A 114,040-nucleotide genomic window follows, 5' to 3' on the forward strand; every position below is an offset into this window, starting at 1 on the left:
GGGTCTTGCGATACACCCCCAGCAGTTGCCCGTCGGCATCGGCCACGCTCAGAGAATTGAAGTAGGCGTTGCCGGCCTTTTCGAACCAGCTCAACGGCAGCACCACGCCCAGCTCCCCGGCCAGCGCGGCGAAGCGCTTGAGCACCGCGCTATGGCGGTACTCCTCAGCCAAGGCCAGGTGTTTGTGTTGCTGTTCGATGCAGAAATACGGCGTGGCAAACAGTTCTTGCAGCAGGATGACCTGGGCGCCCTGGCTGGCCGCTTCACGCACCAGCCGTTCGGCTTGATCAAGGTTGTGCGGCAAATCCCAGGTGCAGGGCATCTGGGTGGTGGCGATGGTCATCAAGGTCATGGCATCAGCCCTCCACCGGCCAGGCCGGCTGCTGCTGGGTGATGCAATGCACGCCGCCGCCGCCATGGGCCAGGTGGTTGATACGCACCGGTACCACCACGCGATCCGGGAATGCCTGGGCCAGTACCTCGGCGGCCACCTGGTCGGCCGCAATGCCATAGGCCGGCATGATGATCGCGCCGTTGGCGATGTAAAAGTTGGTGTAGGACGCGCAAAACACCTCGGCGTCGGCATCCACCGCCTCGCTGGCCTCAAAGAGTTCGATCAACTCGAACCGGCGGCCCTTGGCATCGGTGGCCAACTCCAGGGCGCGGCGGTTTGCCCGTGCCACCTCGGCGTACACCGAACCCTGGTCGTGGGTGGCGTCCACCAGCAACACGCCGGGGCGGGCAAAGGCGCACACACCATCGACATGGCCGTCGGTCATATCCCCGGTGACGTAATCCGGATCGCCCGGCAGCCAGATGGTTTTTGTCACCCCCAGCCAGCGCGCAAAGAACGCCTCCATCTCGGCCTTGCCCATGCCCGGGTTGCGATTGGGGTTGAGCAACACCGACTCGGTGGTAATCAACGTGCCCTCACCGTCCACATGAATCGCCCCGCCTTCATTGCTCAACGGCGTGCCAAAGCATGGCAGGCCCAAGTGGTTGAGGGTGCGCCGGGCCAGGCTTTCGTCCAGGTCGTGGGCCGACTTGCCGCCCCACGCGTTAAAACGCCAGCTCACACCGGCCAGGCCCAATTGCGGGTGAGCAATGAAGCTGGGGCCGGAGTCGCGGCACCAACTGTCGTTGACCGCCAGCGCGATCAGTTCGATGTTGGGGCCGCACAGGGCTTTGGCCGTGTCGAGTGCACAAGGGTCAACCACCAGCTTCACCGGCTCGAACCGCGCGATGGCATTGGCGACCCGCGCAAAATCCGCCTGCACCTGGGCCAGGGTCACGCGCCATCCCGCCTCCCAGAGTGCCTGGTTATGGGGCCAGACCATCCAGGTCGCAGCATGCCTGGCCCATTCCGCCGGCATTCTCCAGCCGCTGTGTGGCATCTCGTTCTGCAGCATGACAACCCCCTTCTGAGTTAAGCCTTTGTGTTCACCGAAAACGACGTACACGCTATGGGGATCCATGCTACGTTTGGCCAAACCGCCAAACAAACGATGGATTTTGCAGGCAAATGATTAGAGAAACTTATCAGCATGCTTAAACACTGGCCGCCCCTGGGGGCACTGCGCGGCTTCGAAGCGGCGGCGCGGCTGGGCAGTTTTCACAAGGCTGCCAACGAACTGCACCTGACCCAATCGGCCATCAGCCAACAGATCCGCAGCCTCGAAGCGTACCTGGAACAGCCGCTGTTCTTCCGCAACGGGCGCAGCGTCGCCCTGACCGATGCCGGCCATGATTTCCTCAGCACCACCCAGGCCCTGTTGCAACAGTTGTCAGTGGGCGTACGTCGGCTGGGGCAGTACCGCAAGGCCAATCAACTGGTGCTCAACACCACGCCCGCCTTTGCCCGCCACTGGCTGTTGCCGCGCCTGGCCGACTTCCGCCGACACCACCCGGACGTGGATTTGTGGCTGTTCAGCACCGACGAAGTACCCGACATGGCCACCCAGACCATCGACCTCGCCGTGCGCGACGACATCAGCGCCCAGGCCGAGTGCAGCTTCAAAGTGCTGCACACCGACCGTCTGTATCCCGCCGCGCACCCCAGCGTACTGGCCCTGCCCCGCGAGCAACGCACCACCCTGCATGGCGAGCGGGAAATGGACTGGAGCCATTGGGCGGTGGAAGCCGGGATCGACGTGGGCCAGCAGGACCAGGGCCTGAACTTCTCCGACCCCGGCCTGCTGCTGGACGCAGCCTGCGGTGGCCTGGGCATCGCACTGGTCAGCCAGTTACTGAGCCAGCACGCGCGGGACAACGGCCTGCTGCAACCTTTGGTCGACGCGACCATTCGCGGCCCCAACTGGGCCTTGCTGACCCACCGCGACAGCGAAAACGACCCACTGGCGCGCAGCTTCAGCCAGTGGTTGCTGGACAACCTGGCGCAGGGTGCCCCGACATGAGTCAAGGACTGGAAGACATCCTGGCCGAGCGGCTGGCCGTGATTTTTTGCGGGATCAATCCGGGCCTGCTGGCAGCCGCCCAGGGCCATCATTTTGCCGGACGCAGCAACCGCTTCTGGCGCACCTTGCACCTGGCTGGGTTTACCCCACATCAAGTTCAGCCCGAGGATGATCGAACAATCTTGCAGTACCACTGCGGGCTGACGACCGTCGTGGAACGGCCAACGGCGCGGGCCGATCAACTGTCCCAGGATGAATTCAAGGCGGCGGCCGAGGGCTTTGAAAACAAAATCCGCCAGTATTCACCGCGCTATGTGGCGTTCCTGGGCAAGGCGGGTTATTGCGCGCTATCGGGGCAGCGCGAGGTCGCGTGGGGGCTGCAACCGCGGACGTTGGGGGATGCCGCGGTGTGGGTGCTGCCCAATCCCAGCGGGCGGAATCTGGCGTTTACGTTGGAGCAGTTGGTGGCAGCGTATGGGCGGCTCTGTTTGGCAGCATTCCCCGAGACGGGCAAGTAGCGTCAGGGACCAAATCGCGAGCAAAAAAAAGCCTGCATCGCTGCAGGCTTTTCTCTATCTGGCTCCACGACCTGGACTCGAACCAGGGACCCAATGATTAACAGTCATTTGCTCTACCAACTGAGCTATCGCGGAATGCGGCGTATCTTACTGATTGAAAAGGATAAGTCAAATATTTAATGCACTTTTACGTACGCGATTCCAGCGAGTCTGGCAAATTTGGGGAGATTCAACTTTCAGCAGCCTCACTCACAACCTACAAAAAAGCAGGAACCCTCCGACTGGATCATCAAAGCGCTTGAGCTGAATATTTCGCCGGTGTCGCCGAAACTCTTTACCATCCCAGCCAACATTAACCCACCAAGACCTACCCATTCGACAAGGAGTCGGACTACGTGAAAAAACTGCATGACCATCCCTTTTTCAAACCGCGCCACCCCATCACTCCCCTGACGCCGGAAACACCCAAGCTATCTTTAGGCACGCTGCTCTCACTGGCAGCCGTGGTGATCTCGATTGCCGCCGCGTCGATTTCCTTCTGGCAACTGGACCTGATGCGTGAGCACAACCGACTGTCCGTACGGCCCTACCTGATGATCACTCCGCATTTAACGGCACAAAAAAGCGGCCTGTACCTGTCCAATGAAGGGATTGGGCCGGGCATCATTACTGCGTTCAGCATTCGCGTTGGCGATGAACACTTCGATGGGCTGGGGGACAGTCGCTGGCCCGCCGTGCTGGAGAAGGCGCGCTTGAATCCTGAATGTTTCGCCAAAGGCTGGCCCACCAAAGGCTCAGCCGTAAGGCCGGGAAATGACATCGCGATTCTGGAGCCGACTAAAAGCACCCAGTTCGGCCCCTTGTGCCTGCTGCAAATGAGTCTGTTCCTACAAAGGAATGACGTATTTGTGCAGATGGACTACGAGTCACTCTACAAGGAGCCCTTCACCTTTTCTGCGCCCTTGAAAATGAATGAAGCCATGGATATGGGCGCGTTGAGCAAAATATTTCAGTAGCAACCCAACGCGCGCCCATCACGGCAACTGCTCAATAACCCCGTTACTCTTCAGTTGCCCCAACTGCTCACCAGACAACCCCAACCGCCCCGCCAACACCTCATCCGTATGCTGCCCCAGCATCGGCGCTGGTCGCACGTACTCCACTGGCGTGCCAGACATCTTGATCGGGCTGCCAACCATGGCGAAGTCGGGGTTTTGCGGATGGGGGATCTTCACCATCAAGCCACGGGCAATCACCTGCGGCTCTTCCAGGGATTGCGCGATGTTGTTGATCGCACCCACCGGCACTTTCGAGGCATGGATGCAGCTGACCCACTCATCTGCCGTGCGGCCAAGGAAGTGCGCCGACAGCAGCTCGACGATTTCGGCCCGATGGGCGACACGGTCGGCATTGCGCCGAAAACGCGGGTCGTCCGGCAGGTGTGGCAGACCGATGCTGTGGCACAAGGCGATAAATTGGCTGTCGTTGCCACAGGCGATGATGAAGTCGCGGTCGGCGGCGCGAAACACCTGGTACGGTACGATATTGGCGTGGGCATTGCCAAAGCGCTGGGGCACTTTGCCGGAGGCCAGGTAGTTCATGCTCTGGTTGGCCAGGGTTGCCACTTGCACATCCAGCAGGGCCATATCGATGTGCTGGCCGACGCCGGTGCGTTCGCGGCTGAGCAGCGCGGCCTGGATCGCCACGGTGGAATACAGCCCGGTCATCAGGTCAGAAAATGCCACGCCGACTTTTTGCGGGCCGCCGCCCGGCAAGTCGTCGCGCTCACCGGTAATACTCATCAGGCCGCCAATGCCCTGGATGATGAAGTCGTAGCCGGGCTCTTGCGCACGCGGGCCGGTCTGGCCGAAGCCGGTGATGGAGCAATACACCAGGCGCGGGTTGATCTGGGCCAGTGTCGCGTAGTCCAGGCCGTAGCGCGCCAGGGAACCGGCCTTGTAGTTTTCGATCAGCACATCGGAGCTGGCCGCCAGCGCCCGTACCAGTTCCTGGCCTTCGGTACTGGCCAGGTCGATGGCCACCGACAGCTTGCCGCGGTTGGTGGACTGGTAATACGACGCCTGCCCGGACGACTCGCCGGTGTCGGTCTTCATCCATGGCGGCCCCCAGCCCCGAGTGTCATCGCCGCTCTGCGGGCGCTCGATCTTGATCACTTCCGCGCCGAGGTCCGCCAACACCTGGCCACACCATGGGCCGGCCAATACCCGGCTCAAATCCAGTACACGCAAACCTGTTAATGCACCCATTGTTTTTATTCCTGAAAGTCTGTGTCAGCCGATTGCCGGCTCTGGATGGCGCAAGGAAATCCCCAGCAACGCACGGCGTCTCAGCCAGGGGCTGGGGCGGTAGCGTGGGTCGTGGGTGATCTCGCACAGGCGCTGCAAAATCGTCAAAATCCTGCGGGGCCCGAGGGCGTCGCCCCAAGCCAGCGGGCCGTGGGGGTAACCGAGGCCCAGGTGTACCGCCTGATCGATATCCTCGACGCTGGCGATGCGCTGCTGCGCAATGTCGCAGGCCAGGTTGACCACCATCGCCAAGGTACGCTGGGCCACAAAGCCAACACTGTCGCCAATCACCGTCACCCCCACGCCATCCCTGGCGAGCAAGGCGTGGGCAGCGTCGCGCATCGGCGCGGCGGTCAGCGGGTTTTGCATCAGGGTGCGATGGCGCGACAGGTCGGGCAGAAGGTCAACGCACAAGGTGCGCGCCGGATCGGTGTGGAACCACTCGCAGGTGGCGGTCGCGTCGCGGCCGTAAGGTGCCAGCAGGCACAACGCAGCGGGCGACGGCTGCGCGCCAGTTTCCAATTGCGCGCCGAGGTTGATCAGCAAGGTGCTGAGGCGTTCGTGATCTTCGGGGTTTTCCGTGGCGATCCACACCGGTGGCAGCGTGGTAACAGTCGGCACCGGCTGCGGCTGTGGGCCGTCGATCCTCTGGCCATTTTCGTAGCGGTAGAAACCCTGGCCGGTCTTGCGCCCCAGGCGCCCACCCACCAGCATCTGCCGGGTCAGGGCCGAGGGTTTGTAGCGCGGCTCCTGGTAGAACTGGTTGTAGATTGATTCCATGACCGGGTGGGAAACGTCCAGGCCGGTGAGGTCCAGCAGCTCCAGCGGCCCCATGCGAAAACCCGCACCGTCGCGCAGGATGCGGTCGATATCGCCCCCCTCGGCAATGCCTTCATCCAGCATCTTCAAGGCTTCGGTGCCGTAGGCACGGCCGGCGTGGTTGACGATAAAACCGGGAGTGTCCTTGGCCCGCACGCCACGATGGCCGGTGCGCGCGACAAATCCCAGCAAGGCCTCGCCGACGGCTGGCGCGGTGGCCAGGCCGTCGATGACTTCCACCACGCGCATCAGCGGCACCGGGTTGAAAAAGTGCAGGCCGGCGACTCGCCCAGGATGCTGGCAACCCGCGGCAATCGCCGTGACCGACAGCGATGAGGTGTTGCTGGCGAGGATGCACCCCGGCGTCACGATGGACTCCAACTGGTGCAGCAGGCCACGCTTGGCATCGAGGTTTTCGACAATGGCCTCAACCACCAGGTCGCAATCGTGCAGGGCGTCAAGGCTGGAGGCCACGTGCAGGTTGCACAACGCGCTGTCCATGGCCGCCTGGGTGAGCTTGCCCTTGCCGACCAGCTTGGCGAAGGTCGCGTCGAGGCTGTCGCGAGCCGCCTGCGCCGCGCCATCGCGGGCGTCGAACAAGCGCACGCGCACGCCGGCCTGGGCGGCAATCTGCGCGATGCCAGCGCCCATGACGCCAGTGCCCACCAGGCCCATGATGTTGATCGAATCGGCCATGGTTATTCCCCGAGGTAGTTGGGTGTGCGTTTCTCGAAGAACGCCGCGGCGCCCTCCTTCTGATCCGCAGAATCGAACAGCAATTGGAACGCCTTGCGCTCCAGTACCAGGGCGCTTTCCAGCGGCAGGTCGGCGCCCGCAAGCATCACTTCCTTGATCTGCTCCACCGCCAGCGGCGGCAGCGCGGCGATCTGCGCCGCCAGCTCCAGGGCTCGTGGCAAGGTCTGGTCGTCGGCCACCACCTCACTGAGCATGCCCATGGCCAGGGCTTCGGGGGCCTTGACCATGCAGCCAGTCAGGGCAATACGCATGGCCTGGAATTTTCCCACCGCACGCACCAGGCGTTGTGTGCCGCCGGCACCCGGCATCAGGCCGAGCTTGACCTCAGGTTGGGCAAAACGCGCCGATTCGCCGGCCACGATCATGTCGCAATGCATCGCCAACTCGCAGCCACCGCCCAGGGCAAAGCCGTTGACCGCAGCGATCACCGGTTTCGGGCAACGGCTGATGGCTTCCCACAGGTACTCGGTGTGCCGGCGATACATCTCGATAGGACTGGCGCTGGCGAACTCCTTGATGTCGGCGCCCGCCACAAAAAACTGCTCGCCACCGGTCAGCACAATGACGCGCACATCCCGGCGCCGGGCCAAGGCACGAAAGTGCCCGGCCAGTTCCTCCCGCACCTGGGCGTTAAGGGCGTTTTTGACGTCGGGGCGATGGATGCGCACCACGGCAACGCCATTGTCCTGGACGTCGAGGTAGACCACGGGTTGATCAGGATTAGCCACATGTACTCCTGCTGCAATGTTCTTGTTAGTGCGATCAACGTTAGTTTCGCTATGCGAAATAACATTCCGTATTTAGCCATGATCATAGGTATCGACCCGGCGGGTGTAAATGCAAAAACCGCAACGCCCAATGAAATCTCGGTTAACTCATTGTTTATTGAAGGTTAATTAGGAACGCACGGAGAAAACCAATCAGTTGCTTAGTTTCGCACTGCGGAATACAATTTTGTTTTGTTGATTTTATAAAAAAAGAGGGACTACCATGCGCCGCACACCAGAGGCACCTGCAGGCAGCAACGGGTTCGAACATCTGCGGGTGGATCCGATGAATAGCGAGGAGGAGGAAGACAAGGACCGCCAGTTCATCACGGCCCTGGCCCGTGGCCTGGAACTGCTGCGCTGCTTTACCCCCAGCGAAAGCGTGTTGGGTAACCAGGAACTGGCGCGCAAGACCGGCCTGCCCAAGCCGACGATTACCCGCATGACGCACACCCTGACCCGCTTGGGTTACCTCAAGCACCTGCCGCAGTCGGGCCGGTACCAGTTGGATGTGGGGGTGATGGCGTTTGGTTACGCGATGCTTTCCAACCTGTCGGTGCGGGCCGTGGCCCACCCGCTGATGGAAACCATGGCCAAGTACGCCCAGGCCGCCGTCGCAATGGCCACCCGGGACCGCCTGGACATGGTGTACCTGGACGTGGTCCAGGGCGAAGCGAACATGACCATGCGCCGCCAGGTCGGTACGCGCCTGCCGCTGCACTTGAGTTCGGCAGGCCGCGCTTGCCTGGCGGCGATGCCGGAAAACGAGCGTGAGTTCATGCTCGACCATATCCGCCAGCGCCATCTGGAGGATTGGCCGACGATTCGCAAAGGGCTGGAGCGCGCGTTAAGGGACTACACCGACTTCGGCTATTGCATGTCGATCGGGGAATGGCACCGCGATGTCAACGCCATCGCCGTGCCCATGCTGCACGCACAACATGGGCTGTTGACGTTCAACTGTGGCGGGCCGAGTTTCCACCTTTCCCGGGAAAAACTCGAAGACGACATCGGGCCGCGTCTCAAGCACATGGTCAACAACATCGAGGCCGCCGCCCGCTAGACAGATCGGTGCACGGCCTCGGCAGATCAAACAACAGGCCCGCCGAACGGGCCGCCGAGGAATGCACATGATCCGAGACCCGCAAACGCTGCATCTGCTGCTGGATTCCATTCGCCAGTTCGTCAATGAAGCGCTGATCCCACGGGAAAACGAAATCGCCGAGACCGATGAGATCCCGGCGGACATTGTCCAGCAATTCCAGGACATGGGCCTGTTCGGCCTGACCCTGCCCGAAGCCTATGGCGGCCTGGGCGTGACCATGGAAGAAGAAGTCTGCATCGCCTTCGAGCTGGGGCGCACCTCGCCGGCATTCCGTTCCTACTTCGGCACCAATAATGGCATCGGCTCCATCGGCATTCTGCTGGACGGCACCGAGGCGCAGAAACAGCACTACCTGCCCAAGCTGGCCAGTGGCGAGTTGCTCAGTTCGTTCTGCCTGACCGAACCGGACGCAGGCTCCGACGCCGCCTCGCTGAAGACCACCGCCGTGCGCGATGGCGAGCATTACCTGATCAATGGCACCAAGCGCTTTATCACCAATGCGCCCCATGCCGGGATTTTCACGGTGATGGCCCGCACCAACCCGGATACCAAGGGCTCGGGCGGGATCAGCGCGTTTATCGTCGAGCGCAATACGCCGGGGGTGTCCCTGGGCAAGCGCGACCACAAGATGGGCCAGAAAGGCGCCCATACCAGCGACGTGATTTTCGACAATGTGCGGGTCCCCGTCGGGCAACTGATCGGCGGCGTCGAAGGCGTGGGGTTCAAGACCGCGATGAAGGTGCTCGACAAGGGCCGCCTGCATATCGCAGCGGTCAGCGTCGGCGCCGCCGAGCGCATGCTCGACGATGCCCTGCACTACGCCATCGACCGCAAGCAATTCGGCCAGCCGATTGCCGAGTTCCAGTTGATCCAGGCGATGCTCGCCGACAGCAAGGCTGAAATCTACGCGGCCCGCTGCATGGTGCTGGACGCGGCGCGCAAGCGTGACGACGGCCTGAACATCGGCACCGAAGCCTCCTGCGCGAAGATGTTCGCCACCGAAATGTGCGGCCGGGTGGCAGACCGCTGTGTGCAGATCCATGGTGGCGCAGGTTATGTGAGCGAGTATGCGATCGAACGGTTCTATCGCGATGTACGGCTGTTCCGGCTGTATGAGGGTACGACCCAGATCCAGCAGTTGGTGATTGCACGCAACATGATTCGCGAGGCCCAGCACTAACCCCGCCTCTACGGTGGGAGCCGGCAAGCCGGCTCCTACAAACCCCCATAAACCGTGCCCTACAACTACAACAAGGTATCGCTATGGAAGTCGCCGCATCGGCGGGTGCGTTGTCGCCCGCAAAAAACAACCTGTGGATCATTGTTTTCATTTTCTGCTTCCTCGGCCTCTTGATCGATGGCGCAGATTTGATGCTGCTGTCCTACAGTCTCAGCAGCCTGAAAGCCGAGTTCGGCCTGACCAGTGTCGAGGCCGGCAGCCTGGGCAGTTTCACCCTGGCCGGGATGGCGGTCGGCGGGATTTACGGCGGCTGGGCCTGTGACCGCTTTGGCCGGGTCAAGACCGTGGTGTGGAGCATCGTGCTGTTCTCGGTGGGCACCGCGATCCTTGGCCTGACCCACAGCTACTGGCAGTTTGCGGCCACCCGTTTCTTCGCCTCCCTTGGCCTGGGCGCGCTGTATGTCGCCTGCAACACCCTGATGGCCGAATACGTGCCGACCCGCTACCGCACCACCGTGCTTGGCACCTTGCAGGCCGGCTGGTCGGTGGGCTATATCGTCGCGACCTTGTTGGCCGGCTGGATCCTGCCGGACCACGGCTGGCGCTGGCTATTCTACGTGGCGATCATCCCGGTGATCCTCGCCGTGCTGATGCAACGCCTGGTGCCGGAGCCCCAGGCCTGGCTCAACGCCCAGGCCGAACGCGCGCGGGAAAAAGCCGAAGGCACCCAGCGCGTCGCGGCGAAAAAGCCCGATGGCATGTTCAAGCTGATTTTCAGTGATCCCAAGGCCAGCCGCATGTTCCTGCTCTGGGCGCTGACCGCAGGCTTCCTGCAGTTTGGCTACTACGGGGTCAACAACTGGATGCCCTCCTACCTCGAAGGCGAGTTGGGGATGAACTTCAAGTCAATGACCAGCTACATGGTCGGCACCTACGCGGCAATGATTTTCGGCAAGATCCTCGCCGGCCTCGCGGCCGATCGCCTGGGGCGGCGCGTGGTGTTTGCCTTCGGGGCATTGGGGACGGCGGTGTTCCTGCCGGTGATCGTGCTGTACCAGAGCCCGGAGAATATCCTTTGGCTGCTGATTGTCTTCGGCTTCCTGTATGGCATTCCCTACGGCGTGAACGCGACCTACATGACCGAGAGTTTCGAGGCGAAATTCCGCGGCTCAGCCGTGGGCGGCGCCTACAACATCGGGAGGATCGGCGCGGCGGTCGCGCCGGCAGCCATTGGCTTCCTGGCGTCCCACGGCTCGATTGGCGTGGGCTTTTTGGTGATGGGCGCGGCGTACTTCATCTGCGGGGTGATCCCGGCGCTGTTCATCCGCGACAAGCAGTTTGACCCGCAAAAACAATAACCCCGCTGTCGGCGCCGGATTGCCGGCGATAGCGGCGCCTCAGGCCAATACGCTATCGCCGGCAAGCCGGTTTCTTCGCTGGGCACTCACACCAATCCCCCTGGAAAACCTAGCCGTTTTGCCAGTTACTTAAACGTTTTGTTCAAACTATCGTGTACCCCACCAATTTTTGATGGCAGGGCCGGAAATGGAATTCATCGAACAGATCCGCCAGGGCTACGCCGCCTTTCGCGGTTACCAGACCTGGTACCGCGTGACCGGCAATCTCGACAGCGGCAAGACCCCACTGGTCGTCCTCCACGGCGGCCCCGGTGGCACCCATGACTACCTGGACGCCTTCAAGGACGTGGCCGCCAGTGGGCATGCGGTGATTCACTACGACCAACTGGGCAATGGCCACTCCACCCACCTGCCCCACCAGCCCGCCGGTTTCTGGACGGTTGAGCTGTTTCTCGAAGAGCTGGACAACCTGCTCGACCATCTGCGCATCAGCGACCATTACGCAATCCTTGGGCATGCCTGGGGCGGCAGGCTCGGCAGTGAACATGCGCTTCGCCAACCCCGGGGCTTGCGCGCCTTGATCGCCGCCAACCTGGCGGCCGGCTTCGATGACCAACCCTTGTGCCGGATCAACCCGTGGCCCGAAGAAGTGGCACGTACCTTCGCCCAGATGGCGGCCGATCCTACGGTTTACAACGTCCTGCACGGCCCGATCAGCATTGGCCGGCTGACGCAGATCCAAGTGCCAACCCTGATAATTTCCGGGCGGCATGACCAGGCCACACCGCTGGAATTCAAGGCATTCCTCGATGAAATCGCCGATGTACGCGCAGCGCTGTTTGAAGACTCCAGCCATATGCCCCATGTGGAGGAGCGCCAGCCGTGCATGGGCACGGTGGTGAAGTTTTTGGATGAGGTGTGCTCACCAACGGTCTTCTAAACACCACCAATCAAATGTCGGAGCGATCCGACAAGCCCGCTCCCACATTCAGATTTTTGCGGTGTTTTGGCTACACCTCGCTGGTTTCAGCCCGCCCCGCCACCGTCGCTTTCTGCAGTGATGCATCCACCAGCGGGATCTCCTTGCCCTCGGCATCAAACAATTTGCCCTTGCTGAAATAATCCCCGTCGCGCAGCGCCGCCACATCCTGGAAGCACAGGCTGCGCTCGGTGCCGGCGACGAACACCGACTGCTGGTCCGAGTTGCCGGCAGTGAAGTGGTTGAACGCCAGGTTCAGCAGGATAGCCATGATCGCCGAGGAACTGATCCCCGAGTGGAAGATGGTCGCGAACCAGCTGGGGAACTGATCGTAGAAGCTCGGCGCGGCGATGGGGATCATGCCGAAACCGATGGAGGTGGCGACGATGATCAGGTTCATGTTGTTACGGTAATCAACCTTGGACAGCGTGCGTATACCACTGGCCGCCACGGTGCCAAACAACACGATCCCGGCGCCGCCCAGCACCGAGGTCGGTACTGCGGCAATCACCCGGCCCATGAAGGGCAGCAGGCCAAGGATCACCAGGAACAGGCCGCCCGTGGCCACCACATAACGACTCTTGACCCCGGTCACCGCCACCAGGCCGACGTTCTGGGCGAAGGCGCTTTGGGTGAACGAACCGAAGATCGGCGCGAACATGCTCGACAGCATGTCGGCACGCAGGCCGTTGCCCAGGCGCTTGGAGTCAACCTTGGTGTCGATGATCTCGCCCACCGCCAGAATGTCCGCCGAGGTTTCCACCAGGGTCACCATGACCACGATGCACATGGACAGGATCGCCGCCACATGGAAGGTCGGCATGCCGAAATGGAACGGCGTAGGGAAGCCGATCATCGGGCCCTGGGTCACGGTAGAGAAGTCCGCCATGCCCAAAAACACCGCGATCAATGTGCCAAACACCATCGCCAGCAGGATCGACAGGCGCGAGATGGTGGCGCTGCCCACTTTGCTCAGCAACAGCACCAGCACCAGGGTGATGGCCGCCAGGCCGATGTTCGGCATGCTGCCAAAATCAGCGGCACGGCTGTTACCGCCCATGGCCCAGCGGGCGGCGACCGGCATCAGCGTCAGGCCGATGGTGGTAATCACGATCCCGGTCACCAGCGGCGGGAAGAACTTGGTAATTCGCGAGAATATCGGGGTAATCAGCAGCCCGATCAGCGACGCGGCCATCACCGCCCCCAGGATCGCCGGCACACCGCCTGCGCCATCGCTGCCGACAATCGCCACCATGGTCGCCACACCGGCAAACGACACCCCTTGCACCAAGGGCAACTGACAGCCAAAAAACGGCAGGCCCAGGGTTTGCAACAGCGTGGCCAGGCCACCGGCAAACAACGACGCGGCGATCAACAGGCCAATATCGGCGGGGGATAGCCCGGCCGCCTGGCCGACAATCAACGGCACGGCCACGATACCGCCGTACATGGTCAGTACATGCTGCAGGCCGTAAGCCATGTTGGCAGCGACGCCAAGATTCTCATCTTCTGGCCGTTGCGGTGACGCCTTCGGGATAGTCATGGTGAGGGGATCTCTGTTTTTGTTGTGCGCTCACTGTATGCAATAGAAAGATTGGATGTCCATAGAGTTGTATACAATCATTTCCACAAGATACCCGGCATCGACGTTACAAAAATCCATTCAGCCGCCCTGCCCCAAGGCTTGAAGCCGTGCCCACAAGGATCTGAAAAAAATGCTCAACCGCACGCTGCGTATCCACTCTGCGGCCATTTGCTACTTCGATATGGTCCGCCGCTGCCATTCGATCCGCGAAGCTGCGCGCCGGCTGAACGTGGCGTCGTCGGCGGTGAACCGGCAGATTCTCAAACTTGAAGACGAAGTCGGCGCGGCCTTGTTCGAGCGCTTGCCCGGTGGGTTGCGCCTGACCGCTGCGGGGGAAATCCTGACCCGCCATGTCACCCTGGTGTTGCAGGATGTGGAACGGGTGCGCGGCGAACTCGAAGGCCTGAACCAGGTGCAGACCGGGCATGTGGAAATCGCCACGGTGGAAGGCGCGACAGTGGAGTTGCTGCCAGCCGTGCTCAAGCGCATGCGCCAGCGCTACCCGGCGGTGACCATCGGGGTGACCGTGCAGGGTTCACAATCGATTCCGGCGGCGGTGATCAACGGCCAGGCAGACCTGGGGCTGGCCTTTGCCCTGCCACGCAGTGCGGAAACCACACAGTTGTGTGTCGGGCATTTCCGCCTGGGTGCGTTGGTGGCACCGGGACATCCACTGGCCTCACACGCCAGCGTCAGCTACACCCTGTGCGCTGAACACGGGGTGATCCAGGCCAACAGCGAGCTGTCGATCCATCACCTGATTGCCCCGCTGCACAAACGTTCGCCGGCTGCGCACAAGCCGTTGCTGCAAAGCAACTCCATGGAACTGGCGCGGCAGTTGGCGCGCCAGCAATTGGGGGTGGCGTTCCAGACGCGGATCGGGATCGAGGCCGATTTGGCCAGGGGTGAGTTGCTGCACATCCCCTTGAGCGACCAGGGTGGGATGTTCAGCGACCTGGGGCTGTATGCGCGCAAAGGTCGGGATTTGCCTACGGCGGTGGAGTCGATGGCCCACCTGATCAGCGAGGAAATCGCTTTGCGCGAACGCGAAGAATCACCCTGTACACCGCGTATTTCCTGACCTTCAGGCCAGCTTCAGTGCTGCCGATTCGGCAGCAGCCCAGTCGATATTCTGTTCTTTGAGCAGCACGGCGGTTGTGTCGATACTGCGCCCGGCGGCCCCTGCACGGCTGCCATGAGCCAAACGCCAAAGGAACTAAAACAATGAAAAAGGCACTGCACGGCGCAACCGTATTACTCACGCTCCTCGGCGGCGGGGAGGCTGTCGCGGTGGAATGGATGAACAACAGCGTAGGATTTCGCTACGGGCAACAGTTCACCAATCCGAACAACCCTGACGATTTCAGCAAGCGCATCTACAGCTTCACCCACGCCAGCGGCTACCAGTACGGCAGCAACTTCCTACATCTCGATGTATTCCTGTCCGACAGCCGCGATCCGCGCAAGGGCACCGATCACGGTGGCAGCGAGGTGTATGCGGTCTACCGGCACCAGTTGTATGCATCACGGGTATTCGACATGCCGCAGGGCACCGGGCTGATCAAGGATTACGCGCTGACCCTGGGGTTCGACGCCAACCGCAACAACAACCTGGCGTCGGCGAAAAAACGCGCCCTGGTGATCGGGCCGACCCTGAAGTTCAATACGGTCGGGGTGCTGGACCTGAGCCTGATGTACTACAAGGAAAACAACCATTCCGGCATACCAGGCGCGAAAGATCCGAACCACACCTTCGACGACACCTACATGCTCAACCTGACCTGGATGCGCCCGTTCGAGCTCGGCAACCATGGCGCGAAGTTCCAGGGGTTTATCAACCATGTCGGCGACAAGGGCCACGACTACAACAGTCGCGACACCGCCGCAGAAACCCTGATGCGCACGGCACTGATGGTCGCCGTCCGGCCGGGCAAAAGCGTCAAGCCCAACCTGTACCTGGGCGTGGGCTACGAATACTGGCATAACAAGTTTGGCGTGGACGGCGGCCGTGGCAGCCGCACCTCAACGCCAACCCTGAATATGGAAGTGACGTTTTAAGCTGCCGCCAACTGCGACTCGTCCGACTTGGGCCGCGCCAGCCAGTAACCCAACACCGCCAGCGGCGCGGTCGCCAGCATCACGATCACCGTGACCAGCAATGGCTGCTCCAGCAACGACGACACCAGCAGGCTGGCGACAAAGCACAAGCCCAGTTGCAGGGTGTTTTGCAGTGCCGCAGCCTTGCCGGAGTTTTCCGAAAACGGCATCAGCGCATTCGCCACTACAATCGGGTAGCTGGCGCCGTTGACCAGGGCCATCAAGCAGAACGGAATCAGCAAGGTGGTCAGCGTCGGCACCGTCAAGGTCGCTACCAAATACAGCGCCACCATGCTCACGCAATACGCCACCAGCAACCAGGGCAACAAGAGTTTGCCCTGGAACCGTTGCAAGGCGCTGCGGCAACTGTAGCCACCCACCAGAAACGCCAGGGTCGGCAGCACATAGCTCAGGCCGATGTCATTGGGGCTGTAGCCCATGCCACCGAGAATAAACGGCGAGGCCGTGAGCCAGGCGAAGAAGCTGGCGGAGCACGCGGCGAAGATCAGCACATTGCCGATGAACACCCGCGACTTGAACAGTTGCCCGTAGCTCAGCCGGGCTTTTTCGCCGTCGGCGGCCAGGCGTTTGGGCATGGATTTGAGAAACAGGGTCGGTAATAGCAGCAACAGCGAAATACCCAGCAACACGGCGAAGATCGCCTGCCAGCCCCAGTGATTCAATACCACCGCGCCCAACAGCGGCGCCAGCGCCGGTGACAGGGACATCAGCGGCATGATGCTGGCAAACACCCGGTGCGCCTTGTCAGCCGGGTACCGGTCAATCACCAGCGCCTGCCAACTGACTGCGGCGCTGCACACCCCAATCGACTGTACAAAACGCAAGGCCAGCAGTTGCGGCGCGGTCTCGACCCAGAACATCCCCAGGCAGCCGAGCACGAACAGACTCAGGCCGGCCAACAGGATCGGCTTGCGCCCCAGGCGATCAGACAGCGGGCCCCAGAGCAGTTGCCCCACGGCAAAACCGGCGAGGAAGATGCTCAAACTGGCCCCCACCGCACCGGGGGAAATCTGCAAGTGTTCGCCCATGGCACCGAACGCGGGCAAGTACATATCCATGGCCAGATAGCCGAGCATGCTCAGCCCCGCCAGGTACCAGGTGAAACCAAAAGAGTTTTTCATTGAAGCCTTGTTAGTCCTGCCATCAAACAATTTGCTGACTGGCGCCTATTATGAGGCTGACAGTTGCGCTGTGAAGCGATAATAATTGAACACTCTTATCAATATTTTTGAAGGCAATGCCCATGTGGTCCGAATACTCCCTGGACGTGGTGGATGCCGTGGCCCGTCACGGCAGCTTTAGCGCCGCCGCCCAGGAACTGCACCGCGTACCCTCGGCCATCAGCTACACCGTACGGCAAATCGAGGAGTGGTTGGCGGTGCCGTTGTTTATCCGTCGCCACCGGGATGTGGAACTGACCCCCGCCGGCCGCCTGTTTATCGACGAGGCCCGTGGCGTGATGAAAACCATGCTGGGCACCCGCCGACTGTGCCAGCAAGTGGCCAATGGCTGGAGCGGCCAGCTGAAAGTGGCGGTGGATTCCATCGTCAAACAGCAACGCTGCCGGCAACTGGTGCTGGATTTCTATCGCCAGTTCCCGGAAGTGGAACTGCTGCTGGAGTACGAGGTGTACAACGGTGTGTGGGATGCCCTGGCAGACGAGCGCACCGATATTGTGATCGGCGCCACCAGCGCGGTGCCGGTGGCCAGCCACTTCACGTTTCGCGACATGGGCTTGTTGAACTGGCTGTGCGTGGTCAGCGCCCGGCATCCGCTGGCACAGGTCGAGGGTTTGCTCAGCGACGATCAATTGCGGCCCTTTGCGTCGCTGTGCATGACCGACACCTCACGCAACCTGCCCAAGCGCGACACCTGGACCCTGGATAACCAGCGACGCCTGGTGGTCCCCAACTGGGCCTCAGCCATGGATTGCCTGCAGGACGGGCTGTGCGTGGGCATGGTCCCGGCGCACCTGGTGCAGCCATTGATCGACAGCGGCGAACTGGCCGCCCTGGAACTGTCCCGGCCCTTCCCGGCCAGCCCGTCCTGCGTGGCCTGGGCCCAGGACAAACTGTCACCGGCCATGGCCTGGCTCCTGGACTACCTGGGAGATAGCCAGACCATGAACCAGGAGTGGCTCAACGGGCCCGTTTCACAGTAACCGAGCGATGCCCCGCACAATCATGGGCGGCCTGGGGTGAAGAGCTTGGCCACGCAGGCGCACCGATAGCCCGTCGCTGGCGGCCATGGTGCCCAGCGTGCGGCCGTCGAAGGCATGGGCATCGTGATGCTGCCCGACGCGCTGGTTGGCGCCGACCTGCAGGCCGGCCGGCTGGTGGCGCTACTGCCAGGCTATCAGTCACCCTCGCGCTCGATGCACCTCTTATATGCACAGGATCGCTATCGCCTGCCCAAGCTGCGGGCCTTCGTCGACTTCGCGATCGAACAATGGGCGCGCTAGAAACTCACTCCCAGGGCCTGTAGCTCACGACGGGTCTGCGCGGGTGATACGTGATGAATACCGTGCCAGCCCAGGGCGCTGGCGGCATGGGCGTTTTCGGCCACATCGTCGATAAACACCAGCTCCTCGGGCTGGATATCCGGCAGATGGGCGCACACCTGGTCGAGGCTGGCATGGTAGATCGCCGGGTCAGGCTTGATTAGCTTTACCTCGCCGGACACCACGATATTGCGAAAGTGTTTCAGGAAGGGATAGTTGGCGCGGGCGTAGGGGAAGGTTTCTGCGGACCAGTTGGTCAGGCCGAACAGCGGCACTTTGGCCTCATGCAAGTCTTCGAGAATCGCCACGCCGTCGGCGAGCGAGCCGCGCAGCATTTCATGCCAGCGGTCGTAGTAGGCCCGGATCAGCGCCTCATGTTGCGGGTGTTTGGCAATCAGGCTGTGGGTGCCTTCAGCCAGGGTGCGTCCAGCGTCCTGTTCGGTATTCCAGGCCTGGGTGCAGATGTTCTCGAGGAACCATTGGCGCTCCTCGTCACCGGTAATCAGTTTGCGGTACAGATGCTGCGGGCTCCAATCGAACAGGACACCGCCAAAGTCAAAAACTACTGCACGAATCGTCATGAAGATCCTCCGTTAGCCGAGTGTGATAACGGACGCAGTCTGGCACACCGAGGTCAAGAAGGGGCAAGCAAGGAAAGGTAGGACGGTTCCTAAATGTGAGCTTTTGTAGGAGCCGGCTTGCCGGCGAAAAACCCGAGAACGCCACGGGGCGCCAAGCACCTCGCGTAATCGTTGACGATTTTCGCCGGCAAGCCGGCTCCTACAAGGGGTTAAGCCTGGACCAGACCTTCGATCTTCACGGTCGGATTGACGTCAGCGTCGTAATCCACGCCATCAATCTCGAAACCGAACAGGCGCAGGAACTCTGCCTTGTAGCCGGCAAAATCGCTGATCTCGTTGACGTTGTCATCGGTCACCTGGTTCCACAGCGCCGCCACGGCGTCCTGGACTTTCGGTTCCAGCTCAGCCAGGTCAGCACGCAGGCGGCCATCGGCATCAAGCTTCGGCTCGCTGCCGTACAGGCTGTCCTTGAACAGGCCGTAGACCTGCTCGATGCAGCCTTCGTGGGTGCCCTGCTCTTTCATCACCTTGAACAGCAGCGACAGGTACAGCGGCATGATCGGGATCGCCGAGCTGGCCTGGGTAACCACGGCCTTGAGCACCGAGACACGGGCATCGCCCTTGAGTGCGGCGAGGTTGTCGCGCAGGGTCAGGACTTTCTTGTCGAGGTCTTTCTTGGCCTCGCCGATGGAGCCGTTCCAATAGATATCCTGGGTGAGCTTTTCGCCCAGGTAGGTGAACGCGGTGGTCTTGGCGCCTTCGGCCAGCACGTCGGCGTCACGCAGGGCGTCGATCCACAGCTGCCAGTCTTCGCCGCCCATCACTTTGACGGTGCCGTCGATTTCTTCCTGGGTCGCCGGCTCCAGCGTGGTGTCGACCACAACGCCCTTGTCGGTGTTGATCCCGCGCAGGGTCACGGCCTTGCCGATCGGCTTGAGGGTGGAGTTGTGCACCACGCCCTGCGGGTCGGTACGGCGTGGCGCGGCCAGGCTGTAGACCACCAGGTCGATCTTGCCCAGGTCTTTCTTGATGGTTTCGATGGTCAGGCGCTTGATCTCGTCAGAGAACGCATCGCCATTGATGCTCTTGGCGTACAGGCCTTTTTGTGCGGCAAACTTGTGGAAAGCGGCGCTGTTGTACCAGCCGGCAGAGCTGAGCTTGCCTTCCTCGCCTTCTTTTTCAAAAAACACACCAAGGGTGTCGGCGCCACAACCAAAAGCGGCACTGATACGCGCAGCCAGGCCGTAACCGGTGGACGCACCGAGCACCAGGACTTTCTTCGGGCCGCCTTCGATGGCACCGTGCTGGGTCACGTAGTCGATCTGCTCTTTGACGTTCGCTTCGCAGCCAACAGGGTGGGCGGTCACACAGATAAAGCCACGAACCCGCGGTTTGATGATCATAAAATTTCTGCCTCTTCCAAGGTGCCGATGGCCAATGGTGGCCATTACGGCGTCAATCGTACTGGTCTATGACGTCCGAAAAACCGAAGCGTCACGATAGTCGCAATTCTTCTGTTCGCAAAATCCAATCCACACTGGCCAAAGGCACTATATTTTTCCGACAAGGGCGTGAATTCAGCAAATTCTGCGGCATGATGAGGCAGAGCGGAGTTTGCGTCCTGCCTGTAGGGCAGGGAAAATGCCCGTCCTGTGCGACCGTATTCGGCGCTCGTCATCCTCATGCCACTGGCTGTTCAGCGCCCGGTGGCTGCGCTTTCAGGGAATAAGAATGCCTCAACGCCAAGTCATCAATGCCTCCGTCAGCCCCAAGGGCAGTCTCGAAACGCTGTCGCAACGTGAAGTCCAGCAACTGAGCGAAGCCGGTTCCGGCAGCATCTATACGCTGTTTCGCCAGTGCGCCCTGGCAATTCTCAACACCGGCGCCCATATCGACAATGCCAAGACCATCCTCGACGCCTACAAGGACTTTGAAGTACGCATCCATCAACAGGATCGCGGCGTGCGCCTGGAACTGTTGAACGCGCCCGCCGACGCGTTCGTGGATGGCGAAATGATCGCCAGCACCCGGGAAATGCTGTTCAGCGCCCTGCGCGACATTGTCTACACCGAAAACGAGCTCGATAGCCAACGCATCGACCTGAGCACCTCCCAGGGCATCACCGACTACGTGTTCCACCTGTTGCGCAACGCGCGTACGCTGCGCCCCGGTGTCGAGCCGAAGATCGTGGTGTGCTGGGGCGGGCACTCGATCAATACCGAAGAATACAAATACACCAAGAAAGTCGGGCACGAACTGGGCCTGCGCAGCCTCGATGTGTGCACCGGTTGCGGCCCTGGCGTGATGAAAGGCCCTATGAAGGGCGCGACTATTTCCCACGCCAAGCAACGCATCACCGGCGGGCGCTACCTGGGCCTCACCGAGCCTGGCATCATCGCCGCCGAAGCGCCGAACCCGATCGTCAACGAACTGGTGATCCTGCCGGATATCGAAAAACGCCTGGAAGCCTTTGTGCGTGTCGGCCACGGCATCATTATCTTCCCGGGCGGTGCCGGTACGGCCGAAGAATTCCTGTACCTGCTGGGCATCCTCATGCACCCGGACAACCGTGACGTGCCCTTCCCGGTCATCCTCACCGGGCCAAAACAGGCAGCGCCGTACCTGCAACAGTTGCATGCGTTTGTCGGCGCGACCCTGGGTGAGGCGGCCCAGGCCCACTACCAGATCATCATTGATGACCCCGCCGAAGTCGCCCGGCAGATGACCGCGGGCCTCAAGTCCGTCAAACAGTTCCGCCGCGAGCGCAACGATGCCTTCCACTTCAACTGGCTGCTGAAGATCGACGAAGGCTTCCAGCGCCCGTTCGACCCGACCCACGCCAACATGGCCAGCCTGCAACTGAGCCATGCCCTGCCGCCCCATGAACTGGCGGCCAACCTGCGTCGGGCGTTCTCGGGGATTGTGGCGGGTAACGTCAAGGACAAGGGTATCCGCCTGATCGAACAGAACGGCCCGTACGAGATCCACGGCGACCCGAGCATCATGAAGCCGCTGGATGAGCTGTTGAAGGCGTTTGTGGAGCAACACCGGATGAAACTGCCCGGTGGCGCGGCGTATGTGCCGTGCTATCGCGTGGTGCAGTAAGGCACATCGCCAGATCATAGGTTGGATTGCTTTAGGGCTGTCTGATGGGTGTCGAGGGTATGAAGGCGGACTAGGGTTTTACCTATTCAGACCAGCGACACCTACCATAGCGTCCAGGACCTCAAGGGCCTGATTCGCAAACCCGCCACGGCCGTCAGCATTGAACAGGTGAGCCAGGCAGTCGCCGCGCAGGGAGCAAAAGCGCGATGATTGGCCAAGATACCTTGGCGTTGCTGCAACGGACCTGCTTTGGTAAAACCTGTGTTCCACCGCCCTTATTAGAGACTGCCCAACGTGCGCACGCTTCTGCTCGCTGCCCTGCTCCTGACACCCACCCTCGCCCTGGCAGAAACCATCGCCTGGCCGGACCTTCCAGAGACCTGTTTCGTCAGCGGCCGTTCTGCCACCAACGACGATGTCGACAATGGCTGTGCGGCGTTTCTGATCAATGTGAAAGGCAAGGCGGCAGGCACGCCCATCAAGCTGGATATCCCCCAATACGCCATGCACGTCGAAGCAGTTACAGGCAAGGAGACGCCGGTGATCATCATCCAGGCGGAAGAGAACGGCGAGATCAAGGCGGTTGGGTACAAGGAGCTAGGTACCGAACAATTGGGGGCGGCACTGTTCAAGGAAGTGCGGCTGCTGGGAACGAAAAAGCCGGGCTAAAGCCAGCCCAGTTGCGCTCCAATAAAGCTCCACAATCAAAAAACCCGCTGACCGTTACCGGTTCAGCGGGTTTTTAACTGTCGATTCAATCCTGTCTCAGGACTGTGTCGACCGCTTACAGCGCGATGTCAGCCGCCGGCTTGCTCGGCTCGGCCGCAGGCTTGGCAGCCTCGGTCGCCTGTGGGGCAGCCATTTGCGGAATGGCTGGCGGAGGCGTCAGTTGCAGAACCTTGGCAGTGTAGGCCCATTCTTGCGCAACGCGCTCAGGGCTGCCGTTCAGCTTGGTGCCATAGCTCGGCACGATCTGCTTCAGCTTTTCCTGCCAGGCCGGAGTAGCGACCTTGTCCTTGAACACTTTTTCCAGCACGGTCAGCATGATCGGCGCTGCAGTGGACGCACCTGGCGATGCACCCAACAGGCCGGCGATGGTGTTGTCGGCGGAGCTGACCACTTCGGTACCGAGTTTCAGGACGCCGCCCTGCTCTTCGTCACGCTTGATGATCTGCACACGCTGACCGGCTTGCCACAGGCGCCAGTCTTCTTTCTTGGCGTTCGGGAAGTACTCTTGCAGCGCCTTGAAGCGGTCGTCATCGGACTGCATCAGTTGGCCAGCGAGGTACTCGACCAGTGGGTATTCACGAATACCGACTTTGGTCATTGGCCAGATGTTGTGGGTGGTGGTGCTGGTCAGCAGGTCCAGGTACGAGCCTTCTTTGAGGAACTTGGTGGAGAAGGTCGCGAATGGGCCAAACAGGATCACGCGCTTGCCATCCAGCACGCGGGTGTCCAGGTGCGGTACCGACATCGGTGGCGCGCCAACCGAAGCTTTACCGTAGGCCTTGGCCAGGTGCTGCTCGGCAATCGTTGGGTTCTCGGTCACCAGGAACGAGCCACCCACCGGGAAGCCTGCGTATTCCTTGGCTTCAGGAATGCCCGACTTCTGCAACAAGTGCAGGGCACCGCCGCCCGCGCCGATGAATACGAACTTGGCGTCGGTCTCGGTCTTGCTGCCATCTTTCAGGTTTTTGTAGCTGACACGCCACGAACCGTCGGCGTTCTTGGTGATGTCCTGCACTTCGCTCGACAGTTTCAGGTCGAACTTGGGCGTGGTCTGCAAGTGAGCGACGAACTGGCGGGTGATCTCGCCGAAGTTCACGTCAGTACCGATTGGTGTCCAGGTCGCGGCGATTTTCTGGTTCGGGTCACGCCCTTCCATCATCAGCGGAACCCACTTCTTGATCTGTACCGGATCTTCGGAGTATTCCATGCCAGCAAACAGCGGGCTCGCCTGCAGCGCTTCGTAACGTTTTTTCAGGAACTTGATGTTGTCATCGCCCCACACAAAGCTCATGTGCGGAGTGGAGTTGATGAACGAACGCGGGTTCTTCAGAACGCCTTGCTGAACCTGCCACGACCAGAACTGGCGGGAGATCTGGAACGCTTCGTTGATCTCGACCGCTTTCGGGATCTCAACGGTGCCGTCCTTGTTTTCCGGGGTGTAGTTCAGCTCAGCCAGGGCCGAGTGACCGGTACCGGCGTTGTTCCAACCATTGGAGCTTTCTTCGGCGACGCCATCCAGGCGCTCGACCATCTCCATCGACCAATCCGGCTGCAGCTCATTGAGCCATACACCCAGGGTCGCACTCATGATGCCGCCGCCGATCAGCAGCACATCGACTTTCTTTGCCTCTTCCGCCTGGACGGAAGTAATCCCCATCGACAAAGCCAGACCCAGCAGGGCAGTGTTCACTTTTTTAAACATCGTAGCACCTATGATAAAACGCCTTCCGCCCTACCGCCCTCGACCTTCCGGCAACCGTGGTGCGCCAAACATCAGGCAACGTCTGGCGGGTTCCCGTACTCGCAAGTACTGCAGGGTGGGCACACAAGGCCGACGTATCGACCTCACTTTTATGTCCCTTCTGCGCTGACTTCTTATCATTATTGGCTTCAGCTACCTCGGCGACAGCTACCCTGCCGGTACGCATTCGGGAGTGCGTACCAGAGAGAGAATAGACCAAGATGGCGCGCAGAATATCATGCTCCGGCGGGATCGGGCGTCTGTTCTGGACTTGACGGTCGTGTTGGCAACAGGCTCAGCGCCACCTCGACAGACTGGCGAAGACGCTCAGGTGTAACGCCATCCCTCGCCTGGATGGAAATACCGTGCAAAAAGGTCGCATAAAAGTCCCCCAGTGCCTGCACGTCGGCACCCGCGCCAAGCTCGCCGCTTTCCTGCCCGCACTGCAACCTGTCGATAATCGACTGGGTACGTTGTAGGCGGTGCTCGCGCAGCCATTGCTGAACCTCGGCGCCGTCCGGGCTGGTGCTGCTTGCGGCACTCACCACCAGGCAGCCGCCGGGCCGACCCGATTGCGTGTAAGTGCTGATGGCATCGTCCAGCATGCCCCTGATCGCGCTTTTCAGGTCTGCCTGCGCCAACGCATAGTCGGCAAAACCACCCTCGCCGCTTTCATATAACGCCACCGCCTCACGGAACAGCGCCTGCTTGCTGCCAAAAGCGGCGTAAATCCTCGCCGAGGCAATGCCCAGCGCCTCAACCAGCGCCGACATGCTGGTGCCCTCGTACCCTTGCTCCCAGAACAACAACATGGCGCGCTGCAATGCCGCTTCCCTATCAAATTCGCGCGGACGTCCGGCCATTAATTGCTTACCTGTGGGTGTGATTTCATCACTTTAACCCATATCGAGTTGACGGTAATGAATGGACGGGCCTATTCTTTGTCAATCGACAAACAATAGGAACACATGATGCGTACGCTTAAAGGACCCAGTTTGCACCTGGCACAATTCAGTGCCGCCGAGCCGCCTTTCAACAACCTGGAGAACATCGCTCAGTGGGCCAAGGCGCAAGGCTTCAAGGCGCTGCAGATTCCGGCCTGGGACAGCCGACTCTTCAATATCGAACTGGCCGCGCAAAGCCAGGCGTACTGCGATGACATCAAGGGCATGCTCGGCGACCACGGCCTGCAGATCAGTGAATTGACCAGCCATATTTTTGGCCAACTGGTGGCGGTGCATCCTGCCTACGACGCGTTGTGGGACGCATCCATTCCAGCGCCGCTGCGGGGCAAACCCCAGGCCCGTACCGAATGGGCGATCGAACGCATGAAATGGACCATCACGGCCTCGCAACGGCTTGGCCTTGAAGACCTGGGCACGTTTTCCGGCTCCCTCGCCTGGCCCTATCTGTTCCCCTTCCCGCAACGCCCGGAAGGTCTTATCGATGCTGCATTCGATGAGCTGGCCCGACGCTGGCGACCGCTGCTGGACCTTGCCGACGAGCAAGGCGTCAACCTCTGCTACGAAATCCACCCCAGCGAGGACCTCCACGACGGCACCAGTTTCGAGCGTTTCTACGAACGGGTTGACCAGCATCCGCGCTGTCGGATCCTGTTCGACCCCAGCCACTTCGTGCTGCAACAACTGGACTACTTGAGCTACCTCGACATTTAAAAGTCGTTCATCCGCATGTTTCATGTCAAGGACGCCGAGTTCAACGCCACCGGCCGCCAAGGTATCTACGGTGGCTACAGCGACTGGGCCAACCGTGCCGGGCGTTTTCGCTCACTGGGTGATGGCCAGGTGGATTTCAAAGGCATTTTCTCCAAACTCGCCCAATACGACTATCCGGGCTGGGCCACGCTGGAATGGGAGTGCTGCTTGAAAAACCAGGAGGACGGAGCCCGCGAAGGCGTCGAGTTCATCAATCGACATATCATTAAAGTCACCGACCGGGCCTTTGACGACTTCGCCGGTGCGCCGGTCGATCAGCGGCAGATCCAGGCCATGCTCGGCCTTCAGCACGAGGCACGACCATGAACGCTCGCACCGCCCTACCCCTCGATACCAGTGACGATTTCACACACCACTACGTGCGAATCGACGGCAAGAAAATCCACTGCGTCATGGCCGGCGCCGGGCAACCGGTGTTGCTGGTCCCGGGCTGGCCACAAACCTGGTACGCCTTCCGGCATATCATGCAAGCCCTGGCAATTCAGGGCTTCCAGGCCATTGCCGTCGACCCGCCAGGCCTGGGCAACTCAGACCGTCCTGCACTGGGCTTCGACACCGGCAATATTGCCGACGTGCTCCATCGGACGATGCTGGAGCTCGGCATCCCGCGCTATCACCTGGTCGGGCACGATGTCGGCATGTGGATCGGCTATGCGCTGGCAAGTGACCAGCCACACGCCGTGCGCACACTGACCGTAACCGAAGCCGTCATACCCGGCCTGGCCCCGCCGCCGCCGATTTTTGTGGCGCCGGAACAGAACATCTTCCTGTGGCACTTCCTCTTCAACCAGATCCAGGACCTGCCCGAAGCCCTCATCACCGGACGGGAGGAAACGTACCTCAACTTCATGTTCGACCGCTGGTCATTTCACCGCGACTGCGTTGCGTCCGACGTCTACATTCGCGCCTATTCGACACCCGGTGGCTTGCGCGCAGGGTTCGACTATTACCGCGCGATTCCCGAAACCATCCGGCAAAACACCGAGCGCGCTACCCGCATGCTGGAAATGCCGGTACTGGCCATCGGCGCCGAACATGCCACTAACGACGCCCCCCTGGTGACGCTCCAGGGGCACGCAACCGACCTGCGCGGGGCGATCATCGCCGATTGCGGGCATTTTGTGATGGAGGAGGCACCGCAGGCATTCGTGGAACATCTGCTTGGTTTTCTGCAGGCGCATCCTGAAAGCTAAAGGCTCAGGCCAGAGGAGTGACGGAACAACCTCGGGCGTGCTGGAATCAGGAAAGTCGATGGGAATCATCAAGTTTTTATGGTTTTCAGCCCTGCCCAATTGTCGATAATCGCGCCTACTCAAAAGGGAGGCGCGTATCCAGATGACACAGGCAAAAAGCTATACAGCCACGGCAAAGTGGCTGCACTGGAGCATGGCACTCATCTGGATTGCCGCCTGGCTGGTGGGAATCGTGGCCGTTCACTGGCGCGATGAATTAAACCCGCAGCATCAACTCACTTTTTTACACAAGGCGATGGCTAGCACCCTGATATTGCTTATCGTCCTACGCATCGCCTGGCGCCTGACCCATGCAGCGCCGGCGATGCCCGACACCATGACACCGAGGGTCAAGCGTGCTGCGCTCATTGGCCACCTGTTGCTATACATCGTGGCGCTAGTCGGACTGCCGATATCCGGCTGGTACTGGAGTTCGGTGGCGGACAAACCCATCCTGGTTGCCGGTTTATTCCTGCTACCGCCGCTGGTGGAGGCGGATAAGAGTCTCTATGACCTGGCAAAGGCAATTCATACCTACAGCGCGTGGTTATGCGGTGCTCTTGTGGGAGGGCATGTGATGGTGGCGCTGAAGCATCACTTTGTTGATAAGGACAAGGTACTGGCGGGGATGCTGCCGGGGCGCGTCGACTGATGTGGAAACGCCCCGGATACCTGGCCTCAACGAGGCCACTCCGTTCCTGATAAACTGATCGCCCTTCGCCTTCCCCGTCCAGATACTTCAATGCCCCTACAAATTGCATCAATGCCACTTTCCCGCCGGTTTTCGGTTGCGCCGATGATGGATTGGACCGACCGCCACTGCCGCTTTTTCCTACGTCTCCTCTCCAAGCACGCCCTGCTCTACACCGAAATGGTCACCACCGGCGCCATCCTCCGCGGTGACCACGAACGTTTCCTGCGCCACAACGAGGCCGAGCACCCACTGGCGTTGCAACTGGGCGGCAGTGTTCCAGCCGATTTGGCTGCCTGTGCCCGCATGGCCGAGGATGCAGGCTACGACGAAGTGAATCTGAACGTCGGCTGCCCCAGCGACCGGGTGCAGAACAATATGATCGGCGCGTGCCTGATGGGGCACCCCGCTCTGGTGGCGGACTGTGTAAAGGCGATGCGTGATACGGTGTCGATTCCGGTGACGGTCAAGCACCGTATCGGGATTAATGGCCGGGATAGTTATGCCCAGTTGTGTGATTTCGTCGGGCAGGTGAAAGACGCGGGTTGCACCAGTTTTACAGTGCATGCGCGGATTGCGATTCTGGAGGGGTTGTCGCCCAAGGAGAATCGGGACATTCCGCCGTTGCGTTATGACGTAGCGGCGCAATTGAAGCGGGATTTTGCCGAGTTGGAGATTATTCTCAATGGCGGGATCAAGACGCTGGAGCAATGCGAAGAGCATTTGCAGGTGTTTGATGGGGTAATGCTGGGGCGTGAGGCTTATCACAATCCGTATTTGCTGGCAGAAGTGGATCAGCGGCTGTTTGACAGTACGGCGCCGGTGATCAGTCGGGCCGAGGCGTTGGCGAAGTTGCGGCCTTATATCGCCGAGCACCTGGCCACCGGTGGGGCGATGCATCACATTACGCGGCATGTGTTGGGGTTGGGCACCGGTTTTTCGGGGGCTCGCAGGTTTCGGCAGTTGTTGTCGGTGGATATTCATAAGGCCAGCGATCCGTTGGCGTTGTTGGATCAGGCTGGGGCGTTGCTGGAGGGCCACTGACGGAGCCGGTCAGTCGGTTTATTGGACGACTGGTCCAGCGCTATCGCGGGCCAGCCCCACATTTTGATCGCGGTGCAGGCGGAACCTGATGGCGATTCTGCCCTCCTATCTAGCAGCACGGCCGGTCATTCAAACGGCTGTTTTCAGGTTGTTGCCCTCGCAAACGATCGAACGCATTTGCGCCCTTGAGCGGCTAGCAACCCTCGGGTAATGTCATCAGACCCATAGGACAGAGCACGCCCATGACTTCCAAGCTGGAACAACTCAAGCAATTCACCACTGTAGTTGCCGACACCGGCGATTTTGAAGCTATCGCTCGCGTCAAGCCACAGGATGCCACCACCAACCCTTCCCTTTTGCTCAAGGCTGCGTCAATTCCAGGCTACGCCAAGTTGCTGGATGCCTGCGTGCAGGATTGCAACGGTGATGTGGGCCTGGCCAGTGACCGCTTTGCGGTGGCTGTGGGCCAGGAGATCCTGAAAGTGGTGCCCGGACGCATTTCCACCGAGGTGGATGCGCGCCTGTCGTTCGACACTGACGCGGTACTCAAGCGTGCGCATCGTCTGATCGACCTGTACGAAAAGGCAGGTATTGGCCGCGACCGCGTGCTGATCAAGATCGCGTCCACCTGGGAAGGCATTCGTGCCGCCGAGCAACTGGAAAAGGAAGGCATCCAGACCAACCTGACCCTGTTGTTCTCCTTCGCCCAGGCCGTGGCCTGTGCGGAAGCCGGGGTGTTCCTGATTTCACCGTTTGTCGGTCGTATCTACGACTGGTACAAAAAGGCCAACGGCAACGACTACATCGGCGCCGATGATCCAGGCGTGCAGTCGGTCACCCGCATCTACAACTACTACAAGGCCAATGGCTACAAGACTGTGGTGATGGGCGCGAGCTTCCGCAACCTGAGCCAGATCGAGGAGTTGGCCGGTTGCGACCGCCTGACCATCAGCCCGGACTTGCTGGAGAAGCTGGCGGCCGACAATGGCAAGCTCGAGCGCAAGTTGGCGCCAGGCCACGCCGGCGAACCTCGCGTGCATATGACCGAGGCGCAGTTCCGTTGGGAGTCCAACGAGGATGCGATGGCCACTGAGAAGCTGGCTGAGGGGATTCGTCAGTTTGCCCGGGATCAGGAGAAGCTGGAGGCGTTGTTGAGCGCCAAGCTGTAAAAAGCGAGCGCGGCAAAAAGGGCGGCATCTTTGGGATGCCGCCCTTTTTTGTACCCGCTCAATATGAGTGGTTGGGCTGGCGCTATCGCAGGCAAGCCAGCTCCTGCATTTTGACCTTGCTCAACAGTGAGATCAGTGACGCTCTAGGGCGTTGACCAGGTCGTGAAACGCCTCGCGGTTGGATTCGTTCAGGCCCATCAGGATCTTGTGCGCTTCCAGCACCTTGAGCCGCACCACTTCCTCGGACTGGTCCTGGGAAGGCAAGTCGGTCAGGCATTCCGGACAGGGGATCGGGCGATCGACGATGTTGAACACCTGGTCGAAACCCATCGACTGCAACAGCCGGGTGATGTCTTCGTGTGTGGTGACGACGGTCGGCAGCAGTCCAACCTTCTGCCGCGACAGAATGGACAACTTGGCCAACAGCCCAAGGGTGGTGCTATCGATGCTGCGGGTTTCGGTCAGATCGATCACGATCGCCGAGAAATTCAAGGCTGTGAAAATCCGCTCAATCGTTGCATCCAGCGCCGAACACAAGGTCAGGCGCACTTCACCGACAAACTTCAGGACGAAGGTCCCGTCTTGCTCGGCGAATTGGATTCTTCCGGTACTCATCAAAGATTCCTGCTCAACACCAATAGGGCGATATCATCCGGCATCTCCCCTAGCGTGGCCAATCCAAAAACCTGCCGCAGGCCATCCAGGCTGCCGCCCGCCGACCTTACCCGTTGGGGCAAGGCGGCTTCTTTCTCTTTGAGTGTAGGCTCTGGAAGAAGGTCCAGGATGCCATCGGACATCAGCGTCAGGCTGAAGGCCGGTGGCAGTTCCAGGATGTGATCTTCATAGGTGGCTTCGTTGAACAAACCCACCGGCAGACCACGCCCTTCCAGATAACGCACACTGTCTGGAGTGTATAAAACCGGCAATGGCAGGTGACCGCCAATGCTGTAGGTCAAAAGACCCGTTTCTTCATCAATCACGCCGCCCACCATCGTCACGTGCTTGCCCAGCTTGCAGCTGATCAGGCCCCGGTTGATGTGGCCCAGCACTTGCGAGGGAGTGAACTCCGGCAAAGTGCCGTTGCGCTTGGATTCGAACAACAGCCGTGTGGTCATGAACTTCAACAACACAGTCACGAATGCAGAAGATGCGCCGTGCCCGGAGACATCGGCCAGGTAGAACGCAACACGGCGCTCATCCACGCGGAAGTAGTCGACAAAATCCCCCGACAGGTACAGCGACGGGATGATCTGGTGGGCGAACTGGAACTCGTCGATGCTCCACGGGCTGACCGGCAGCATGTTCATCTGCACCTGGCGACCGGCGTTCTGGTCTTCCTGGAGCAGGTTGAGGCTGGCCTCGAGTTCACGGTTGGCGGTTTCGAGCTTTTCGCGGTAGCGCTGGTTTTCCAGCAGCAGGCGGGCACGGTCCAGTGCACGGCGCACCGAGTGTTCCAGGACGGCCAGGTCTTCCAGGGGCTTGATCAGGTAATCGGCGGCGCCCAGGCGCAAGGCTTCCACGGCGTCGTTCATCACTCCGGCACCCGACACGACAATGACCGGCGTCTGCGGGGCAAGCTCGGTCACCTGGCGGATCAGCTCAAGGCCGCCCATCTGGGGCATGCGCAGGTCGCAGATCACCAGGTCGGGCTGGTCGCGCTCGAACACCTGGAGACCCTGAAGACCATTGCCGGCCTGCAGGACGCTGAAGCCACTGTCTTCCAAATAGGCCGCGAGGCTCGCGCGCACTACTTCGTCGTCATCGATTATCAGCAGCGTGGCACTGGTTTTTTGCATGTGGGCAAACGGCGCCAGAATTAGGTTGGCGTAGGCAGTCAGGCAATGGCCCGGCTCGCACTACTGGATTCGCTTTCTAGCCTCTCTGTCCTACAAAACATGAGCTGTTGGCCCACGCACAAAGGTAAAGCAGAGGTGCCCTTCTAAGGCGCAGACGGTACTCCCATCCGCCAGGGGTTTCAAGCTCATGCCGATGGTCGCTGGGCGTCTTTACATCGCAAATCACCGGGAGTTATAAGAACAGGCAAAACCACAACGCAATGGAAGGATGAAAGCTATGAGCGCAAATGAACGTGACTACGCAGAAAAGCGCGATTTCATCCGCATGCGGGTGGATGCGGACGTGTCGCTGATCCATGCCGGGCAAGAGATTGCCGGGGTCTGCCTGGACCTCTCCAGCTCTGGCATGCAGGTCCAGGCGCAGCATCCATTCAACGTTGGCGACCAACTGAAGGTGCGTATCGACTCAGAACACGCCGCGCTCAAGGGCCTTGAGGCAGACACCGAGGTGGTCTGGGCCAGGAAAGAAGGCGACGACCAACACCTGGGCCTGAAAATCCTCACGATGTACTGAAATCAATGCACACAAAAAAGGCGGCCTTAAGGGCCGCCTTTTTCATTCAAGGTTTAACCTTAAAAGTCATCCACTACATTGCCGTCCTTGACCTTGAACTCGCGGTTCTGCAGGTAGGCATTGCGAATAAAGGTGTATTTGTCGCCGTTGATCAGCTTTTCAGCCGACAGCAGGCTGGCGCGGGTATCGATGATATCCAGGCCCATGGCGCTGTTGCGCGTAGGAATGTCGTTCATGTAGCGGTACGGTTCGGTGTAGCTGTCGACATACTTGGACGGTGCATCACGCAGGGTGCTCGGGCCCAGCAGCGGCAGCATCACGTACGGACCGCTGCCCACGCCCCAGTAACCGAGGGTCTGGCCGAAGTCTTCATCGCTGCGCTGCAGCCCCATTTTGGTGCCGACATCAACCAAGCCCAGCACGCCAAACGTGGTGTTGACCAGCAAGCGCGCGGTATCGACACCGGCCTGATGCGGCTTGAGTTGCAGCACGTTGTTGGCCAGGTTGCCCACATCGCCGATATTGCGGAAGAAGTTGTGGATACCGTCTTCGACAAATTGCGGGGTGATGAACTGGTAGCCCTGGGCCAATGGCTTCAGTGCATAGGTATCAACGGTGTCGTTGAACGTGAAGATCGGGCGGTTGATGCTCTCCCACGGATCTTCTTCTGCGGCCTGGGCGGCGAAAGGCACCAGCAGGACACTGGCACATACCGATAGTTGAGCAAGACACTGGCTCCAGCGCATAGCTTGAACTCCTTGAATGATCTGTCATGGGCGCTATGCCCTGAATAAGGCGGCAGTATATGACGGAAGTGTAGGATTAGGCAGCTTGACGGAATTGTCATTCAGAAAATGTACAAATTCCCTACAATCTCATCAGGTGTCATCTGCCTGTCACGGACCTCCGATAGCGTCACAGCTATTTTCAGGGACGTCGAAATGCCCCACCCCCAGATCGTTGCAGACAACGCCCCTTCCCTGACCGCCGTGTTGTTTGGGCTCAGTGGTTGCCTGGTGGACTTCGGTTCCACGGCCCACGCCAACACCGTCCCCGCAGCCGAAACCCTGGCCACCCCTGGTGCCCTGAATATCCTGCAATGGCTCAACACCCAAGGCACCCCCTGCGCCTGGCTGGATGAGTTGCCTTGCGCCGTCACCACGCCGTTGGCCGCAGCCCTGCCCGGCTGGGTGCATGGCTGCCGCCCTGCGACCGCCCCCTGGCCTGCGCCCCATGCCTGCTGGCAAGCGTTGATGGAGTTGAACATCGCACACCTGGATGGCTGCGTGCTGGTCAGTGGCGAGCCGCGGCTGCTGCAATCAGGGCTCAACGCTGGGCTCTGGACGATTGGCCTGGCGTCCTGCGGCTCCCTCTGCGGGCTCTCCCCTGGCCAATGGCAAGCGCTGGACGAACAGGCACGCGAACACAAGCGCGCCAAGGCCACCGTCGCGCTGTACGGGCTTGGCGTGCACTCGGTGATTGATCACCTGGGTGAACTGGGCACCTGCCTGGCGGACATCGGCCTGCGCCGGCTCAAAGGCGAGAAGCCCTGATCAAGATCATGCACAGTCGCCGCCAGTGGATTAATCTACAGGTCGTCCCGTAGACCTTTCTCGGCGTGCCGTGGTCTATGCCAGTGCCTATTGATAAAAGGAAGAACGCCATGCCTGCCCGCGAAAAACTGCAAGAACAGGTTTCCATCCTGCGCGAGCAATTGAACCAGGACCCGCCTCTGTCGCTGGAAAAACGCGAAGCGCTGGAAGCGTTGATTGCCAAGTTTGAAGTGCAACTGGAACTAGAACCTGCCACTCAGAACCCCAGCCTTGCCGACGGTGTCAACCTGGCTGTAGAACGCTTCGAGCTGGAGCATCCGGGCATAGCCGGGACATTGCGCAATATTGTGGTGACCCTGGGCAATATCGGGATCTAATCCGCATCCAGGCCAAACCCAGAACCAAAAAATGTGGGAGCGGGCTTGCTCGCGATAACGGAGTGCCAGTCACCGAAGATATTGACTGAAACACCGCTATCGCGAGCAAGCCCGCTCCCACATTTGTGTGGTGTAAAGCTTACTGGCGAGCCAGGCGCAGGTTCTGGAACTGCACAGCCTCGGTACTGCGATAGGGGTTGATATCCAACCCACCGCGACGCACATACCGCGCATACACCGTCAACTTCTGCGGCTTGAGCAACCGCTGCAGGTCGAGAAAGATCCGCTCCACGCACTGCTCATGAAAGTCCGAGTGCTGGCGGAAGCTCACCAGGTATGCCAACAGGCTCGCATGGTCCAGCGCCGCGCCACGGTATTCCACCGCCACGCTGCCCCAGTCCGGCTGGCTGGTCACCGGGCAGTTGGACTTGAGCAGGTGGCTGTGCACGCTCTCCTCCACCACACGGGAATCATCGCAACGCAGCAATTCCGGACGCGGATGCTCGTAGTTGCTGACACTGATATCCAGGTCATCGATGCACACCCCCGGCAGGCGCACCACGCCTTCGTCTTCCACCTCGGCCAGGCTGCGGATGCGCACACCCACGGGTTTGCCGGCCGCTGCGCTCAAGTCGGCACGCAAGGTCGCCTCAAGGTTGGACACATCGGCAAACGGCGTCTGGTTCAACGAGTTGAGGTAGAGCTTGAAGGACTTTGACTCGATGATGTTCGGCGAGTCAGCCGGGATGCTGAACTCACCGATAGCCACCACCGGCTTGCCAGACGGCAGCAGCCAGGACAGTTCAAAACAGTTCCAGAAATCCACGCCCTTGTAAGGCAGCGTCTGGGCGGTGAGGCCCAGCTCGGCCCATTTGGCGGCGCGAGGGATAGGGAACAGCAATGAAGGGGTGTAAGTGGAGATGTATTCACTGGACTTGCCCAGCGGCGAATGTTCGGCTGCGGGATGCATGGCGGAAACCTGGCTAAATAAACCCCGCCAGTCTACCAGCCTTTGCTCCCGGCCTTAACCCGCGCGTCAGGGGGCAACAGTCAGCTTGCCGACCATCCCCGCCTGGTAATGCCCGGGGAGGTTGCAAGCGAACTCCAGGGCCCCAGCCTTGCTGAAGGTCCAGGTCAATTGCGCGGTCTTGCCTGGCTCCACCAGCACGCTGTTGGGATCGTCATGCTTCATGCCACCCATATCACCATGGCCCATCGCCGCGTGATCCATCTGGCCCATGCCGGTGGCGGTCAACATGCCGCTGGCTTGCATCTTGAGCATTTCTTTCTGGTGATCGGCATGCATGCTTGCGTCACCCAGGTTGAACTCATGCAGCAACTGCCCCTTGTTGACCAGCACAAAGCGCACCGTCTCACCGGCCTTTACATCAAGTGAGGTGGGTGCAAAGGAAATATCCTGCAGCACCACTTCCACCGTACGAGTGGCCTTGGTCGCCGGCGCCGCCTCGCCAAAGGCAAACGTGTGAGCGCCATCGGCCAGCGCCGGGACGCTCAACATCATCAAGCAACCTGCCAGCCACCCAGATTTACGCAAAAACATGTTTATCCTCCAAAGGTATAAGACCAGCCTGTGGGACACTCTAATAATGCACCGCTGCCAGTTACCTGACTGCTAGATTACAACTTTGTCAGGTTGCGCCAGCCCACCGGCGCACACGGTATAAAGCCCGCTGCTACCCCGCCATGAGTCGCCTATGAAACTGCTGATCGTCGAAGACCAACCCAAAACCGGCCAATACCTGCGCCAGGGCCTGGCCGAAGCCGGGTTCAATACCGAACTGGTGGCCGACGGCACCACCGGCCAGCACTTGGCGCTGACAGGTGACTACGACTTGCTGATTCTCGATGTGATGCTGCCGGGCCGCAGCGGCTGGCAGATCCTGCAGGCGGTGCGCAGTGCCGGCCTGGAAATCCCGGTGCTGTTCCTGACGGCACGGGATGCGGTGGAAGATCGGGTCCACGGCCTGGAGTTGGGCGCTGACGACTACCTGGTCAAGCCATTCGCGTTCTCCGAACTGCTGGCCCGGGTGCGCAGCCTGTTGCGCCGCGGCAGCAGCACACCCCAGGAAACCAACCTGCACCTGGCCGACCTGCGCCTGGACCTGATCCGGCGCCGCGTGGAGCGCAGCGGCCAGCGTATCGACCTCACCGCCAAGGAGTTCGCCCTGCTGGAAATGCTCCTGCGCCGCCAGGGCGAAGTGTTGCCCAAGTCGCTGATCGCCTCCCAGGTCTGGGACATGAATTTCGACAGCGACACCAATATCATCGAAGTGGCCATCCGCCGCCTGCGCTTGAAGATCGATGACGGCTTCCCCAACAAGCTGATCCACACCGTGCGCGGCATGGGCTATGTGCTGGAAGAGCGATTCAGTTGATGAAACGCCTCTCCCTGGCCAGCCGCCTGGCCCTGCTGTTTGCCGGCTGCACCGCCGTGGTCTCGCTGCTGGCAGGCGTATTGTTCAGCCAGGCCAGCGAAAAGCACTTCATCGAACTCGACCAGCAATTGCTCGACAGCAAGCTGCTGGCCCTGCGCAGTGCCCTGCAAGGCGCCGACACCCCGGCGCTGTTCGCCCAACGCGTGGCCGCACTGACAGACGAACTGAGCCATCAACCGGACCTGGCCGTGCGCGTCAACGCCGCCGACGGCCAGCGCTGGTTTGACAGCGCGCCGCGCATCCCCGTCGACCTGCCCACCGCGCCCGGCCTGCACAGCCTGCAAAGCGCCGGCACCAGCTACCGGGTGTACAACGCTGCGTTGAACCCCGCCCAGCCCGGTTCTGCGCAGTTGGTCCTGATGCTCGACATCACCCATCACCAGCACTTCCTGCAACGCATGCAACACCTGATCTGGCTGACAGTCGGCCTGTCCGCCCTGGCGACCGCGCTCCTTGGCGCCTGGGCCGCGCGCAGCGGGCTGCGGCCCCTGCGGCGAATGACCGAAGTGGCCAGCAATATCCGCGCTCACTCCCTGACCCAGCGCCTGCCCCAGGAACAGATGCCCGCCGAACTGGCGGAACTGGCCCAGGCCTTCAATGCGATGTTTGGCCGCCTCGATGATGCGTTCCAGCGGCTATCGGCGTTCTCTGCCGATATCGCCCACGAACTGCGCACGCCGTTATCCAACCTGCTGACCCAGACCCAGGTGATCCTCACCCAACCCCGGCCGCTGGAAGACTACCGCGAAGCGCTGCACAGCAATCTGGAAGAGCTGCAATGGATGGCCCAACTGGTCAACGACATGCTGTACCTGGCCAAGGCCGACCACGGTTTGCTCAACCCCAAACGCGAACCCCTGGCCCTGGCCGACGAGGTGGATGCCTTGCTGGAGTTCTTCGCGCCGTTGGCCGAGGACGCCCAGGTCAACCTGCTGCGCGACGGCAGCGCCAGTGCCGCCGGTGACCGCAGCATGCTGCGCCGGGCGTTTTCCAATCTGTTGGACAACGCCGTGCGCTTTACCCCGCCGGGTGGCGAAGTACGAGTGAGGATCAGCGAAAACGCCCAGGGCGTGACACTAAGTGTGGAAAACACCGGGACCGGGATTCCCCAAGGGCTGCTGCCCAAGCTGTTTGACCGGTTCTACCGCGCAGATCCGGCTCGGCATGAAGGCAGCAGTGAGCATGCGGGGCTGGGGTTGGCGATTACCCAGTCGATTGTGCGGGCGCATGGGGGGAGGATTTTCTGTGAATCACAACCGGGGTGGACGCGGTTTGTGATTGAGTTGCCACAGGGGGTTTGAGGCAATCTGGGCGGGCCTCATCGCGGGCAAGCCCGCTCCCACATGTTGATTTGCGAACACCGTCAAATGTGGGAGCTGGCTTGCCTGCGATAGCGATCTCAAGACCTACGAATATCTCAGGGCATGCGCCGGCTCGATCTTCGCCGCCCGATACGCCGGGTAGATCGTCGCCAAAAAGCTCAACACAAACCCCGCGCTGCAAATCAGCAGCACATCGCCACCTTGCAGCTCCGATGGCAGGTTGCTGACGAAATACACGTCCGAACTGAAGATATGCTGCCCGGTCACACGCTCCATCCAGCCCACCAGCTCACTGACGTTGAGCGCGGCTATCACCCCCAGCACGCCGCCAATCAGAGTGCCGACAATACCGATCACCGTGCCCTGGACCATGAAGATCGCCATGATCTGCCGTGGCGTGGCGCCGATAGTGCGCAGGATCGCGATGTCCGCGCCCTTGTCGTTCACCACCATGATCAGCGTGGCGATGATATTGAAGGCCGCGACGGCGACGATCATCAGCAGCAACAGGCCGATCATGGTCTTTTCCATCTTCATCGCGCTGAACAGGCTGCCCTGGGTATGGGTCCAGTCATCGGCCTTGTAGGCCGCACCCAGCCCACTGGCGATGTCTGCCGAAACCTTGGGCGCCGCATACAGGTCCTTGACCGCCAGGCGCACGCTTTGCACCTGGTTGGGCTGCCAACGCAGCATCTGCGCGGCATCGGCGACGTGGATCAGGGCCATCGAGCCGTCCAGCTCGGCACCGACCTTGAACACACCGACCACATTCAAACGCTGCATACGCGGAGTAATGCCGCCGGGAGCCGTGCTGATTTCCGGGACGATCAATGTCAGCTTGTCACCCACATTCAGGCGGAAACGGCGTGCGGTGATTTCCCCGATCACCACGCCAAACTCACCCGGCTGCAGGTCTGCCAGGTTCCCCTGGACGATATGCTGGGTGACGATGGAGACCTTGCCTTCCTGCGCCGGGTCGATCCCGCTGATCTGGATCGGCTGCATCGAACCCTTGTAGGACAGCATGCCCTCCATCTCGGTGAACGGCACGGCGGCGGTCACTTCGGGGTTTTTCAGGGCGGCGGCGGCCACGGGCTGCCAGTCGCTGATCGGGTTTACGCCGACGATGGTGGCGTGCGGCACCATGCCCAGAATGCGTGAACTCATTTCCCGCTGGAAACCGTTCATCACCGACAACACCACGATCATCGCCAGCACGCCCAGGGCGAGGCCGATCATCGAGGTCATCGAAATAAACGAGACAAAACGGTTGCGGCGCTTGGCGCGGGTATAGCGCGCGCCGATAAAAATCGATAACGGTCTGAACATTCGCTTGCACCGCCTGAAAAAAAAGAAAACCCAGGCACAGGCGCCCGGGCTTGAAACAGGTCAGATGGCGACCAGATGACCTTCCTGCAGGTGCAACACGCGGTCCATCTGCCGGGCCATGCTCATGTCATGGGTCACCACCAAGAACGCGGTGCGCATCTGGGTACTCAGCTCCAGCATCAAGTCCTTGATGCCCTGGGCGGTGTGGGAGTCGAGGTTGCCGGTCGGCTCGTCGAGCATCACCAGGCCTGGGTTGTTCACCAGGGCGCGGGCAATCGCCACACGCTGGCGCTCGCCACCGGACAACTCTGAAGGCTTGTGCTCCAGGCGATGGCCAAGGCCGACGCGCTCCAGTAACGCCGTGGCACGCTGGCGCGCCTGCGGGATCGCGGTCTTGCCGATCAAGAGCGGCATGCACACGTTTTCCAGGGCGGTGAACTCTGGCAGCAAATGGTGGAACTGGTACACAAAGCCCAGGGAGCGGTTGCGCAACTGGCCACGGGCCTTCTCGTTCAACGCCGAGAGCTCTTCACCGGCCAGCCACACGCTGCCGTGGGACGGCGTATCAAGGCCGCCCAACAGATTGAGCAAGGTACTTTTGCCGGAGCCGGAACTGCCGACGATCGCCACGCGCTCGCCGGGATGCAGTTCCAGTTGCAGGTTGGACAGCACCACTACCGATTCCGGGCCTTCCTCGTAGGATTTGCCCAGGTTGCGGCAGCTCAGGATTGCTTTTTCACTCATGCCCGATTCACTCATAGCGTAAAGCCTGCGCCGGCTGGGTACGTGCCGCGCGCCAGGCTGGATATAGGGTGGCAAGGAAACTCAGGACCAACGCGGCGCCGCCGACCATCAGCACATCCTGGCTCTGCACCTGGGATGGCAAATAGTCGATGAAGTAGACGTCGGCGTTGAGAAACTTGTGGCCGATCAGGGTTTCGACGCCGGCGATGGCGGCGCTGACGTTCAGCGCGGCAAAAATCCCCACCGCCGTACCGATCAAGGTGCCGACCACGCCAATCACCGTGCCCTGGACCATGAAAATCGCCATGATCTGCCCCGGCGTGGCGCCAAGGGTACGCAGGATGGCGATATCGCCCTTCTTGTCGTTCACCACCATCACCAGGGTGGAGATGATGTTGAACGCGGCCACGGCGACAATCAGCAGCAACAACAGGCCGATCATGGCTTTTTCCATGCGGATCGCCTGGTACAGATTGCCGTGGGTACGGGTCCAGTCGCGGGCGTAGTACTGGCTTTCACCCAGGTGCTGGGCAATTTCCCAAGCGCCGCGCGGCGCTTCGAACAAGTCGTTGAATTTCAGGCGCAGGCCCTGCACCTGGTCCGGCTTCCAGCGATGCAGGCGGGCCAGGTCGGTGAGGTTGGTCAGGCCGAGGAAGCCATCGATCTCGCCGGCGCCGACATGAAAAATGCCGACCACGGTAAAGCGCTTCATGCGCGGGAACATCCCGGCCGGGGTCACCGTGACCTCGGGGGCGACAAACGTCAGCTTGTCGCCGATAGCCACGCCCAGCTTGGCTGCCGCCCGGTCGCCAATCACGATGCCGAAGCTGCCAGGCGTAAGGGCATCGAGTTGGCCCTGCTGCATGAACTGGTCAATGATCGAGACCTTGCGCTCCTGCGCCGGGTCGATGGCATTGAGCAGGACTTTCTGCACCTTGCCGTCGTTGGTCAGCAGGCCCTGCATCTGGGTAAATGGCGCGACGGCCAGCACCTTGGGGTTCTGCTTGACCTTGTCGGCCAGGCCTTGCCAGTCACCCAGGGGCTCGCCGGACTCGATGGTCGCGTGGGGCACCATGCCCAGCACGCGGGTGCGCATCTCATGATCGAAGCCATTCATCACCGATAGCACCACGATCATCACGACAACGCCCAGGGCGAGTCCGATCATGGAGGTCAGGGAAATGAACGACACAAAATGATTGCGACGCTTTGCACGGGTATAACGCGTGCCGATAAATACGAAGAGAGGTCTGAACATGTCGGGGCTTGTTCGGAGGAAAAGAAGACGTCCCGGTGGCGGGGTCTGGTAAGCAGCTTTACACTCAGACCATTACCGTTACCTGGGGTTCGCCATGACGACATTAGATGAAGAAGATCGCCGCGAATACTACCGTATCGACGACATGATCGCACTCCAAATCAAAAGCCTGTCGGCCCCGCAAGCGGCGAGCAAGGAAGTGTTGCTGGATGATTCCCCGCTGTTCAACCTGCTCAGTGAACTGCACCTGAGCGAATTCGAGTCCCAGCACCTGCTGCGCCAGCTCGGCGAGCGCGACCGCACCCTCGCCGCCTTCCTCAAGGTGCAGAACAAACGCATGGACCTGCTCAGCCAAGTCATGGCGCAAAGCCTGCTGGGTGAGATCGGTGCGCCGCAGCCGGTGATCATCTCCGAAGGCGGTATCGACTTCCAGCACCCCACGGTGCTCGCGCCGGGCAGCCACCTGGCAGTCAAGCTGGTGCTGATGCCCCAGGCGCTGGGCCTGTTGTTACGGGCCAAGGTCACCCACTGCGATCCAAAGGGCGATGGTTTTGACGTGGGCACCGAATTCGAATCCATGACCGACGCCCAGCGCCAGTTGCTGGCGCGCTATATATTGCAAAAACAGGCCCAGGAACGGCGCCTGGCCCGGGAACAAAGCGACGGCCAAGACACCTGATTTGATATTCATCCAGCCATACACCTGGCGAAAAGGAGCAACTGTGACCCTGATTTATGGCCACCGCGGCGCTAAAGGCGAAGCACCGGAAAACACCCTGACCAGCTTCCAGCAATGCCTCAAGCACGGCGTGCGCCGTTGCGAGCTGGACTTGCACCTGTCCATGGACGGCGAGCTGATGGTAATCCACGACCCAACCCTCAAGCGTACCGCCGACCGGCGCGGCAAGGTGGTGGAATATGCCGCCGCCGACCTGGTGAAGATGGACGCGCGCAACGGCGGCCCGGGCTGGGTCAGCCCCTGCCCGATCCCGCGCCTGGAAGAGCTGTTCGAGAAGTGCGACTTCGATCACTGGCAACTGGAAGTCAAGAGCGCCTCGCGCACCCGCGCCGCGACCACTGTGCTGGCGATCCGCGAAATGGCCCAGCGCTTTGGCTTGCTGGACAAGGTCACCGTGACCTCAAGCTCGCGGGAAGTGTTGAAGGCTGCCCTGGAGTTGACGCCGGACCTGTCCCGTGGACTGGTGGCCGAATACGCCTGGCTAGACCCGCTGAAGGTCGCGCAGAACTATGGCTGTGAGATTTTGGCGTTGAACTGGACGTTGTGTACCCCTGAACGCCTGGCCAAGGCCCAGCGCCAGGGGTTGCACGTGTCCGTGTGGACAGTCAACGAACCCGCGCTGATGCGCAGGCTCGCCGACTTCGGCGTAGATAGCCTGATTACAGACTTTCCCGGTTTGGCCACTGCCACTCTCGGGAATTACTGAAATCGGTCTCCCCGGCCGGCTCAGGCCACCGGCCGGAGCCGCTCAAAAAAGCCGGTTGAGGCCGTCGTAGGCCGCTACCCGATAGGCTTCAGCCATGGTCGGGTAGTTGAACGTGGTGTTGACGAAATACTTCAGGGTATTTTGCTCGCCCGGCTGGTTCATGATCGCCTGGCCGATGTGCACGATCTCCGAGGCCTGGTAGCCGAAGCAGTGCACGCCGAGCACTTCCAACGTCTCGCGGTGGAACAGGATCTTCAGCATGCCTTGCGGCTCGCCGGCGATCTGCGCACGCGCCATGCTCTTGAAAAACGCCTTGCCCACTTCGTAAGGCACCTTGGCCTTGGTCAGCTCGTGCTCGTTCTTGCCGATGGAGCTGATCTCGGGAATGGTGTAGATCCCGGTCGGCACGTCGTTGACGTAACGCCAGCTGCCGTTGTCGACAATGCTGCCAGCGGCAGAACGGCCCTGGTCGTGGGCGGCACTGGCCAGGCTCGGCCAGCCGATCACATCGCCGGCACCATAGATATTGGTGACGCAGGTGCGGTAGTTCTCATCCACCTCAATCTGGCCACGGCTGTTGACCTTGACCCCGATGTTTTCCATACCCAGCTTGTCGGTGTTGCCGGTACGGCCGTTGCACCAGAGCAAGGCGTCGGCCTTGATCTTCTTGCCGGACTTGAGGTGCAGGATCACTCCGTTGTCCAGGCCTTCAACGCGATCGTATTCCTCGTTGTGGCGCACGGTGATGTTGTTGTTGCTGAAGTGGTAGCTCAACGCCTGGGAGATTTCCGAGTCGAGGAAGCTCAGCAACTGGTCACGGTTGTCCACCAACTCCACCAGTACACCCAGGCCACTGAAGATCGAGGCGTATTCACAGCCGATCACGCCGGCGCCGTAGATGATCAGTTTGCGTGGGGTGTGGCCCAGGCTGAGGATGGTGTCGCTATCGTAGATACGCGGGTGGTGGAAATCGATATCGGCCGGGCGATACGGGCGCGAGCCAGTGGCGATGATGATGTGCTTGGCCACCAGTTTCTCGACCACGCCATTGGCGCAGACCACTTCGACGGTTTGCTCGTCGGCGAAGCTGCCGGTGCCGAAGAACAGGTCGACACGGTTACGGGCGTAGTAGCCGGTACGCGAGGCGACTTGCTTGGAAATGACTTTCTCGGCGCTTTTCAGCACATCCGGGAACGAGAACCAGCGCGGCTCACCAATGGCCCGGAACATCGGGTTGGTGTTGAACTGCATGATCTGGCGCACCGAGTGACGCAAGGCCTTGGACGGGATGGTGCCCAGGTGGGTGCAGTTACCGCCGACCTGACGACGGCTATCGACCATCGCCACCTTGCGTCCTGCTTTGGCGGCATTCATCGCCGCACCTTCTCCAGCTGGGCCAGAACCCAGTACCACCACGTCGTAGTTGTAGACAGCCATGCGTACTCCTCAGAACAGGCCAGGGCGCACGGTTGGGCGCCTGGCTAAATCATGCCGCGGCCAGCGGTCATGAAGGATCAAATAGGCTCAGGTGTGTGAGCCGGGGCACAGTCTATATAAGGCTCAACGCCGCGCACATTAACCCTTGGTCGCGTCGTAGGCCAGTTTTGCCTTTACTACACAGTATTGATTACGGCTTGACCGCCGTCAGTTGTTCGAACGCTTTGTTGCTGCGTGTGACGAAAGCATCCCCCTCTCGCATCACAAAAAACGCCGCGATCTGGTGTTTTTCTGCATAGTCCCAGCCTTCTTCAGGCCCCAGCACCAGCAGCAACGTCGACAAGCCATCGGCCATCAACGCCGAAGCCTCCAGCACCGTGACCGACGCCAGGTGATGGGTGATCGGCGCACCGGTTCGCGCATCGAGGGTGTGGGAATAGCGGCGACCATCCTGCTGGAAATAATTGCGATAGTCACCTGAAGTAGACACGCCAAAGCCGTCCACTGCGATAACGCGCTCAGCGACCTGCTGATCATCGCGGGGCTCCTCCAGGGCCACACGCCAGGGCGTACCGTCAGGTTTGCGCCCGGCGGCCTTGAGCTCGCCGGTCACTTCGACCAGGTACCGCTCAATGCCCAACTGATCAAGCCGCTCGGCAATCCGGTCCACCGTGTAGCCGGCGGCGATGCTGTTGAAGTCCACCTGTACCGCCGCATCCTTGCACAACTGGCCAGCGTCGATACGCAGGTGTTGATGGCCGACCCGCTGGCGCGCCAGGGCCAGCGCCATGGGCTCCGGGACTTTTACCTGGCGCGCCTGGGGACCAAAACCCCACAGGTTCAGCAGCGGCTCGACCGTCAGGTCAAAAGCGCCGCCACTGGCCTGGGACAGTTGCTCGCCTGTGCGCACCAACCGCAGGATCGATTCGGGCATCGCCTGACAGCGGTTGGCAGGCAGGTCGTTGAAACGCTCGATATCGGAATCGCTGCGATAGGTCGACATCTGCCGGTCGACCTCGGCAAGGATGCGCTCGACTTGCGGCTGTACAGCACTGGCCGCCGGCGTACCGGGGGTGCGGACGTACTTGATCGAATAAGTGCTGCCCATGGTCGGGCCGCCAAAAGCCTCCAGGGGCTCACCTTTACCGCAGCCCGCCAGGACCGCCAGTGCAGCGCCCACCACTACGTATCGCAAACCGCCCATAAGCCACACAACCTTCTCGCTGCTGAAAACCAAAATGATGCCGCACTCAAGCATATTTCCCGGGCGAGCCATTATGCGGCATGTCGTCGCCTGCTCAGGACCACTTGCGGCAAATAGCCAGCGTGCTAACGGTTTTTGTTGCTCGGCAACACGGATACACATATGGTTACAAAACTCTTTGGCGCCACCGCGCGCCCAGATTCTGCAGCACGGACGAACAACAACCAGGGATTTCCAACAAGATAGCCAGTTGAGTAAATGACATGTCCAGCACCACGGGCAAAGGCAAGGCGATCTTTCGCGTTGTCAGCGGTAACTTCCTCGAAATGTTCGACTTCATGGTCTACGGCTTCTACGCCACGGCCATCGCCAAGACCTTCTTCCCTGCCGACAGCGCCTTTGCCTCCCTGATGTTGTCCCTGGCGACCTTCGGTGCCGGGTTCCTGATGCGCCCGCTGGGGGCGATTTTTCTCGGTGCCTACATCGACCGCCATGGCCGTAAAAAAGGCCTGGTGATCACCCTGGCCATGATGGCCGCCGGTACGGTGTTGATCGCCTGCGTGCCCGGCTACGCCACGCTCGGGGTGGCCGCGCCGCTGATCGTGCTGCTTGGCCGGTTGCTGCAAGGCTTCTCCGCGGGTGTCGAGCTGGGCGGGGTTTCGGTGTACCTGGCAGAAATCGCCACGCCGGGGCGCAAGGGCTTCTTCGTCAGTTGGCAGTCCGCCAGCCAGCAAGCCGCCGTGGTCTTCGCCGGCCTGCTGGGCGTAGGCCTGAACCACTGGCTAAGCCCCGAGGAAATGGGCGAATGGGGCTGGCGCGTGCCGTTCCTGATCGGCTGCCTGATCGTGCCGGTGATCTTCGTGATTCGCCGCTCCCTGGAAGAAACGCCTGAGTTCCAGGCGCGCAAACACCGCCCTACCCTGCAGGAAATCATCCGTTCCATTGGTCAGAATTTTGGCATCGTCGTGGCAGGCATGGCGCTGGTGGTGATGACCACCGTGTCGTTCTACCTGATCACTGCCTACACACCGACCTTTGGCAAAGCCGAGTTGCACCTGTCGGACCTGGATGCGCTATTGGTCACCGTGTGCGTGGGCATTTCCAACTTTATCTGGCTGCCGGTGATGGGCGCCGTGTCCGACAAGATCGGCCGCAAACCCTTACTGCTCGGCGCGACGATTCTGGCGATTCTCACGGCATACCCGGCGTTGTCGTGGCTGGTGGTCAATCCGAGTTTCAGCCACCTGCTGATCGTGCTGTTATGGCTGTCCTTCCTGTATGGCTCGTATAACGGCGCCATGGTCGTTGCACTGACCGAAATCATGCCGGTGGAAGTCCGCACCACAGGTTTTTCCCTGGCCTACAGCCTGGCGACCGCAACCTTTGGCGGCTTTACCCCGGCCGCCTGCACTTACCTGATCCATGTGCTGGATAACAAGGCAGCGCCGGGGATCTGGCTCAGTGGGGCGGCGGTGCTGGGGTTGATTGCGACCCTAGTGCTGTTCAAGGGGAATCGGCATGAACTGCGCACTGCACAGGCTTCGGTAGTCGGTGGGGCCTGATAGATCGCTATCGCGGCGATGCGGCGGCCCGACAAGCCCGCCCCCACATTTGAATGTATTCGCAAATCAAACTGTGGGAGCGGGCTTGCCCGCGATGAGGCCTTCAAATCCAACACAATCCCCCAGACACAAAAAAGCCCCGAACCAGTCGGGGCTTTTTCATCTACCGCTAATGCTTAGCGCGGAAACGCCGGCGGGTTGACCCCTGCCATGTCTTCCATCACACGCACCACCTGGCAGCTGTAACCGAATTCGTTGTCGTACCAGACGTACAGTACAACGCGGTTATCCTGGGTGATGGTCGCTTCAGCATCGACCACACCGGCGTGGCGCGAGCCAACGAAGTCGGTGGACACCACTTCCTGGGAATTGACGAAGTCGATTTGCTTATGCAGATCGGAGTGCAGCGCCATGTAGCGCAGGTACTCGTTCATCTCTTCACGGGTGGCGGCTTTCTCAAGGTTGAGGTTGAGAATGGCCATCGACACGTTCGGCGTAGGTACACGGATCGCGTTACCGGTCAGCTTGCCGGCCAGCTCAGGCAGGGCCTTGGCAGCAGCGGTGGCAGCACCGGTCTCGGTGATCACCATGTTCAGCGCGGCGCTACGGCCACGGCGATCGCCCTTGTGGAAGTTGTCGATCAGGTTCTGGTCGTTGGTGTACGAGTGAACGGTTTCGACGTGACCGTTGATGATGCCGAACTTGTCATTCACAGCCTTGAGCACCGGCACGATGGCGTTGGTGGTGCAGGAAGCGGCAGACACGATCTTGTCGTCAGCGGTGATTTCGTTGTGGTTGATGCCGTGAACGATGTTCTTCAGCTTGCCCTTGCCAGGCGCGGTCAGCACAACGCGGTCGATACCTGGGCACGCCAAGTGCTGGCCCAGGCCGTCGGCATCACGCCAGACGCCGGTGTTGTCCACCAGCAAGGCGTTCTGGATGCCGTACTGGGTGTAATCCACCTCGGTCGGGTTCTTCGCGTAGATCACCTGGATCAGGTTACCGTTGGCGGTGATGGTGTTGTTTTCTTCGTCGATGGTGATGGTGCCATTGAACGAACCGTGTACCGAGTCGCGGCGCAAGAGGCTGGCGCGCTTGGTCAGGTCATTCTCGGCGCCTTTGCGCACGACAATGGCCCGCAGGCGCAGGCCGTCGCCACCGCCGGTTTTTTCGATCAGGATGCGTGCCAGCAGGCGGCCGATACGACCGAAGCCGTACAGCACCACGTCGGTGCCTTTGCGGGACGCGGCATTTTGCTGGCCAACCACGTCGGCCAGCTCTTCACGCACGAACTGCTCGGCGCTGCGGCCATTGCCTTGAGCGCGGAATTTGAACGCCAACTTGCCCAGGTCTACCGAGGCCGCGCCGAGCTTGAGCTCGCTCATGGCTTTAAGCAGAGGGAATGTTTCGTGGACGGAGAGTTCGCTATCGTCGGCAGAACGATGGCGAGCAAAGCGATGAGCCTTGAGAATCGCGATGACTGATTGGTTGATCAGGCTGCGGCCATAGATCGAGCTCACCACATTGTTATTGCGGTACAGCTGACCGATAAGCGGGATCATCGCTTCTGCGAGTGCTTCACGGTCGATCCATTCACCAAGACACTGGTCGGGCTTCTGAGTCACGGGAACCTTCCACATGTAGGGGCTGAAAAAAGGGGCTACATTATGCCGCCCGACCGCCCCCTGAGCAATGCGCGTCACGCAACAAAAACCCTTGCAAATAATTTTCACCGCGCTACAGGCCAGTAAATACGCGGCTTCCAGCGAACCCCTCGGAGAGAGCCACAGGCGACTTGTCCGTAACCCTCCGAAACATATGTGCATTTCGGCACTACATATTGAGTCAAAACCGCGCATTGTTTGTCTTAGCCACTACATTTCCTACAAACCGTAATAGGCACAGTCAGCAACTGACAGGCGGCACTCCAGGCCGTTACAATTACCGACTTTGTCGCAACGCTGGAGCTCAACCTTCCGTGCCCGTCCTGCGTCTACCGCTACTCCCTGCCCAGGCAGGTAAACAGCATTGGGGCAATCTGCCCGGTGCCGCCCTGAGCCTGGCCATAGCCGAGGCTGCCAGTGCAGCCAAGCGCTTTACCCTGCTCCTGACCGCCGACAGCCAAAGTGCCGAGCGGCTGGAGCAGGAGCTGAGCTTCTTCGCCCCCGATTTGCCGGTGCTGCACTTCCCGGACTGGGAAACCCTGCCCTACGACTTGTTCTCGCCGCACCAGGACATCATCTCCCAGCGCATCGCCAGCCTGTACCGCTTGCCGGAACTGGCCCACGGTGTACTGGTGGTGCCGATCACTACGGCGCTGCACCGCCTGGCGCCGACCAAGTTCCTGCTGGGCAGCAGCCTGGTGCTGGATATCGGCCAGAAGCTCGACGTGGAACAAATGCGCACGCGCCTGGAAGCCAGCGGCTACCGCTGCGTCGATACGGTGTACGAACATGGCGAGTTCGCCGTGCGCGGGGCACTGATCGACTTGTTTCCGATGGGCAGCAAACTGCCCTACCGCATCGACCTGTTCGATGACGAAATCGAGACCCTGCGCACCTTCGACCCGGAAAACCAGCGTTCCATCGACAAAGTACAGTCGATCAAACTGCTGCCGGCCAGGGAGTTCCCCCTGCAAAAAGACGCGGTCACGCGCTTCAAGGCGCGCTTTCGCGAGCGCTTTGACGTGGACTTCCGTCGTTGCCCGATCTTCCAGGACCTGAGCAGCGGGATTACGCCCGCCGGTATCGAGTACTACCTGCCGCTGTTCTTCGACGAAACCTCGACCCTGTTCGATTATCTGCCCCAGGACACCCAGGTGTTCTCGCTGCCGGGTATCGAGCAGGCGGCGGAAAACTTCTGGAACGACGTGCGCAACCGTTATGAAGAACGCCGCGTCGACCCCTCCCGGCCTTTATTGCCGCCTGCCGAGCTGTTCCTGCCGGTAGAGGACTGCTTCGCCCGCCTGAAAAACTGGCCGCGCGTGGTCGCCAGCCAGCAGGATGTGGAAGCCGGCGTCGGTCGCGAGCGTTTCCCGGCCCAGACCCTGCCCAACCTGGCCATCGAGGCCAAGGCCAGCCAGCCGCTGCAAGCGTTGTCCGACTTTCTCGGTGACTTCCCCGGTCGTGTGCTGTTTACCGCCGAATCCGCCGGGCGCCGTGAAGTGCTGCTGGAGTTGCTGGAACGCCTGAAGCTGCGACCAAAAACTGTCGACAGCTGGCCAGATTTTGTCGCCGGCAAGGATCGCCTGGCGATCACCATTGCGCCGCTGAACGAAGGCCTGCAACTGGATGATCCGGCCCTGGCGCTGATTGCCGAGAGCCCGCTGTTCGGCCAACGCGTGATGCAGCGCCGGCGCCGGGAAAAACGCGCCGACGCCAACAACGACGCGGTGATCAAGAACCTCACCGAACTGCGCGAAGGCGCGCCGGTGGTGCACATCGACCACGGCGTGGGGCGCTACCTGGGCCTGCAGACCCTGGAGATCGACAACCAGGCCGCCGAATTCCTCACCATGGAATACGCCGAGGGCGCCAAGCTCTATGTGCCGGTGGCCAACCTGCACCTGATCGCGCGCTACACCGGCAGCGACGACGCCCTCGCACCGTTGCACCGCCTGGGCTCCGAGACCTGGCAGAAGGCCAAGCGCAAGGCCGCCGAGCAGGTGCGCGACGTGGCCGCCGAACTGCTGGACATCTATGCCCGCCGTGCGGCCCGCGAAGGTTATGCGTTCGCCGACCCGAAGGCCGACTACGCCACGTTCAGCGCCGGCTTCGCCTTCGAAGAAACCCCGGACCAGCAAACCACCATCGATGCGGTGCGCGCCGACATGCTTGCGCCCAAGCCCATGGACCGCCTGGTCTGCGGCGACGTGGGCTTTGGCAAGACCGAAGTGGCGATGCGCGCCGCGTTCATCGCGGTGCATGGCGGCCGCCAGGTGGCAATCCTGGTGCCGACCACCCTACTCGCTCAGCAGCACTACAACAGCTTTCGCGACCGCTTCGCCGATTGGCCGGTGACCGTGGAGGTGATGAGCCGCTTCAAGTCGACCAAGGAAGTCAACGCCGCCGTCGCCGACCTGGCCGAAGGCAAGATCGATATCGTGATTGGCACGCACAAGCTGCTGTCGGACGATGTGAAGATCAAGAACCTGGGCCTGGTGATCATCGACGAAGAGCACCGCTTTGGCGTACGCCAGAAGGAGCAACTCAAGGCCCTGCGCAGCGAGGTCGATATCCTGACCCTGACCGCCACGCCAATCCCGCGCACGTTGAACATGGCGGTGTCGGGCATGCGCGACCTGTCGATCATCGCCACGCCGCCGGCGCGACGCCTGTCGGTGCGCACCTTCGTCATGGAGCAGAACAACAGCACGATCAAGGAAGCCCTGCTGCGCGAGTTGCTGCGCGGCGGCCAGGTCTACTACCTGCACAACGATGTGAAAACCATCGAGAAATGCGCCGCCGACCTCGCCGAACTGGTGCCGGAAGCACGGATCGGCATCGGCCACGGGCAGATGCGCGAGCGCGAACTCGAACAGGTGATGAGCGACTTCTACCACAAGCGCTTCAACGTGCTGATCGCCTCGACCATCATCGAGACCGGCATCGACGTGCCGAGCGCCAACACCATCATCATCGAGCGCGCCGACAAGTTCGGCCTGGCGCAACTGCACCAGTTGCGTGGCCGGGTCGGCCGCAGTCACCACCAGGCCTACGCCTACCTGCTGACGCCACCGCGCCAGCAAATCACTGGCGACGCCGAAAAGCGCCTGGAAGCCATCGCCAACACCCAGGACCTGGGCGCAGGCTTTGTGCTTGCCACCAACGACCTGGAAATCCGTGGCGCCGGCGAACTGCTGGGCGACGGCCAGAGCGGGCAGATCCAGGCCGTGGGCTTTACCCTCTATATGGAGATGCTCGAGCGGGCGGTAAAGGCCATCCGCAAAGGCGAGCAACCGAACCTCGATCAACCCCTGGGCGGCGGCCCGGAAATCAACCTGCGCCTGCCGGCGTTGATTCCCGAGGACTACCTGCCGGATGTGCATGCACGGCTGATCCTGTACAAGCGCATCGCCTCGGCCACCGACGAAGAAGGCCTCAAGGACCTGCAAGTGGAGATGATCGACCGCTTCGGCCTGTTGCCGGAACCGACCAAGAACCTGGTACGCCTGACCCTGCTCAAACTGCAGGCCGAGCAACTGGGGATCAAGAAGGTCGACGCCGGGCCGCAGGGCGGGCGTATCGAGTTCGAAGCGCAGACGCCGGTAGACCCGCTGGTACTGATCAAGTTGATCCAGGGCCAGCCCAACCGCTACAAATTCGAAGGCGCCACGCTGTTCAAGTTCATGGTGCCGATGGAACGTGCAGAAGAGCGCTTTAATACATTGGAGGCGCTGTTTGAGCGCCTCATCCCGAAATCTGCTTGAAGGACGCCCCATGCGCCTGCTTCGTATCCTGAGCCTGTTGTTGGTGGTAGTTGCACCTTCGGCGTTTGCCGACAGCCTCTACCAGGTGGAAATGATCCTGATCCGCCAGAATGCGGAGCCGGTGATCAACAGCCGGCCAGCCCCGGAAGACTGGGCCGCCGGGGCGCCACGCCAAGGGATCGAGAAAATCAGCCCGCCGCGCCTGAACAACATCGTCGAGAAACTAAAGGCCAACGGCGACTACACCGTACTGCTGCACAAGGCCTGGGAACAGAACCTGGGCGAGCAGCCGGTAAAGGTGAAAATCACCGACGGCCAGGAACAGTTCGGCCAGTACCCCATCCAGGGCACCCTGGACCTGCAACTGGGGCGCTTTACCCGTATTGACGCAAGCCTGTGGCTCAATCAGTTCGACAACAACGGCAGCGTGATTGCCAGCGAACACCTGAGCCAGCCAGACGTGCGCACCAAGAACAACCAACTCAACTACCTGGACGGCGGCCACCTGGCCTTGCTGATCAAGATCACCTCCCTCACCGCCAAGCCACCGAGCGCACCGCCGCCCGGCCTCGCGGACTGATCCAGCGCCATGCCCCTGACGCCCTCGCTGACCAAGCCCCTGGCCCCCTCCTGGGCCAACCGCTTCAAGGAACAAAGCCTGGAGCGCGGCCGGCGCTACGCCCTGGAAAACCGCGTGCGGATTGTCGAGTCGGGCGACAGCACCATCATCGCCAGTTGCGAAGGCTCGGGCGGCAATGTGTATCGCCAGACCATCTCTCTGCGCGAGTCGGCCAAAGGCACCTTGATCCTGGTGGACAGCCGCTGCACCTGCCCCGTGCACACCAATTGCAAACACATCGCGGCAGTGCTGCTGCAGGTCCAGGAAACCCTGGCCTACCCGGCAGCGGCCAAGGATGCCGAACTGCTGGAGAAGCTGCAGGCCGTGCTGGATAACCGCGTGGTCCTGCCGCAAGTGGTGCTTGAGGACGTGCAGCCGATTCCACGGCTGTGGCTGGCCAGCATCGAGTTCAGCGCCTTTGAGCCGCGCAACGGCAAGATGCAGCGCTATATCCAGCACCGGGCGGCGCTGTCGTTCAATTACCTGGGCAATTACGTCAGCGGCCAGAAAAACGCCGATATCATCGTGCGCCAGGAAACCCAGAGCCTGCGGATCAAGCGTCACCCCGAGGTGGAACAAGGCTTTCGCGAACACCTGCGCCTGCTTGGCTTCAAGATCGCCACCCGCCAGAGCAAGGCCCTGCCGGAAAGCGCCGGCGAGTTGTTTGAGATGGTCAATGACAGCGCCTGGCTGAACTTCACCCTCAACGCCTCGCCGAGCCTGCGCGCTGAAGGCTGGGAGCTGCAGATCGATGAGGATTTCGGCTTTGACCTGAGCCCGGTCGATGACTGGTACGCCAGCGTCGATGAAGTGCCGGAGCGCGACTGGTTCGACCTGGAGCTGGGGATCATCGTCAATGGCGAACGGCTGAGCCTGTTGCCGATCCTGTTGAACCTGATGCGCTCCCACACCGAAATCCTCAACCCGGAAAAACTCGCGCGCCGTCGCGACGACGAACTGATCCTGGTGAACATCCCCGGCCTACCCAACGGTGGCCACGGCCCACTGCAAGTCGCCCTGCCCTATGGCCGGCTCAAACCGGTGCTGGCGACCCTCGGCGAGTTCTACCTGCAAGAGCCCGGCACAACTACCTTGCGCCTGGCCAAGGCCGACGCCACTCGGCTCAACCCGCTGGAAGACCTGCCCCTGCAATGGGAAGGCGGCGAGCAGATCCGCAGCTTTGCCCAGCGCCTGCGCGACATCAAGGACTTCACCTGCATCGCCCCCGAAGGCCTGAACGCCACGTTGCGCCCCTATCAACTCGAAGGCCTGAGCTGGATGCAGTCCCTGCGCCAACTGGAAGTGGGCGGGATTCTCGCGGACGACATGGGCCTGGGCAAAACCCTGCAGACCCTGGCGCATATTCTCAGCGAAAAAATCGCCGGGCGCCTGGACCGGCCGTGCATGGTGGTGATGCCCACCAGCCTGATCCCCAACTGGCTCGACGAGGCCGCGCACTTCACCCCGCAGCTCAAGGTATTGGCGCTGTACGGTGCCGGGCGCAAGAAACACTTCGCCCAGTTACAGGATTACGACCTGCTGCTGACCACCTACGCCCTGTTGCCCAAAGACATCGAGCAACTGGCCGCGCAGCCGCTGCATGTGCTGATCCTCGACGAAGCCCAATACATCAAGAACCCCACCAGCAAGGCCGCCCAGGCCGCCCGCGAGCTGAATGCACGCCAGCGCCTGTGCCTGAGCGGCACGCCCCTGGAAAACCACCTGGGCGAACTGTGGTCGCTATTCCACTTCCTGCTGCCGGGTTGGTTGGGCGATGTAAAAAGCTTCAACCGTGATTACCGCGTGCCCATCGAAAAACGCGGCAGCGACGTGCGATTGCAACACCTCAACGGTCGGATCAAGCCCTTCCTGCTGCGCCGCACCAAAGAACAGGTGGCCACTGAATTGCCGCCCAAGACTGAGATCATCCACTGGGTCGATCTCAACGAAGCCCAGCGCGATGTGTACGAAACCATGCGCCTGGCCATGGACAAGAAGGTGCGCGACGAGATCACCCGCAAGGGCGTGGCTCGTAGCCAGATCATCATTCTGGAAGCGCTGCTCAAGCTGCGCCAGGTCTGCTGCGACCTGCGCCTGGTGAACGACGCCACCCCGCCCGCGCGCGGCAGCAGCTCGGGCAAGCTCGACAGCCTGATGGAGATGCTCGACGAACTGTTTGCCGAAGGGCGCAGGATTTTGCTGTTCTCGCAGTTCACCTCAATGCTCAGCCTGATTGAGATCGAACTAAAAAAACGCGGGGTCGCCTATGCCTTGCTGACCGGCCAGACCCGCGACCGGCGCACGCCGGTCAAGGACTTCCAGAGTGGCAGGCTGCAGATCTTCCTGATCAGCCTCAAGGCTGGCGGCGTGGGGCTTAACCTGACCGAAGCCGATACCGTGATCCACTACGACCCCTGGTGGAACCCAGCCACGGAAAACCAGGCGACTGACCGTGCGTATCGCATCGGCCAGGAGAAGCCGGTATTCGTCTACAAGATGATTGCCCGGGGCACCGTGGAAGAGAAGATCCAGGCGTTGCAGCAAGAAAAGTCAGACCTGGCGGCGGGTGTGCTGGATGGTCGTACCACGGGCGACTGGAAGTTGGGCAACGAAGATATCGAGGCGCTGTTCGCGCCATTGCCCCAAAAGCTAGAGAAGCGTTGATAGTTAGATAGCTATCGCGGGCAAGCCCGCTCCCACAGGGGGGGGGCTCACTGGGGCAGAGATTTTTGGTACCGCCACAAATCAAATGTGGGAGCGGGCTTGCCTGCGATGGGCGCAGCTCAATCTCATTCGATCAACTGCGCATCCCGAAGCGCGCCGAGCGCCGCCAACCAACGTGGGTCCTGCTTGTAGTCAGTCGACGCAATCGCCTGCCCACGCATACGGGCAATGCGCGCCGACGGCGTGACCTTCATGCGCTGGGCGGCACTCAGGGCCAGCTCGGCGGCCGCACGGTCATTGCACACCAGGCCCATGTCGCAGCCAGCACTCAACGCAGCCTCGATCCGACTTGCCGCATCCCCCACCACATGGGCACCGGCCATGGACAGGTCATCACTGAAAATCACCCCGTCGAACTGCAACTCGCCGCGCAGGATGTCTTGCAGCCAACGGCGCGAGAAGCCGGCCGGTTGGTTATCGACCTGCGGGTAGATCACGTGGGCCGGCATGACCGCGGCCAATTGCTTGCTCAGGCGCGCAAAGGGCACCAGGTCGTGGGTGCGAATCTGTTCCAGGCTACGTTCATCATTGGGAATGGCGACGTGGGAATCTGCCTCGGCCCAGCCATGCCCTGGGAAGTGCTTGCCGGTGGCGGCCATGCCGGCGCTGTTCATACCCCGGATAAAGGCACCGGCCAGCAGCGCTGCACGTTCGGGATCACCTTCGAACGAACGCGTGCCTACGACGGCGCTGCGCTGGTAGTCGAGGTCCAGCACGGGGGCGAAGCTCAGGTCCAGGCCAACCGCCAGTACTTCCGTGGCCATGACCCAGCCACACTGCTCGGCCAGGTATTCGGCGTTCGGATTGTCCGCCAGCGCACGCATGGCCGGCAGGCGTACAAACCCCTGGCGCAGGCGCTGGACCCGACCGCCTTCCTGGTCGACGGCCAGCAGCAGGTCCGGGCGCACCGCACGAATGGCGGCGCTCAATTCCCGCACCTGGCGCGGATGCTCGATATTGCGCGCAAAAATGATCAGGCCGCCCACTTCAGGCTGGCGCAACAAGTGGCGATCTTCAGCTGTCAGCCAGGTGCCGGCGACGTCCACCATCAAAGAGCCTTGCAGGGCAGCAGTCATAAATTTTCCTTGAATGACGCGCGCACCCCGCCGCTTCGCCAGGTCGAGCCGGGCAAGGCGATGGGGTGCGGGTAACTAGTTGAAATCGGCATGGGCGGCTAGCTTAGCGGATGCAAGCGGTTGCGCCCAGACGCCAGTGGCTAAACCTTGGCCGCCACCGGTACGGACTTGCTGCGCGGGCGCAGTTGGGCGGCCGCCATGGCCGGGTCGGTAACACCGCTTTCAGCGCGCATGCCAGCGGCCAGGAACGGCACCATCAGGCGCATGACCTGCTCGATGGAGGTGTTGACTCCAAAATCGGTCTCGGCGATGGCGCGCAAGGCCTTGATCCCGGACATGCTGAACGCCGCTGCGCCGAGCATGAAGTGCACGCGCCAGAACAATTCGATAGGCGGAATACGTGGCGCCGCCTCGTTGACCAGCAACATATAGCGACGGAAGACCTTGCCGTACATGTCTTCGAGGTAACGGCGCAAGTGGCCCTGGCTCTGGCTGAAGGCCAGGCCCAGCAGGCGCATGAAGATCGACAGGTCGTTGCCGCTGCGTGGCTGCACCACCAGGGCTTGTTCGACGAGGATTTCCAGCAGGTCTTCCAGGCTCGGCTTATTGTCGGGCTTGGCTTGGCGCCGCTCCAACTCACGGTCGAGGCTGATGCAGAACGGCCCCAGAAAACGTGAGAAGACGGCCTGGATCAGGGCTTTTTTCGAGCCGAAATGATAGTTCACTGCCGCCAGGTTGACCCCGGCTTTGCTCGTGATCAGGCGCAATGAGGTTTCAGCAAATCCTTTTTCCGCGAACAACTGCTCGGCAGCATCGAGAATGCGTTCAACGGTTTCCGACTGGGCCATGGCTACTCCGCCTGACAAACACTTGTTTGAAACATACGTTTCACCTTGTGCAATGTCAAGCCTGCAGGTCCGTTTTCCGGCCGGGCAGTCACCCGATTCGCACCTATTTAATCACATCTTCAACGGCCTGTAGGCCGCGCTATCTCCGGGCTTTGCAAGGACCGACGGATGACCGTCCGGCGGAGTCGGCAAAAACGATGATTGCCAAGCACAGTTCACTGTATATAATCCCAGTCACTGTATAAAAAGACAGAGCGATCAACATGCTAAAACTGACGCCACGCCAAGCTGAGATTCTCGCTTTTATCAAGCGCTGCCTCGACGACAACGGCTATCCGCCGACCCGGGCAGAAATCGCCCTGGAGCTGGGGTTTAAGTCCCCCAATGCTGCCGAAGAACACCTGAAAGCCCTTGCCCGTAAGGGCGCGATCGAAATGACCCCGGGTGCATCCCGTGGCATTCGTATCCCTGGCTTCGAAGCCAAGGCTGACGAATCGACGCTGCCGATCATCGGCCGGGTCGCTGCCGGTGCGCCGATTCTTGCACAACAGCACGTCGAAGAGTCCTGCAATATCAACCCGACCTTCTTCCATCCTCGCGCCGATTACCTGTTGCGGGTCCATGGCATGAGCATGAAGGACGTGGGTATCTTCGACGGCGACCTGCTGGCCGTACACACCACCCGCGAAGCGCGCAACGGCCAGATCGTCGTGGCCCGCATCGGCGATGAAGTGACGGTCAAGCGCTTCAAGCGCGAAGGCAGCAAAGTCTGGCTGCTGGCAGAAAACCCCGAGTTTTCGCCGATTGAAGTCAACCTGAAGGATCAGGACCTGGTGATCGAAGGCTTGAGTGTCGGCGTTATTCGCCGCTAACGGAGGCATCATGCAGTTCCCACATGCGCAACAACATACACAACTGCCACTGTTTGAGGCCTTTTTGGCCCAGCCGCTTGCACCTATCCTCAGCGAGACGGTGGAGTCCCCATGGACCGCCCCCGCCGAACCGGAGGTATTCAGTGAATTGTCGTTGCGTGGCGCTGCCGGGAACTGCCTGAGCTTGCTGGCGCCAATCCTGCGTGACCTGAGCGAGGAGCAGGACGCCCGCTGGCTGACCCTGATCGCCCCGCCGTCCAGCCTGACCCAGGCTTGGCTGCGGGATGCGGGCCTGAACCGCGAGCGTATCCTGCTGCTGCAACCGCGCGGCACCCAGAGCGCCCAGCAACTGACCTGCGAAGCGTTGCGCCTGGGGCGTAGCCACACTGTTGTCAGCTGGCTGAATCCGCTGGGTGCTTCGGCCAAGCAGCAGTTGATCAGCGCAGCGCGCACGGGCGATGCACAAAGCTTGAATATTCGATTGGGATAAGCCCGAGACTGACGCACAACGCGTTATCGGGAGTGGTACAGGTCGTCCGATTGCAGCCTGACGTCAGGTCAGTGCCTGCGATGGACGCAAGGCTTCTACAGAATTGAGAAGCCGATTGAACATTTGAATCTTAAAAACGACAAACGGACTCAGTGAAGAACCCGTGGACCGTCGTCTTTCTCTGGCTCACCTTCAGCCAGGCGCCCCGCCATCTGCACACCCACGCTCAACATGGCTTTTGCCACTTCCACATGCTGGCCTTGCAGGAACGCCTTGGCGTCCTCGGAAAAGTCCAAAGTCACCAGAGAACCCTCGTCCTCAGCCCTGCGCAGCTCAATTCGGCCGTCGGGCAATTCAACAATTTCCAGAAAGGACGTTGGCATAAAAATCTGTTCTCCACGAAAGGCCGGCATTATATCAGTCATCAACGCGGCCTCGCTCAGGATCTGAACAGCTTTCTTTACGGCTTGATGAATGGTCTGTAGGCGTTGGCTTGCCAGCGATAGCGCTCTGGCAGTCAACTTGGCATTGCTTGATCAATTGTTATCGCCGGCAAGCCGGCGCCTACATTGTCTTGCCGCTCAGCACTCGTTCAAGCCATCCCGAAAGCGGATCGCCAGCTTCTTCAGCTCCTGGCGCCAGCTCTCCAACTCAGCCCGGCTCAGCGGCTCCGGCCCTTCTTCTTCCAGGCTGACCGCAACGATCAACGGCTGGGTCACATCGCCCTTGGGCTTGTGCGGCACACGCGGCGGCTGGAACAGCGCCGAATGGGCAGCCAACAAGCGAGCCAGCCAACTGTCAGGGCTGCGGGCCATTTCCACCAGCTCGGCCAACTCGGGGATGGCCATAGACTCGAGCACCTCACGGGTCAGGATATCCTCGGCCCGAGGCGCATTCGCCTGGGGCAGGCGGTAGAAACCTGCAATTTCATGACACAACCCCAGCAAAGCCCCATATAGATGGAACAAGGCCGACTCTCGCCCCGCCTGGACCAGCGCAATAGCATTCATCTCCTTCCCTTCCTCGGCACGACCAAGGGCTTCCAGGGACAAACCCGCGAAGTAAATTTTCTGGTTGGTACGGGTATAGAGTTCGTTGGCCATGACGGCAGTCTCCACAACGACATAAACGTGATGCTGGCTGAACAGTGTCACGGATGAGACAAGCCCACTGCAAGCGCAAAACAAAAGGCCGCCTGTGAAGGCGGCCTTTATTTCAATGCAGGAGCGGGATTAAGCGCCCTGGCGCTTGTCCTCGACCTTCCACTTGCCACCGTCGTAGAACGCCTTCCAGCCCGTAGGCTTGCCGTCCACTTCAGTCTGCACGTACTGCTCCTTGGTCTTGCGGCTGTAGCGGATCACGGCCGGACGACCGTCGGGATCCTTCTTCGGCGCTTCGCACAGGAAGTGGTACTTGGGATCGATCTCGTCCTTGTGCGGCACGATCTCCATCACCAGCGGTGCACGGGTCTCGCGGTTTTTCGGGAACTGGCTGGCGGCCAGGAACAGGCCCGAAGCGCCGTCACGCAGGATGTAGGTGTCGTTGACCTTCTCGCACTTGAGCTCGGGCATCTTCACCGGGTCCATCTTCGGCGGCGCCGCGTCACCGCTTTTCAGCAGCTTGCGGGTGTTCTTGCAGGTCGGATTGGTGCAACCGAAGAACTTGCCGAAGCGACCGGTCTTGAGCTGCATCTCGCTGCCGCACTTGTCGCACTCCAAGCTCGGGCCTTCATAGCCCTTGATGCGATAGGTGCCTTCTTCGATCTCGTAGCCGTTGCAATCGGGGTTGTTACCGCAGATGTGCAGCTTGTGCTTCTCGTCCAGCAGGTAGGCATCCATGGCCGTGCTGCAGATCGGGCAACGGTGCTTGCCACGCAAAACCAGCGACTCGGATTCACCCTCGTCGTCGGCGGCGATTTCATCACCCGGCACCAGGTTGACGGTGGCCTTGCAGCGCTCTTTGGGCGGCAGGCTATAGCCCGAGCAACCCAGGAACACACCGGTAGACGCGGTACGGATCTGCATCGGCCGGCCGCAGGTGGTGCACGGAATATCCGTCATCACCGGCTGGTTGGCGCGCATGCCGTTTTCCGGGCTCTCGGCTACTTCGAGTTTTTTCTTGAAGTCACCGTAGAACTCGTCGAGGACGTTTTTCCAATCGCGCTCGCCCTGGGCCACGTCATCGAGGTTCTCTTCCATGCCGGCGGTAAAGCCGTAGTCCATCAGGTTGGAGAAACTCTCGGACAAACGCTCGGTAACGATATCGCCCATCTTTTCCGAATAGAAACGACGGTTATGCAGGGCCACGTAGCCGCGGTCCTGGATGGTGGAGATGATCGCCGCGTAGGTCGAAGGACGACCAATACCGCGTTTTTCCATTTCCTTGACCAGGCTGGCTTCCGAATAACGGGGTGGCGGCTTGGTGAAGTGCTGGCTCGGGTCGAGCTTGATCAGCTTCAGCGCATCGCCCTGGGCCATGTCTGGCAGGACGTCGTCATCGCCCGGCTTGGCAATTTGCGGCATCACGCGGGTATAGCCGTCGAACTTGAGGATACGACCCTTGGCGCGCAGCTCGAAGTCCCCGGCACCCACTGTGACGGTCGTGGACAGGTATTGCGCCGGCAGCATCTGGCAAGCCAGGAATTGGCGCCAGATCAACTCGTAGAGGCGCTCAGCGTCGCGCTCCATGCCGCTCAGCTTGCTTGGCTCGGTATTGGCATCGGAGGGACGAATCGCTTCGTGGGCCTCTTGTGCGCCTTCCTTGCTGCTATAGACGTTTGGCTTCTCCGGCAGGTACTTCTTGCCGAATTCGCTTTCAATATAAGTACGCGCCATCGCCACCGCGTCCACCGACAGGTTGGTGGAGTCGGTACGCATGTAAGTGATGTAGCCCGCTTCGTACAGACGCTGGGCCATCATCATCGTCTTCTTCACGCCAAAGCCCAGGCGGTTGCTCGCGGCCTGTTGCAGGGTGGAGGTGATGAACGGCGCCGACGGCTTGCTGCTGGTGGGCTTGTCTTCACGCTTGACGATGCTGTAGCTGGAAGCTTTGAGCTTCTCCAGCGCGGCCATGGCCTGGGCTTCGTTGAGCGGCTTGAAGGCCTCGCCTTTCTCGCGGGCCACTTCAAAGCGCACGTTATTGCCCTTGGCGGTGCCGAGGTCCGCGTGGACTTCCCAGTACTCTTCAGGGTTGAACGCACGAATCTCGCGCTCACGCTCCACCACCAGCTTGACCGCTACCGATTGCACACGACCAGCGGACAGGCCACGGGCGATCTTCGCCCACAACAGCGGCGAGACCATGTAGCCGACCACGCGATCGAGGAAGCGCCGAGCCTGCTGGGCATTGACGCGGTCGATGTCCAGTTCGCCCGGCTTGGAGAAGGCTTCCTGGATCGCCTTCTTGGTGATTTCGTTGAACACCACGCGTTTATAGCGGCTGTCGTCCCCACCGATGGCTTCGCGCAGGTGCCAGGCAATGGCTTCCCCTTCGCGGTCCAAGTCCGTCGCGAGATAGATGGTGTCAGCATCCTTGGCGAGCCGGCGCAGCTCCTCGATCACCTTTTCCTTGCCCGGAAGGATTTCGTACTTGGCCTTCCAGCCATGATCCGGGTCCACACCCATGCGCGAGACCAGCTGCTTGCGCGCTTTTTCCTTGGGCGAGAGCACCGGACCTTCGCCCGCAGCCGCCTTGCCGCGCTTGGCAGCAGGCTCCTTGCTGGCGCTAGCCGAACCGCTGGTGGGCAGGTCTCGGATATGGCCGATACTCGACTTCACCACGTACTCGTTACCCAAGTACTTGTTGATGGTCTTGGCCTTAGCCGGGGATTCCACAATGACCAGCGATTTGCCCATGGATCGGAAAATTCCTGAATTCGAGAAGAGAAAGGCGGTTGGCGCCTGACGCGGCAACGCTATATATAGTGGCAACACAGTGAGGTCAAGCACAGCATTCTGCGCAACCTGCCGTTATTGCCCTGAAAAAAGACTGGGTTCGACCTGCACCAAAGCAAAGCGCGGGACCTGCTTGCCGTCAACTTCGACGGTCTCCAGGAACATGCTCAAGGGGCGCACCCAAAAGCCGTAATCGCCATACAGTGCTTGGTAGAACACCACTTCTTCTTCGGTCTCGGAGTGCCGCGCCACATTAAAAACGCGGTACCTGGGACCTTTATAATGCTGGTAGAGCCCTGGTTCGACTTTCATGCTGTGGCCCTCTTACAAAATTTATAAAAAAAAATTAAAAATTCCAAAAAACAAAAGCCGGGGCACTGGGCCCCGGCTTCCGTCAACCCAACGCTTAGACGCGTTCGAAGACGGTAGAAATGCCTTGGCCGAGACCAATGCACATGGTTGCAACCCCAAGGTTGCCGCCATTTTGCTTCATCACGTTAAGCAAGGTGCCGGAGATACGCGCACCGGAGCAACCAAATGGGTGGCCCAGGGCGATTGCACCGCCGTGCAGGTTAACCTTCTCGTTCATCTTGTCGAGTACTTTCAAATCTTTCAGCACTGGCAGGGCCTGTGCGGCGAAAGCTTCGTTGAGCTCGAAGAAGTCGATGTCGGAGATACTCAGACCTGCGCGCTTCAAGGCTTTTTGTGTGGCCGGTACTGGACCATAGCCCATGATCGCCGGGTCCACACCCGCCACAGCCATGGAACGGATCACTGCCAGAGGCTGGATCCCCAGGTCCTGGGCGCGCTGGGCCGACATCACGATCATGCACGAAGCACCATCGGTGATCTGCGACGAAGTACCGGCAGTCACGGTGCCGCCCTTTGGGTTGAATGCCGGCTTCAAGGCCGCCAGGCTTTCCAGGGTGGTGTCCGGACGAATGGTTTCGTCGTAGTCGAACAGTTTCAGGAAACCGTTCTCGTCATAGCCGTTCATCGGGATGATCTCATCCTTGAACTTGCCTTCCACAGTCGCCTTGTGGGCCAACTGGTGGGAGCGCAGGCCGAAGGCGTCCTGGGCTTCACGGGTGATGCCATGCATCTTGCCGAGCATTTCTGCGGTCAGGCCCATCATGCCCGAGGCTTTCGCCGCGTACAGCGACATGTGCGGGTTAGGATCGACGCCGTGCATCATGCTGACGTGGCCCATGTGCTCCACGCCACCGACCACAAACACATCACCGTTGCCGGTCATGATCGCCTGGGCGGCGGTGTGCAGTGCGCTCATGGACGAACCACACAGGCGGCTGACGGTCTGGCCGGCAGCGGTGTGCGGGATCTGGGTCATCAAGGAGGCCATGCGCGCGATGTTCCAGCCCTGCTCCAGGGTCTGGTTGACGCAGCCCCAGATCACGTCCTCGACTTCGTTCGGGTCGACCTTGACGTTGCGTTCCAGCAGCTTGCTGATCAGGTGCGCCGACATGTCTTCGGCGCGGGTGTTGCGGTGCATGCCGCCCTTGGAGCGGCCCATCGGAGTACGACCGAAGTCGACAATCACGACGTCTCTTGGATTCAAGCTCATAAATATTCTCGCTCTAGTCGTCTGGGCACTTAACCGAAGAAGCTCTGGCCATTCTTGGCCATCTCGCGCAGCTTCGCGGTCGGGTGGTACAGCGGGCCCAGATCAGCGTACTGATCAGCCAGGGCAACGAACTCGGCCACACCGATCGAGTCGATGTAACGCAGCGCACCACCACGGAATGGAGGGAAGCCAATACCGTACACCAGGCCCATATCGGCTTCGGCAGCGGTTTCGACGATGCCATCTTCCAGGCAACGCACGGTTTCCAGGCACAGGGCGATCATCATCCAGTTGATGATGTCCTCGTCGGACACCTCACGCTGCTCGTAGACGATTGGCGCCAGCACTTCGTGAACCGATGGATCGGCAACTTTCTTCTGCTTGCCTTTCTTGTCGGTCTCGTAGGCATAGAAACCCTTGCCATTCTTCTGGCCCAGGCGCTTGGCTTCGTACAGCGCATCGACAGCCGAGCGACGGTCGTCTTTCATGCGGTCCGGGAAGCCTTCAGCCATGACGTCGCGACCGTGGTGGCCGGTGTCGATACCGACCACGTCCATCAGGTACGCCGGGCCCATTGGCCAACCGAATTTTTCCATGACCTTGTCGATACGCACAAAGTCCACGCCAGCACTGACCAGCTTGGCGAAACCACCGAAGTACGGGAACAGCACGCGGTTGACCAAAAAGCCCGGGCAATCGTTGACCACGATCGGGTTCTTGCCCATTTTCTTGGCGTAGGCAACGGTGGTGGCAACTGCCAGCTCGCTGGACTTCTCGCCACGGATCACTTCTACCAGCGGCATCATGTGCACCGGGTTGAAGAAGTGCATGCCGACGAAGTTTTCCGGACGCTTGAGGGCCTTGGCCAGCAAGGTGATGGAAATGGTCGAGGTGTTGGAAGCCAGTATCGTGTCTTCTTTGACCTGGGCCTCAACTTCAGCCAGGACCGCCTGCTTGACCTTCGGGTTCTCGACAACGGCTTCGACCACCAGGTCGACGTGGCCGAAATCACCGTAGGAAAGCGTAGGACGAATGCCGTTAAGCACTTCAGCCATCTTCGCAGCGGTCATGCGACCTTTATCAACGCGGCCTACCAGCAGCTTGGCGGCTTCCGCCAGACCTTGCTCGATACCGTGCTCATTGATGTCTTTCATCAGGATCGGTGTGCCTTTGGACGCCGACTGATAGGCAATACCGCCACCCATGATCCCGGCACCGAGGACGGCAGCCTGTTTCACGTCTTTGGCAATTTCGTCGTAGGCCTTGGCCTTTTTCTTCAGCTCCTGATCGTTCAGGAACAGGCCGATCAGGCTCTGCGCAGCAGAAGTCTTGGCCAGTTTGACGAAGCCGGCGGCTTCGATTTCCAGGGCCTTGTCGCGACCGAAGTTCGCGGCTTTCTGGATGGTCTTGATCGCTTCGACCGGGGCCGGGTAGTTAGGGCCCGCTTGACCGGCGACGAAACCCTTGGCGGTTTCGAACGACATCATTTGTTCGATGGCGTTGAGCTTGAGTTTTTCCAGCTTCGGCTGACGCTTGGCCTTGTAGTCAAATTCGCCGCTGATGGCGCCCTTGATCAGGTTCAGTGCAGCTTCTGCGAGTTTGTCCGGAGCAACCACTGCATCCACGGCGCCGACTTTCAGCGCGTCTTCAGCACGGTTTTCCTTGCCGGCAGCAATCCACTCGATGGCGTTGTCGGCACCGATGATACGCGGCAGGCGTACGGTACCGCCGAAGCCCGGGTAGATGCCCAGCTTGACTTCCGGCAGGCCGATTTTCGCGCTGGAGGCCATGACGCGAAAGTCCGCGGCCAGGCACATTTCCAGACCGCCGCCCAGAGCGATGCCATTGATCGCGGCAACGGTCGGCACGTTGAGGTCTTCGAAATCGCTGAAAATCTTGTTGGCTTCGAGGTTGCCAGCCACAAGCTCGGCATCGGGCAGCTTGAAGTTGTCGACGAATTCGGTGATGTCAGCGCCGACGATGAACACGTCTTTGCCGCTGGAGACGATCACACCCTTGATCGATGCATCAGCCTTGATGGTGTCTACGGCCTGACGCAGTTCGTTCAGGGTTAGACGGTTGAACTTGTTGACGGACTCACCCTTGAGGTCGAATTTCAATTCGACGATGCCACTTTCAAGAGCCTTAACCGTGATGGCTTTACCTTCGTAAATCATCAACTGATCTCCACGATATGGAAGCTGAACAGTACACATCGGACGCTGGCCCCTGGTCGGGCATTGATCACTTCGTCAATGCTCATACCAACGCGCCAGGCACACCCGCCAATGCGATAGTCGGGATTATGTATGAGATGCCTGACAGACAAACACTCAATTCATACGCCCGTTTGATTTGGGTACGCCACCTTCAGCCAATTCCAGGCAATTGTCAATCGCCCGAAAGCACCGTAAAAACGCGACTTTTCAGTCATTTCATAACCGCCAAGGCTAATCAATGCGCAGGCATTCACCCGATCAATAATGCGAAAGAGCCAGCCACGGCCTGTACAGCGGCGGATATCCGGCTAGGCTAGCCGCATGTGAGAACGCCTGTGCGAATGCGCGGCGTGACGAATTACAGATTTACCGGCCTGCCTGGCCAGTTCCAGCCCGATGATGATGTCGGGCTTTTTATTGCCTACGTTTTATTGCCGGCGATGGCGTGCTCAACGGCCCTATCGCCGGCAAGCCGGTTCCTACGGGTGTGTCAGGCCAAGGCCTTGAGTAACGCACTGATGGCCTGCAAGTCGCTGGACTCGCCCTTCTCACCCCAATACACGGCGATCATTTGCTTGTCCGCCTCCACTTTGTAGACATTGGCCGGCAGCGTTGCAAAATGCGGCAACAACTTCTCGTCCACGCAGGTTTCCTGCCATTGGTTGACCCACACCCCCGGCTCCTGCTGCCAGTAAACCCAGAGTGCGGGTTTGCTGCCGCGCCGTGGCCGACAGTACTGCGCACAGGGGCTGGGCGGCTCTTGCTTGAGCCAGTGCGGCCACTCCTGGGGCGACAATTGCATCGCCAGGCCGATGCGGCGCGCCTCCATGCGCAGGGCCATGCGCCCGCTCTGGTGGCGCGACGGTCGCAACCATGCCAGGGGGCTCAAGACCACTAGAAGGATTGACACCACTATCCAGACCGTCATATGTGTACTCCCGAATTTCTAGATGAGCGGATTTGACCTGACTCAACCCCATCCGCTTGAAAGCAGCCATACTGAACTTATTGCAGTCCCCTGGAGGAACGCCTCATGACTTACGAACATATTCTGGTCGCCGTGGACCTGACCGAAGAGTGCGATCCGGTGATCAAGCGCGCCGTGGCCATTGCCGGCGATACCGTGAAGCTGTCCCTGGTGCATATCGTCGAACCCATGGCCATGGCCTTTGGCGGCGACGTGCCGATGGATCTTTCGCAACTGCAACAGCAGCAGTTCGACCAGGCCAAGGAACGCCTGGACCGACTGATTGACAAGTATCCCGCGCTGAAAAAAGACCAAAGCCACCTGACCTATGGCCAGCCGCGCCAGGAAATCCACCACCTGGCCAAGGAACAGAGCTGCGACCTGATCGTGGTCGGCAGCCATGGTCGTCACGGCTTGGCGTTGCTGCTGGGCTCCACTGCCAACGATGTACTGCACGGCGCGCCTTGCGACGTACTGGCAGTGAAGCTGGTAAAAAGCTCGTAAGAACACTGCAAATCAAATGTAGGAGCTGGCTTGCCTGCGATAGCAGTCTGTCAGTTGATACATCTGGTGGCTGGCATACCGCTATCGCAGGCAAGCCAGCTCCTACCTATTGAAGTGCATTTCATATAAAAAAACCGGTGCTCGTAAGAGCGCCGGTTTTTTATTGCCGCTAAATCAATCAGGCATCCAGCTCGGCCCAACGCTCAACCAATACTTCCAGCTCCTGGTTCAGCTTCTCAAGGGACTCGATGACCTTGGCCGTTTCTGCCGCAGGACGCAGGTAGAAACCCGCGTCAGCCATGTCGGCCTCCACGCCAGCGATCTGCTTTTCCTTGGCCTCGATCTCACCCGGCAGGGCTTCGAGCTCACGCTGCAGCTTGTAGCTGAGCTTCTTCTTGGCGGCCGGCGCGGCTTCTTGAACCGGCGCAGCAGCCGCCGGTGCAACCACCGCAGAGTTCAAGTCGGCCTTGCCGGACTTGCTCTCGGTGACACCCAGCAGGCGCGGCGAGCCGCCCTGGCGTAGCCAGTCCTGGTAACCACCGACGTATTCGCGCACCTTGCCTTCACCCTCGAAGACCAGGGTGCTGGTGACCACGTTGTCGAGGAATGCCCGGTCGTGGCTGACCATCAGCACGGTGCCGTTGAACGTCAGCAGGACCTCTTCCAGCAACTCCAGCGTTTCCACGTCGAGGTCGTTGGTCGGTTCGTCGAGCACCAGCAGGTTGGCCGGCTTGCTGAACAGCTTGGCCAGCAGCAGACGCGCACGCTCACCGCCAGACAACGCCTTGACCGGCGTACGCGCACGTTGCGGGCTGAACAGGAAGTCCCCCAGGTAGCTCAACACGTGGCGGCTCTGGCCGTCGATGTCGATAAAATCGCGGCCTTCAGCGACGTTGTCGATCACGGTCTTTTCCAGGTCCAACTGGTGGCGCAGTTGGTCGAAGTAGGCCACGTCGATGCGCGTACCCTCTTCCACGGTACCGCTGGTCGGTTGCAGGCCACTGAGCATCAGCTTGAGCAAGGTGGTCTTGCCGGTACCGTTGGCGCCCAGCAGGCCGATGCGGTCGCCGCGCTGCAGGACCATGGAGAAGTCCTTGATCAGGAACGGGCCATCCGGGTGATGGAAGCTGACGTTCTCCAGGACCATGACCTGCTTGCCCGACTTGTCGGCGGTATCGAGCTGGATATTGGCCTTGCCAGTGCGTTCGCGACGCTCGCTACGCTCCACACGCAAGGCTTTCAGGGCCCGTACGCGGCCTTCGTTACGGGTGCGGCGGGCCTTGATGCCCTGGCGGATCCAGACTTCTTCCTGGGCCAGTTTCTTGTCGAACAGCGCATTGGCGGTTTCTTCGGCGGACAGCGCGGCCTCTTTGTGCACGAGGAAGCTGGCGTAGTCGCCGTTCCAGTCGATCAGGCCGCCGCGATCCAGTTCGAGGATGCGCGTGGCGAGGTTCTGCAGGAAGGAACGGTCGTGCGTGATGAACAACACGGCGCCCTGGAAGTCCTTGAGGGCTTCTTCAAGCCAGGCAATCGCGCCGATATCCAGGTGGTTGGTCGGTTCGTCGAGCAGCAGCAGGTCCGGCTCGGAAACCAGGGCCTGGGCCAGCAGGACGCGGCGACGCCAGCCGCCGGACAATTCGGCGAGGGTCTTGTCGGCCGGCAGTTGCAGGCGGCTCAGGGTGCTGTCGACCAATTGCTGCAAGCGCCAGCCATCACGGGCTTCGAGGTCTTGCTGGACGTGCATCAGTTTATCCAGGTCGGCATCGGTGACGCAGTTCTGCGCCAGGTGATGGTATTGGGCAAGCAATGCGCCCACGCCGTCGAGGCCTTCGGCAACCACGTCGAACACGGTCCGTTCGTCGGCCACCGGCAATTCTTGCGGCAATTCGCCGATCTTCAGGCCCGGCGCGCGCCACACGGAGCCGTCATCGGGCTTCTGGTCGCCTTTTACCAGCTTCATCATGCTGGACTTGCCGGTGCCGTTGCGGCCGATGATGCACACCCGCTCACCACGGGCGATCTGCCAGGACACCTTGTCCAACAACGGCATAGCGCCGAAAGCAAGGGACACATCGCTGAATTTGAGCAGGGTCATACGCTTCTCCAAAAACTGGGCGCGCATTCTACCTGAGTTGGGGGGTGAAGCGGCCGGCATTTTCGTGCCCGACACGTTCTGTAGGACATTTCTTGAGAACTTCAGCGAAGCGGCCTGCAAAGCTTTCACCGGCTGCGGGCAAAAGGCTAAGCTAGGGGCAATCAGTGTCGGCGGCGCCGGCACTAGTCCTGATTTCTTTGCACGGACGTCTCATGCGCAGTCGCCTTTTCAGCTTTTTATCTTGCCTGCTTCTTTCCTCCACCGCCGTCCAGACCGCCCAGGCAGTGGACCTGACCACCCAACGCCAATATTACGACCAAGCCAAGCGCGCCCTGGCCAAAGGCGATACCGGCCCCTACATGCAATACAGCCAGGCCCTGGCCGATTACCCGCTGACGCCGTACCTGGCCTACGACGAGCTGACCGCTCGCCTGAAGTCCGCGAACAACCAGGAAATCGAACAGTTCCTGGCCAAGCATGGCGACCTGCCCCAGGCCAACTGGATGAAGCTGCGCTGGTTGCGCTGGCTGGCCGAGCGTGGTGATTGGCAGACCTTTGAAAAGTACTACGACGCCAAGCTCAATTTCACCGAGCTGGACTGCCTGCATGGCCAGTACCAGTTGAGCCACAACCTCAAGGCCGAAGGCTACAAGACTGCCGAAGCCCTGTGGATGACTGGCAAATCCCAACCGGCCGCCTGTGATGCCACCTTTGGCCAGTGGGCCGCCGCTGGGCAATTGACCGAACAGAAAATCTGGGACCGCGCCAAGCTGGCCGCCGAGGCCCGCAACTATCCCCTGGCCAACAGCCTGGTGAAAACCCTGCCCACCCTGGGTGCTCAGGGCCGCCTGATGGTGGATGTAGCGCAAAAGCCCACCATGCTCAGCGACCCATCGCGCTTCCTGCCCGCCACTGAAGCCATGTCCGACGCCGTCGGCCTGGGCCTGCGCCGCCTGGCGCGCCAGGACCCGGAACAAGCCATGGCCCTGCTGGATGGGTATGCCAGCAGCATGCACTTCTCGCGCGACGAAAAAGTGTCCATCGCCCGGGAAATCGGCCTGACCCTGGCGCGCCGCTACGACCCGCGCGCCCTGGACGTGATGACCAAATACGACCCGGAGCTGCGTGACAACACCGTCTCCGAATGGCGCCTGCGCCTGCTGCTGCGCCTGGCCCGCTGGGAAGATGCCTATCAGTTGACCCGCAAGCTGCCCCAGGACCTGGCCACCACCAACCGCTGGCGCTATTGGCAGGCCCGCGCCCTGGAGCTGGCCGAGCCGAAGAACCCGCAAGCGCTGGTCCTGTACAAAGGCCTGGCAAAGGAGCGGGATTTTTATGGCTTCCTTGCCGCAGACCGCTCCCAGGCTCCGTATCAACTGAATAACCAGCCGCTGGTGATGAGCCAGGCCCTGGTCAACAAGGTGCGCAATACCCCGGGTGTACGCCGCGCCCTGGAGTTTTATGCCCGCGGCCAGATCGTCGACGGCCGCCGCGAGTGGTATCACGTCAGCCGTCACTTCAACCGTGACGAAATGGTCGCCCAGGCCAAGCTCGCCTATGACATGAAGTGGTACTTCCCGGCGATCCGCACCATCAGCCAGGCCAAGTACTGGGACGACCTGGACATCCGCTTCCCCATGGCCCACCGCGACACCCTGGTGCGTGAAGCCAAGGTCCGTGGCCTGCATTCGAGCTGGGTGTTTGCTATCACCCGCCAGGAAAGCGCGTTTATGGATGACGCCCGTTCCGGCGTCGGCGCCAGCGGCCTGATGCAATTGATGCCCGCCACCGCCAAGGAAACCGCACGCAAGTTCAGCATTCCGCTGGCGTCACCGCAGCAGGTGCTGGACCCGGACAAAAATATCCAGCTCGGCGCCGCCTACCTGAGCCAGGTCCACAGCCAGTTCAACGGCAACCGCGTGCTCGCCTCCGCCGCCTACAACGCCGGCCCTGGGCGCGTACGCCAATGGCTGCGTGGCGCGGACCACCTGAGTTTCGACGTGTGGGTGGAAAGCATCCCGTTCGACGAAACCCGCCAGTATGTGCAAAACGTGCTGTCTTATTCGGTGATCTACGGGCAAAAGCTCAATTCACCACAACCGCTGGTGGACTGGCACGAACGTTATTTCGATGACCTGTAGGAGCCGACCTGGCGATGGCGATCTCACGGACGCCATCGCCAGCCCCCCCTCCCCTACACGGGTTCTTCGCTAAATTGCAGGGCCGCCAGCCGCGCATACAGCGGGTTGCTGGCAATCAGCTGCTGATGTGTGCCCACAGCCACCAATTTCCCCTGATCCATCACCGCAATCCGGTCGGCGTTTTTCACCGTGGCCAGGCGGTGGGCGATCACCAGGGTGGTACGCCCCTGCATCAATTGCGGTAATGCCTGCTGGATCAGGTGTTCACTCTGCGCGTCCAGGGCGCTGGTGGCCTCGTCCAGCAACAGGATGGGCGCATCCACCAGCAAGGCCCGGGCAATCGCCAGGCGTTGGCGCTGGCCGCCGGAAAGGCCCATGCCGCCATCCCCCAGGTGGGTCTGGTAACCGTCAGGCATTTGCAGGATGAAATCGTGGGCGTGGGCAATGCGCGCCGCCTCTTCGACCTGGGCAAAACTGGCCTTTGGGTTGCCGTAGCGAATGTTGTCTTCGACGCTGCCAAAAAACAGCGCCGGGCTTTGGGACACCAAGGCAAAACAGCGGCGCAGGTCCAAAGGATCGAGGCTGGTCAGCGGCTGGCCTTCGAGCAGCACCTGCCCCTGTTGCGGGTCGTAGAAGCGCAGCAGCAAGTCGAACAGAGTGGACTTGCCCGCCCCGGACGGCCCGACCAGGGCCAGGGTTTCTCCGGCCTTGATACTCAGGCTCAGGCCCTCGATGGCAAAGCGATCGGGACGCGACGGGTAGGAAAAGTACAGATCCTGTAGCTCCAGGCGGCCACTGACCCGCTGCGGTAACGTGATCACGCCCGTGGCAGGCGCGTGGATGTCATTGTTCGACTGCAACAGCTCGGCAATCCGCTCCGCCGCCCCGGCGGCCCGTTGCAACTCGCCGATCACCTCGCTCAAGGTGCCAAAGGCGCTGCCGACGATCAAGCTGTAGAACACAAAGGCCGCCAGCTCACCGCCGGAGATGCGCCCGGCGATCACATCCATGCCACCCACCCACAGCATCACGCCGACAGCGCCCAGCACCAGCACAATCACCAGGGTGATCAGCCAGGCCCGCTGCACGATGCGTTTGCGCGCCGTGGTGAACGCCTCCTCCACCGTCACCGCGAAGCGCTGCTCATCCTGCACCTGATGGTTGTAGGCCTGCACGGTCTTGATCTGGCCCAGGGTCTCGGACACGTAGCTGCCGACGTCGGCAATCCGGTCCTGGCTCTGGCGCGACAGGCTGCGCACGCGGCGGCCAAAGACCAGGATCGGCGCCAGCACCAGCGGCAATGCCACCACCACAATGCTGGTGAGCTTGGGGTTGGTGATAAACAGCAACACAATCCCGCCGATCACCATCAACGCATTGCGCAGGAACAGCGACAGGGATGAGCCGATCACCGATTGCAGCAGGGTGGTGTCGGCGGTCAGGCGCGACTGGATTTCCGAGCTGCGATTGTTCTCGTAGAACCCCGGATGCAGGTAGATCAGGTGATTGAACACCTGCCGGCGAATGTCCGCCACCACCCGCTCGCCGATCCACGACACCAGGTAGAAGCGTGCAAACGTGCCCACCGCCAGGCCCAGCACGAGGATCATGAACAGACCGATGGACTGGTTGAGCAGGTGCGGCGACTGGGTCATGAAGCCCTGGTCCACCAACAGGCGGATGCCCTGGCCCATGGACAACGTAATGCCTGCGGTGACAATCAGCGCCAGCAAGGCGCCGACGGCCTGCCAGCGATAGGGGGCGATAAAGCGCATGGCCAGGCGAATGGCGCGGCGTTGACGGGCTGAAAGCATGGAGAGCATCACCTGAGGAAGACAACCTCAAGCCTACACCGCAATCGGATTGAACTTGGGTAAATCACAATGAGTCAGGTTAATTATGCCCGGCAAGACTAGGCCCTAGAGGCTATCGGTCTAAAGTGCGGCTGGAAATCCAAAGTGATTTCTGCTGGACTGGGCATTCGATCCGTCGACGGGCCATGGAGTTGTAACAGCTCGGTCACGCGGGGGAATTAGAGTAGGTACACAACCTGATGAGGAGACAGGCCATGTCCTTGCAAAACAGCAGCACTGACAAAGTTGAAGTAATCCGCCAGCCACAACAGTTGCCTTGCTCGTACATCGATGCCCAGGGCCGCGAAGTGCAGATTACCGAAGAGATGATCCAGGGCGCGTGCGCCGAACTGGAGCAGAAACTGGTCAAGCCTGCCCAGCAAGGCTGATACGCCCCAGCTCTTTCAGACCCGGCCCCGGTGGCCGGGTTTTTTATGCCTACGCTGTGTACATCAGCAAAGGTTTGCGCCCAGGGCGTTGACGAGGCTGTGCAACGCCGCCGACTCCCCGCTGATCCGCACCTTCAAGCCGTCAATCTCGCGGCGATCCGGGTAGTGCTTGCGCAGCAGGTCGAAGGCCTTGCGCTGCTGCTCCACAGTGCCCACCAGGCTGCGGCGAAAATCCGCATCGTCACGGCGCGGGTCGTAGACGCTGCGGCACAACGTCGCCAGGGCCCAGGCCGGGTCGGTGCTGGCATGCAGGTTGACCTCGGCCAGCCAAGGCTCGGGCAGCAAGTCACTCAGTTGGATGCGCGCCGGCTGGCCAAGGTGCGCGCACAGCGCCTGGTAGATCTGCGCCGTGCCGCGCTGCTTGCCGTCCAGGCTGTAGCCGGCGATATGCGGGGTCGCCAGCACGCACAACTCGGCCAGCTCGACATCCACCTCAGGCTCGCCTTCCCACACGTCCAGCACCGCCTGCAGGTCTTCGCGCTCAAGCAACACCTCGCGCAGCGCCGTGTTATCCACCACCGGGCCACGGCTGGCGTTGATCAGCCAGGTACCGGGCTTGAGTTGCTCCAGGCGCTGGCGATCCAGCAGGTGCCAGGTCGAGCCACTGCCGGATTTTTTCAGCGGGGTATGCAGGCTGATCACATCACATTGCTCGATGATCTGCTCAAGGCTGACGTAGTCACCGTCTTCGGCAATCTGGCGGGGTGGATCGCAGACCAGCACCTTCCAGCCCAGGCCCCTGAGCACCTTGACCAGGCGCCCGCCCACTTCACCGGCACCGACGACGCCATAGGTGCGCTGGTTCAGGTCCGCACCCTCGATTTCAGCCAGGGTCAGCAGGCTGCCCAGCACATAGTCCACCACCCCACGGGCGTTGCAGCCCGGCGCGCTGGACCATTGGATACCGGCCTTTTGAAAGTAGTCGAGGTCCAGGTGATCGGTGCCGATGGTGCACGTGCCGACAAACCGTACCGGCGTGCCTTCGAGCAGCGCCCGGTTGACGTTGGTCACCGAACGCACCAGCAGCACATCGGCCTGTTCAATGGCGGCGCGGTCGATGGCGCGGCCCGGCACCCGGCGGATCTCGCCAAAACCTTCAAAGAACGCATCGAGCAGCGGGATATTTTCGTCGGCAACAATCAACATGGCAGGCTCCTTTGGCGGACCCGCAGTGTACAGGCACCAGCCTGTGGCGCGTTTACAAATCCGCTACACAGGTATTTTCCTGACCTACCCGTCAAGGCGTAGAATGCGCCGTCCTGCGCTCCCCCTTATCGGACATCTGCACGTGAACACTGCCACTCTGCCCCTCTCCCGCCCTGCCCGCGTTCGCCGGGAAGTCCACAGCCTGCTGGCGCTGGCCCTGCCGATCATGATCGGGCAACTGGCAACCACTGCCATGGGGTTTGTCGATGCAGTGATGGCCGGGCGCGTGAGTGCGCGGGACCTGGCGGCGGTGGCCCTGGGCAATTCCATCTGGATCCCGGTGTATCTGTTGATGACCGGCACCTTGCTGGCCACCACCCCCAAAGTCGCCCAGCGCTTTGGCGCCGGCAGCCACACCGAGATCGGCCCGCTGGTGCGCCAGGCGTTGTGGCTGGCGCTGGTGGTGGGGTGCACTGCGGCATTGCTGTTGATCAGCGCCGAGCCGATCCTGCATGCGATGAACGTCGACCCCGAGCTGATCGCCCCCTGCATGGGCTACCTGCACGGCATCGCGGCGGGCATGCCGGCGGTGGCGCTGTATTACGTACTGCGCTGTTTCAGTGACGGCCTGGGCCGCACGCGCCCGAGCATGATCCTCGGCCTGGGCGGGCTGGCGTTGAATATCCCGCTGAACTACGTGTTCATCTATGGCCATTTCGGCGTGCCGGCCATGGGCGGCGTGGGCTGCGGCTGGGCCACCGGGATCGTGATGTGGGCAATGATGCTGGGCTTCGCCGCCTGGACGCGCTGGGCCCCGGTCTATCAAGCCAGCGAGCTGTTCAAGCGCTTCGACTGGCCGAAATGGTCGGTGATCAAGCGCATCCTGGGCATCGGCCTGCCGATTGGCATCGCCGTGTTTGCCGAGTCGAGCATCTTTGCGGTGATCGCCCTGCTGATCGGCAGCCTGGGCGCAACTGTGGTGGCCGGGCACCAGATCGCCCTGAACTTCAGCTCCCTGGTGTTCATGATTCCCTACTCCCTGAGCATGGCCGTGACCGTGCGGGTCGGCCAGGCCCTGGGCCGTGGCGAACCCCGTGAAGCGCGCTTCGCCGCAGGCGTGGGGATGGGCACCGCACTGGCTTATGCCTGCCTGTCGTGCAGCCTGATGCTGTTGTTTCGCGAGCAGATCGCCACGATCTACACCGCCGACCCACAGGTGGTCCAGGTGGCGGCGATGCTGATTGTGTTTGCGGCGCTGTTCCAGTTCTCCGATGCGATCCAGGTGACCGCCGCCGGCGCCCTGCGTGGCTACCAGGACACCCGCGTGACCATGATCCTGACCCTGTTCGCCTATTGGGGCGTGGGCCTGCCGGTGGGTTACTTGTTGGGCCTGACCGACTGGCTGGGCCAGGCCAACGGCCCGAGCGGCTTGTGGCAGGGGCTGATCGTCGGCCTCAGCTGCGCGGCGGCGATGCTGGTAGTGCGCCTGGCACGCAGTGCGCGCAAGCGCATCCGCACGGCGGTTTAAGCGAGCTTCTTGCGGATCCAGTACAGGTAAGTACCGGCCTCTTCGCGCTGCTCTACCAGTTCATGGTCCAGGAACACGCAGAACTTGGGGATATCGCGACGGGTAGAGGGATCGGTCGCGATGACCTTGAGCAGGCCGCCCGGTGCCAGGTCGCGGATGTGCTGGTGCAGCATCATCACCGGTTCCGGGCAGTTGAGGCCGGTGGCGTCGAGGGTGCCGTCGACGGGTACATCCGAAAACTGACTCATACTTCACTCCGAAAACAGATCCGCCCCTGTGTGGGAGCGGGCTGCCCGCGATGACGTGGGCACATTCAACATTGATTTCGATTGTTATAACGCTATCGCGGGCAAGCCCGCTCCCACATTTTGGAGCGGTGCCCGCCACAGGATCAACGGGCCTTGGGTTTCTTTACATCCAGGCGGCGCAGGTGGCAGGTCACTTCCTCGCGGTCGTGGTACAGCTGCTTGCAACCGATTTCCACGCGGATGCCTCGCGCCTTGAAGCCTTCTTCGATGCGCTCCAGCAGGCGCTTCACTTCGGCATAACGCTGTTTCATCGGCAACTTGAGGTTGACCACCGCTTCGCGGCAATGCCCCTCGCCAATCCAGGTTTCCAGCAGGGCTGCGTTGCGCGCCGGCTTCTCGACGATATCGCAGACCATCCAGTCCACCGGCTGCTTGGGGGTGAAGGTAAACCCATCCGCCATCAAGTGTTGCACCAGGCCGGTGTCCATCAGGCTTTCGGCCATGGGGCCGTTATCGATCGCCGTCACCAGCATGCCTCGGTTGACCAACTGCCAGGTCCAGCCGCCCGGCGCTGCGCCAAGGTCCACGCCGGTCATGTCGCCGTGCAGGCGCTCGTCCCACTGGTCCCGGGGGATAAAGTGGTGCCAGGCCTCTTCCAGCTTGAGGGTCGAGCGGCTTGGCGCGTCACGGGGGAATTTCAGGCGCGGGATGCCCATCGGCCACATGGCCGAGTTATTTGACTCGGCCAGGCCCATGAACACTTCGCGGCCGCTCTTGAAGGTCAGCAGCAGGCGCGGCTTGCTCGGGTCTTCGACCAGTTTGCCGGCGGCCAGCAGGGCCTTGCGCAGGTGCACTTCGAATTTCTTGCAGAAGTTCGACAGCTCCTTGCCGTCGTTGGTATCGACCATTTCCAGCCACAGGCTGCCGCACACCGGGAAATCGCGCAGGTGCGCGAGGATCACGCTGATGCGGTCGGTCTCTGGCAAGTCGATGAACACCCCACGCGCCCACTGCCTTGGGAAGATCAGCTCGGCAAACCGCTGGCCGCGCATCAGGCGCTGGGCGCCGTCTTCTTCGGTGCAGACAAATTCGGCGCAGGCGCTGCCGGTCTTGGCCTTGGCATAGCCGGAAACGTTCAGGCGCGCGGCGTGTTCCGCGATCTCGGAACAGACTTCGCCTTCAAAACCCGGGCGGCAGTGCATAAAAAGGGTGTTCATTGAATCTCCTGGCAACTGGCTTGCTCTATCGCAATGCCTGTCATGAAAACGCGCGCATGATAGCTGAGTTCGGAACCTTGGACTTGTCCATAGAGTCCAGTTATTAGCCTGCTACTGAAAACAGGGCTAAGTTGAAAGCTCTGTTCGTCCCGTCAGGTCCGTAGCCGTGCGGACCATAAGGAGTCATGTAATGTCATCCGTTGATAGCCTGAGAACCCTTAAGACCCTGCAAATCGACAGTAAGACCTACCACTACTTCAGCTTGCCCGAAGCCGCCAAGAGCCTGGGTGACCTGGACAAGTTGCCGATGTCCCTCAAGGTGCTGCTGGAAAACCTGCTGCGCTGGGAGGACGAAAAAACCGTGACCGGAGCCGATCTCAAGGCGCTGGCCGCCTGGCTCAAGGAGCGTCGCTCCGACCGCGAGATCCAGTACCGCCCGGCCCGGGTACTGATGCAGGACTTTACCGGCGTACCCGCCGTGGTCGACCTGGCCGCCATGCGCGCCGCCGTGGCCAAGGCCGGTGGCGATCCGCAGCGCATCAACCCGCTGTCGCCGGTGGACCTGGTGATTGACCACTCGGTGATGGTCGACAAGTTCGGCAACGCCGATGCCTTCGAGCAAAACGTCGATATCGAAATGCAGCGCAACGGTGAACGCTATGCGTTCCTGCGCTGGGGCCAGAGCGCCTTTGATAATTTCAGCGTGGTGCCACCGGGGACCGGCATCTGTCACCAGGTCAACCTGGAATACCTGGGCCGCACGGTGTGGACCAAGGACGAGGACGGCCGCACCTACGCCTTCCCGGACACCCTGGTGGGCACCGATTCCCACACCACCATGATCAACGGCCTCGGCGTCCTGGGCTGGGGCGTGGGTGGGATCGAGGCGGAAGCGGCGATGCTCGGCCAGCCGGTGTCGATGCTCATCCCGGAAGTGATCGGCTTCAAGCTCACCGGCAAGTTGAAAGAAGGCATCACCGCCACCGACCTGGTGCTGACGGTCACGCAAATGCTGCGTAAAAAAGGTGTGGTGGGCAAATTCGTCGAGTTCTATGGCGACGGCCTCGCCGACCTGCCCCTGGCCGACCGCGCGACCATCGCCAACATGGCCCCGGAATACGGCGCCACCTGCGGCTTTTTCCCCGTCGATGAGGTGACCCTGGACTACTTGCGCCTGTCGGGCCGGCCTGCGGCCACCGTCAAGCTGGTCGAGGCGTACACCAAGGCCCAGGGCCTGTGGCGCAATGCCGGTGAAGAACCAGTGTTCACCGACAGCCTGGCCCTCGACATGGGCACCGTAGAAGCCAGCCTGGCCGGGCCCAAACGCCCGCAGGACCGAGTCTCGCTGCCGGATGTGAGCCAGGCGTTCACTGACTTCCTCGACTTGCAGTTCAAACCTGCCAGCAAGGAAGAAGGTCGCCTGGAAAGTGAAGGCGGCGGCGGTGTCGCGGTGGGTAACGCCGACCTGGTGGGTGAAGCCGACTACGACTTTGAAGGCCAGACCTATCGCTTGAAAAACGGCGCGGTGGTGATCGCCGCGATCACCTCCTGCACCAACACCTCCAACCCCAGCGTGATGATGGCTGCAGGCCTGGTCGCGAAAAAAGCCGTGGAAAAGGGCCTGAGCCGCAAGCCCTGGGTAAAAAGCTCGCTGGCGCCAGGCTCCAAGGTGGTCACCGACTACTACAACGCCGCCGGCCTGACCCCCTACCTGGACCAATTGGGCTTCGACCTGGTGGGTTATGGCTGTACCACCTGCATCGGCAACTCCGGGCCATTGCCCGAGCCTATCGAGAAAGCCATCCAGAAAGCCGACCTGACCGTGGCGTCGGTGCTGTCCGGCAACCGTAACTTCGAGGGCCGCGTGCATCCGCTGGTGAAAACCAACTGGCTGGCCTCGCCGCCGCTGGTGGTGGCCTATGCCCTGGCCGGGACCGTGCGCATTGATATCAGCAGCGAGCCCCTGGGCACCGGCAAGGATGGTGCGCCGGTCTACCTGCGCGATATCTGGCCCAGCAGCCAGGAGATCGCCGACGCGGTGGCCCAGGTCAGCACCAGCATGTTCCACAAGGAATACGCCGAGGTGTTTGCCGGTGACGCACAATGGCAAGCCATTGAAGTGCCACAGGCCGCGACCTATGTGTGGCAAAAAGATTCCACCTATATCCAGCACCCGCCGTTCTTCGATGACATCGCCGGGCCGCTGCCGGTGATCAAGGATGTGCAGGGTGCCAATATCCTGGCCCTGCTTGGCGACTCGGTAACCACCGACCACATCTCCCCGGCCGGCAATATCAAGGCCGACAGCCCGGCCGGCCGTTACCTGCGCGAACAGGGCGTGGAACCGCGGGACTTCAACTCCTACGGCTCGCGCCGTGGCAACCATGAAGTGATGATGCGCGGTACCTTCGCCAACATCCGTATCCGCAACGAAATGCTTGGCGGCGAAGAAGGGGGCAACACCCTCTACATTCCCACCGGCGAGAAGATGCCGATCTACGATGCGGCCATGAAGTACCAGGCGTCCGGCACGCCACTGGTGGTGATCGCCGGCCAGGAATACGGCACTGGCTCCAGCCGCGACTGGGCCGCCAAGGGCACCAACCTGCTGGGGGTCAAGGCGGTGATTGCCGAGAGCTTCGAGCGCATCCACCGCTCCAACCTGGTGGGCATGGGCGTGCTGCCGCTGCAGTTCAAGCTGGACCAGAACCGCAAGGCGCTGCAACTGACCGGTAAGGAGAAGATCGACATTCTCGGCCTGACCGATGCCCAGATCGAGCCACGGATGAACCTGACGCTGGTGATTACCCGCGAGGATGGCCGCAGCGAGAAGGTCGAGGTGCTGTGCCGGATCGACACCCTCAATGAAGTTGAATACTTCAAGGCGGGTGGGATTCTGCACTATGTACTGCGTCAACTGATCGCTTCGTAAACCGCGCAGCACACCTCTCGCTGAGGGGTGTGCTGTTTGTTCAGCACAGGTTTATTGGTCTTTAAATCCCAGTTGTTTGAACAACGTGGCCATATTGTAGTAATCCGTGCACTCGATGATTTTACTATTGGCGGTTTTAATCACGCACACCCCGCGAACCAAAATCTCTTTATGGGTTGCAGCCCGATCAAACAACGTCCCTTTGTGCGTGCCTGTCATATGCCATTGAATAGTGCCGCCGCCCTCTCCCAGGCTGATCACTTCCTCGAACACCTTGAAGTCCGGCAAGGCTTGCCTGATCAAGTCGAAAAACCCGCCTAACTCGGGTTTTCCCTTCATTTTCATTTCAGCCGCGACATCCTCGTAAATGCAATCATCTGCAAAGATCGCGAGAAATCGCTGTTTGGAGGAAGTGGACCATGCGTCGGCCCATTCTTTAATCAGTTGATGATCATTCATTGTAAAAGCCTCTGAAAGTCGGGAACACGCCTCTTGCGCTGCATACTCCGCCTGACAGATACACCTTCAACTCCTGCTGAGCAGATACTCCCTCTGTTCGTAAGCGTGAAAAAAGCTTAGTTGCCGCCGCGCCATCCAACCAATGTCCAGATGGCGGTTTTTTCATTTAAGTGATCAATGGCGCTCCGTATAATCGGCCGCTGATTCCTGGGCGCCGATTAATGCTGAGCGCCCGCTTGACCGTCACAAGGACTTCTCATGTTTGCTGCTTTACCCTGGCTGTACCTGGCGCTTCTTTCGATTGGCTATGCGCTGGCCCTGACCTATGGACAACTGGGGTTGCTGGCGCTGGTATCGGTCGGTTTACTGGGGGGCGCCGGGTATGCCGTGCGCCAACAACACATCCCCTGGGCCCGCTACCTCGGCCATGGCCTGTTCATCGTATTGGCCCTGGGCCTGGCGATGCACTGGCTGCCCGGTTTCTACAACGGTCGCGGCATCGACCCACAGCGCTTCACGGCCGATGCCGTGCCCTTTTCGATGTACCTGAACCAGGACAAGCCGCTGATCGGCTTCTGGCTGCTGCTCGCCTGCCCGTGGATCGTCGCTCGCCGCCCGTTGCGCCTGTCGATCTACGCCACGGCCCTGGCCTTGACCCTGACCACCATCGCCGCCCTTGGCGGTGCGGTACTGCTGGGCATCATCAGTTGGGCCCCCAAATGGCCGGACCAGGCCTGGCTCTGGGTGTTGAACAACCTGTTGCTGGTGACCCTGGTTGAGGAGGCACTGTTTCGCGGCTACATCCAGGGCGGCCTGAGCCGGCGCTTCAAACAACTGCCCTATGGCGAAAACCTCGCCTTGCTACTGGCTTCGCTGCTGTTTGGCCTGGTGCATGTGGGCGCGGGTTGGCAGTGGGTGCTGCTGGCCAGTATCGCCGGCGCGGGGTATGGCCTGGCCTACCGCTTCGGCGGCCTGGGCGCAGCGATTGCCACGCACTTTGGCTTGAACCTCCTGCATTTCGGTTTGTTTACCTACCCGATGCTGGCGGGCTGAGCAGTCCCTCTGCACTGAGCACAAAAGCCGCCTTCGGGCGGCTTTTGTGTGTTCGGCGCTCGATAAAACCTAGCCGGACGGTCAGTGGTCGCCCCTCCCCCCGTTCGGCAGAATGCCTAGGAGCTTTCGTACTCACCCAACCAGCAGCGTTTCAATTGCCGGGGTTGCGATGAGGCAACCCACGCCTGTGTGTCAGGCATCCAATAAGAACCCACGCCCATGCCTCTCAAGACCCTGTCCATCTTCGGCACTCGCCCGGAGGCCATTAAAATGGCACCGCTGGCGATCCAACTGGCAAGCGATGCCCATTTCGACTCGAGAGTCTGCGTCACCGCGCAGCACCGCGAGATGCTGGATCAAGTTCTCGAGCTGTTTGAACTGGTGCCGGACTATGACCTGAACATCATGAAAGCCGGGCAAAACCTGACAGATGTGACCACGGCCATCATCCAGGGACTCCAGGCAGTGCTGGATGACTTCAAGCCGGATGTGATCCTGGTCCATGGCGACACCGCTACCACCTTCGCTGCCAGCCTGGCGGCCTATTACCGGCAGATCCCGATTGCCCACATTGAGGCCGGGCTGCGTACCAACGACCTGTATTCACCCTGGCCGGAGGAAGGCAATCGACGCCTGACCGGCAGCCTGGCGACGCTGCACTTTGCCCCCACGCAAACCTCCCGGCAAAACCTGCTCAAGGAAGGCGTGGCCCCGGACAGGATCCATGTCACGGGCAATACCGTGATTGATGCGCTGCTCAGCGTGGTAGAGAAGCTGATGCCGATGCGCGCCCGGCTTGATCGACAGTTTTCGTTCCTGCCCAAGGGGCAACGCATGGTGCTGGTAACCGGGCATCGCCGGGAAAACTTTGGCGAGGGTCTGGAGCGTATCTGCCAGGCCCTGGCAGACAGCGCCCGGTGCTTTCCAGAGGTGGCCTTTGTTTACCCGATGCACCTGAACCCCAATGTGCAGAAGCCGGTAAAACGCCTGTTGGCCGGGATCGACAATGTGTACCTGATCGCCCCGCAGGATTACCTGCCCTTCGTGTACCTGATGACCCGCGCCTACCTGATTCTCACCGACTCGGGCGGCATCCAGGAGGAAGCGCCCGCCCTGGGCAAGCCGGTACTGGTGATGCGCGATACCACCGAGCGCCCCGAGGCTGTGGCGGCAGGCACCGTCAGGCTGGTCGGCACCGAGGTCAGTTGCATCACCCACCACCTTAACCAGTTGCTGGAGAACGAGGCCGCCTATCGGCAAATGAGCATCGCCCATAACCCTTATGGCGACGGGAATGCTTGCGTGCGTATCCGGGCTGCGTTGCTGGACCTGCCGCAAAAAAGCGAGGCCGCTGCATGAATGTCGAGAAGATTTGCGTCATGGGCCTGGGCTACATTGGCCTGCCCACCGCGGCCATTTTTGCCTCGCGCAAAAAGCAGGTGATCGGCGTGGATATCAACCAGCGCACCGTGGACATCATCAATCGCGGAGCCGTGCATATTGTCGAGCCCGAGCTGGAGCTGCTGGTCCACGGGGTGATCACCCAAGGCTACCTACGGGCAACCACTACGGTGGAGCCTGCCGAGGCGTTCCTGATCGCCGTTCCCACGCCGTTCACGGGCAACCATGAACCTGACCTGAGCTACATCCGGGCCGCTATCGAAGCCCTGGCTCCGGTGCTGAAAAAACACGACCTGGTCGTCCTCGAATCCACCTCACCAGTGGGCACTACCGAGCGCATGGCCCAGTGGCTCGCCCGGGCACGACCCGACCTGACCTTCCCGGCGACCCACGGCCAAGCCAGTGATATCCGCGTTGCCCACTGCCCGGAGCGTGTGTTGCCGGGCCATGTACTGCGCGAGCTGGTGAGCAATGACCGGATCATCGGCGGCCTGACGCCGGCGTGCTCGGCGGCCGCCACCCAGTTGTACCGGACATTCGTCAAAGGCCAATGCATCGAGACCGACGCACGCACGGCAGAGATGTGCAAGCTCACGGAAAACAGCTTTCGCGACGTCAATATCGCCTTTGCCAATGAGCTTTCAATGATCTGCGCACAGTTGAAGATCAACCCCTGGGAGCTGATTCGCCTGGCCAACCATCACCCACGGGTGAACATCCTCCAGCCAGGGCCGGGTGTGGGCGGGCACTGCATTGCCGTCGACCCGTGGTTCATCGTCAGCAAGAGCCCGGACCTGGCGCGCTTGATCCGCACGGCGCGGGAGGTCAATGAGCATAAGCCGCAGTGGGTGATCCAGCAGGTCAAGCTGGCGCTGGCATCCCTGCTGCTCAAGCGTACCGACCTGCAGGCCGGCAGCGTGCGCATTGCCTGCTATGGCCTGGCATTCAAGGCCGATATCGATGATTTGCGTGAAAGCCCGGCCTTGAGTATCGCCCGGCAACTGGGCCAGGAACTGGGGGTCAAGCTGCTGCTGGTGGAGCCCAACATCGAGGCGCTGCCCGCCGACATGGCCATGCACTCGCTGACCGACACCGTCGACGCCCTCGAGCGCGCACAGATTCATGTGTTGCTGGTCAGGCACCGCGAGTTCGTCTCGATGCCCGCCCTGCGCGATGGCCTTCTGGTGATTGATGCTGCCGGCGTGCTGGCAGCCTGAGAGGTACCGATAATGAATGCGATGGAACGCGCCGCACACAAGCAAGTGCGCCACGACCTGGAGGAGCAACGCGCTACCAGCGAACAGCTGCAGGCTGCCCTCAGCCAAGCCCGTGAGCAGATCGCCACGCTCAATGACAACCTGCACAGTGCCAATGCCAAGCGCCATCTGGCAGAACAGCGGCTGATCAAGACGCGCGCCAGCCTCACCTATCAATTGGGTTATCAATTGAAGGCCGGCACCCGCTCGCTGGGCGCATTGCTGCGCCTGCCAGCGACCTTGTTCAGGCTGTACCGCCAGGCCCGCAGGAGCCGTCCGAACACCCAGCAAGCAAGCGCTGAGCACCCACGACAGCCGCTGCCAGCCACGGCACCGGTTACAGCGACATCCCGGCCCCGTCCGCTGGCAGAGGCCGACTACATCCACGACCACCTGTTGCCAGGCGCCCAGGACAATGCCCAGCCACTGAGAGTGGCCTGCGTGATGGACCCGTTTACCTACGATGCCTACCGCCACGAATGCCAGTTGCTGCAACTGACCCCGGCCCACTACCTGGCAGAACTTGAAGCGTTCCAACCCGAGCTTCTGTTTATCGAGTCGGCTTGGCGCGGCAAGGATGACTTGTGGCATAACAAAGTGGGGCACAACTGCGAGGAACTGCGGGGCACCTTGCAGTGGTGCAAGGAGCACGGCGTGCCCACGGTGTTCTGGAACAAGGAAGACCCCGTGCACTACGAAACCTTCCTCAACACGGCCAAGCAATTGGACTTTGTATTCACCACCGATATCGACTGCATTCAGCGCTATAAAGGCGCATTGGGTCACGAGCGTGTCTACCTGCTGCCCTTTGCCTGCCAGCCCGTGGTGCACAACCCGATTGAGCTGTATGAACGCAAGGACGGGTTCTGCTTTGCCGGTGCCTACTACGTCCGTTATCCCGAACGGACCCGTGACCTGGTCAATCTCATCAGCGAACTGCCACGCTTGCGCCCCTTGGAGATCTTTGATCGCAACTTCGGCAAACAAGACGCCAACTATCAGTTCCCCGCCGAATATCAACCCTACATCGTCGGCACGTTGAGCCCTGCACACATGGACCTGGCCTACAAAGGCTATCGCTACGGGGTCAACCTCAACTCGATCAAGCAATCCCAGTCCATGTTCGCGCGGCGCGTCTTCGAGCTGCTGGGCTCCAACACCCTGACTGTCAGCAATTTTTCCCGCGGCCTGCGCGTATTGCTGGGTGATCTGGTAATTACCACCGACAACAGTGCGCACATGCTCAACCGGCTCAAGGCGCTGGCGGATAACCCGCAACATAGCGCCAGACTGCGCCTGGCCGGCTTGCGCAAAGTGATGCAGGAACATACCTACGCCCATCGCTTGCGCTATGTCATGGCCAAAGTCAGCGGCACGCCCCAAGACGATCCCTTGCCCAAGATTTGCATCATCGCCAATGCGCTCAACAATGCCGAGCTGCTGGCACTGACCCGGCACCTGCAGCGCCAGCGCTACAGCAATATCATCATGAAGGTCGTGGTGAACACGGGCGTAACCGCAACAGACCCGCGATTACACCTGATCAGCCGCACGCAATTGAACGCCGTTACCGTGGCTGAACTGGCCAACGGCGCCGCCTGGGTTGGCGCGATGGTCGCGCAGGACTACTACGGCCCCCACTACCTGCTCGACCTGGCCCTGGCCACGCGCTACAGCCAGGCCAACGTGATCGGCAAGGCGGCGCACTACGTAGCCGATGAGCATGGCATCCACCTGCACAATGCCGGGCAGGACTACCGCTGCGCCAGCGCCATCGCCGCCCGTTGCGCGCTGATCAAGCCCTCATTGCTGGCCAGCCAAACGGTTGGCGACTGGCTCCACGCCCTGCCCTCCCTTGAGTACCGCAACCCGAAGGCCCTGGCGAGCGACGTCTTCAACTACTGCAAAAACGCGGCGGGCACCCACCCGCAGCAGGTCAGCGCCATGGTGGATGATCTTGCGGTGGATAGCGGTGTGAGCCTCGCCACCCTGCAACGGCACGCCGAAACCATTCCCCCGCTGCAAGCGAGCGCCAGTACGCCGTACATCAGTGGTGCAGCCCTGGCGAAACTGTTTGCCCCTATCGCCAGCAAGTTCCTGCAAACCAAGGTCGATGCCGATACCTGGCATATCTCCTCATCCCTGGCGGACGGTAGGCACGAGTACCATTACGCCAGGCAGGAACTGCCCGTGGCCCAACTGGCAACCGACGCGCCTCTGCAACTGTTCCTCGACGCCACCCCAGGCTTGAACATTCAGTTGGTCGTCCTGTTCCTGGATGCACAGAAACAACGCATCAGCCATCTGCTGCAAACGGCCAATCGCAACCAGAGCTGCGAGGTCCCTCCCGAAACCGCCTACGTGCGCCTGGGAATCCGTGCTTACGCAAGCGGCAGTTCCACGATTAAGGAACTGGTCCTCGGCCATCGTGATATCCAGCCATCCACACTGCTCGCCAAGGCCGGGCACCTACTGCTGACCAACCACTACCCGGCCTATGACGATCTGTACCGCAACGGCTTTTTGCACACCCGTGTGAGCGCCTATCAAGCACAAGGCTTGCCGGTGGATGTGTTTCGCCTGCGCGCAAATGAGCCGGTCAGCTATCAAGAATTTGAAAACGTCGATGTCATCACTGGCTCCCAGGCAGCCCTGGCCAACATGCTTGGGTCAAGGTGTTATCAATCGGTGCTGGTGCATTTTCTGGACCCGCAGATGTGGGAAGTCCTGCGCCTGCACGCCATCCCCACCATCGTCTGGGTGCACGGTTCCGAAATCCAGCCATGGTGGCGTCGGGCGCACAACTATGGCAGCGATGCGCAACGGCAACTGGGCAAGCTCGAAAGCGAGCGGCGCATGGGCTTCTGGCGCAAGCTGCTAAACCCCATGCCGGCCAATTTGCAGTTGGTCTTCGTATCGCATCACTTTGCCGAAGAGGTCATGGAAGACCTGGGCTTTCGCCTGCCAAAAAGCCAGTACCGGATCATTCACAACCCGATCAATACCCAGTTGTTTTCCTATCAGGAAAAACCGCCGGAACAGCGTAAGAAAATCCTCTCGATCCGCCCTTATGCATCGCGCACCTATGCCAATGACCTGAGCGTCAAGGCCATCCAGTTGCTGGCGCAAAAGCCCTGGTTCAGTGAACTGCAGTTTCGCCTGATCGGGGATGGGCCGTTATTCGAGGAGACATTGGCGCCCCTGCGCCAATACCCCAACGTACAGATTGAAAGGGGCTACTTGAAACAGTCCGAAATCGCCGAACTGCACAAACACTATGGGGTATTCCTGTGCCCCAGCCGCATGGATACCCAAGGTGTCTCTCGTGATGAAGCAATGGCCTCGGGCCTGGTACCGATCACCAATCGAGTCGGGGCAATACCGGAGTTTGTCGATGACAACAGTGGTTTTCTAGCGGCCCCGGAAAGTTTCATCGAGCTGAGCGAAGCCATTGAAACCCTGTTCCTGCACCCCTGCACTTTCCAGGAAAAATCCCTGAGCGCCAGACAACGCGTGGTCATGCAAAGCGACACGCTGCAGATTTCAAAAGCTGAACTCAACCTCATACGAGACACAAATGACCATCGAGAAAGAGTCGACACTCCAGATAATCCTGCTATCGACACTCGGCTGGTGCATGTCATTGGCTCGTAAATTCATACGAGTCACTCCGACCGCAACTTTCACCGCCCATACCGCACATTTTTGCGCGCAAGGCCTATTGATCGTAACGTTCCTGTTACCGCTGAAAATCCTCATCCTGCTGGGCTCCGAGTCAATTCCCGAATATTTGCCGCAGGCATTCAAGTCGTTCAGCAAACCCTGGCTGATTATTGGCCTCAGTTTATTGACCGCTGTGTTTTATGGCCTCTATTTGCTGTCGGAAGTTATCGCGTCACGTTATTCGAGAACGGGCGCCTACCAACTAATGAACCACAACCAGAAGTCCAACAGTCTGGGTAACCAGCGACCTCTGGCAGTATTGGCGTTCTCCAGGCTCACCCGAGGCTTGTCTGCGGCCAGTTTTGTGACCATTGCCCTGAGCCTATTGCTTTACATCTACCCGGCGCTGCTGACCATTGCCCTGGCCTATATTGCGGGGGTCACGACACTGATCATCGTTTTATACAACCGTAAACACCGCATACGTTCAATTGTGCAGCGCCACCATCATGCGTTGCTCAATGCACTTTCGTCCCTGGGGTTCCTGGGGACATTTGCCTTCATGGTCATGGACTTTCTGTACATGACACCTGCCCCCATCTCTATCGCGCTCATTTCATTGATTCTGGTCCGGCAAAGCCTTGCCCGGCTCAAGTCGATGATTGAGGACGCTATCTACCTGAAAAACCATCAACAGAAAATCAATGCGCTGTTCTTCGCCTATTGATTGCCAACGTGCCGAACAGGAGTGGGTTCCCGTGACTCGTATTGCCATGCTCGTATGGAACGAATTTCGCAACGACGCCCGCGTGTTGAAACAGGCCCAGACACTTCAGTCGGCGGGCTATCAAGTCACGGTGTTTGCCCTGCATACCCCAGGTATAACCTGCCAAAAAGAAACCCTCGCGGATGGCACTCAGGTGATACGGGTCGCGCGGCGTCCGTTATGGCGGTGGCGCAGCGCCAAGGCGCAACAATCGAGGGGCGCGTCGGCGACTGGCAAGCCAATGTCAGTGCTGCGCGTACTTGCGCGGGTATGGACACATATCGGCCTGGTGACCCGTATCGCCTGGCATCGCGCAACGGTGATCCACGCCCATGACGTCAATACCCTGCCCAGCGCCTGGCTCGCCGCCCGGCTCAGCGGGGCCAAGCTGGTGTATGACGCCCACGAAATCAGCACCAGCCGCGAAGGTTACGGGCGCTATCGCCAGTGGGTGGCGCGGGTCGAGCGCACGCTGATGCCCAGGACTGACGGCAACATCACCACCACCGAGACGCGGGCGAAGTTCTTTGCCCGCGCTTACGCCATTGCCCGCCCGCTGGTGCTGCAGAATCGGCCACGGTTGAGCAGCAGCCCGCCAACACAACGGATCCGCCATGAACTGGGGCTGGTGCAGCCCTGGCCGATCATCGTCTATCAGGGCGGATTGCAGCAGGGACGCGGGCTGGAGCGCCTGCTGCGGGTAGCGGCAAGCGTACGGGATGCCTATTTCGTGTTGATTGGGGGCGGAAATCTGTGCGGGCCGCTGCTGGCATTGCGCGATGAACTGGGCCTGGCCGAGCGCGTGCATTTTATCCCCGTGGTGCCCCTGGCGGATCTGCCCAGCTACACCGCATCAGCCGATATTGGCGTGCAACCCATCGAACACACCTGCCTGAACCACTTCACCACCGACTCCAACAAGCTGTTCGAGTACGTGATCGCCGGGCTGCCGTTAATAGCCACGGACTTCCCGGAGATTCGCCGGATTGTCAAAGCCCATGACATCGGGTTGCTGGTACCGGCCGGTGACGACCTGCAATTGCGCGCGGCTCTCAGGCATTTGCTGGATGACCCTGTGCTACGCCGCAGGTATGCCGGCAACACACGAATTGCCGCCAGGTACCTGAACTGGGAACAGCAGGAGCCAGAGCTGGTAACGCTGTACTACCGGTTGACGGGCATGGGCCAGGTGCATCCATGACGATGCGTATCCTGTTGTTGAGCTACTACTACCCACCTGACCTGGCAGCATTTCGGGTCGAAGCGATGGTCGAGGCCCTGCTCGCACGCCCTGGCGGCGAGGCGCAGATCGACTTGCTCACCACTTGTCCCAACCGCTATGCCGCCTCTTACGTGGCAGGCAGCGATGGCCCACAACGACCGGGGCTTTGTATTACGCGCATAGCCCTGCCCAGGGCCCCCAACAACTTCCGCGATCAGGCAAGGGGGTTTGCGGCCTATGCCCATGGCGTACGCAAGGCGATAAAAGGCAAGGAGTACGACTTGATCCTTGCCTCCTCCTCCCGGCTGATGACCGCCGCGCTGGCGGCCTCTATTGCCCGGGCACGCAAGACCCCGCTCTATCTGGATATCCGCGATATTTTCGTCGATGTGCTGCCCGAGCTTTTCCCTGGCCTGCGCGGCAACATCCTCGCCCGGCTGTTTGCCGTGGTCGAGCGACTGACGATCAACCAGGCCTCGCGGATCAACCTGGTGTCACCGGGGTTTCTCGGTTACTTCGTCGCGCGCTATCCGCACAAGAGGTTTGCCACCTTTACCAATGGCATTGACGATCTGTTTTTCCAGTCAGCGCTCTCCCAAGGCATACCCTGCGCACCTGCCGACCGATTGAAAATCGTGTATGCCGGCAACATCGGCGCCGGCCAGGGCCTGGAGAAAATCATCCCGCAACTGGCGCAACGGTTGACCGACCGTGCCAGCTTTTATGTGATTGGCCATGGCGGCACACTGCACAAATTGCGCGATGAGCTGCAACGCCTGCACATCACCAATGTCGAGCTGATTGCCCCCATGCCCCGCGCCCAGCTCATCAATCACTATCGCCAGGCCGATGTGCTGTTTTTGCACCTGAACACGTTCAAGGCATTCCTCAAAGTCATACCCTCAAAATTGTTCGAGTACGCCGCCACCGGCAAGCCGATCCTGGCGGGCCTGGATGGTTACTCAAAACACTTCGCCACCACCCATATCGCCAACACCGCAGTGTTTGCCCCCGCAGACCTGGAGTCCGCCATCGCCGCCCTGGCTCGACTCAGGCTCGAACCCACCGACCGTTCGGCATTCATTCGCGATTACGCGCGCACGACCATCCAGCAACACATGGCGATCGACATCCTGAGCACCCGATAAGCGCCCGCCGATTATTGCAAAAATAAGTTAAATAAAAGCCCGCCGGGGCCGACAACCTGTCAAAGCCTTGCGGATTGATCAATCATGCGTAATAACCAACCCGTTACCCAGCGCGAACGTACCTTCCCCGCTCAACAACGGTTGATCTCCACGACCGATGCCAAAGGCGTGATCACTTACTGCAACGACGCGTTCGTCGAAATCAGTGGGTTTTCCCGGGATGAACTGATGCGCGCCCCGCACAACCTGGTACGTCACCCGGATGTGCCGGCCGCGGTGTTCGCGCATATGTGGGCGACGCTCAAACAAGGCTTGCCATGGATGGGCATCGTCAAGAACCGCTGCAAGACCGGCGATCACTACTGGGTCAACGCCTATGTGACCCCGGTGTTCGACGGCGAACAGGTGATCGGCTACGAGTCGGTACGGGTCAAGCCGACCGCCGAGCAGATCCGCCGTGCCGAAGCGCTGTACCAGCGGATCAACCAGGGCAAGTCGGCCATCCCGCGCAGTGATAAATGGCTGCCGGTGTTGCAGGACTGGCTGCCGTTTATCCTGGTCAGCCAGTTGAGCTTCCTGATCGGCATCTGGTTCAACTCCCACTGGGGTTTTGCCCTGGCCGCCGCACTGTCGGTGCCGCTGGGCCTGCTCGGCCTGAGCTGGCAGCAGCGCGGTCTCAAGCGCCTGTTGCGCCTGGCCGAACAGACCACCTCCGACCCGCTGATCGCGCAGATGTACACCGACAGCCGTGGCGCGCAAGCACGCCTGGAGATGTCGATCCTCAGCCAGGAAGCCCGCCTGAAGACCTGCCTGACCCGCTTGCAGGACACCGCCGAACACCTCAACGACCAGGCGCGTCAGTCCAACACCCTGGCCCACAACAGCTCGACCGGCCTGGAACGCCAGCGCGTGGAGACCGAGCAGGTAGCCACCGCCGTCAACCAGATGGCCGCCACCACCCAGGAAGTCGCCAGCCATGTACAACGTACGGCTGACGCCACCCAGGAGGCCAATCGCCTGACTGGGCGCGGGCGTGATATCGCGGGCGAAACCCGCGAAGCCATCCAGCGCCTGTCAGTGGTGGTTGGGGAAACCGGCGTGACCGTGACCCAACTGGCCAAGGACAGCGACGAGATCGGCGGCGTGGTGGATGTGATCAAGGGCATTGCCGACCAGACCAACCTGCTGGCCCTGAACGCCGCCATCGAAGCGGCGCGCGCCGGTGAAATGGGCCGCGGGTTTGCGGTGGTGGCCGATGAAGTGCGGCAACTGGCGCAACGTACCAGCGAATCCACCGGGCAGATCCATGCCCTGATCGCCAAGTTGCAACAGACCGCCAGCACCGCCGTGCAGACCATGGATGCCGGGCATCGCCAGGCCGAAGAAGGCGTGGCGCGAGTGATGGAAGCGGACGCGGCGCTGGTGGGGATCAGCGAGGCGGTGGCGCACATTACCGACATGACCACCCAGATCGCCGCCGCGACCGAGGAGCAAAGCTCGGTCGCCGAAGAGATCAGCCGCAATATCAGCACCATTGCGCTGCTGGCGGACCAGACTTCGGAGCAGGCGTTGAATTCGGCGCAGTTGAGTGAAGAGCTGACCCATACGGCCAATACGCAGTATTCGCTGGTGGAGCGGTTTAACCGCTAGATCGCTACCGCAGGCAAGCCAGCTCCCACATTTTGATCTGTGAATACATTCAAAATGTGGGAACTGGCTTGCCTGCGATGAGGCCCTAACGGGTGCCGAAAAAACCAGCCACCTTCCCCGCCGCAGCTTCCAGATGCTGCTCATGGGTAAACCCCGAAGCCTTCAACGGCTTCAAATCGTGATCCCCCGCCACCAGCCACATCACCTCGATGCTCGGCGACAATACATACCCCTCCACCGCCGCCCGATTGCCCAGCGCATCGCGTTCGCCCTGCACAATCAAGGTCAGGGTCTTCAGCCCTGCCAGATGCTCGACCCGTGGCTTCTCTGGCTTGCCCACCGCATAGAACGGATACCCCAGGCACACCAGTGCATCAGCCGCCAATTCATCGGCCACCAAGCTGGCCATTCGCCCGCCCATGGACTTGCCGCCAATCGCCAAAGGCCCAGCGACATGACGTCGCACCTGGGCATATACCCCGCGCCAGCATTCCAGCAGTTTTGGCGCCGGGTTCGGCGGGCGTTTGCCGCCATCCACACGGCGCTGGGCCATGTAGGGAAACTCGAAGCGCAACACGCTCACGCCATGCCCGGCAAGGCGTACAGCCATGTCGTCCATAAAGCCCGAGTCCATCGGCGCGCCGGCACCGTGAGCCAGGATCAGCGTCGGTGATTGGCCCGCGTCAACGCTCGTGGCCGCATTCCACAACCACCCGTGTTCACGCACACACTGCGCCCATTGATCCCCGTCAATACTGGCCTTGTGCTCTTTGCCCATGCTTGCCTCGCTTTTTAGTCTGCCTATAACTCCAGCCCAAGTGCCGCATCTGCTTGGGTTGAACCGTGGATGGGGAACCATGAACACTACTTTAAGTACCGCCTATAACTACAAGGTGGTCCGCCAATTCGCCATTATGACGGTGGTGTGGGGCATCGTCGGCATGGGGCTCGGGGTTTTTCTCGCCGCCCAGTTGGTATGGCCCGAACTCAACTTCAATCTGCCTTGGACCAGTTTCGGTCGATTGCGCCCACTGCACACCAACGCGGTGATTTTCGCGTTTGGTGGCTGCGCGCTGTTTGCCAGCTCCTTCTACGCGGTGCAACGCACCTGCCAGACCCAGCTGTTCGCGCCGAAAGTCGCCGCGTTCTGCTTCTGGGGCTGGCAGTTGGTGATCCTGCTGGCAGCAATCAGCTTGCCACTGGGCTACACCAGTTCCAAGGAATACGCCGAGCTGGAATGGCCGATCGACATCCTGATCACCATCGTCTGGGTCGCCTACGCCATCGTGTTCTTCGGCACCGTGGCCAAGCGCAACACCAAGCACATTTATGTCGGTAACTGGTTCTTCGGTGCGTTCATCATCACCGTGGCGATTCTGCATATCGTCAACAACCTGGAAATCCCGGTCAGCCTGACCAAGTCCTACTCGCTGTACGGCGGTGCGACGGATGCCATGGTGCAGTGGTGGTATGGCCACAACGCCGTAGGTTTCTTCCTCACTGCGGGCTTTTTGGGGATGATGTACTACTTCGTGCCCAAGCAGGCCGAGCGTCCGGTTTACTCCTATCGCTTGTCCATCGTGCACTTCTGGGCACTGATCACCCTGTACATCTGGGCCGGTCCTCACCACCTGCACTACACCGCGCTGCCGGACTGGGCACAGTCCCTGGGCATGGTGATGTCACTGGTTCTGCTGGCGCCAAGCTGGGGCGGCATGATCAACGGCATGATGACCCTCTCGGGCGCCTGGCATAAGCTGCGCAGCGACCCGATCCTGCGCTTCCTCGTTGTATCGCTGGCGTTCTACGGCATGTCGACCTTCGAAGGGCCGATGATGGCCATCAAGACGGTCAACGCCCTGTCCCACTACACCGACTGGACCATCGGCCACGTCCACGCCGGCGCCCTCGGTTGGGTAGCGATGATCTCCATCGGCGCGCTGTACCACATGATCCCGAAAATCTTCGGTCGCGAGCAGATGTACAGCCTCGGCCTGATCAACGCGCACTTCTGGCTGGCTACCATCGGCACCGTGCTCTACATCGCTTCGATGTGGGTCAACGGCATTGCCCAAGGCCTGATGTGGCGTGCGGTCAACGAAGACGGCACCCTGACCTACTCCTTCGTCGAAACCCTGGTGGCCAGCCACCCAGGCTTCATCGTGCGGTTGGTGGGCGGTGCGATCTTCCTCAGCGGCATGTTCCTGATGGCTTACAACACTTGGCGCACCGTGCGTTCGGCACAACCTGCCGAAGTGGCCGCTGCGGCGCAGATGGCCTGAGGAGTCGATGATGAAACACGAAACGATTGAAAAGAACGTCGGCCTATTGATGCTGCTGATGGTGCTTGCCGTGAGTATCGGCGGCCTGACGCAGATCGTCCCGCTGTTCTTCCAGGACGTCACCAACAAGCCGGTCGAAGGCATGAAGCCCTACACCGCACTGCAACTGGAAGGCCGTGACATCTACATCCGCGAAGGCTGCGTACAGTGTCACTCGCAGATGATCCGGCCGTTCCGCGCCGAGACCGAACGCTACGGCCACTACTCGGTCGCCGGCGAAAGCGTGTGGGATCACCCGTTCCTGTGGGGTTCCAAGCGTACCGGTCCGGACCTGGCCCGCGTTGGCGCGCGCTACTCCGACGACTGGCACCGCGCGCACTTGTACAACCCGCGCAACGTTGTGCCTGAGTCGAAGATGCCGGCCTACCCTTGGCTGGTCACCGCCCAGGTCGACAGCAGCCACACCGAAACCAAGCTCAAGGTCATGCGCACCCTCGGCGTGCCGTACACCGACGCAGACATCACCGCGGCCGTGGACAGCCTCAAGGGCAAGACCGAAATGGACGCCCTGGTCTCCTACCTGCAAGTGCTCGGCACTGCAATCAAGAGCAAGAGGTGAACCATGGGTTTTGAACTGGATACCGGAATGATCCGCGGCCTCGGCACGCTGGTGGTGGCAATTGCCTTCATCGGCCTGTCGCTGTGGGTGTTCAACTCCAAGCGCAACCCGGAGTTCGCCGAGGCCTGCCTGCTGCCATTTGCCGATGAGCCTAAGCCTGACGCCATCGACACCCCATCCGACGCTCAAGAAGAGCCTGTAACAAGGAGCATTCGGCCATGACTACCTTTTGGAGTACATGGATCTGTGTACTGACCCTCGGCAGCCTGATCGGCCTGACCTGGCTGCTGTTCGGCACCCGCAAGGGCGAGACCAAGGGCAGCGTCGACCAGACCATGGGCCACGCCTTCGACGGGATTGAGGAGTACGACAACCCCCTGCCCCAGTGGTGGTTCATGTTGTTCGCCGGCACCCTGGTGTTTGCCGTCGGCTACCTGATCCTCTATCCGGGCCTGGGTAACTGGAAAGGCGTGTTGCCGGGCTATGAAGACGGCTGGACCCAGACCAAGGAATGGGACAAGGAAATGGCCAAGGCCGACGCCAAGTTCGGGCCGATCTTCGCCAAATTCGCAGCCATGCCCGTGGAAGAAGTAGCCAAGGACCCGCAAGCGTTGAAAATGGGCGGCCGCCTGTTTGCCTCCAACTGCGCGGTGTGCCACGGCTCCGATGCCAAGGGCGCCTATGGCTTCCCGAACCTGGCGGACGACAACTGGCGCTGGGGTGGTTCGGCAGACGCGATCAAGCTGACCATCATGAACGGGCGCCACGCCGCCATGCCGGCCTGGGGTGAAGTGCTGGGCGAGGACGGGGTGAAAAACGTCGCGGCCTATGTGCGCCACGACCTGGCCAAGTTGCCACTGCCGGCTGACAGCAAGGTCGACCTGGCTGCTGGCAAGCAAGCGTTCGACACCACCTGCGTGGCTTGCCACGGCCCAGAAGGCCACGGCGTTGAAGCCATGGGCGCGCCAAACCTGACGCAGCCTGCCGGTTTCATCTACGGCACCAGCCTTGCGCAGTTGCAGCAGACCATCCGTCACGGCCGCCAGGGCCAGATGCCGGCGCAGGAAGCCCTGCAAGGCAACGACAAGGTCCACTTGCTGGCGGCCTACGTCTACAGCCTGTCGCAGAAAGAGCAGAAGTAAGCTTCAAGCTACACGCTGCAAGAGAAGAGTTCTCAACTCGGCTCTTGCAGCCCTCCCTCTCCCCGCTCCAAACCTGCCCATTGCAGCTTGCTACTAACCGCTGCGCCCTGCGCCAGATTGTCACACCCTTCTAAAGCACACCTTTCCCCTCTCGCCATTCGGGTCTACGCTTGTTTCCACAGTGGGCCGGTGTTGATCGGTCGCAGCTCGACTTGCACTCGATGAGTCAGACACTCCAGCAGGGTGACAGGCGCAAAGGCTGGCAGTTACCGGCTGTCGTGCCATTGACCATTCGTCACTCCGCCAGCTTGTTTGTACATACCTCGCTACAAGTAACTGCGCCCCCTCAAAATTCCTGTCCAACCCGTCAGCTTTTCATTTTTGATTTTGTCCTTACGCCAAACATGGAAAGGGCGCAGAATCTGGTTTGTAAAGCATTGACGCAGGTCAGCGTTACGTTGCAATGGCACCTCGCTTTCTCCATACTTGCGACCGATTTTTATCCTAATAAAACACCTAAACCGTGGAACCTTAGAATGAGCACAGCAATCAGTCCGACTGCTTATAACTATAAGGTAGTCCGCCAGTTCGCCATCATGACGGTGGTCTGGGGGATCCTTGGCATGGGGCTCGGTGTCTTCATCGCCTCGCAACTGGTCTGGCCGGAGTTGAACTTCGACCTGCCATGGACGACGTTTGGACGCCTACGCCCACTGCACACCAACCTGGTGATCTTCGCCTTCGGCGGATGTGCACTGTTTGCCACTTCCTACTATGTCGTGCAGCGAACCTGCCAGACGCGACTGATTTCCGATGGTCTCGCCGCCTTCACCTTCTGGGGATGGCAAGCGGTGATTGTCGGCGCCATCATCACCCTGCCAATGGGCTTCACCACCACCAAGGAATACGCGGAATTGGAATGGCCCCTTGCCATCCTTCTGGCGATCGTCTGGGTGACCTACGGCATTGTGTTCTTTGGCACCATCGTCAAGCGCAAGACCAAGCACATCTATGTCGGCAACTGGTTCTACGGCGCATTCATCGTCGTGACGGCGATGCTGCACATCGTCAACCACGCGTCCCTGCCGGTGAGTTTCTTCAAGTCCTACTCGGCCTACGCCGGTGCGACCGATGCGATGATCCAGTGGTGGTACGGCCACAACGCCGTAGGGTTCTTCCTGACCACCGGCTTTTTGGGGATGATGTACTACTTCGTGCCGAAACAGGCCGAGCGTCCGATCTACTCCTATCGCCTGTCCATCGTGCACTTCTGGGCTCTGATTACCCTGTATATCTGGGCCGGTCCGCACCACCTGCACTACACCGCACTGCCAGATTGGGCACAGTCCCTGGGCATGGCCATGTCGATCATCCTGCTGGCTCCGAGCTGGGGCGGCATGATCAACGGCATGATGACCCTGTCGGGCGCCTGGCATAAGCTGCGCACCGACCCGATCCTGCGCTTTTTGGTGGTATCGCTGGCGTTCTACGGCATGTCGACCTTCGAAGGGCCGATGATGGCCATCAAGACCGTCAACTCGCTGTCCCACTACACCGACTGGACCATCGGCCACGTCCACGCCGGCGCCCTCGGCTGGGTAGCGATGATCTCCATCGGCGCGCTGTATCACATGATTCCCAAGCTCTATGGCCGGGCGCAGATGCACAGCACCAGCCTGATCAATACCCACTTCTGGCTGGCCACCATCGGCACCGTGCTCTACATCGCCTCGATGTGGGTCAACGGCATCACCCAGGGCCTGATGTGGCGTGCGATCAACGACGACGGCACCCTCACCTACTCCTTCGTCGAAGCGCTGCAAGCCAGCCATCCTGGTTTCATCGTCCGTGCCCTCGGTGGTGCGTTCTTTGCCAGCGGCATGCTGTTCATGGCCTACAACGTATGGCGCACCGTGCGTGCCTCCAACCCTGTAGAGGCTGAAGCCGCCACCAAGATCGCCGTCGTGGGAGCTCACTGATGAAGCATGAAGTAGTCGAGAAGAATATCGGCCTGCTGGCCTTCTTCATGGTCATCGCCGTGAGTATCGGCGGCCTGACCCAGATCGTTCCGCTGTTTTTCCAGGACGTGACCAACAAGCCGGTCGAAGGCATGAAGCCACGTACCGCCCTTGAACTGGAAGGTCGCGATGTGTACATCGCCAACGGCTGTGTCGGCTGCCACTCGCAGATGATCCGCCCGTTCCGTGCTGAAACCGAACGCTATGGCCACTACTCGGTCGCCGGCGAAAGCGTGTGGGACCACCCGTTCCTGTGGGGCTCCAAGCGTACCGGTCCGGACCTGGCCCGCGTGGGTGGTCGTTACTCCGATGACTGGCAGCGTGCGCACTTGTACAACCCGCGCAACGTGGTGCCCGAGTCGAAAATGCCGGCGTACCCGTTCCTCGTGGAAAACAAGCTCGACGGCAAAGACACTGCCAAGAAAATGGAAGTCTTGCGCACCCTCGGCGTGCCTTACACCGACGAAGACATCGCCGGTGCCCAGGCAGCCGTCAAGGGCAAGACCGAAATGGACGCGCTGGTGGCCTACCTGCAAGGCCTGGGCACCATCATCAAAAGCAAACGGTGATCTGAATGGATATCGGGATGATTCGAGGCCTGGGCACCGTTGTCGTGATGGTGGCCTTTATCGGCCTGGCGTTGTGGGTGTTCAGCCCCAAGCGCAAGTCAGAGTTTGAAGACGCGACCTTGCTGCCTTTTGCGGATGATCCCGAAGCCATCAAGCACGTCGAGCAAGCTTCTAGGAGTAACAAAGAATGACTACGTTCTGGAGTCTGTACGTCACAGTCCTCAGTCTGGGTACCATTTTTGCCCTGACCTGGCTGCTGCTGTCGACCCGCAAGGGCCAGCGCGCCGAACAAACGGACGAGACGGTTGGCCACTCGTTCGATGGCATCGAGGAATACGACAACCCACTGCCAAAGTGGTGGTTCATGTTGTTCGTCGGCACCATCGTGTTTGCCCTGGGCTACCTGGTGCTGTACCCGGGCCTGGGCAACTGGAAAGGCCTGCTGCCGGGCTATGCCTACCTCGATAACGACAAGCAAACCCCATTCGCCAACGGCCAGAGCGGCTGGACTGGCGTGCACGAGTGGGAAAAGGAAATGGCGCGCTCGGACGCCAAGTTCGGGCCGATCTTCGCCAAATTCGCGGCCATGCCTATTGAAGAAGTGGCCAAGGACCCGCAAGCCCTGAAGATGGGAGGCCGCCTGTTCGCCTCCAACTGCTCGGTCTGCCACGGTTCCGACGCCAAAGGTGCCTACGGCTTTCCCAACCTGACCGACGCCGACTGGCGCTGGGGCGGCGAGCCGGAAACCATCAAGGCCACCATCATGGGCGGCCGCCATGCAGTGATGCCGGGCTGGGCTGAAGTCATCGGCGAACAAGGCGTGGCTGATGTGGCCGGCTTCGTGCTGACCAACCTCGATGGCCGCAAGCTGCCGGAAGGCGCCAAGGCCGACGTGGCCAACGGCGAGAAACTCTTCGCCGCCAACTGCGTGGCCTGCCACGGACCGGCCGGCAAGGGTACGCCAGCAATGGGCGCACCCGACCTGACCCACCCGGGCGCGTTCATCTACGGCTCCAGCTTCGCCCAACTGCAGCAGACCATCCGTTACGGCCGCCAGGGTCAGATGCCTGCGCAAGAGCAACTGCAAGGTAACGACAAGGTGCACTTGCTGGCAGCGTATGTTTACAGCCTGTCGCACAAAGAGCAGCAAGAGCAGAAGTAAGCTGCAAGCCCCGATAAAAAGCCCCGTACAGCGCATGCTGGCGGGGCTTTTTTGGTTCTGGTGAAGCCTATCGACCGTTTGTAGCTTCAAGCTTGTGGCTTGCAACTGCGTAGTAGTAACGTAACTACATTCACCCATCCCGCTGGGAGGCGCCCCATGACTATCACGACAATCTCCAGCCGCGAATTCAACCAGGACACAAGCGGTGCCAAAAAAGCCGCGCGCCAAGGACCGGTTTTTATTACCGATCGAGGCAAGCCTGCCCATGTACTGCTAAGTATTGAGGACTACCAAAAATTGACAGGTATCAACGCCGATATCGTTGACCTGTTGGTGATGCCCGAAGCGGCGGATATCGAGTTTGAAACCGAGCGTGCCGTGATTACACACCGACCCGTGGACCTCTCCTGATGTATCTGCTCGATACCAACGTCATTTCCGAGTTACGCAAACCCCAAGCCGACAAAAATGTGGTGGCCTGGGCCAGAACCGTCGCCGCACCGCGCATGTATATTTCGGCGATTACCTTGAAGGAACTGGAGACGGGGGTGCTGCGAATGGAGCGCCGTGACCCCGCGCAGGGCAAGGTCTTGCGCACCTGGCTCAAACGCCACGTCATGCCGGCCTTCGATGCCAGAATCCTGCCAATTGACGCTGCCGTGGCATTGCGCTGCGCCAGCTTGCATGTGCCCGATTGTGCCAACGAAAGTGATGCGCTTATCGCCGCAACCGCTCTGGTTCATGGCCTGACCGTGGTCACCCGCAATGTCACCGACTTCCAAAGCAGCGGTGTGACACTGATCAACCCATGGGACGAATGACCTTCGAGCCCTGAAAAACCGTCCATACTCATCCTGTCAATTGATTCAAGTCACGTACACCATCAATTGATTTCCCCCAACGCGACCAAAGGTCGCACCCGTTCATCGGTACTACAGGCGTATCATTACGCCACTGCAAGACCCCTATTTTGACCCCGGCTGGCACGTACTGGCCGAGGCAAATCTCCACTGCCGTGGGATGCAATGATGAGCAACCAGATTCCGGTACATGACGTTACCCCGCCTGCCAAAAAAACCAGCGACACCGTCGATCTCTACGCCTCGCGGGAGAAAATCTACACCCGTGCGTTCACCGGGATGTTCCGCAATCTGCGGATGCTCGGCGGTGCCGGGTTGTTCCTGCTGTACTTCGGTACGGTGTGGCTGAACTGGGGCGGGCACCAGGCCGTCTGGTGGAACCTGCCAGAGCGTAAATTCTTCATTTTCGGTGCGACATTCTGGCCCCAGGACTTCATCCTGCTGTCGGGCATCCTGATCATCTCGGCCTTTGGCCTGTTCTTTATCACCGTGTACGCCGGGCGGATCTGGTGCGGCTACACCTGCCCGCAAAGCGTGTGGACCTGGATCTACATGTGGTGCGAAAAGGTCACCGAAGGCGACCGCAACCAGCGGATCAAGCTGGACAAGGCGCCGATGAGCGCCAACAAGTTCCTGCGTAAACTCAGCAAGCACAGCCTGTGGCTGATCATCGGTTTTGTTACCGGCATGACCTTTGTCGGCTACTTTTCGCCGATCCGCGAACTGGTCTTCGACTTCTTCACAGGCCAAGCCGATGGCTGGTCGTACTTCTGGGTCGGCTTCTTCACCCTCGCCACCTACGGCAACGCCGGCTGGCTGCGTGAACAAGTGTGCATCTACATGTGTCCGTATGCGCGCTTCCAGAGCGTGATGTTCGACAAGGACACCCTGATCGTCTCCTATGACCCCCGTCGTGGCGAAGTGCGTGGCCCACGCAAGAAAGGCATCGACTACAAGGCCCAGGGCCTGGGGGATTGCATCGACTGCACCATGTGCGTGCAGGTCTGCCCCACCGGGATCGACATCCGTGACGGCCTGCAGATCGAGTGCATTGGCTGCGCCGCCTGCATCGACGCCTGCGACACCATCATGGACAAGATGGACTACCCTCGCGGGTTGATCAGCTACACCACCGAACATAACCTGTCGGGGCAAAAGACCCACAAGTTGCGCCCGCGCCTGATCGGCTATGCGCTGGTGCTGCTGGCGATGATCAGCCTGCTGGCCACGGCGTTTTTCATGCGCTCGCTGGTGGGTTTCGACGTCAGCAAGGACCGCGTGCTCTACCGCGAAAACGCCGAAGGGCGGATCGAGAACGTCTACAGCCTGAAAATCATGAACAAGGACCAGCACGACCACACCTACGTGCTGGACGCCAGCGGCCTGCCGGACCTCAAGCTGCAAGGCAAGCGCGAGATCAAGGTCGCCGCCGGGGAAATCTTCACCATGCCGGTGGAGCTGTCGAGCGCGCCGGAACAATTGCCATCGAGCACCAACGAGGTGAAATTCATCCTCAAGGATGCTGACGATGACAGCGTCCACGTTGAAGCCAAGAGCCGGTTCATCGGCCCACAAATTCGTTAAAAGAGAGCAGAACAATGCCCGTAGCAACTGCCGCAAGCCCCTGGTACAAGCACCTCTGGCCCTGGATCATCATTGCCATCCTGGCCTGCTCGGTGACGCTGACCTTGTCCATGGTGACCATCGCGGTGAACAACCCGGACAACCTGGTCAACGACAACTACTACGAGGCCGGCAAAGGCATCAACCGCTCCCTGGACCGCGAACTGCTGGCCCAGACCCTGCAAATGCGCGCCACCCTGCACCTGGATGAACTGACCGGTGAAGTGGAACTGTTCCTCACCGGCAACAGCGGGCCGACTACTCTGGAGCTGAACCTGATTTCGCCGACCCAGCCGGAGAAAGACCGCAAGGTCGTGCTCACCCGCAGCCAGAGCGAGCCGGGGCGGTACATCGGCCAGGTGACCGACAAGGTCGAGGGGCGGCGCTTCGTCGAACTGCTGGGGGTCGAAGGCGACAGGACCTGGCGCATGTTTGAAGAGGAAGAAGTCAGCCATGGCACCGACTTGAATTTAGGTGACGAGCCGTTGCAGGGTGCTGAAGACCTGAAGAACTGACAGCCGCGCTTCGCGCATCGCCGGCAAGCCGGCTCCTACAGGGAGTGTGCGATAACCTTGTAGGAGCGGGCTTGCCCGCGATGAGGCCCTCCCCGCCCACACAGATCCAAAACCATGACCACCCCAACCCCCTGCTACCACTGCGCCCTCCCCGTCCCGCCCGGCAGCCGCTTCACTGCGGTGATCCTTGGCGAGTCCCGCGAGCTCTGCTGCCCGGGTTGCCAGGCGGTGGCCGAGGCGATTGTCGCAGGCGGGCTGGAAAGCTATTACCAACACCGCAGCGAGGCCTCGGCCAACCCCGAAGCGCTGCCCGTGCAGTTGGTCGACGAACTGGCGCTGTACGACCGCGCCGATGTGCAAAAACCCTTCGTGCGCCACGACGGCGACCTGGCCGAAGCCACCCTGTTGATGGAAGGCATCAGTTGCGCCGCCTGCGGCTGGCTGATCGAAAAACACCTGCGCAGCCTGCCCGCCGTGGCCGAGGCGCGACTGAACCTGTCCAACCATCGCCTGCATGTGCGCTGGGCCGATGGGCAGTTGCCGTTGAGCCAGGTGCTCAGCGAGCTGCGCCAGATCGGCTACGCCGCCCACCCCTATCAAGCCGACCGCGCCGCCGAACAACTGGCCAGCGAAAACCGCCTGGCCCTGCGCCAACTCGGCGTCGCCGGCCTGCTGTGGTTCCAGGCGATGATGGCAACCATGGCCACCTGGCCGGAATTCAATATCGACCTGAGCCCCGAGCTGCACGTGATCCTGCGCTGGGTCGCGCTGTTTTTGACCACCCCCATCGTGTTCTACAGCTGCGCGCCGTTTTTCAAGGGCGCCATGCGCGACCTGCGCACTCGCCACCTGACCATGGATGTCTCGGTGTCACTGGCCATCGGCGGCGCTTACCTCGCGGGGATCTGGACCGCGATAACGGGAGTGGGCGAGCTGTATTTCGATGCCGTGGGCATGTTCGCCCTGTTCCTGCTGGCCGGCCGCTACCTGGAGCGCCGTGCCCGCGAGCGCACGGCCGCCGCCACCGCCCAGTTGGTCAACCTGCTACCGGCCTCGTGCCTGCGCCTCAAAGGCGATGGCCAGAGCGAACGCATCCTGCTCACCGAACTGGCCCTGGGCGACCGGGTGCTGGTGCATCCGGGCGCGATCCTGCCGGCTGACGGGGTGATCCTGGAGGGCCAATCGAGCATTGATGAATCCCTGCTCACCGGCGAATACCTGCCACAACCGCGACAGGCCGGCGATAGCGTCACCGCTGGCACCCTCAACGTCGAAGGCGCGTTGACCGTGCAAGTGCGCGCCCTGGGCCACGACACCCGCTTGTCGGCCATCGTGCGCCTGCTGGAGCGGGCCCAGGCCGAAAAACCGCGCCTGGCAGAAATCGCCGACCGCGCCGCGCAATGGTTCCTGCTCTGCTCACTGATCGCCGCCGCTGTGATCGGCCTGCTGTGGTGGGAGCTGGATTCATCGCGAGCATTCTGGATTGTCCTGGCGATGCTGGTGGCGACTTGCCCGTGCGCCCTGTCCCTGGCAACCCCCACGGCCTTGACCGCCGCCACCGGCACTCTGCATAAACTCGGCCTGCTGCTGACCCGTGGCCATGTGCTGGAAGGCTTGAACCAGATCGACACAGTGATTTTCGACAAGACCGGCACCCTCACCGAAGGCCGCCTGGCCCTGCGCGCCATCCGGCCGCTGGGCAGCATGAGCAGCGATCTCGCCCTGGCCCTGGCCGCCGCCCTCGAAAACCGCTCCGAACACCCGATTGCCCGGGCCTTTGGCCGCGCGCCGCTGGCAGCTGATGAGGTGCTCAGCACCCCTGGCCTGGGGCTCGAAGGGCGTGTCGGCGAACGCCTGCTGCGCATTGGCCAACCCGCTTTTGTCTGTGAATTAAGCGGCTGTGGGATTCCCGATTCGCCGCAAGACGCTGGCCAATGGCTGCTGCTGGGCGATACCAGCGGGGCCCTGGCATGGTTTGTCCTGGATGATCGCCTGCGCAGCGATGCACCGGCGCTGCTGGCCGCGTGCAAGGCGCGGGGCTGGCGTACCTTGTTGCTGTCGGGTGACAGCTCGCCGATGGTCGCCAGCGTCGCCGCCGAATTGGGGATTGATGAAGCCCGTGGCGGCCTGCGCCCGGATGACAAGCTGCAGGTGCTGCAACAACTGCACAAGGAAGGCCGCAAGGTGCTGATGCTCGGGGACGGCGTGAATGACGTGCCGGTGTTGGCCGCCGCCGATATCAGCGTGGCCATGGGCTCGGCCACTGACCTGGCGAAAACCAGCGCCGATGCGGTGCTGTTGTCCAACCGCCTGGACGCCCTGGTGCAAGCCTTCAGCCTGGCCCGGCGCACGCGCCGGGTAATCATTGAAAACCTGCTGTGGGCCGGGCTGTACAATGGCCTGATGTTGCCGTTCGCCGCCCTCGGTTGGATCACGCCGATCTGGGCTGCGATCGGCATGTCCCTCAGTTCGTTGACCGTGGTGCTCAACGCCCTGCGCCTGACACGCCTGCCGCGCGCCAGTGCCGCGAGCACCACCCCACAGCCCCGCCCGCTGCCGGCTTGAGCCGCGCGGGCATGGAGTAGCGATGCCAGCTCTTTACGTAATGATTCCAGCGGCGCTGCTGATCGTCGCCATCGCCATCTACATCTTCTTCTGGGCGGTGGACAGCGGCCAGTATGACGACCTCGACGGGCCGGCCCACAGCGTGTTGTTCGACGACCAGGACCCCAAGCACCTGGCCGCTGTCGACGAAGCCAGCAGCCATGCGCAACCACCGACCAAGCCTGACGAGCCGGCGCCGCCCCATGCTTGACCTCGCGCCGCTGCTGGTTTCTGCGCTGATCCTCGGCCTGCTGGGCGGCGGCCATTGCCTGGGCATGTGCGGCGGCCTGATGGGCGCGCTGACCCTGGCCATCCCCCCGGAGCAACGCAGCCGGCGCTTTCGCCTGCTGCTGGCGTACAACCTGGGACGCATCCTCAGCTATGCCTGCGCCGGCGTATTGATTGGCCTGGCCGGCTGGGCCGTGGCCAACAGCCCGGCGGCGATGTTCATGCGCATCCTCGCGGGCCTGCTGTTGATCACCATGGGCCTGTACCTGGCCGGCTGGTGGAGCGGCCTGACCCGTATCGAAAGCCTCGGCCGCGGCCTGTGGCGCCATATCCAGCCGTTTGCCAGCCGTTTGCTGCCGGTGTCCAGCCTGCCCCGCGCCTTGCTGCTGGGCGCGCTGTGGGGTTGGTTGCCGTGCGGCCTGGTCTACAGCACCTTGTTGTGGGCGGCCAGCCAGGGCAATGCGATGGATAGCGGGTTGCTAATGCTGGCCTTCGGCCTTGGCACCTGGCCGGTCTTGCTCGCCACCGGGCTGGCGGCGGAGCGTGTCACCGCGCTGTTGCGCAAGCGCAGTGTGCGCGTGGCGGGCGGCCTGCTGGTGATGGTGTTCGGGATCTGGACCCTACCCGGCCCCCATCAGCACTGGCTGATGGGCCACTAAAAGGCCATGTGGCATAGCGCCGCTCCCCTTTGATACAAATCAAGATGACCGCCCGGCCATGCCCCTAGACTCGGCCCACTAGCCAATCCGGGGAACGCCCGCATGCTCGACGCCATTCGTTGGGATACTGATCTGATTCATCGCTACGACCTCGCGGGGCCGCGCTACACCTCCTACCCCACCGCCGTACAATTCACCAGCCAGGTCGGCACTTTCGACCTGCTGCACGCCCTGCGCGACAGCCGCAAGGCGGTGCGCCCGCTGTCGCTGTATGTGCACGTGCCGTTCTGCGCGAACATTTGCTACTACTGCGCCTGCAACAAAGTCATCACCAAGGACCGCGGTCGCGCCCAGGCCTACCTGCAACGCCTGGAACAAAAGATTCAACTGGTCGCCTGTCACCTGGACCCCAACCAACGGGTGCAGCAACTGCATTTTGGCGGCGGCACGCCGACCTTTCTCAGCCACGACGAATTGCGCCAACTGATGGCGCAACTGCGCCAGCATTTCAACCTGCTGGATGACGACTCCGGCGACTACGGCATCGAGATCGACCCCCGGGAAGCCGACTGGGCCACCATGGGCCTGCTGCGTGAACTGGGTTTCAACCGCGTGAGCATCGGCGTGCAGGACCTGGACCCCGAAGTGCAGCGGGCGGTCAATCGCCTGCAAAGCCTGGAAGAAACCCGCGCGGTGATCGATGCGGCGCGCACCCTGCAGTTTCGCTCGATCAATATCGACCTGATCTACGGCCTGCCCAAGCAGACCCCGGAGCATTTCGCCCGCACGGTGGCCGAGGTCATCAGCCTGCAACCCGACCGCCTGTCGGTGTTCAACTATGCCCACCTGCCGGAACGCTTCCTGCCCCAGCGGCGGATCAACGGCGAAGACCTGCCGGCCCCCGCCGTCAAATTGCAGATGCTGCAGGAAACCATCGAACAGTTGACGGCGGCTGGCTACAACTACATCGGCATGGACCACTTCGCCCTGCCCGATGACGAATTGGCCATTGCCCAGGAAGAGTCCACCCTGCAGCGCAACTTCCAGGGCTACACCACCCACGGTCACTGCGATTTGATCGGGCTCGGCGTTTCGGCCATCAGTCAGATTGGTGACCTGTACTGCCAGAACAGCAGCGACCTGAATCACTACCAGAACGCCCTGGCGGGGGCGCAACTGGCCACCAGTCGCGGCCTGCTCTGCACGGCGGACGATCGTTTGCGCCGGGCGGTGATTCAACAGCTTATCTGTCACTTCAGCCTGGACTTCGAAAGCATCGAGCAGGCCTTCACCGTGGATTTTCGCGGCTATTTCGCCGAGCTTTGGCCACAACTCCAAGCCATGGCCAGTGACGGCCTGATCGAACTCGACGCCGAAGGCATTCGGGTACTGCCGGCCGGACGCCTGCTGGTGCGCTCGGTGTGCATGGTGTTCGATGCCTATCTGGAGCAACAGAATAGGCAGCGATTTTCGCGGGTGATCTAAGCCGGGTTACTTGGCCATCAACGAGGCGGCCTTCACCGCGTCTTCGGCGCTCAGGTTCTTCATCGCTTCGCTCAACGACGCATAGGCGCCGGTCAGCGAGGCTTGCAAGCCGCCCAACGCCGATTGCACGCCGCTCAGTTTCGCCAGGACCTGCTCCGGGCTGAGGCGCTTGTCGGACATGATCGCCGACATCTCTGCCATCTTTTCCGCGATCTGCTGCTTCAACTGGCGAATCATTTTCAGCAGTTTCTGCACGTTCTCGTCCAGCCCGCTTTCTTCGATATCGTCGTTGGCGGTCTTCTCGGCGCTGGCAGCCTTCAGCGACGCACCGGAAAAGGTCACGCTCACGCCTTCGGCAGGCTGGGTTTCACCCAGCGCCGTTGATTCGGTACCGGCGCCCACGGTGCTGGTTTTTTTCGGTTCAAGCAGCGTCGGCACAGTGGTGCGGGACGGGAGATTGCCGTCGATGGAAAGCATATCGTGAGCCTCCAAGCTCTTGGTCGTTAGCAGTTCATCGGCCGCGGGGTAAAATTCTTTATACCCCTGCCGGTTTTTTGTACAGGCTGGCCTGATAGTCCCTCAGTGCGGTACCCTTACGTCTTATGTGTGTTTTCCCACAAGGATTTAAGAAATGTCCGAGCCAGTTAAACTGCGCGCTCATAGCCAGGCTCACTGCAAGGATTGCAGCCTGGCGCCCCTCTGCTTGCCACTTTCGCTGAATCTGGAAGACATGGATGCGCTGGACGAAATCGTTAAACGTGGTCGCCCCCTGAAGAAAGGCGAGTTTCTGTTTCGCCAGGGTGACAAGTTCGATTCCGTCTATGCAGTACGCTCGGGCGCCTTGAAGACGTTCAGCCTGAGCGACAGCGGCGAAGAACAGATCACCGGCTTCCACCTGCCCAGCGAGCTGGTGGGCCTGTCGGGCATGGACACCGAGATTCACCCGGTGTCGGCTCAGGCCCTGGAAACCACGTCGGTGTGCGAGATCCCGTTCGAACGCCTGGACGAACTGGCCCTGCAATTGCCGCAGTTGCGCCGCCAGTTGATGCGCGTGATGAGCCGGGAAATCCGTGACGACCAGCAAATGATGCTGCTGTTGTCGAAAAAAACCGCCGACGAACGGATTGCCACCTTCCTGGTCAACCTGTCGGCGCGTTTCCGCGCCCGGGGTTTCTCGGCCAATCAGTTCCGCCTGAGCATGTCGCGCAACGAAATCGGCAATTACCTGGGCCTGGCGGTGGAAACCGTATCCCGGGTATTCACGCGCTTCCAGCAGAACGAACTGATTGCCGCCGAGGGCAAGGAAGTACACATCCTCGACCCGATCCAGCTCTGCGCACTGGCCGGCGGCTCCCTCGACGGCTGACCGCCGGACCAGGGGCGCGACACTTGCGGCCAAGCCAACCGGCGAGGCCGCAGGTATACTGCGAAGTCTTTGCGCCCAGGACTCCCGACGATGGCTTTCGACTCCTTCGACATCAAATCCCTGATTCGCCCCGTCATCGACTTCCCCAAGCCTGGGGTGATCTTTCGTGATATCACGCCGCTGTTCCAGTCGCCCAAGGCCATGCGCCTGGTGGCCGATACCTTTATCCATCGCTACGTCGAAGCCGAGTTCAGCCATATCGGCGCGATGGATGCCCGTGGCTTTCTGATCGGTTCGGTGATTGCCTATCAACTGAACAAGCCGCTGATCCTGTTCCGCAAACAGGGCAAGCTGCCAGCAGACGTACTGTCCGAGGGCTATCAGACCGAATACGGCGAAGCGTTCCTCGAAGTACACGCCGACAGCCTGTGCGAAGGGGATTCGGTGTTGATGTTCGATGACCTGATCGCCACGGGTGGCACCTTGATTGCTGCGGCTAATCTGGCGCGGCGCATGGGGGCACGGATTTTCGAGGCAGCGGCGATTATTGATCTGCCGGAGCTGGGGGGCTCGCAGCGTTTGGAGGATATGGGGATCGCGACCTTCTGTTTGACGCAGTTTGATTTGACTGAGCGGTAATTTGCGCTGGTCTTGCGGGCCTCATCGCGGGCAAGCCCGCTCCCACTTTTGAATGGGTTCACAAATCAAAATGTAGGAGCGGGCTTGCCCGCGATGAGGCCAGTAATAACACCCTCAATCACAACCCCATCTGCTTACTGATGATTTCATTCATCACCTCCCGCGTCCCGCCACCAATCGACAAAATCCGGTTATCCCGGTACAGCCGCTCCACCAGGCTGCCGCGCATATAACCCAGGCCTCCCAGGATCTGCACCGCGTCATACGTCACCCGGTCGGCGGTGTCGGTGGCCAGGTTCTTGGCCATGGAAATCTCCTTGATCACACTCTTGCCCGCCGCCATCTTCGCGGCCTGGCGGTAGGTGAACTCGCGGGAAACCTCGACCGCCGTGGCCATCTCCGCCAGGCGGTGCTTGAGCACCTGGAACTTGCCAATCGGCTTGCCAAAGGCCTCGCGCTGCGCAGCCCACTTCAGGCTCTCTTCCAGGGCCATCTGCGCGGTCATGTTGGCCATCAATGCCAGGGCCAGGCGTTCGCTCTGGAAGTTGCCCATGATGCAGGCAAACCCCATGTTTTCGCTGCCGATCAGGTTGCCTACGGGCACCTGGCAATTGTCGAAGAACAACTCGGCAGTGTCCGACGCCCACCAGCCCATTTTCTTCAGCGGTTGGCCGACGGTGAAGCCAGGTGTGCCCTTCTCGATCAGCAACAGGCTGATGCCGGCAAAGCCCGGCCCGCCGGTACGTACGGCGACGGTGTAGTAGTCGGCGCGCACGCCACTGGTAATAAAGGTTTTGCTGCCACTGACCCGATAGCAATCGCCATCGCGCACGGCACGGGTTTGCAGGCTGGCCACGTCGGAGCCACCACCGGGCTCGGTGACGGCCAGGGCCATGATCTTCTCGCCAGACAAGACCTGCGGGGCCACGCGCTCGCGGATTTCGGGGCGGGCCCATTTGACGATGGGCGGCAGGCCGATATCCAACGAGCCCAGCCCCGCCACCACGCCGCCGGAGCCACAGCGCATCAGCTCTTCGCTGGCGGCCACCTTGGCGAACAGGTCGCCTTCATGACTGCCGCCGAGGGCTTCGGGGTAACCGATCCCGAGAATCCCCGCCGCACCGGCCTTGAGGTACAGCTTGCGGGGGAAGTGTTCGGCCTCCTCCCACTGCTCGATGCCCGGCACAATCTCGCGCTCGACAAAACGGCGCACGCTGTCGCGGACCAATTGGTGACTGGGGTCGAAATATTCCTGGTAGGCAGACATCGGCAAGCTCCATGCAGAGATGGAGCGAACTTACCAAGCGCTTGCTTGGTTATCAAGCCGAAC

General features: G+C 61.0%; 100 protein-coding genes, 1 tRNA gene and 3 pseudogenes (1 of these 104 only partly in view). 63 read left to right on the plus strand and 41 right to left on the minus strand.

The window, feature by feature from the left end; translation table 11 throughout:
- Both aguB and AC19YY_RS14720 read right to left on the minus strand, forming a co-directional pair.
- Positions 1 to 352, minus strand: partial view of an N-carbamoylputrescine amidase gene (gene aguB / locus AC19YY_RS14715; RefSeq protein WP_500604421.1) — the beginning only. Its footprint begins 557 nt before the window's first position; the window shows 352 of its 909 coding nt (coding positions 1–352); its start codon is at positions 350 to 352; its stop codon lies off the left edge, out of view.
- A 4-nt stretch (positions 353 to 356) separates the two neighbouring features.
- Positions 357 to 1,409, minus strand: a complete 1,053-nt coding sequence (locus AC19YY_RS14720; RefSeq protein WP_500604422.1) for an agmatine deiminase family protein — start codon at positions 1,407 to 1,409, stop codon at positions 357 to 359.
- A gap of 135 nt (positions 1,410 to 1,544) precedes the next feature.
- Between AC19YY_RS14720 and AC19YY_RS14725 the strand changes: the two genes are divergently transcribed.
- Both AC19YY_RS14725 and mug read left to right on the plus strand, forming a co-directional pair.
- Positions 1,545 to 2,414, plus strand: a complete 870-nt coding sequence (locus AC19YY_RS14725) for a LysR substrate-binding domain-containing protein (protein WP_172313117.1) — start codon at positions 1,545 to 1,547, stop codon at positions 2,412 to 2,414.
- Positions 2,411 to 2,932, plus strand: a complete 522-nt coding sequence (gene mug / locus AC19YY_RS14730) for a G/U mismatch-specific DNA glycosylase (protein WP_500604423.1) — start codon at positions 2,411 to 2,413, stop codon at positions 2,930 to 2,932. The genes AC19YY_RS14725 and mug overlap by 4 nt, the downstream gene beginning before the upstream one ends.
- A 59-nt stretch (positions 2,933 to 2,991) precedes the next feature.
- On the opposite strand, the gene AC19YY_RS14735 is transcribed toward mug, so the two are convergent.
- A tRNA-Asn gene (locus AC19YY_RS14735) sits at positions 2,992 to 3,067 on the minus strand.
- 260 nt (positions 3,068 to 3,327) lie between these two features.
- Here AC19YY_RS14735 and AC19YY_RS14740 point away from each other — a divergent pair.
- Positions 3,328 to 3,948, plus strand: coding sequence for a hypothetical protein (locus AC19YY_RS14740; protein WP_172313121.1), 621 nt, complete (start codon positions 3,328 to 3,330; stop codon positions 3,946 to 3,948).
- Positions 3,949 to 3,966: 18 nt separating this feature from the next.
- On the opposite strand, the gene AC19YY_RS14745 is transcribed toward AC19YY_RS14740, so the two are convergent.
- From AC19YY_RS14745 to AC19YY_RS14755, 3 genes are read right to left on the minus strand one after another with little or no spacing between them, the layout of a single operon-like run.
- Complete coding sequence (locus AC19YY_RS14745) at positions 3,967 to 5,199, minus strand: CaiB/BaiF CoA transferase family protein (protein ID WP_170057771.1); 1,233 nt, start codon at positions 5,197 to 5,199, stop codon at positions 3,967 to 3,969.
- A gap of 24 nt (positions 5,200 to 5,223) precedes the next feature.
- Complete coding sequence (locus AC19YY_RS14750; RefSeq protein ID WP_500604424.1) at positions 5,224 to 6,753, minus strand: 3-hydroxyacyl-CoA dehydrogenase; 1,530 nt, start codon at positions 6,751 to 6,753, stop codon at positions 5,224 to 5,226.
- Positions 6,754 to 6,755: 2 nt separating this feature from the next.
- Complete coding sequence (locus tag AC19YY_RS14755; RefSeq protein ID WP_169953344.1) at positions 6,756 to 7,541, minus strand: enoyl-CoA hydratase-related protein; 786 nt, start codon at positions 7,539 to 7,541, stop codon at positions 6,756 to 6,758.
- Positions 7,542 to 7,803: 262 nt separating this feature from the next.
- Between AC19YY_RS14755 and AC19YY_RS14760 the strand changes: the two genes are divergently transcribed.
- The 4 genes from AC19YY_RS14760 (at position 7,804) to AC19YY_RS14775 (ending at position 12,163) form a co-directional block, all read left to right on the plus strand.
- A complete protein-coding gene (locus AC19YY_RS14760; protein ID WP_500604425.1) occupies positions 7,804 to 8,643 on the plus strand; it encodes an IclR family transcriptional regulator in 840 nt (279 codons plus the stop codon).
- A 67-nt stretch (positions 8,644 to 8,710) separates the two neighbouring features.
- Positions 8,711 to 9,865, plus strand: a complete 1,155-nt coding sequence (locus tag AC19YY_RS14765; RefSeq protein WP_172313127.1) for an acyl-CoA dehydrogenase family protein — start codon at positions 8,711 to 8,713, stop codon at positions 9,863 to 9,865.
- 83 nt (positions 9,866 to 9,948) lie between these two features.
- On the plus strand, positions 9,949 to 11,223 hold the full coding sequence (locus tag AC19YY_RS14770; RefSeq protein ID WP_169953336.1) for an MFS transporter: 1,275 nt from the start codon (positions 9,949 to 9,951) through the stop codon (positions 11,221 to 11,223).
- A gap of 187 nt (positions 11,224 to 11,410) precedes the next feature.
- Positions 11,411 to 12,163, plus strand: coding sequence for an alpha/beta fold hydrolase (locus AC19YY_RS14775; RefSeq protein WP_500604426.1), 753 nt, complete (start codon positions 11,411 to 11,413; stop codon positions 12,161 to 12,163).
- A 70-nt stretch (positions 12,164 to 12,233) separates the two neighbouring features.
- On the opposite strand, the gene AC19YY_RS14780 is transcribed toward AC19YY_RS14775, so the two are convergent.
- Positions 12,234 to 13,745 carry a nucleobase:cation symporter-2 family protein gene (locus AC19YY_RS14780; protein WP_169953331.1) on the minus strand — a complete coding sequence of 504 codons (1,512 nt, stop codon included), beginning with the start codon at positions 13,743 to 13,745 and terminating at the stop codon, positions 12,234 to 12,236.
- A gap of 172 nt (positions 13,746 to 13,917) precedes the next feature.
- Between AC19YY_RS14780 and AC19YY_RS14785 the strand changes: the two genes are divergently transcribed.
- On the plus strand, positions 13,918 to 14,868 hold the full coding sequence (locus AC19YY_RS14785; RefSeq protein ID WP_076961310.1) for a LysR family transcriptional regulator: 951 nt from the start codon (positions 13,918 to 13,920) through the stop codon (positions 14,866 to 14,868).
- Positions 14,869 to 15,011: 143 nt separating this feature from the next.
- A complete protein-coding gene (locus AC19YY_RS14790; protein ID WP_170043402.1) occupies positions 15,012 to 15,845 on the plus strand; it encodes a nucleoside-binding protein in 834 nt (277 codons plus the stop codon).
- On the opposite strand, the gene punC is transcribed toward AC19YY_RS14790, so the two are convergent.
- A complete protein-coding gene (gene punC, locus AC19YY_RS14795; protein WP_170043401.1) occupies positions 15,842 to 17,026 on the minus strand; it encodes a purine nucleoside transporter PunC in 1,185 nt (394 codons plus the stop codon). The genes AC19YY_RS14790 and punC overlap by 4 nt on opposite strands.
- A 122-nt stretch (positions 17,027 to 17,148) precedes the next feature.
- Here punC and punR point away from each other — a divergent pair, with 122 nt between their 5' ends.
- Positions 17,149 to 18,066 (plus strand): DNA-binding transcriptional activator PunR, encoded by a 918-nt coding sequence (gene punR / locus AC19YY_RS14800; protein ID WP_169953328.1) that lies wholly within the window; start codon positions 17,149 to 17,151, stop codon positions 18,064 to 18,066.
- 93 nt (positions 18,067 to 18,159) lie between these two features.
- Positions 18,160 to 18,366 (plus strand): annotated as a pseudogene (locus AC19YY_RS14805) (LysR substrate-binding domain-containing protein); the annotation flags it as partial.
- On the opposite strand, the gene AC19YY_RS14810 reads toward AC19YY_RS14805, so the two are convergent.
- Together AC19YY_RS14810 and fabV are read right to left on the minus strand one after the other, a co-directional pair.
- Positions 18,363 to 18,986: an HAD family hydrolase gene (locus AC19YY_RS14810; RefSeq protein WP_169953326.1), complete on the minus strand. Its 624-nt coding sequence runs from the start codon at positions 18,984 to 18,986 to the stop codon at positions 18,363 to 18,365. The pseudogene AC19YY_RS14805 and the gene AC19YY_RS14810 overlap by 4 nt on opposite strands.
- 209 nt (positions 18,987 to 19,195) lie before the next feature.
- Entirely contained in the window at positions 19,196 to 20,389 is a 1,194-nt protein-coding gene (gene fabV / locus AC19YY_RS14815) for an enoyl-ACP reductase FabV (protein ID WP_169954153.1), read from the minus strand.
- A 328-nt stretch (positions 20,390 to 20,717) separates the two neighbouring features.
- Here fabV and ppnN point away from each other — a divergent pair, with 328 nt between their 5' ends.
- The 3 genes and pseudogenes from ppnN (at position 20,718) to AC19YY_RS14830 (ending at position 22,760) form a co-directional block, all read left to right on the plus strand.
- Positions 20,718 to 22,091 (plus strand): nucleotide 5'-monophosphate nucleosidase PpnN, encoded by a 1,374-nt coding sequence (gene ppnN, locus AC19YY_RS14820; protein WP_169954154.1) that lies wholly within the window; start codon positions 20,718 to 20,720, stop codon positions 22,089 to 22,091.
- A gap of 108 nt (positions 22,092 to 22,199) precedes the next feature.
- A pseudogene (locus tag AC19YY_RS14825) lies at positions 22,200 to 22,301 on the plus strand (AbrB/MazE/SpoVT family DNA-binding domain-containing protein); the annotation flags it as partial.
- A gap of 84 nt (positions 22,302 to 22,385) precedes the next feature.
- Complete coding sequence (locus AC19YY_RS14830; RefSeq protein ID WP_500604427.1) at positions 22,386 to 22,760, plus strand: hypothetical protein; 375 nt, start codon at positions 22,386 to 22,388, stop codon at positions 22,758 to 22,760.
- A 115-nt stretch (positions 22,761 to 22,875) separates the two neighbouring features.
- Here the strand turns inward: AC19YY_RS14830 and mqo are convergent, their stop codons facing one another.
- On the minus strand, positions 22,876 to 24,522 hold the full coding sequence (gene mqo, locus AC19YY_RS14835) for a malate dehydrogenase (quinone) (protein WP_169954289.1): 1,647 nt from the start codon (positions 24,520 to 24,522) through the stop codon (positions 22,876 to 22,878).
- Positions 24,523 to 24,797: 275 nt separating this feature from the next.
- The gene (locus AC19YY_RS14840; protein ID WP_500604428.1) at positions 24,798 to 25,424 is read right to left on the minus strand and encodes a TetR/AcrR family transcriptional regulator; all 627 of its coding nucleotides are present in this window, start codon (positions 25,422 to 25,424) and stop codon (positions 24,798 to 24,800) included.
- 108 nt (positions 25,425 to 25,532) lie between these two features.
- Here AC19YY_RS14840 and AC19YY_RS14845 point away from each other — a divergent pair.
- The 5 genes and pseudogenes from AC19YY_RS14845 to tal all read left to right on the plus strand — a co-directional run bounded on the left by AC19YY_RS14845 (position 25,533) and on the right by tal (position 30,433).
- Positions 25,533 to 26,603, plus strand: a pseudogene (locus AC19YY_RS14845) (sugar phosphate isomerase/epimerase family protein).
- Positions 26,600 to 27,490 (plus strand): alpha/beta fold hydrolase, encoded by an 891-nt coding sequence (locus AC19YY_RS14850; RefSeq protein ID WP_500604429.1) that lies wholly within the window; start codon positions 26,600 to 26,602, stop codon positions 27,488 to 27,490. The pseudogene AC19YY_RS14845 and the gene AC19YY_RS14850 overlap by 4 nt, the downstream one beginning before the upstream one ends.
- Before the next feature lie 142 nt (positions 27,491 to 27,632).
- Positions 27,633 to 28,181, plus strand: coding sequence for a cytochrome b (locus AC19YY_RS14855; RefSeq protein WP_500604430.1), 549 nt, complete (start codon positions 27,633 to 27,635; stop codon positions 28,179 to 28,181).
- A gap of 90 nt (positions 28,182 to 28,271) precedes the next feature.
- A complete protein-coding gene (gene dusA / locus AC19YY_RS14860; RefSeq protein ID WP_500604431.1) occupies positions 28,272 to 29,264 on the plus strand; it encodes a tRNA dihydrouridine(20/20a) synthase DusA in 993 nt (330 codons plus the stop codon).
- 242 nt (positions 29,265 to 29,506) lie between these two features.
- Positions 29,507 to 30,433, plus strand: coding sequence for a transaldolase (gene tal / locus AC19YY_RS14865; RefSeq protein WP_169954162.1), 927 nt, complete (start codon positions 29,507 to 29,509; stop codon positions 30,431 to 30,433).
- A gap of 132 nt (positions 30,434 to 30,565) precedes the next feature.
- On the opposite strand, the gene rssC is transcribed toward tal, so the two are convergent.
- Together rssC and rssB are read right to left on the minus strand one after the other, a co-directional pair.
- Positions 30,566 to 31,048, minus strand: coding sequence for an anti-sigma factor antagonist RssC (gene rssC / locus AC19YY_RS14870; RefSeq protein ID WP_029293846.1), 483 nt, complete (start codon positions 31,046 to 31,048; stop codon positions 30,566 to 30,568).
- Positions 31,048 to 32,229, minus strand: coding sequence for a two-component system response regulator RssB (rssB, locus tag AC19YY_RS14875; protein ID WP_032863287.1), 1,182 nt, complete (start codon positions 32,227 to 32,229; stop codon positions 31,048 to 31,050). Before rssB ends, rssC begins: the two co-directional genes overlap by 1 nt.
- Before the next feature lie 277 nt (positions 32,230 to 32,506).
- On the opposite strand from rssB, the gene AC19YY_RS14880 reads away from it, so the two are divergent.
- Entirely contained in the window at positions 32,507 to 32,803 is a 297-nt protein-coding gene (locus AC19YY_RS14880; RefSeq protein WP_169954163.1) for a PilZ domain-containing protein, read from the plus strand.
- 59 nt (positions 32,804 to 32,862) lie between these two features.
- Here AC19YY_RS14880 and AC19YY_RS14885 read toward each other — a convergent pair whose 3' ends face one another.
- Entirely contained in the window at positions 32,863 to 33,549 is a 687-nt protein-coding gene (locus AC19YY_RS14885; RefSeq protein WP_169954164.1) for an MlaA family lipoprotein, read from the minus strand.
- A 195-nt stretch (positions 33,550 to 33,744) separates the two neighbouring features.
- Here AC19YY_RS14885 and pcrP point away from each other — a divergent pair, with 195 nt between their 5' ends.
- Complete coding sequence (gene pcrP / locus AC19YY_RS14890) at positions 33,745 to 34,356, plus strand: HAD superfamily inactivated hydrolase PcrP (RefSeq protein WP_170057759.1); 612 nt, start codon at positions 33,745 to 33,747, stop codon at positions 34,354 to 34,356.
- A 110-nt stretch (positions 34,357 to 34,466) separates the two neighbouring features.
- Entirely contained in the window at positions 34,467 to 34,733 is a 267-nt protein-coding gene (locus AC19YY_RS14895) for a DUF4404 family protein (protein WP_076961288.1), read from the plus strand.
- A gap of 139 nt (positions 34,734 to 34,872) precedes the next feature.
- Here AC19YY_RS14895 and queF read toward each other — a convergent pair whose 3' ends face one another.
- Positions 34,873 to 35,703 (minus strand): NADPH-dependent 7-cyano-7-deazaguanine reductase QueF, encoded by an 831-nt coding sequence (gene queF, locus AC19YY_RS14900; protein WP_169954166.1) that lies wholly within the window; start codon positions 35,701 to 35,703, stop codon positions 34,873 to 34,875.
- Between the two features lie 66 nt (positions 35,704 to 35,769).
- Positions 35,770 to 36,294, minus strand: coding sequence for a copper-resistant cuproprotein CopI (gene copI, locus AC19YY_RS14905; RefSeq protein WP_169954167.1), 525 nt, complete (start codon positions 36,292 to 36,294; stop codon positions 35,770 to 35,772).
- Between the two features lie 154 nt (positions 36,295 to 36,448).
- Between copI and AC19YY_RS14910 the strand changes: the two genes are divergently transcribed.
- Together AC19YY_RS14910 and AC19YY_RS14915 are read left to right on the plus strand one after the other, a co-directional pair.
- Complete coding sequence (locus tag AC19YY_RS14910; RefSeq protein WP_169954168.1) at positions 36,449 to 37,129, plus strand: heavy metal response regulator transcription factor; 681 nt, start codon at positions 36,449 to 36,451, stop codon at positions 37,127 to 37,129.
- Positions 37,129 to 38,490: a heavy metal sensor histidine kinase gene (locus AC19YY_RS14915; RefSeq protein ID WP_500604432.1), complete on the plus strand. Its 1,362-nt coding sequence runs from the start codon at positions 37,129 to 37,131 to the stop codon at positions 38,488 to 38,490. The genes AC19YY_RS14910 and AC19YY_RS14915 overlap by 1 nt, the downstream gene beginning before the upstream one ends.
- A gap of 105 nt (positions 38,491 to 38,595) precedes the next feature.
- Here the strand turns inward: AC19YY_RS14915 and AC19YY_RS14920 are convergent, their stop codons facing one another.
- From AC19YY_RS14920 to AC19YY_RS14930, 3 genes are read right to left on the minus strand one after another with little or no spacing between them, the layout of a single operon-like run.
- Entirely contained in the window at positions 38,596 to 39,840 is a 1,245-nt protein-coding gene (locus AC19YY_RS14920) for a lipoprotein-releasing ABC transporter permease subunit (RefSeq protein WP_169954170.1), read from the minus strand.
- Positions 39,841 to 39,900: 60 nt separating this feature from the next.
- On the minus strand, positions 39,901 to 40,584 hold the full coding sequence (gene lolD / locus AC19YY_RS14925; RefSeq protein ID WP_169954171.1) for a lipoprotein-releasing ABC transporter ATP-binding protein LolD: 684 nt from the start codon (positions 40,582 to 40,584) through the stop codon (positions 39,901 to 39,903).
- Positions 40,585 to 40,591: 7 nt separating this feature from the next.
- Positions 40,592 to 41,842, minus strand: a complete 1,251-nt coding sequence (locus AC19YY_RS14930; protein WP_169954172.1) for a lipoprotein-releasing ABC transporter permease subunit — start codon at positions 41,840 to 41,842, stop codon at positions 40,592 to 40,594.
- Positions 41,843 to 41,936: 94 nt separating this feature from the next.
- On the opposite strand from AC19YY_RS14930, the gene AC19YY_RS14935 reads away from it, so the two are divergent.
- Positions 41,937 to 42,521 carry a PilZ domain-containing protein gene (locus AC19YY_RS14935; protein WP_170043346.1) on the plus strand — a complete coding sequence of 195 codons (585 nt, stop codon included), beginning with the start codon at positions 41,937 to 41,939 and terminating at the stop codon, positions 42,519 to 42,521.
- Positions 42,522 to 42,564: 43 nt separating this feature from the next.
- Positions 42,565 to 43,287 (plus strand): glycerophosphodiester phosphodiesterase family protein, encoded by a 723-nt coding sequence (locus AC19YY_RS14940; protein WP_169954174.1) that lies wholly within the window; start codon positions 42,565 to 42,567, stop codon positions 43,285 to 43,287.
- Between the two features lie 42 nt (positions 43,288 to 43,329).
- Here AC19YY_RS14940 and sthA read toward each other — a convergent pair whose 3' ends face one another.
- Together sthA and AC19YY_RS14950 are read right to left on the minus strand one after the other, a co-directional pair.
- The gene (gene sthA / locus AC19YY_RS14945; protein ID WP_024074093.1) at positions 43,330 to 44,724 is read right to left on the minus strand and encodes a Si-specific NAD(P)(+) transhydrogenase; all 1,395 of its coding nucleotides are present in this window, start codon (positions 44,722 to 44,724) and stop codon (positions 43,330 to 43,332) included.
- Between the two features lie 190 nt (positions 44,725 to 44,914).
- On the minus strand, positions 44,915 to 45,928 hold the full coding sequence (locus tag AC19YY_RS14950) for an FAD:protein FMN transferase (protein ID WP_500604433.1): 1,014 nt from the start codon (positions 45,926 to 45,928) through the stop codon (positions 44,915 to 44,917).
- A 263-nt stretch (positions 45,929 to 46,191) separates the two neighbouring features.
- Here AC19YY_RS14950 and AC19YY_RS14955 point away from each other — a divergent pair, with 263 nt between their 5' ends.
- Entirely contained in the window at positions 46,192 to 47,490 is a 1,299-nt protein-coding gene (locus tag AC19YY_RS14955; protein ID WP_169954176.1) for an MFS transporter, read from the plus strand.
- A 176-nt stretch (positions 47,491 to 47,666) separates the two neighbouring features.
- Here AC19YY_RS14955 and AC19YY_RS14960 read toward each other — a convergent pair whose 3' ends face one another.
- Positions 47,667 to 49,130 (minus strand): glyceraldehyde-3-phosphate dehydrogenase, encoded by a 1,464-nt coding sequence (locus AC19YY_RS14960; RefSeq protein WP_076961276.1) that lies wholly within the window; start codon positions 49,128 to 49,130, stop codon positions 47,667 to 47,669.
- 338 nt (positions 49,131 to 49,468) lie between these two features.
- Here AC19YY_RS14960 and mfd point away from each other — a divergent pair, with 338 nt between their 5' ends.
- The 3 genes from mfd to AC19YY_RS14975 are packed head-to-tail and all read left to right on the plus strand — an operon-like array spanning position 49,469 to position 56,201.
- Complete coding sequence (mfd, locus tag AC19YY_RS14965; protein ID WP_172313159.1) at positions 49,469 to 52,918, plus strand: transcription-repair coupling factor; 3,450 nt, start codon at positions 49,469 to 49,471, stop codon at positions 52,916 to 52,918.
- A 10-nt stretch (positions 52,919 to 52,928) separates the two neighbouring features.
- Positions 52,929 to 53,498 (plus strand): CsiV family protein, encoded by a 570-nt coding sequence (locus tag AC19YY_RS14970; RefSeq protein WP_170043341.1) that lies wholly within the window; start codon positions 52,929 to 52,931, stop codon positions 53,496 to 53,498.
- A gap of 9 nt (positions 53,499 to 53,507) precedes the next feature.
- The gene (locus AC19YY_RS14975; RefSeq protein ID WP_172313162.1) at positions 53,508 to 56,201 is read left to right on the plus strand and encodes a DEAD/DEAH box helicase; all 2,694 of its coding nucleotides are present in this window, start codon (positions 53,508 to 53,510) and stop codon (positions 56,199 to 56,201) included.
- A gap of 125 nt (positions 56,202 to 56,326) precedes the next feature.
- On the opposite strand, the gene nagZ is transcribed toward AC19YY_RS14975, so the two are convergent.
- The gene (nagZ, locus tag AC19YY_RS14980; RefSeq protein ID WP_170043339.1) at positions 56,327 to 57,337 is read right to left on the minus strand and encodes a beta-N-acetylhexosaminidase; all 1,011 of its coding nucleotides are present in this window, start codon (positions 57,335 to 57,337) and stop codon (positions 56,327 to 56,329) included.
- Between the two features lie 140 nt (positions 57,338 to 57,477).
- A complete protein-coding gene (locus AC19YY_RS14985; protein ID WP_169954182.1) occupies positions 57,478 to 58,185 on the minus strand; it encodes a TetR/AcrR family transcriptional regulator in 708 nt (235 codons plus the stop codon).
- Positions 58,186 to 58,448: 263 nt separating this feature from the next.
- Between AC19YY_RS14985 and lexA the strand changes: the two genes are divergently transcribed.
- Together lexA and sulA are read left to right on the plus strand one after the other, a co-directional pair.
- Positions 58,449 to 59,057 (plus strand): transcriptional repressor LexA, encoded by a 609-nt coding sequence (gene lexA, locus AC19YY_RS14990; protein WP_029300096.1) that lies wholly within the window; start codon positions 58,449 to 58,451, stop codon positions 59,055 to 59,057.
- A 10-nt stretch (positions 59,058 to 59,067) separates the two neighbouring features.
- Positions 59,068 to 59,547 carry an SOS-induced cell division inhibitor SulA gene (gene sulA, locus AC19YY_RS14995; protein ID WP_169954183.1) on the plus strand — a complete coding sequence of 160 codons (480 nt, stop codon included), beginning with the start codon at positions 59,068 to 59,070 and terminating at the stop codon, positions 59,545 to 59,547.
- A gap of 149 nt (positions 59,548 to 59,696) precedes the next feature.
- Here sulA and AC19YY_RS15000 read toward each other — a convergent pair whose 3' ends face one another.
- The 7 genes from AC19YY_RS15000 to AC19YY_RS15030 form a co-directional block, all read right to left on the minus strand.
- A complete protein-coding gene (locus AC19YY_RS15000; protein WP_026136850.1) occupies positions 59,697 to 59,930 on the minus strand; it encodes a hypothetical protein in 234 nt (77 codons plus the stop codon).
- Between the two features lie 198 nt (positions 59,931 to 60,128).
- Positions 60,129 to 60,650: a DUF6586 family protein gene (locus tag AC19YY_RS15005; protein ID WP_076961269.1), complete on the minus strand. Its 522-nt coding sequence runs from the start codon at positions 60,648 to 60,650 to the stop codon at positions 60,129 to 60,131.
- A gap of 129 nt (positions 60,651 to 60,779) precedes the next feature.
- Complete coding sequence (topA, locus tag AC19YY_RS15010) at positions 60,780 to 63,401, minus strand: type I DNA topoisomerase (protein ID WP_169954184.1); 2,622 nt, start codon at positions 63,399 to 63,401, stop codon at positions 60,780 to 60,782.
- A gap of 114 nt (positions 63,402 to 63,515) precedes the next feature.
- On the minus strand, positions 63,516 to 63,752 hold the full coding sequence (locus AC19YY_RS15015; protein WP_170057751.1) for a DUF1653 domain-containing protein: 237 nt from the start codon (positions 63,750 to 63,752) through the stop codon (positions 63,516 to 63,518).
- A 94-nt stretch (positions 63,753 to 63,846) separates the two neighbouring features.
- On the minus strand, positions 63,847 to 65,022 hold the full coding sequence (gene fadA / locus AC19YY_RS15020; RefSeq protein ID WP_005786153.1) for an acetyl-CoA C-acyltransferase FadA: 1,176 nt from the start codon (positions 65,020 to 65,022) through the stop codon (positions 63,847 to 63,849).
- Between the two features lie 29 nt (positions 65,023 to 65,051).
- Positions 65,052 to 67,199, minus strand: a complete 2,148-nt coding sequence (gene fadB / locus AC19YY_RS15025; RefSeq protein ID WP_029300084.1) for a fatty acid oxidation complex subunit alpha FadB — start codon at positions 67,197 to 67,199, stop codon at positions 65,052 to 65,054.
- Positions 67,200 to 67,731: 532 nt separating this feature from the next.
- Positions 67,732 to 68,169, minus strand: a complete 438-nt coding sequence (locus AC19YY_RS15030) for a hypothetical protein (RefSeq protein ID WP_169954186.1) — start codon at positions 68,167 to 68,169, stop codon at positions 67,732 to 67,734.
- A 105-nt stretch (positions 68,170 to 68,274) separates the two neighbouring features.
- Here AC19YY_RS15030 and AC19YY_RS15035 point away from each other — a divergent pair, with 105 nt between their 5' ends.
- A complete protein-coding gene (locus tag AC19YY_RS15035) occupies positions 68,275 to 68,712 on the plus strand; it encodes a universal stress protein (RefSeq protein WP_169954187.1) in 438 nt (145 codons plus the stop codon).
- A 178-nt stretch (positions 68,713 to 68,890) separates the two neighbouring features.
- Here the strand turns inward: AC19YY_RS15035 and AC19YY_RS15040 are convergent, their stop codons facing one another.
- Positions 68,891 to 70,807, minus strand: a complete 1,917-nt coding sequence (locus AC19YY_RS15040; RefSeq protein ID WP_169954188.1) for an ATP-binding cassette domain-containing protein — start codon at positions 70,805 to 70,807, stop codon at positions 68,891 to 68,893.
- A gap of 212 nt (positions 70,808 to 71,019) precedes the next feature.
- Here AC19YY_RS15040 and AC19YY_RS15045 point away from each other — a divergent pair, with 212 nt between their 5' ends.
- The gene (locus tag AC19YY_RS15045) at positions 71,020 to 72,948 is read left to right on the plus strand and encodes a transglycosylase SLT domain-containing protein (protein WP_169954291.1); all 1,929 of its coding nucleotides are present in this window, start codon (positions 71,020 to 71,022) and stop codon (positions 72,946 to 72,948) included.
- A gap of 53 nt (positions 72,949 to 73,001) precedes the next feature.
- Here the strand turns inward: AC19YY_RS15045 and AC19YY_RS15050 are convergent, their stop codons facing one another.
- A complete protein-coding gene (locus tag AC19YY_RS15050) occupies positions 73,002 to 74,771 on the minus strand; it encodes an ABC transporter transmembrane domain-containing protein (RefSeq protein WP_169954281.1) in 1,770 nt (589 codons plus the stop codon).
- Between the two features lie 245 nt (positions 74,772 to 75,016).
- On the opposite strand from AC19YY_RS15050, the gene AC19YY_RS15055 reads away from it, so the two are divergent.
- Complete coding sequence (locus AC19YY_RS15055) at positions 75,017 to 75,190, plus strand: PA1571 family protein (protein ID WP_029300072.1); 174 nt, start codon at positions 75,017 to 75,019, stop codon at positions 75,188 to 75,190.
- Between the two features lie 63 nt (positions 75,191 to 75,253).
- Here AC19YY_RS15055 and pdxB read toward each other — a convergent pair whose 3' ends face one another.
- Positions 75,254 to 76,396, minus strand: a complete 1,143-nt coding sequence (pdxB, locus tag AC19YY_RS15060; RefSeq protein ID WP_170043337.1) for a 4-phosphoerythronate dehydrogenase PdxB — start codon at positions 76,394 to 76,396, stop codon at positions 75,254 to 75,256.
- A gap of 142 nt (positions 76,397 to 76,538) precedes the next feature.
- Between pdxB and AC19YY_RS15065 the strand changes: the two genes are divergently transcribed.
- Positions 76,539 to 77,924, plus strand: coding sequence for an MATE family efflux transporter (locus tag AC19YY_RS15065; protein WP_169954292.1), 1,386 nt, complete (start codon positions 76,539 to 76,541; stop codon positions 77,922 to 77,924).
- Here AC19YY_RS15065 and tusA read toward each other — a convergent pair.
- The gene (gene tusA / locus AC19YY_RS15070; protein ID WP_076961259.1) at positions 77,921 to 78,172 is read right to left on the minus strand and encodes a sulfurtransferase TusA; all 252 of its coding nucleotides are present in this window, start codon (positions 78,170 to 78,172) and stop codon (positions 77,921 to 77,923) included. The genes AC19YY_RS15065 and tusA overlap by 4 nt on opposite strands.
- Positions 78,173 to 78,315: 143 nt before the next feature.
- The gene (gene rlmM / locus AC19YY_RS15075; RefSeq protein WP_029300064.1) at positions 78,316 to 79,389 is read right to left on the minus strand and encodes a 23S rRNA (cytidine(2498)-2'-O)-methyltransferase RlmM; all 1,074 of its coding nucleotides are present in this window, start codon (positions 79,387 to 79,389) and stop codon (positions 78,316 to 78,318) included.
- Positions 79,390 to 79,579: 190 nt separating this feature from the next.
- Here rlmM and acnA point away from each other — a divergent pair, with 190 nt between their 5' ends.
- Entirely contained in the window at positions 79,580 to 82,321 is a 2,742-nt protein-coding gene (gene acnA, locus AC19YY_RS15080) for an aconitate hydratase AcnA (protein ID WP_170043335.1), read from the plus strand.
- A gap of 51 nt (positions 82,322 to 82,372) precedes the next feature.
- Here the strand turns inward: acnA and AC19YY_RS15085 are convergent, their stop codons facing one another.
- Positions 82,373 to 82,780 carry an ester cyclase gene (locus AC19YY_RS15085; protein ID WP_169954194.1) on the minus strand — a complete coding sequence of 136 codons (408 nt, stop codon included), beginning with the start codon at positions 82,778 to 82,780 and terminating at the stop codon, positions 82,373 to 82,375.
- A 258-nt stretch (positions 82,781 to 83,038) separates the two neighbouring features.
- On the opposite strand from AC19YY_RS15085, the gene AC19YY_RS15090 reads away from it, so the two are divergent.
- The 8 genes from AC19YY_RS15090 to AC19YY_RS15125 all read left to right on the plus strand — a co-directional run bounded on the left by AC19YY_RS15090 (position 83,039) and on the right by AC19YY_RS15125 (position 94,939).
- Positions 83,039 to 83,833, plus strand: a complete 795-nt coding sequence (locus AC19YY_RS15090) for a CPBP family intramembrane glutamic endopeptidase (protein WP_169954195.1) — start codon at positions 83,039 to 83,041, stop codon at positions 83,831 to 83,833.
- Between the two features lie 219 nt (positions 83,834 to 84,052).
- The gene (wecB, locus tag AC19YY_RS15095) at positions 84,053 to 85,192 is read left to right on the plus strand and encodes a non-hydrolyzing UDP-N-acetylglucosamine 2-epimerase (protein WP_169954196.1); all 1,140 of its coding nucleotides are present in this window, start codon (positions 84,053 to 84,055) and stop codon (positions 85,190 to 85,192) included.
- Complete coding sequence (gene wecC, locus AC19YY_RS15100) at positions 85,189 to 86,451, plus strand: UDP-N-acetyl-D-mannosamine dehydrogenase (RefSeq protein WP_500604434.1); 1,263 nt, start codon at positions 85,189 to 85,191, stop codon at positions 86,449 to 86,451. The genes wecB and wecC overlap by 4 nt, the downstream gene beginning before the upstream one ends.
- A 12-nt stretch (positions 86,452 to 86,463) precedes the next feature.
- The gene (locus AC19YY_RS15105; protein ID WP_500604435.1) at positions 86,464 to 90,144 is read left to right on the plus strand and encodes a glycosyltransferase family protein; all 3,681 of its coding nucleotides are present in this window, start codon (positions 86,464 to 86,466) and stop codon (positions 90,142 to 90,144) included.
- The gene (locus AC19YY_RS15110) at positions 90,068 to 90,880 is read left to right on the plus strand and encodes a hypothetical protein (RefSeq protein ID WP_172313170.1); all 813 of its coding nucleotides are present in this window, start codon (positions 90,068 to 90,070) and stop codon (positions 90,878 to 90,880) included. Before AC19YY_RS15105 ends, AC19YY_RS15110 begins: the two co-directional genes overlap by 77 nt.
- 31 nt (positions 90,881 to 90,911) lie before the next feature.
- Positions 90,912 to 92,120: a glycosyltransferase family 4 protein gene (locus AC19YY_RS15115; protein WP_500604436.1), complete on the plus strand. Its 1,209-nt coding sequence runs from the start codon at positions 90,912 to 90,914 to the stop codon at positions 92,118 to 92,120.
- Positions 92,117 to 93,289, plus strand: a complete 1,173-nt coding sequence (locus tag AC19YY_RS15120) for a glycosyltransferase family 4 protein (RefSeq protein WP_500604437.1) — start codon at positions 92,117 to 92,119, stop codon at positions 93,287 to 93,289. The genes AC19YY_RS15115 and AC19YY_RS15120 overlap by 4 nt, the downstream gene beginning before the upstream one ends.
- Positions 93,290 to 93,373: 84 nt before the next feature.
- Positions 93,374 to 94,939, plus strand: a complete 1,566-nt coding sequence (locus tag AC19YY_RS15125) for a methyl-accepting chemotaxis protein (RefSeq protein WP_038442232.1) — start codon at positions 93,374 to 93,376, stop codon at positions 94,937 to 94,939.
- 85 nt (positions 94,940 to 95,024) lie between these two features.
- Here the strand turns inward: AC19YY_RS15125 and AC19YY_RS15130 are convergent, their stop codons facing one another.
- Entirely contained in the window at positions 95,025 to 95,717 is a 693-nt protein-coding gene (locus tag AC19YY_RS15130; RefSeq protein WP_500604438.1) for an alpha/beta family hydrolase, read from the minus strand.
- A gap of 79 nt (positions 95,718 to 95,796) precedes the next feature.
- On the opposite strand from AC19YY_RS15130, the gene ccoN (AC19YY_RS15135) reads away from it, so the two are divergent.
- The 16 genes from ccoN (AC19YY_RS15135) (at position 95,797) to hemN (ending at position 110,705) form a co-directional block, all read left to right on the plus strand.
- The gene (gene ccoN, locus AC19YY_RS15135) at positions 95,797 to 97,221 is read left to right on the plus strand and encodes a cytochrome-c oxidase, cbb3-type subunit I (RefSeq protein ID WP_169954201.1); all 1,425 of its coding nucleotides are present in this window, start codon (positions 95,797 to 95,799) and stop codon (positions 97,219 to 97,221) included.
- A 10-nt stretch (positions 97,222 to 97,231) separates the two neighbouring features.
- Complete coding sequence (gene ccoO, locus AC19YY_RS15140; RefSeq protein WP_029300055.1) at positions 97,232 to 97,840, plus strand: cytochrome-c oxidase, cbb3-type subunit II; 609 nt, start codon at positions 97,232 to 97,234, stop codon at positions 97,838 to 97,840.
- A gap of 3 nt (positions 97,841 to 97,843) precedes the next feature.
- Positions 97,844 to 98,062, plus strand: a complete 219-nt coding sequence (locus tag AC19YY_RS15145) for a cbb3-type cytochrome oxidase subunit 3 (protein ID WP_169954202.1) — start codon at positions 97,844 to 97,846, stop codon at positions 98,060 to 98,062.
- Positions 98,059 to 98,982 (plus strand): cytochrome-c oxidase, cbb3-type subunit III, encoded by a 924-nt coding sequence (gene ccoP / locus AC19YY_RS15150; RefSeq protein ID WP_169954203.1) that lies wholly within the window; start codon positions 98,059 to 98,061, stop codon positions 98,980 to 98,982. The genes AC19YY_RS15145 and ccoP (AC19YY_RS15150) overlap by 4 nt, the downstream gene beginning before the upstream one ends.
- A gap of 536 nt (positions 98,983 to 99,518) precedes the next feature.
- Positions 99,519 to 100,961: a cytochrome-c oxidase, cbb3-type subunit I gene (ccoN, locus tag AC19YY_RS15155; RefSeq protein WP_057439486.1), complete on the plus strand. Its 1,443-nt coding sequence runs from the start codon at positions 99,519 to 99,521 to the stop codon at positions 100,959 to 100,961.
- The gene (ccoO, locus tag AC19YY_RS15160) at positions 100,961 to 101,569 is read left to right on the plus strand and encodes a cytochrome-c oxidase, cbb3-type subunit II (protein ID WP_029300047.1); all 609 of its coding nucleotides are present in this window, start codon (positions 100,961 to 100,963) and stop codon (positions 101,567 to 101,569) included. Before ccoN (AC19YY_RS15155) ends, ccoO (AC19YY_RS15160) begins: the two co-directional genes overlap by 1 nt.
- A gap of 5 nt (positions 101,570 to 101,574) precedes the next feature.
- Positions 101,575 to 101,760 carry a CcoQ/FixQ family Cbb3-type cytochrome c oxidase assembly chaperone gene (locus AC19YY_RS15165; protein WP_003175465.1) on the plus strand — a complete coding sequence of 62 codons (186 nt, stop codon included), beginning with the start codon at positions 101,575 to 101,577 and terminating at the stop codon, positions 101,758 to 101,760.
- Positions 101,757 to 102,731 (plus strand): cytochrome-c oxidase, cbb3-type subunit III, encoded by a 975-nt coding sequence (gene ccoP, locus AC19YY_RS15170; RefSeq protein WP_169954204.1) that lies wholly within the window; start codon positions 101,757 to 101,759, stop codon positions 102,729 to 102,731. The genes AC19YY_RS15165 and ccoP (AC19YY_RS15170) overlap by 4 nt, the downstream gene beginning before the upstream one ends.
- 156 nt (positions 102,732 to 102,887) lie before the next feature.
- On the plus strand, positions 102,888 to 103,142 hold the full coding sequence (locus tag AC19YY_RS15175) for a type II toxin-antitoxin system Phd/YefM family antitoxin (RefSeq protein ID WP_169954205.1): 255 nt from the start codon (positions 102,888 to 102,890) through the stop codon (positions 103,140 to 103,142).
- Complete coding sequence (locus AC19YY_RS15180) at positions 103,142 to 103,552, plus strand: type II toxin-antitoxin system VapC family toxin (RefSeq protein ID WP_169954206.1); 411 nt, start codon at positions 103,142 to 103,144, stop codon at positions 103,550 to 103,552. Before AC19YY_RS15175 ends, AC19YY_RS15180 begins: the two co-directional genes overlap by 1 nt.
- A gap of 207 nt (positions 103,553 to 103,759) precedes the next feature.
- On the plus strand, positions 103,760 to 105,175 hold the full coding sequence (gene ccoG, locus AC19YY_RS15185; protein ID WP_169954207.1) for a cytochrome c oxidase accessory protein CcoG: 1,416 nt from the start codon (positions 103,760 to 103,762) through the stop codon (positions 105,173 to 105,175).
- 14 nt (positions 105,176 to 105,189) lie between these two features.
- A complete protein-coding gene (locus AC19YY_RS15190; RefSeq protein WP_500604439.1) occupies positions 105,190 to 105,729 on the plus strand; it encodes a FixH family protein in 540 nt (179 codons plus the stop codon).
- A 114-nt stretch (positions 105,730 to 105,843) separates the two neighbouring features.
- Positions 105,844 to 108,294: a heavy metal translocating P-type ATPase gene (locus AC19YY_RS15195; RefSeq protein ID WP_500604440.1), complete on the plus strand. Its 2,451-nt coding sequence runs from the start codon at positions 105,844 to 105,846 to the stop codon at positions 108,292 to 108,294.
- A 22-nt stretch (positions 108,295 to 108,316) separates the two neighbouring features.
- Positions 108,317 to 108,544, plus strand: coding sequence for a cbb3-type cytochrome oxidase assembly protein CcoS (gene ccoS / locus AC19YY_RS15200; protein WP_169954209.1), 228 nt, complete (start codon positions 108,317 to 108,319; stop codon positions 108,542 to 108,544).
- Positions 108,537 to 109,220 (plus strand): sulfite exporter TauE/SafE family protein, encoded by a 684-nt coding sequence (locus AC19YY_RS15205; RefSeq protein WP_492634302.1) that lies wholly within the window; start codon positions 108,537 to 108,539, stop codon positions 109,218 to 109,220. Before ccoS ends, AC19YY_RS15205 begins: the two co-directional genes overlap by 8 nt.
- Positions 109,221 to 109,322: 102 nt before the next feature.
- Complete coding sequence (gene hemN, locus AC19YY_RS15210) at positions 109,323 to 110,705, plus strand: oxygen-independent coproporphyrinogen III oxidase (RefSeq protein ID WP_500604441.1); 1,383 nt, start codon at positions 109,323 to 109,325, stop codon at positions 110,703 to 110,705.
- Between the two features lie 6 nt (positions 110,706 to 110,711).
- Here hemN and AC19YY_RS15215 read toward each other — a convergent pair whose 3' ends face one another.
- Entirely contained in the window at positions 110,712 to 111,182 is a 471-nt protein-coding gene (locus AC19YY_RS15215) for a hypothetical protein (protein ID WP_057960322.1), read from the minus strand.
- A 154-nt stretch (positions 111,183 to 111,336) separates the two neighbouring features.
- Between AC19YY_RS15215 and fnr the strand changes: the two genes are divergently transcribed.
- Positions 111,337 to 112,071, plus strand: a complete 735-nt coding sequence (gene fnr, locus AC19YY_RS15220; RefSeq protein ID WP_032863348.1) for a fumarate/nitrate reduction transcriptional regulator Fnr — start codon at positions 111,337 to 111,339, stop codon at positions 112,069 to 112,071.
- 90 nt (positions 112,072 to 112,161) lie between these two features.
- Positions 112,162 to 112,710 carry an adenine phosphoribosyltransferase gene (locus tag AC19YY_RS15225; protein ID WP_500604442.1) on the plus strand — a complete coding sequence of 183 codons (549 nt, stop codon included), beginning with the start codon at positions 112,162 to 112,164 and terminating at the stop codon, positions 112,708 to 112,710.
- 118 nt (positions 112,711 to 112,828) lie between these two features.
- On the opposite strand, the gene AC19YY_RS15230 is transcribed toward AC19YY_RS15225, so the two are convergent.
- Positions 112,829 to 113,977, minus strand: coding sequence for an acyl-CoA dehydrogenase family protein (locus tag AC19YY_RS15230; protein WP_500604443.1), 1,149 nt, complete (start codon positions 113,975 to 113,977; stop codon positions 112,829 to 112,831).
- Positions 113,978 to 114,040: the final 63 nt, after the last annotated feature.

Source organism: Pseudomonas sp. MF09156, from assembly GCF_059862305.1.

What these genes read in the sequence shown, in the direction of transcription:
- rlmM (WP_029300064.1), bottom strand. Translation starts at nt 79,389, where the DNA reads ATGAACACCCTTTTTATGCACTGCCGCCCGGGTTTTGAAGGCGAAGTC.
- rssC (WP_029293846.1), bottom strand. Translation starts at nt 31,048, where the DNA reads ATGAGTACCGGAAGAATCCAATTCGCCGAGCAAGACGGGACCTTCGTC.
- AC19YY_RS14775 (WP_500604426.1), top strand. Translation starts at nt 11,411, where the DNA reads ATGGAATTCATCGAACAGATCCGCCAGGGCTACGCCGCCTTTCGCGGT.
- AC19YY_RS15045 (WP_169954291.1), top strand. Translation starts at nt 71,020, where the DNA reads ATGCGCAGTCGCCTTTTCAGCTTTTTATCTTGCCTGCTTCTTTCCTCC.
- AC19YY_RS14855 (WP_500604430.1), top strand. Translation starts at nt 27,633, where the DNA reads ATGACACAGGCAAAAAGCTATACAGCCACGGCAAAGTGGCTGCACTGG.
- AC19YY_RS14960 (WP_076961276.1), bottom strand. Translation starts at nt 49,130, where the DNA reads ATGTGGAAGGTTCCCGTGACTCAGAAGCCCGACCAGTGTCTTGGTGAA.
- nagZ (WP_170043339.1), bottom strand. Translation starts at nt 57,337, where the DNA reads ATGACTGCTGCCCTGCAAGGCTCTTTGATGGTGGACGTCGCCGGCACC.
- fabV (WP_169954153.1), bottom strand. Translation starts at nt 20,389, where the DNA reads ATGATCATCAAACCGCGGGTTCGTGGCTTTATCTGTGTGACCGCCCAC.
- rssB (WP_032863287.1), bottom strand. Translation starts at nt 32,229, where the DNA reads ATGCAAAAAACCAGTGCCACGCTGCTGATAATCGATGACGACGAAGTA.
- lolD (WP_169954171.1), bottom strand. Translation starts at nt 40,584, where the DNA reads ATGAGTGAAAAAGCAATCCTGAGCTGCCGCAACCTGGGCAAATCCTAC.
- sthA (WP_024074093.1), bottom strand. Translation starts at nt 44,724, where the DNA reads ATGGCTGTCTACAACTACGACGTGGTGGTACTGGGTTCTGGCCCAGCT.
- AC19YY_RS14850 (WP_500604429.1), top strand. Translation starts at nt 26,600, where the DNA reads ATGAACGCTCGCACCGCCCTACCCCTCGATACCAGTGACGATTTCACA.
- AC19YY_RS15215 (WP_057960322.1), bottom strand. Translation starts at nt 111,182, where the DNA reads ATGCTTTCCATCGACGGCAATCTCCCGTCCCGCACCACTGTGCCGACG.
- AC19YY_RS14760 (WP_500604425.1), top strand. Translation starts at nt 7,804, where the DNA reads ATGCGCCGCACACCAGAGGCACCTGCAGGCAGCAACGGGTTCGAACAT.
- AC19YY_RS15000 (WP_026136850.1), bottom strand. Translation starts at nt 59,930, where the DNA reads ATGCCAACGTCCTTTCTGGAAATTGTTGAATTGCCCGACGGCCGAATT.
- pcrP (WP_170057759.1), top strand. Translation starts at nt 33,745, where the DNA reads ATGCCCCACCCCCAGATCGTTGCAGACAACGCCCCTTCCCTGACCGCC.
- AC19YY_RS15180 (WP_169954206.1), top strand. Translation starts at nt 103,142, where the DNA reads ATGTATCTGCTCGATACCAACGTCATTTCCGAGTTACGCAAACCCCAA.
- AC19YY_RS14975 (WP_172313162.1), top strand. Translation starts at nt 53,508, where the DNA reads ATGCCCCTGACGCCCTCGCTGACCAAGCCCCTGGCCCCCTCCTGGGCC.
- AC19YY_RS15005 (WP_076961269.1), bottom strand. Translation starts at nt 60,650, where the DNA reads ATGGCCAACGAACTCTATACCCGTACCAACCAGAAAATTTACTTCGCG.
- AC19YY_RS14785 (WP_076961310.1), top strand. Translation starts at nt 13,918, where the DNA reads ATGCTCAACCGCACGCTGCGTATCCACTCTGCGGCCATTTGCTACTTC.
- AC19YY_RS15225 (WP_500604442.1), top strand. Translation starts at nt 112,162, where the DNA reads ATGGCTTTCGACTCCTTCGACATCAAATCCCTGATTCGCCCCGTCATC.
- AC19YY_RS15050 (WP_169954281.1), bottom strand. Translation starts at nt 74,771, where the DNA reads ATGCTCTCCATGCTTTCAGCCCGTCAACGCCGCGCCATTCGCCTGGCC.
- mqo (WP_169954289.1), bottom strand. Translation starts at nt 24,522, where the DNA reads ATGTTTAAAAAAGTGAACACTGCCCTGCTGGGTCTGGCTTTGTCGATG.
- AC19YY_RS14750 (WP_500604424.1), bottom strand. Translation starts at nt 6,753, where the DNA reads ATGGCCGATTCGATCAACATCATGGGCCTGGTGGGCACTGGCGTCATG.
- AC19YY_RS15035 (WP_169954187.1), top strand. Translation starts at nt 68,275, where the DNA reads ATGACTTACGAACATATTCTGGTCGCCGTGGACCTGACCGAAGAGTGC.
- AC19YY_RS15125 (WP_038442232.1), top strand. Translation starts at nt 93,374, where the DNA reads ATGCGTAATAACCAACCCGTTACCCAGCGCGAACGTACCTTCCCCGCT.
- AC19YY_RS14790 (WP_170043402.1), top strand. Translation starts at nt 15,012, where the DNA reads ATGAAAAAGGCACTGCACGGCGCAACCGTATTACTCACGCTCCTCGGC.
- AC19YY_RS15205 (WP_492634302.1), top strand. Translation starts at nt 108,537, where the DNA reads ATGCTTGACCTCGCGCCGCTGCTGGTTTCTGCGCTGATCCTCGGCCTG.
- AC19YY_RS15195 (WP_500604440.1), top strand. Translation starts at nt 105,844, where the DNA reads ATGACCACCCCAACCCCCTGCTACCACTGCGCCCTCCCCGTCCCGCCC.
- dusA (WP_500604431.1), top strand. Translation starts at nt 28,272, where the DNA reads ATGCCCCTACAAATTGCATCAATGCCACTTTCCCGCCGGTTTTCGGTT.
- ccoP (WP_169954204.1), top strand. Translation starts at nt 101,757, where the DNA reads ATGACTACGTTCTGGAGTCTGTACGTCACAGTCCTCAGTCTGGGTACC.
- AC19YY_RS14810 (WP_169953326.1), bottom strand. Translation starts at nt 18,986, where the DNA reads ATGACGATTCGTGCAGTAGTTTTTGACTTTGGCGGTGTCCTGTTCGAT.
- AC19YY_RS14930 (WP_169954172.1), bottom strand. Translation starts at nt 41,842, where the DNA reads ATGTTCAGACCTCTCTTCGTATTTATCGGCACGCGTTATACCCGTGCA.
- wecB (WP_169954196.1), top strand. Translation starts at nt 84,053, where the DNA reads ATGCCTCTCAAGACCCTGTCCATCTTCGGCACTCGCCCGGAGGCCATT.
- ccoN (WP_057439486.1), top strand. Translation starts at nt 99,519, where the DNA reads ATGAGCACAGCAATCAGTCCGACTGCTTATAACTATAAGGTAGTCCGC.
- AC19YY_RS14955 (WP_169954176.1), top strand. Translation starts at nt 46,192, where the DNA reads ATGTCCAGCACCACGGGCAAAGGCAAGGCGATCTTTCGCGTTGTCAGC.
- AC19YY_RS15165 (WP_003175465.1), top strand. Translation starts at nt 101,575, where the DNA reads ATGGATATCGGGATGATTCGAGGCCTGGGCACCGTTGTCGTGATGGTG.
- AC19YY_RS14770 (WP_169953336.1), top strand. Translation starts at nt 9,949, where the DNA reads ATGGAAGTCGCCGCATCGGCGGGTGCGTTGTCGCCCGCAAAAAACAAC.
- tusA (WP_076961259.1), bottom strand. Translation starts at nt 78,172, where the DNA reads ATGAGTCAGTTTTCGGATGTACCCGTCGACGGCACCCTCGACGCCACC.
- ccoO (WP_029300055.1), top strand. Translation starts at nt 97,232, where the DNA reads ATGAAACACGAAACGATTGAAAAGAACGTCGGCCTATTGATGCTGCTG.
- AC19YY_RS15090 (WP_169954195.1), top strand. Translation starts at nt 83,039, where the DNA reads ATGTTTGCTGCTTTACCCTGGCTGTACCTGGCGCTTCTTTCGATTGGC.
- AC19YY_RS14880 (WP_169954163.1), top strand. Translation starts at nt 32,507, where the DNA reads ATGAGCGCAAATGAACGTGACTACGCAGAAAAGCGCGATTTCATCCGC.
- tal (WP_169954162.1), top strand. Translation starts at nt 29,507, where the DNA reads ATGACTTCCAAGCTGGAACAACTCAAGCAATTCACCACTGTAGTTGCC.
- AC19YY_RS14885 (WP_169954164.1), bottom strand. Translation starts at nt 33,549, where the DNA reads ATGCGCTGGAGCCAGTGTCTTGCTCAACTATCGGTATGTGCCAGTGTC.
- AC19YY_RS15030 (WP_169954186.1), bottom strand. Translation starts at nt 68,169, where the DNA reads ATGACGGTCTGGATAGTGGTGTCAATCCTTCTAGTGGTCTTGAGCCCC.
- lexA (WP_029300096.1), top strand. Translation starts at nt 58,449, where the DNA reads ATGCTAAAACTGACGCCACGCCAAGCTGAGATTCTCGCTTTTATCAAG.
- AC19YY_RS14895 (WP_076961288.1), top strand. Translation starts at nt 34,467, where the DNA reads ATGCCTGCCCGCGAAAAACTGCAAGAACAGGTTTCCATCCTGCGCGAG.
- ccoP (WP_169954203.1), top strand. Translation starts at nt 98,059, where the DNA reads ATGACTACCTTTTGGAGTACATGGATCTGTGTACTGACCCTCGGCAGC.
- AC19YY_RS15130 (WP_500604438.1), bottom strand. Translation starts at nt 95,717, where the DNA reads ATGGGCAAAGAGCACAAGGCCAGTATTGACGGGGATCAATGGGCGCAG.
- AC19YY_RS15110 (WP_172313170.1), top strand. Translation starts at nt 90,068, where the DNA reads ATGACCATCGAGAAAGAGTCGACACTCCAGATAATCCTGCTATCGACA.
- AC19YY_RS15105 (WP_500604435.1), top strand. Translation starts at nt 86,464, where the DNA reads ATGAATGCGATGGAACGCGCCGCACACAAGCAAGTGCGCCACGACCTG.
- AC19YY_RS14840 (WP_500604428.1), bottom strand. Translation starts at nt 25,424, where the DNA reads ATGGCCGGACGTCCGCGCGAATTTGATAGGGAAGCGGCATTGCAGCGC.
- fadA (WP_005786153.1), bottom strand. Translation starts at nt 65,022, where the DNA reads ATGAGCTTGAATCCAAGAGACGTCGTGATTGTCGACTTCGGTCGTACT.
- AC19YY_RS14935 (WP_170043346.1), top strand. Translation starts at nt 41,937, where the DNA reads ATGACGACATTAGATGAAGAAGATCGCCGCGAATACTACCGTATCGAC.
- ppnN (WP_169954154.1), top strand. Translation starts at nt 20,718, where the DNA reads ATGCCTCAACGCCAAGTCATCAATGCCTCCGTCAGCCCCAAGGGCAGT.
- AC19YY_RS14915 (WP_500604432.1), top strand. Translation starts at nt 37,129, where the DNA reads ATGAAACGCCTCTCCCTGGCCAGCCGCCTGGCCCTGCTGTTTGCCGGC.
- mug (WP_500604423.1), top strand. Translation starts at nt 2,411, where the DNA reads ATGAGTCAAGGACTGGAAGACATCCTGGCCGAGCGGCTGGCCGTGATT.
- pdxB (WP_170043337.1), bottom strand. Translation starts at nt 76,396, where the DNA reads ATGTTGATTGTTGCCGACGAAAATATCCCGCTGCTCGATGCGTTCTTT.
- AC19YY_RS15015 (WP_170057751.1), bottom strand. Translation starts at nt 63,752, where the DNA reads ATGAAAGTCGAACCAGGGCTCTACCAGCATTATAAAGGTCCCAGGTAC.
- AC19YY_RS14765 (WP_172313127.1), top strand. Translation starts at nt 8,711, where the DNA reads ATGATCCGAGACCCGCAAACGCTGCATCTGCTGCTGGATTCCATTCGC.
- ccoN (WP_169954201.1), top strand. Translation starts at nt 95,797, where the DNA reads ATGAACACTACTTTAAGTACCGCCTATAACTACAAGGTGGTCCGCCAA.
- punC (WP_170043401.1), bottom strand. Translation starts at nt 17,026, where the DNA reads ATGAAAAACTCTTTTGGTTTCACCTGGTACCTGGCGGGGCTGAGCATG.
- AC19YY_RS14725 (WP_172313117.1), top strand. Translation starts at nt 1,545, where the DNA reads ATGCTTAAACACTGGCCGCCCCTGGGGGCACTGCGCGGCTTCGAAGCG.
- queF (WP_169954166.1), bottom strand. Translation starts at nt 35,703, where the DNA reads ATGCATCCCGCAGCCGAACATTCGCCGCTGGGCAAGTCCAGTGAATAC.
- fadB (WP_029300084.1), bottom strand. Translation starts at nt 67,199, where the DNA reads ATGATTTACGAAGGTAAAGCCATCACGGTTAAGGCTCTTGAAAGTGGC.
- punR (WP_169953328.1), top strand. Translation starts at nt 17,149, where the DNA reads ATGTGGTCCGAATACTCCCTGGACGTGGTGGATGCCGTGGCCCGTCAC.
- hemN (WP_500604441.1), top strand. Translation starts at nt 109,323, where the DNA reads ATGCTCGACGCCATTCGTTGGGATACTGATCTGATTCATCGCTACGAC.
- AC19YY_RS15230 (WP_500604443.1), bottom strand. Translation starts at nt 113,977, where the DNA reads ATGTCTGCCTACCAGGAATATTTCGACCCCAGTCACCAATTGGTCCGC.
- acnA (WP_170043335.1), top strand. Translation starts at nt 79,580, where the DNA reads ATGTCATCCGTTGATAGCCTGAGAACCCTTAAGACCCTGCAAATCGAC.
- AC19YY_RS14910 (WP_169954168.1), top strand. Translation starts at nt 36,449, where the DNA reads ATGAAACTGCTGATCGTCGAAGACCAACCCAAAACCGGCCAATACCTG.
- AC19YY_RS14780 (WP_169953331.1), bottom strand. Translation starts at nt 13,745, where the DNA reads ATGACTATCCCGAAGGCGTCACCGCAACGGCCAGAAGATGAGAATCTT.
- AC19YY_RS14920 (WP_169954170.1), bottom strand. Translation starts at nt 39,840, where the DNA reads ATGTTCAGACCGTTATCGATTTTTATCGGCGCGCGCTATACCCGCGCC.
- AC19YY_RS15055 (WP_029300072.1), top strand. Translation starts at nt 75,017, where the DNA reads ATGTCCTTGCAAAACAGCAGCACTGACAAAGTTGAAGTAATCCGCCAG.
- fnr (WP_032863348.1), top strand. Translation starts at nt 111,337, where the DNA reads ATGTCCGAGCCAGTTAAACTGCGCGCTCATAGCCAGGCTCACTGCAAG.
- ccoS (WP_169954209.1), top strand. Translation starts at nt 108,317, where the DNA reads ATGCCAGCTCTTTACGTAATGATTCCAGCGGCGCTGCTGATCGTCGCC.
- copI (WP_169954167.1), bottom strand. Translation starts at nt 36,294, where the DNA reads ATGTTTTTGCGTAAATCTGGGTGGCTGGCAGGTTGCTTGATGATGTTG.
- AC19YY_RS14745 (WP_170057771.1), bottom strand. Translation starts at nt 5,199, where the DNA reads ATGGGTGCATTAACAGGTTTGCGTGTACTGGATTTGAGCCGGGTATTG.
- ccoG (WP_169954207.1), top strand. Translation starts at nt 103,760, where the DNA reads ATGAGCAACCAGATTCCGGTACATGACGTTACCCCGCCTGCCAAAAAA.
- AC19YY_RS14970 (WP_170043341.1), top strand. Translation starts at nt 52,929, where the DNA reads ATGCGCCTGCTTCGTATCCTGAGCCTGTTGTTGGTGGTAGTTGCACCT.
- AC19YY_RS15040 (WP_169954188.1), bottom strand. Translation starts at nt 70,807, where the DNA reads ATGACCCTGCTCAAATTCAGCGATGTGTCCCTTGCTTTCGGCGCTATG.
- AC19YY_RS14985 (WP_169954182.1), bottom strand. Translation starts at nt 58,185, where the DNA reads ATGGCCCAGTCGGAAACCGTTGAACGCATTCTCGATGCTGCCGAGCAG.
- sulA (WP_169954183.1), top strand. Translation starts at nt 59,068, where the DNA reads ATGCAGTTCCCACATGCGCAACAACATACACAACTGCCACTGTTTGAG.
- AC19YY_RS14720 (WP_500604422.1), bottom strand. Translation starts at nt 1,409, where the DNA reads ATGCTGCAGAACGAGATGCCACACAGCGGCTGGAGAATGCCGGCGGAA.
- AC19YY_RS15085 (WP_169954194.1), bottom strand. Translation starts at nt 82,780, where the DNA reads ATGAATGATCATCAACTGATTAAAGAATGGGCCGACGCATGGTCCACT.
- wecC (WP_500604434.1), top strand. Translation starts at nt 85,189, where the DNA reads ATGAATGTCGAGAAGATTTGCGTCATGGGCCTGGGCTACATTGGCCTG.
- AC19YY_RS15145 (WP_169954202.1), top strand. Translation starts at nt 97,844, where the DNA reads ATGGGTTTTGAACTGGATACCGGAATGATCCGCGGCCTCGGCACGCTG.
- ccoO (WP_029300047.1), top strand. Translation starts at nt 100,961, where the DNA reads ATGAAGCATGAAGTAGTCGAGAAGAATATCGGCCTGCTGGCCTTCTTC.
- AC19YY_RS15175 (WP_169954205.1), top strand. Translation starts at nt 102,888, where the DNA reads ATGACTATCACGACAATCTCCAGCCGCGAATTCAACCAGGACACAAGC.
- AC19YY_RS14950 (WP_500604433.1), bottom strand. Translation starts at nt 45,928, where the DNA reads ATGGGCGGTTTGCGATACGTAGTGGTGGGCGCTGCACTGGCGGTCCTG.
- AC19YY_RS15120 (WP_500604437.1), top strand. Translation starts at nt 92,117, where the DNA reads ATGACGATGCGTATCCTGTTGTTGAGCTACTACTACCCACCTGACCTG.
- topA (WP_169954184.1), bottom strand. Translation starts at nt 63,401, where the DNA reads ATGGGCAAATCGCTGGTCATTGTGGAATCCCCGGCTAAGGCCAAGACC.
- AC19YY_RS15190 (WP_500604439.1), top strand. Translation starts at nt 105,190, where the DNA reads ATGCCCGTAGCAACTGCCGCAAGCCCCTGGTACAAGCACCTCTGGCCC.